The 114,483-nt window shown below is 59.7% G+C and carries 109 protein-coding genes, 3 tRNA genes and 1 pseudogene (2 of these 113 only partly in view); 79 read left to right on the forward strand and 34 right to left on the reverse strand.

Annotation, left to right across the window (positions count from 1 at the left end):
- Positions 1-187, reverse strand: partial view of a type II toxin-antitoxin system MqsA family antitoxin gene (locus V7Z56_RS05870; protein ID WP_334128436.1) — the start only. The gene continues 209 nt to the left of window position 1, outside the view; the window shows 187 of its 396 coding nt (coding positions 1-187); it begins with the start codon at positions 185-187; its stop codon lies off the left edge, out of view.
- A 230-nt stretch (positions 188-417) separates the two neighbouring features.
- On the opposite strand from V7Z56_RS05870, the gene V7Z56_RS05875 reads away from it, so the two are divergent.
- From V7Z56_RS05875 to bdcA, 3 genes are all read left to right on the forward strand, one after another.
- Entirely contained in the window at positions 418-1,029 is a 612-nt protein-coding gene (locus tag V7Z56_RS05875) for a TetR/AcrR family transcriptional regulator (protein ID WP_334128437.1), read from the forward strand.
- The gene (locus V7Z56_RS05880; RefSeq protein WP_334128438.1) at positions 1,026-1,424 is read left to right on the forward strand and encodes a RidA family protein; all 399 of its coding nucleotides are present in this window, start codon (positions 1,026-1,028) and stop codon (positions 1,422-1,424) included. Before V7Z56_RS05875 ends, V7Z56_RS05880 begins: the two co-directional genes overlap by 4 nt.
- Before the next feature lie 143 nt (positions 1,425-1,567).
- Positions 1,568-2,281 (forward strand): SDR family oxidoreductase, encoded by a 714-nt coding sequence (gene bdcA / locus V7Z56_RS05885; RefSeq protein ID WP_334128439.1) that lies wholly within the window; start codon positions 1,568-1,570, stop codon positions 2,279-2,281.
- A gap of 66 nt (positions 2,282-2,347) precedes the next feature.
- Here the strand turns inward: bdcA and V7Z56_RS05890 are convergent.
- Positions 2,348-2,422, reverse strand: a tRNA-Gly gene (locus V7Z56_RS05890).
- Between the two features lie 183 nt (positions 2,423-2,605).
- On the opposite strand from V7Z56_RS05890, the gene V7Z56_RS05895 reads away from it, so the two are divergent.
- From V7Z56_RS05895 to V7Z56_RS05915, 5 genes are all read left to right on the forward strand, one after another.
- Positions 2,606-3,097 carry a prolyl-tRNA synthetase associated domain-containing protein gene (locus V7Z56_RS05895; RefSeq protein ID WP_334128440.1) on the forward strand — a complete coding sequence of 164 codons (492 nt, stop codon included), beginning with the start codon at positions 2,606-2,608 and terminating at the stop codon, positions 3,095-3,097.
- A 136-nt stretch (positions 3,098-3,233) separates the two neighbouring features.
- Positions 3,234-4,139 (forward strand): thioredoxin, encoded by a 906-nt coding sequence (trxA, locus tag V7Z56_RS05900; RefSeq protein ID WP_334128441.1) that lies wholly within the window; start codon positions 3,234-3,236, stop codon positions 4,137-4,139.
- Positions 4,140-4,156: 17 nt separating this feature from the next.
- The gene (locus V7Z56_RS05905; protein ID WP_334128442.1) at positions 4,157-4,795 is read left to right on the forward strand and encodes an LON peptidase substrate-binding domain-containing protein; all 639 of its coding nucleotides are present in this window, start codon (positions 4,157-4,159) and stop codon (positions 4,793-4,795) included.
- 22 nt (positions 4,796-4,817) lie between these two features.
- The gene (locus V7Z56_RS05910; protein WP_334128443.1) at positions 4,818-5,021 is read left to right on the forward strand and encodes a Trm112 family protein; all 204 of its coding nucleotides are present in this window, start codon (positions 4,818-4,820) and stop codon (positions 5,019-5,021) included.
- Entirely contained in the window at positions 5,018-5,401 is a 384-nt protein-coding gene (locus tag V7Z56_RS05915; protein WP_334128444.1) for a DUF971 domain-containing protein, read from the forward strand. The genes V7Z56_RS05910 and V7Z56_RS05915 overlap by 4 nt, the downstream gene beginning before the upstream one ends.
- Positions 5,402-5,417: 16 nt before the next feature.
- Here V7Z56_RS05915 and V7Z56_RS05920 read toward each other — a convergent pair whose 3' ends face one another.
- Positions 5,418-6,635 (reverse strand): UbiH/UbiF/VisC/COQ6 family ubiquinone biosynthesis hydroxylase, encoded by a 1,218-nt coding sequence (locus V7Z56_RS05920; protein ID WP_334128445.1) that lies wholly within the window; start codon positions 6,633-6,635, stop codon positions 5,418-5,420.
- Positions 6,636-6,705: 70 nt separating this feature from the next.
- Here V7Z56_RS05920 and V7Z56_RS05925 point away from each other — a divergent pair, with 70 nt between their 5' ends.
- From V7Z56_RS05925 to V7Z56_RS05970, 10 genes are all read left to right on the forward strand, one after another.
- Positions 6,706-8,073, forward strand: a complete 1,368-nt coding sequence (locus V7Z56_RS05925) for an amidase (RefSeq protein ID WP_334128446.1) — start codon at positions 6,706-6,708, stop codon at positions 8,071-8,073.
- 200 nt (positions 8,074-8,273) lie between these two features.
- Complete coding sequence (locus V7Z56_RS05930) at positions 8,274-8,546, forward strand: hypothetical protein (RefSeq protein ID WP_334128447.1); 273 nt, start codon at positions 8,274-8,276, stop codon at positions 8,544-8,546.
- 10 nt (positions 8,547-8,556) lie between these two features.
- Positions 8,557-9,864, forward strand: coding sequence for a hypothetical protein (locus V7Z56_RS05935; protein ID WP_334128448.1), 1,308 nt, complete (start codon positions 8,557-8,559; stop codon positions 9,862-9,864).
- A 186-nt stretch (positions 9,865-10,050) separates the two neighbouring features.
- A complete protein-coding gene (locus V7Z56_RS05940) occupies positions 10,051-11,244 on the forward strand; it encodes an aminotransferase class I/II-fold pyridoxal phosphate-dependent enzyme (protein ID WP_334128449.1) in 1,194 nt (397 codons plus the stop codon).
- A 9-nt stretch (positions 11,245-11,253) separates the two neighbouring features.
- Complete coding sequence (locus tag V7Z56_RS05945) at positions 11,254-13,629, forward strand: DNA translocase FtsK (RefSeq protein WP_334128450.1); 2,376 nt, start codon at positions 11,254-11,256, stop codon at positions 13,627-13,629.
- A gap of 85 nt (positions 13,630-13,714) precedes the next feature.
- Entirely contained in the window at positions 13,715-14,323 is a 609-nt protein-coding gene (locus V7Z56_RS05950; protein WP_334128451.1) for a LolA family protein, read from the forward strand.
- Between the two features lie 63 nt (positions 14,324-14,386).
- Complete coding sequence (locus tag V7Z56_RS05955; RefSeq protein ID WP_334128452.1) at positions 14,387-14,980, forward strand: hypothetical protein; 594 nt, start codon at positions 14,387-14,389, stop codon at positions 14,978-14,980.
- A 21-nt stretch (positions 14,981-15,001) separates the two neighbouring features.
- The gene (locus tag V7Z56_RS05960) at positions 15,002-15,823 is read left to right on the forward strand and encodes a phytanoyl-CoA dioxygenase family protein (RefSeq protein WP_334128453.1); all 822 of its coding nucleotides are present in this window, start codon (positions 15,002-15,004) and stop codon (positions 15,821-15,823) included.
- Positions 15,824-15,917: 94 nt separating this feature from the next.
- Positions 15,918-16,721 (forward strand): exodeoxyribonuclease III, encoded by an 804-nt coding sequence (gene xth, locus V7Z56_RS05965; protein WP_334128454.1) that lies wholly within the window; start codon positions 15,918-15,920, stop codon positions 16,719-16,721.
- Positions 16,722-16,793: 72 nt separating this feature from the next.
- Positions 16,794-17,591 carry an SDR family NAD(P)-dependent oxidoreductase gene (locus V7Z56_RS05970; protein ID WP_334128455.1) on the forward strand — a complete coding sequence of 266 codons (798 nt, stop codon included), beginning with the start codon at positions 16,794-16,796 and terminating at the stop codon, positions 17,589-17,591.
- Positions 17,592-17,593: 2 nt separating this feature from the next.
- Here the strand turns inward: V7Z56_RS05970 and V7Z56_RS05975 are convergent, their stop codons facing one another.
- The 7 genes from V7Z56_RS05975 to V7Z56_RS06005 all read right to left on the reverse strand — a co-directional run bounded on the left by V7Z56_RS05975 (position 17,594) and on the right by V7Z56_RS06005 (position 27,705).
- Entirely contained in the window at positions 17,594-18,082 is a 489-nt protein-coding gene (locus V7Z56_RS05975) for a class I SAM-dependent methyltransferase (RefSeq protein WP_334128456.1), read from the reverse strand.
- On the reverse strand, positions 18,069-19,238 hold the full coding sequence (gene queG, locus V7Z56_RS05980; protein WP_334128457.1) for a tRNA epoxyqueuosine(34) reductase QueG: 1,170 nt from the start codon (positions 19,236-19,238) through the stop codon (positions 18,069-18,071). Before queG ends, V7Z56_RS05975 begins: the two co-directional genes overlap by 14 nt.
- Entirely contained in the window at positions 19,219-19,887 is a 669-nt protein-coding gene (gene fzlA / locus V7Z56_RS05985) for an FtsZ-binding protein FzlA (RefSeq protein WP_334128458.1), read from the reverse strand. Before fzlA ends, queG begins: the two co-directional genes overlap by 20 nt.
- 75 nt (positions 19,888-19,962) lie before the next feature.
- Complete coding sequence (locus V7Z56_RS05990) at positions 19,963-20,232, reverse strand: hypothetical protein (RefSeq protein WP_334128459.1); 270 nt, start codon at positions 20,230-20,232, stop codon at positions 19,963-19,965.
- A 198-nt stretch (positions 20,233-20,430) separates the two neighbouring features.
- Positions 20,431-24,993 (reverse strand): glutamate synthase large subunit, encoded by a 4,563-nt coding sequence (gene gltB / locus V7Z56_RS05995; protein WP_334128460.1) that lies wholly within the window; start codon positions 24,991-24,993, stop codon positions 20,431-20,433.
- A gap of 16 nt (positions 24,994-25,009) precedes the next feature.
- On the reverse strand, positions 25,010-26,452 hold the full coding sequence (locus V7Z56_RS06000; RefSeq protein ID WP_334128461.1) for an NAD(P)-dependent oxidoreductase: 1,443 nt from the start codon (positions 26,450-26,452) through the stop codon (positions 25,010-25,012).
- 302 nt (positions 26,453-26,754) lie between these two features.
- Positions 26,755-27,705 carry a complex I NDUFA9 subunit family protein gene (locus V7Z56_RS06005; RefSeq protein ID WP_334128462.1) on the reverse strand — a complete coding sequence of 317 codons (951 nt, stop codon included), beginning with the start codon at positions 27,703-27,705 and terminating at the stop codon, positions 26,755-26,757.
- 210 nt (positions 27,706-27,915) lie between these two features.
- Between V7Z56_RS06005 and V7Z56_RS06010 the strand changes: the two genes are divergently transcribed.
- The 9 genes from V7Z56_RS06010 to ptsN all read left to right on the forward strand — a co-directional run bounded on the left by V7Z56_RS06010 (position 27,916) and on the right by ptsN (position 34,701).
- Positions 27,916-28,002: transfer RNA gene (locus tag V7Z56_RS06010), tRNA-Leu, on the forward strand.
- Between the two features lie 67 nt (positions 28,003-28,069).
- Positions 28,070-28,684 carry a ribonuclease D gene (locus tag V7Z56_RS06015; protein WP_334128463.1) on the forward strand — a complete coding sequence of 205 codons (615 nt, stop codon included), beginning with the start codon at positions 28,070-28,072 and terminating at the stop codon, positions 28,682-28,684.
- A 127-nt stretch (positions 28,685-28,811) separates the two neighbouring features.
- The gene (locus V7Z56_RS06020; protein WP_334128464.1) at positions 28,812-29,813 is read left to right on the forward strand and encodes a KpsF/GutQ family sugar-phosphate isomerase; all 1,002 of its coding nucleotides are present in this window, start codon (positions 28,812-28,814) and stop codon (positions 29,811-29,813) included.
- A gap of 3 nt (positions 29,814-29,816) precedes the next feature.
- Positions 29,817-30,491 carry an LPS export ABC transporter periplasmic protein LptC gene (lptC, locus tag V7Z56_RS06025; protein ID WP_334128465.1) on the forward strand — a complete coding sequence of 225 codons (675 nt, stop codon included), beginning with the start codon at positions 29,817-29,819 and terminating at the stop codon, positions 30,489-30,491.
- Between the two features lie 21 nt (positions 30,492-30,512).
- A complete protein-coding gene (gene lptA, locus V7Z56_RS06030) occupies positions 30,513-31,067 on the forward strand; it encodes a lipopolysaccharide transport periplasmic protein LptA (RefSeq protein ID WP_334128466.1) in 555 nt (184 codons plus the stop codon).
- Between the two features lie 14 nt (positions 31,068-31,081).
- On the forward strand, positions 31,082-31,855 hold the full coding sequence (gene lptB / locus V7Z56_RS06035) for an LPS export ABC transporter ATP-binding protein (RefSeq protein ID WP_334128467.1): 774 nt from the start codon (positions 31,082-31,084) through the stop codon (positions 31,853-31,855).
- 30 nt (positions 31,856-31,885) lie between these two features.
- The gene (gene rpoN, locus V7Z56_RS06040) at positions 31,886-33,436 is read left to right on the forward strand and encodes an RNA polymerase factor sigma-54 (RefSeq protein ID WP_334128468.1); all 1,551 of its coding nucleotides are present in this window, start codon (positions 31,886-31,888) and stop codon (positions 33,434-33,436) included.
- 152 nt (positions 33,437-33,588) lie between these two features.
- Positions 33,589-34,194: a ribosome hibernation-promoting factor, HPF/YfiA family gene (hpf, locus tag V7Z56_RS06045; protein WP_334128469.1), complete on the forward strand. Its 606-nt coding sequence runs from the start codon at positions 33,589-33,591 to the stop codon at positions 34,192-34,194.
- 42 nt (positions 34,195-34,236) lie between these two features.
- A complete protein-coding gene (gene ptsN, locus V7Z56_RS06050; RefSeq protein ID WP_334128470.1) occupies positions 34,237-34,701 on the forward strand; it encodes a PTS IIA-like nitrogen regulatory protein PtsN in 465 nt (154 codons plus the stop codon).
- Between the two features lie 26 nt (positions 34,702-34,727).
- On the opposite strand, the gene V7Z56_RS06055 is transcribed toward ptsN, so the two are convergent.
- Both V7Z56_RS06055 and V7Z56_RS06060 read right to left on the reverse strand, forming a co-directional pair.
- Positions 34,728-34,946: a hypothetical protein gene (locus tag V7Z56_RS06055; protein ID WP_334128471.1), complete on the reverse strand. Its 219-nt coding sequence runs from the start codon at positions 34,944-34,946 to the stop codon at positions 34,728-34,730.
- 31 nt (positions 34,947-34,977) lie between these two features.
- Positions 34,978-35,436: an Hsp20 family protein gene (locus V7Z56_RS06060; RefSeq protein WP_334128472.1), complete on the reverse strand. Its 459-nt coding sequence runs from the start codon at positions 35,434-35,436 to the stop codon at positions 34,978-34,980.
- Between the two features lie 182 nt (positions 35,437-35,618).
- On the opposite strand from V7Z56_RS06060, the gene V7Z56_RS06065 reads away from it, so the two are divergent.
- On the forward strand, positions 35,619-37,130 hold the full coding sequence (locus V7Z56_RS06065; RefSeq protein WP_334128473.1) for a 3-hydroxyacyl-CoA dehydrogenase: 1,512 nt from the start codon (positions 35,619-35,621) through the stop codon (positions 37,128-37,130).
- A 30-nt stretch (positions 37,131-37,160) separates the two neighbouring features.
- Here the strand turns inward: V7Z56_RS06065 and V7Z56_RS06070 are convergent, their stop codons facing one another.
- Together V7Z56_RS06070 and V7Z56_RS06075 are read right to left on the reverse strand one after the other, a co-directional pair.
- On the reverse strand, positions 37,161-37,424 hold the full coding sequence (locus V7Z56_RS06070; RefSeq protein WP_334128474.1) for a hypothetical protein: 264 nt from the start codon (positions 37,422-37,424) through the stop codon (positions 37,161-37,163).
- Between the two features lie 217 nt (positions 37,425-37,641).
- The gene (locus V7Z56_RS06075; RefSeq protein ID WP_334128475.1) at positions 37,642-38,409 is read right to left on the reverse strand and encodes a hypothetical protein; all 768 of its coding nucleotides are present in this window, start codon (positions 38,407-38,409) and stop codon (positions 37,642-37,644) included.
- Positions 38,410-38,652: 243 nt separating this feature from the next.
- Here V7Z56_RS06075 and V7Z56_RS06080 point away from each other — a divergent pair, with 243 nt between their 5' ends.
- Positions 38,653-39,555 (forward strand): ABC transporter ATP-binding protein, encoded by a 903-nt coding sequence (locus V7Z56_RS06080; protein WP_334128476.1) that lies wholly within the window; start codon positions 38,653-38,655, stop codon positions 39,553-39,555.
- 4 nt (positions 39,556-39,559) lie between these two features.
- Positions 39,560-40,336, forward strand: coding sequence for an ABC transporter permease (locus tag V7Z56_RS06085; protein ID WP_334128477.1), 777 nt, complete (start codon positions 39,560-39,562; stop codon positions 40,334-40,336).
- A 21-nt stretch (positions 40,337-40,357) separates the two neighbouring features.
- Here V7Z56_RS06085 and V7Z56_RS06090 read toward each other — a convergent pair whose 3' ends face one another.
- Positions 40,358-42,625, reverse strand: a complete 2,268-nt coding sequence (locus V7Z56_RS06090; protein ID WP_334128478.1) for an NADP-dependent malic enzyme — start codon at positions 42,623-42,625, stop codon at positions 40,358-40,360.
- Positions 42,626-42,779: 154 nt separating this feature from the next.
- On the opposite strand from V7Z56_RS06090, the gene mutS reads away from it, so the two are divergent.
- The 10 genes from mutS (at position 42,780) to V7Z56_RS06140 (ending at position 56,683) form a co-directional block, all read left to right on the forward strand.
- A complete protein-coding gene (gene mutS, locus V7Z56_RS06095; protein WP_334128479.1) occupies positions 42,780-45,407 on the forward strand; it encodes a DNA mismatch repair protein MutS in 2,628 nt (875 codons plus the stop codon).
- Positions 45,408-45,486: 79 nt separating this feature from the next.
- Positions 45,487-46,257 carry an SDR family NAD(P)-dependent oxidoreductase gene (locus V7Z56_RS06100; protein WP_334128480.1) on the forward strand — a complete coding sequence of 257 codons (771 nt, stop codon included), beginning with the start codon at positions 45,487-45,489 and terminating at the stop codon, positions 46,255-46,257.
- A gap of 240 nt (positions 46,258-46,497) precedes the next feature.
- Positions 46,498-49,290, forward strand: a complete 2,793-nt coding sequence (locus V7Z56_RS06105; protein WP_334128481.1) for a [protein-PII] uridylyltransferase — start codon at positions 46,498-46,500, stop codon at positions 49,288-49,290.
- Between the two features lie 37 nt (positions 49,291-49,327).
- A complete protein-coding gene (gene murJ / locus V7Z56_RS06110) occupies positions 49,328-50,884 on the forward strand; it encodes a murein biosynthesis integral membrane protein MurJ (RefSeq protein WP_334128482.1) in 1,557 nt (518 codons plus the stop codon).
- Positions 50,885-51,017: 133 nt separating this feature from the next.
- Complete coding sequence (trpS, locus tag V7Z56_RS06115) at positions 51,018-52,016, forward strand: tryptophan--tRNA ligase (protein WP_334128483.1); 999 nt, start codon at positions 51,018-51,020, stop codon at positions 52,014-52,016.
- Positions 52,017-52,103: 87 nt separating this feature from the next.
- Positions 52,104-53,093, forward strand: coding sequence for a DUF2333 family protein (locus tag V7Z56_RS06120; protein WP_334128484.1), 990 nt, complete (start codon positions 52,104-52,106; stop codon positions 53,091-53,093).
- Positions 53,094-53,145: 52 nt separating this feature from the next.
- On the forward strand, positions 53,146-53,631 hold the full coding sequence (locus V7Z56_RS06125; protein ID WP_334128485.1) for a universal stress protein: 486 nt from the start codon (positions 53,146-53,148) through the stop codon (positions 53,629-53,631).
- Between the two features lie 175 nt (positions 53,632-53,806).
- Positions 53,807-54,724 carry a glucosaminidase domain-containing protein gene (locus V7Z56_RS06130; protein WP_334128486.1) on the forward strand — a complete coding sequence of 306 codons (918 nt, stop codon included), beginning with the start codon at positions 53,807-53,809 and terminating at the stop codon, positions 54,722-54,724.
- A 119-nt stretch (positions 54,725-54,843) separates the two neighbouring features.
- Positions 54,844-55,611: a glucose 1-dehydrogenase gene (locus V7Z56_RS06135; RefSeq protein WP_334128487.1), complete on the forward strand. Its 768-nt coding sequence runs from the start codon at positions 54,844-54,846 to the stop codon at positions 55,609-55,611.
- A 25-nt stretch (positions 55,612-55,636) separates the two neighbouring features.
- Positions 55,637-56,683, forward strand: a complete 1,047-nt coding sequence (locus V7Z56_RS06140) for a malate/lactate/ureidoglycolate dehydrogenase (RefSeq protein WP_334128488.1) — start codon at positions 55,637-55,639, stop codon at positions 56,681-56,683.
- A gap of 58 nt (positions 56,684-56,741) precedes the next feature.
- Here the strand turns inward: V7Z56_RS06140 and V7Z56_RS06145 are convergent, their stop codons facing one another.
- The 3 genes from V7Z56_RS06145 to ddpX are packed head-to-tail and all read right to left on the reverse strand — an operon-like array spanning position 56,742 to position 59,171.
- Entirely contained in the window at positions 56,742-57,512 is a 771-nt protein-coding gene (locus V7Z56_RS06145) for an HpcH/HpaI aldolase family protein (RefSeq protein ID WP_334128489.1), read from the reverse strand.
- Positions 57,513-57,548: 36 nt separating this feature from the next.
- Positions 57,549-58,589, reverse strand: a complete 1,041-nt coding sequence (locus tag V7Z56_RS06150) for a polysaccharide deacetylase family protein (protein WP_334128490.1) — start codon at positions 58,587-58,589, stop codon at positions 57,549-57,551.
- 18 nt (positions 58,590-58,607) lie between these two features.
- Positions 58,608-59,171 (reverse strand): D-alanyl-D-alanine dipeptidase, encoded by a 564-nt coding sequence (ddpX, locus tag V7Z56_RS06155; RefSeq protein ID WP_443023763.1) that lies wholly within the window; start codon positions 59,169-59,171, stop codon positions 58,608-58,610.
- Between the two features lie 106 nt (positions 59,172-59,277).
- Here ddpX and tsaB point away from each other — a divergent pair, with 106 nt between their 5' ends.
- From tsaB to V7Z56_RS06285, 26 genes are all read left to right on the forward strand, one after another.
- On the forward strand, positions 59,278-59,991 hold the full coding sequence (tsaB, locus tag V7Z56_RS06160; RefSeq protein ID WP_334128492.1) for a tRNA (adenosine(37)-N6)-threonylcarbamoyltransferase complex dimerization subunit type 1 TsaB: 714 nt from the start codon (positions 59,278-59,280) through the stop codon (positions 59,989-59,991).
- A 1-nt stretch (position 59,992) separates the two neighbouring features.
- A complete protein-coding gene (gene rimI, locus V7Z56_RS06165; RefSeq protein ID WP_334128493.1) occupies positions 59,993-60,454 on the forward strand; it encodes a ribosomal protein S18-alanine N-acetyltransferase in 462 nt (153 codons plus the stop codon).
- 142 nt (positions 60,455-60,596) lie between these two features.
- A complete protein-coding gene (locus tag V7Z56_RS06170; protein ID WP_334128494.1) occupies positions 60,597-61,013 on the forward strand; it encodes a MucR family transcriptional regulator in 417 nt (138 codons plus the stop codon).
- A 92-nt stretch (positions 61,014-61,105) separates the two neighbouring features.
- Positions 61,106-61,597 (forward strand): Fur family transcriptional regulator, encoded by a 492-nt coding sequence (locus tag V7Z56_RS06175; protein WP_334128495.1) that lies wholly within the window; start codon positions 61,106-61,108, stop codon positions 61,595-61,597.
- A gap of 21 nt (positions 61,598-61,618) precedes the next feature.
- Complete coding sequence (locus V7Z56_RS06180) at positions 61,619-62,425, forward strand: lysophospholipid acyltransferase family protein (RefSeq protein ID WP_334128496.1); 807 nt, start codon at positions 61,619-61,621, stop codon at positions 62,423-62,425.
- 127 nt (positions 62,426-62,552) lie between these two features.
- Complete coding sequence (miaB, locus tag V7Z56_RS06185; RefSeq protein WP_334128497.1) at positions 62,553-63,914, forward strand: tRNA (N6-isopentenyl adenosine(37)-C2)-methylthiotransferase MiaB; 1,362 nt, start codon at positions 62,553-62,555, stop codon at positions 63,912-63,914.
- Positions 63,915-63,922: 8 nt separating this feature from the next.
- The gene (locus tag V7Z56_RS06190) at positions 63,923-64,963 is read left to right on the forward strand and encodes a PhoH family protein (RefSeq protein WP_334128498.1); all 1,041 of its coding nucleotides are present in this window, start codon (positions 63,923-63,925) and stop codon (positions 64,961-64,963) included.
- 7 nt (positions 64,964-64,970) lie between these two features.
- Positions 64,971-65,549, forward strand: coding sequence for an rRNA maturation RNase YbeY (gene ybeY / locus V7Z56_RS06195; RefSeq protein ID WP_334128499.1), 579 nt, complete (start codon positions 64,971-64,973; stop codon positions 65,547-65,549).
- An 83-nt stretch (positions 65,550-65,632) separates the two neighbouring features.
- Entirely contained in the window at positions 65,633-66,466 is an 834-nt protein-coding gene (locus V7Z56_RS06200; RefSeq protein WP_334128500.1) for a hemolysin family protein, read from the forward strand.
- Positions 66,463-68,040, forward strand: coding sequence for an apolipoprotein N-acyltransferase (lnt, locus tag V7Z56_RS06205; RefSeq protein WP_334128501.1), 1,578 nt, complete (start codon positions 66,463-66,465; stop codon positions 68,038-68,040). Before V7Z56_RS06200 ends, lnt begins: the two co-directional genes overlap by 4 nt.
- Positions 68,041-68,156: 116 nt before the next feature.
- Complete coding sequence (locus V7Z56_RS06210; RefSeq protein ID WP_334128502.1) at positions 68,157-68,582, forward strand: helix-turn-helix domain-containing protein; 426 nt, start codon at positions 68,157-68,159, stop codon at positions 68,580-68,582.
- 141 nt (positions 68,583-68,723) lie between these two features.
- Entirely contained in the window at positions 68,724-69,893 is a 1,170-nt protein-coding gene (gene metK, locus V7Z56_RS06215) for a methionine adenosyltransferase (RefSeq protein ID WP_334128503.1), read from the forward strand.
- A gap of 6 nt (positions 69,894-69,899) precedes the next feature.
- Positions 69,900-70,601: a tRNA (guanine(46)-N(7))-methyltransferase TrmB gene (gene trmB, locus V7Z56_RS06220; RefSeq protein WP_334128504.1), complete on the forward strand. Its 702-nt coding sequence runs from the start codon at positions 69,900-69,902 to the stop codon at positions 70,599-70,601.
- A 134-nt stretch (positions 70,602-70,735) separates the two neighbouring features.
- Entirely contained in the window at positions 70,736-71,239 is a 504-nt protein-coding gene (gene rimP / locus V7Z56_RS06225; RefSeq protein ID WP_334128505.1) for a ribosome maturation factor RimP, read from the forward strand.
- A 37-nt stretch (positions 71,240-71,276) separates the two neighbouring features.
- Positions 71,277-72,842 (forward strand): transcription termination factor NusA, encoded by a 1,566-nt coding sequence (gene nusA / locus V7Z56_RS06230; RefSeq protein ID WP_443023753.1) that lies wholly within the window; start codon positions 71,277-71,279, stop codon positions 72,840-72,842.
- Positions 72,817-73,458 (forward strand): RNA-binding protein, encoded by a 642-nt coding sequence (locus tag V7Z56_RS06235; protein WP_334128507.1) that lies wholly within the window; start codon positions 72,817-72,819, stop codon positions 73,456-73,458. The genes nusA and V7Z56_RS06235 overlap by 26 nt, the downstream gene beginning before the upstream one ends.
- A 2-nt stretch (positions 73,459-73,460) precedes the next feature.
- The gene (gene infB, locus V7Z56_RS06240; RefSeq protein WP_334128508.1) at positions 73,461-76,142 is read left to right on the forward strand and encodes a translation initiation factor IF-2; all 2,682 of its coding nucleotides are present in this window, start codon (positions 73,461-73,463) and stop codon (positions 76,140-76,142) included.
- Positions 76,143-76,189: 47 nt separating this feature from the next.
- Positions 76,190-76,579, forward strand: coding sequence for a 30S ribosome-binding factor RbfA (gene rbfA, locus V7Z56_RS06245; protein ID WP_334128509.1), 390 nt, complete (start codon positions 76,190-76,192; stop codon positions 76,577-76,579).
- A gap of 6 nt (positions 76,580-76,585) precedes the next feature.
- Entirely contained in the window at positions 76,586-77,482 is an 897-nt protein-coding gene (gene truB / locus V7Z56_RS06250; RefSeq protein WP_334128510.1) for a tRNA pseudouridine(55) synthase TruB, read from the forward strand.
- 15 nt (positions 77,483-77,497) lie between these two features.
- Positions 77,498-77,767 carry a 30S ribosomal protein S15 gene (rpsO, locus tag V7Z56_RS06255; RefSeq protein ID WP_334128511.1) on the forward strand — a complete coding sequence of 90 codons (270 nt, stop codon included), beginning with the start codon at positions 77,498-77,500 and terminating at the stop codon, positions 77,765-77,767.
- 210 nt (positions 77,768-77,977) lie between these two features.
- Positions 77,978-80,080, forward strand: a complete 2,103-nt coding sequence (pnp, locus tag V7Z56_RS06260; RefSeq protein WP_334128512.1) for a polyribonucleotide nucleotidyltransferase — start codon at positions 77,978-77,980, stop codon at positions 80,078-80,080.
- Positions 80,081-80,252: 172 nt separating this feature from the next.
- The gene (locus V7Z56_RS06265; RefSeq protein ID WP_334128513.1) at positions 80,253-81,626 is read left to right on the forward strand and encodes an NAD(P)H-dependent flavin oxidoreductase; all 1,374 of its coding nucleotides are present in this window, start codon (positions 80,253-80,255) and stop codon (positions 81,624-81,626) included.
- Between the two features lie 111 nt (positions 81,627-81,737).
- On the forward strand, positions 81,738-82,157 hold the full coding sequence (irrA, locus tag V7Z56_RS06270) for an iron response transcriptional regulator IrrA (protein ID WP_334128514.1): 420 nt from the start codon (positions 81,738-81,740) through the stop codon (positions 82,155-82,157).
- 141 nt (positions 82,158-82,298) lie between these two features.
- Positions 82,299-82,718: a rubrerythrin family protein gene (locus V7Z56_RS06275; protein ID WP_334128515.1), complete on the forward strand. Its 420-nt coding sequence runs from the start codon at positions 82,299-82,301 to the stop codon at positions 82,716-82,718.
- Between the two features lie 86 nt (positions 82,719-82,804).
- Positions 82,805-84,142, forward strand: a complete 1,338-nt coding sequence (locus V7Z56_RS06280; protein WP_334128516.1) for a heterodisulfide reductase-related iron-sulfur binding cluster — start codon at positions 82,805-82,807, stop codon at positions 84,140-84,142.
- A gap of 12 nt (positions 84,143-84,154) precedes the next feature.
- Positions 84,155-84,760, forward strand: a complete 606-nt coding sequence (locus tag V7Z56_RS06285; RefSeq protein ID WP_334128517.1) for a DUF3501 family protein — start codon at positions 84,155-84,157, stop codon at positions 84,758-84,760.
- Positions 84,761-84,762: 2 nt separating this feature from the next.
- Here V7Z56_RS06285 and V7Z56_RS06290 read toward each other — a convergent pair whose 3' ends face one another.
- Complete coding sequence (locus V7Z56_RS06290) at positions 84,763-85,260, reverse strand: SH3 domain-containing protein (RefSeq protein WP_334128518.1); 498 nt, start codon at positions 85,258-85,260, stop codon at positions 84,763-84,765.
- 178 nt (positions 85,261-85,438) lie between these two features.
- Here V7Z56_RS06290 and V7Z56_RS06295 point away from each other — a divergent pair, with 178 nt between their 5' ends.
- Positions 85,439-86,425 carry a 2-hydroxyacid dehydrogenase gene (locus V7Z56_RS06295; RefSeq protein WP_334128519.1) on the forward strand — a complete coding sequence of 329 codons (987 nt, stop codon included), beginning with the start codon at positions 85,439-85,441 and terminating at the stop codon, positions 86,423-86,425.
- Between the two features lie 64 nt (positions 86,426-86,489).
- Positions 86,490-87,122: a trimeric intracellular cation channel family protein gene (locus V7Z56_RS06300; protein WP_334128520.1), complete on the forward strand. Its 633-nt coding sequence runs from the start codon at positions 86,490-86,492 to the stop codon at positions 87,120-87,122.
- A gap of 58 nt (positions 87,123-87,180) precedes the next feature.
- Here V7Z56_RS06300 and V7Z56_RS06305 read toward each other — a convergent pair whose 3' ends face one another.
- The 3 genes from V7Z56_RS06305 to V7Z56_RS06315 form a co-directional block, all read right to left on the reverse strand.
- The gene (locus V7Z56_RS06305) at positions 87,181-87,783 is read right to left on the reverse strand and encodes a VPLPA-CTERM sorting domain-containing protein (RefSeq protein WP_334128521.1); all 603 of its coding nucleotides are present in this window, start codon (positions 87,781-87,783) and stop codon (positions 87,181-87,183) included.
- 382 nt (positions 87,784-88,165) lie between these two features.
- The gene (polA, locus tag V7Z56_RS06310) at positions 88,166-91,033 is read right to left on the reverse strand and encodes a DNA polymerase I (protein WP_334128522.1); all 2,868 of its coding nucleotides are present in this window, start codon (positions 91,031-91,033) and stop codon (positions 88,166-88,168) included.
- Positions 91,034-91,056: 23 nt separating this feature from the next.
- Positions 91,057-91,236 carry a zinc-finger domain-containing protein gene (locus V7Z56_RS06315; RefSeq protein ID WP_334128523.1) on the reverse strand — a complete coding sequence of 60 codons (180 nt, stop codon included), beginning with the start codon at positions 91,234-91,236 and terminating at the stop codon, positions 91,057-91,059.
- Between the two features lie 361 nt (positions 91,237-91,597).
- Between V7Z56_RS06315 and V7Z56_RS06320 the strand changes: the two genes are divergently transcribed.
- The 6 genes and pseudogenes from V7Z56_RS06320 to dps all read left to right on the forward strand — a co-directional run.
- Positions 91,598-92,548, forward strand: a complete 951-nt coding sequence (locus V7Z56_RS06320) for an ABC transporter ATP-binding protein (RefSeq protein WP_334128524.1) — start codon at positions 91,598-91,600, stop codon at positions 92,546-92,548.
- Between the two features lie 79 nt (positions 92,549-92,627).
- The gene (locus tag V7Z56_RS06325) at positions 92,628-93,815 is read left to right on the forward strand and encodes a metal-dependent hydrolase family protein (protein WP_334128525.1); all 1,188 of its coding nucleotides are present in this window, start codon (positions 92,628-92,630) and stop codon (positions 93,813-93,815) included.
- A gap of 103 nt (positions 93,816-93,918) precedes the next feature.
- Positions 93,919-94,110: a hypothetical protein gene (locus V7Z56_RS06330; protein WP_334128526.1), complete on the forward strand. Its 192-nt coding sequence runs from the start codon at positions 93,919-93,921 to the stop codon at positions 94,108-94,110.
- Positions 94,111-94,190: 80 nt separating this feature from the next.
- A tRNA-Arg gene (locus V7Z56_RS06335) sits at positions 94,191-94,267 on the forward strand.
- Between the two features lie 386 nt (positions 94,268-94,653).
- A complete protein-coding gene (locus V7Z56_RS06340; RefSeq protein WP_334128527.1) occupies positions 94,654-95,073 on the forward strand; it encodes a DUF6632 domain-containing protein in 420 nt (139 codons plus the stop codon).
- A 256-nt stretch (positions 95,074-95,329) separates the two neighbouring features.
- Positions 95,330-95,815, forward strand: a pseudogene (gene dps / locus V7Z56_RS06345) (DNA starvation/stationary phase protection protein Dps); the annotation flags it as partial.
- Positions 95,816-95,874: 59 nt separating this feature from the next.
- On the opposite strand, the gene V7Z56_RS06350 reads toward dps, so the two are convergent.
- From V7Z56_RS06350 to V7Z56_RS06380, 7 genes are all read right to left on the reverse strand, one after another.
- Positions 95,875-96,309 carry a DUF1810 domain-containing protein gene (locus V7Z56_RS06350; protein ID WP_334128528.1) on the reverse strand — a complete coding sequence of 145 codons (435 nt, stop codon included), beginning with the start codon at positions 96,307-96,309 and terminating at the stop codon, positions 95,875-95,877.
- Positions 96,310-96,420: 111 nt separating this feature from the next.
- On the reverse strand, positions 96,421-97,524 hold the full coding sequence (locus V7Z56_RS06355) for an NAD-dependent epimerase/dehydratase family protein (protein WP_334128529.1): 1,104 nt from the start codon (positions 97,522-97,524) through the stop codon (positions 96,421-96,423).
- Between the two features lie 57 nt (positions 97,525-97,581).
- The gene (locus tag V7Z56_RS06360; RefSeq protein ID WP_334128530.1) at positions 97,582-98,331 is read right to left on the reverse strand and encodes an enoyl-CoA hydratase/isomerase family protein; all 750 of its coding nucleotides are present in this window, start codon (positions 98,329-98,331) and stop codon (positions 97,582-97,584) included.
- 61 nt (positions 98,332-98,392) lie between these two features.
- On the reverse strand, positions 98,393-100,036 hold the full coding sequence (locus V7Z56_RS06365) for an ATP-dependent acyl-CoA ligase (protein WP_334128531.1): 1,644 nt from the start codon (positions 100,034-100,036) through the stop codon (positions 98,393-98,395).
- A gap of 28 nt (positions 100,037-100,064) precedes the next feature.
- Complete coding sequence (locus V7Z56_RS06370; RefSeq protein WP_334128532.1) at positions 100,065-101,711, reverse strand: AMP-binding protein; 1,647 nt, start codon at positions 101,709-101,711, stop codon at positions 100,065-100,067.
- Entirely contained in the window at positions 101,708-102,133 is a 426-nt protein-coding gene (locus V7Z56_RS06375) for a Zn-ribbon domain-containing OB-fold protein (RefSeq protein WP_334128533.1), read from the reverse strand. Before V7Z56_RS06375 ends, V7Z56_RS06370 begins: the two co-directional genes overlap by 4 nt.
- Positions 102,133-103,302, reverse strand: coding sequence for a thiolase C-terminal domain-containing protein (locus V7Z56_RS06380; RefSeq protein ID WP_334128534.1), 1,170 nt, complete (start codon positions 103,300-103,302; stop codon positions 102,133-102,135). Before V7Z56_RS06380 ends, V7Z56_RS06375 begins: the two co-directional genes overlap by 1 nt.
- A gap of 385 nt (positions 103,303-103,687) precedes the next feature.
- Between V7Z56_RS06380 and V7Z56_RS06385 the strand changes: the two genes are divergently transcribed.
- Complete coding sequence (locus V7Z56_RS06385) at positions 103,688-104,494, forward strand: IclR family transcriptional regulator domain-containing protein (RefSeq protein WP_334128535.1); 807 nt, start codon at positions 103,688-103,690, stop codon at positions 104,492-104,494.
- 15 nt (positions 104,495-104,509) lie between these two features.
- On the opposite strand, the gene V7Z56_RS06390 is transcribed toward V7Z56_RS06385, so the two are convergent.
- The 4 genes from V7Z56_RS06390 to dctP all read right to left on the reverse strand — a co-directional run bounded on the left by V7Z56_RS06390 (position 104,510) and on the right by dctP (position 107,952).
- Positions 104,510-104,929, reverse strand: a complete 420-nt coding sequence (locus V7Z56_RS06390) for a Zn-ribbon domain-containing OB-fold protein (RefSeq protein ID WP_334128536.1) — start codon at positions 104,927-104,929, stop codon at positions 104,510-104,512.
- Between the two features lie 18 nt (positions 104,930-104,947).
- Entirely contained in the window at positions 104,948-106,258 is a 1,311-nt protein-coding gene (locus V7Z56_RS06395; protein WP_334128537.1) for a TRAP transporter large permease, read from the reverse strand.
- Positions 106,259-106,780: a TRAP transporter small permease gene (locus V7Z56_RS06400; protein WP_334128538.1), complete on the reverse strand. Its 522-nt coding sequence runs from the start codon at positions 106,778-106,780 to the stop codon at positions 106,259-106,261.
- Positions 106,781-106,854: 74 nt separating this feature from the next.
- Positions 106,855-107,952, reverse strand: a complete 1,098-nt coding sequence (dctP, locus tag V7Z56_RS06405) for a TRAP transporter substrate-binding protein DctP (RefSeq protein WP_334128539.1) — start codon at positions 107,950-107,952, stop codon at positions 106,855-106,857.
- 206 nt (positions 107,953-108,158) lie between these two features.
- On the opposite strand from dctP, the gene V7Z56_RS06410 reads away from it, so the two are divergent.
- The 3 genes from V7Z56_RS06410 (at position 108,159) to purU (ending at position 112,251) form a co-directional block, all read left to right on the forward strand.
- Positions 108,159-109,337, forward strand: coding sequence for a thiolase C-terminal domain-containing protein (locus tag V7Z56_RS06410; RefSeq protein ID WP_334128540.1), 1,179 nt, complete (start codon positions 108,159-108,161; stop codon positions 109,335-109,337).
- Between the two features lie 38 nt (positions 109,338-109,375).
- Positions 109,376-111,103, forward strand: a complete 1,728-nt coding sequence (locus V7Z56_RS06415) for an N-acyl-D-amino-acid deacylase family protein (RefSeq protein WP_334128541.1) — start codon at positions 109,376-109,378, stop codon at positions 111,101-111,103.
- 263 nt (positions 111,104-111,366) lie between these two features.
- Complete coding sequence (gene purU, locus V7Z56_RS06420) at positions 111,367-112,251, forward strand: formyltetrahydrofolate deformylase (RefSeq protein ID WP_334128542.1); 885 nt, start codon at positions 111,367-111,369, stop codon at positions 112,249-112,251.
- Between the two features lie 57 nt (positions 112,252-112,308).
- Here purU and V7Z56_RS06425 read toward each other — a convergent pair whose 3' ends face one another.
- Positions 112,309-113,214 carry a LysR family transcriptional regulator gene (locus V7Z56_RS06425; RefSeq protein WP_334128543.1) on the reverse strand — a complete coding sequence of 302 codons (906 nt, stop codon included), beginning with the start codon at positions 113,212-113,214 and terminating at the stop codon, positions 112,309-112,311.
- A gap of 125 nt (positions 113,215-113,339) precedes the next feature.
- Between V7Z56_RS06425 and V7Z56_RS06430 the strand changes: the two genes are divergently transcribed.
- Positions 113,340-114,483, forward strand: partial view of an ABC transporter substrate-binding protein gene (locus tag V7Z56_RS06430; RefSeq protein WP_334128544.1) — the 5' portion only. The gene runs 464 nt beyond the window's last position; only the first 1,144 of its 1,608 coding nucleotides appear in the window; the start codon lies at positions 113,340-113,342; the stop codon falls past the right edge of the window.

The raw sequence follows: 114,483 nt of genomic DNA on the forward strand, positions 1-114,483 counted from the left end.
CCGCCTTCAGTTCCGCCTTGACGCGTTCCACCTCTTCCCAGGCGCTCTCTTCAACCATCCCCTCGCCGCAATCGGCGTTGGTGCAATATAATCCGGGGAGATCGACGTAACTTTGTAAATGTTTATAATCAATTGCATAAGTGCGGATTTGACGTTCGACGTCTCCGCCGCATAATGGACAGGCCATACTCTTCCTCAACCAGAAAAATTAACGATTATTAATGACGCGGGTTGGTATCAACAGACTATGGCACCATTATGGCGTCGAAATGTTAATTTTCCCTATCGCCCACAGGCGCCCCGACGACTGGCCTACCGCCCGGCGCAGCCTAAGCCGCCGGATTTAATCGACGCCTTGCATCTATATGTAATATACGCTACATAAATAGAACGAGCAAAATCAATAGAGGCAAGGCCATGGATCAACCCGCAATCCCGCGGCCCCGCGGCAGGCCGCGCCGCTTTAATCCCGAGGCGGCGGTCGCGACCGCGCAGCGGCTCTTTCATGCGCGCGGTTATGACGCTGTGAGCGTCGCCGACATTACCGCCGCGCTTGGCATCAATCCGCCGAGCTTTTACGCGGCATTCGGAAGCAAGGCCGGCCTCTACAAGCAGGTGCTTGAACGCTACGCACATACCGGCGTGGTTCCATTCCGCGAATTGCTGCGCAGCGACCGCCCGGTCGCCGACGCGCTCGCAGAGCTGCTTGAACAGGCGGCCCGCCTTTATGCCGCCGACCCGGAGACGACCGGCTGCCTCGTCCTTGAAGGAACGCGGTGTATCGATGCGGAGGCCCGCGAAGCCGCGCGAAACTTTCACCTTGCGAAAGAAGAAGCACTTCGCGGCTTTATCGCGGCGCGGCACCCGGAAGCGGCGGGCCGGCTCACATCCTTCGTCAGCACAACGATGGCCGGTCTCTCCGCCATGGCGCGGAACGGCTATGGGCTCGAGCGCCTTCTCGCCTCTGCCGAGGTTGCGAGCTGCGCAATCAGAGAAGTCCTTTCCACCAGCGAGGAGCACCCCTCATGATGCAAAAAGAAGCAATCTTCCCGAGCGGGCGGCACGCCCTTTATGAAAAGCATCGATATTCGGCGGCGCTACGTTCGGGCGACCTTCTGTTCGTCTCCGGCCAGGTCGGGAGCCGGAACGATGGAAGTCCCGAGCCGGACCTCACCCGCCAGATCAGCCTCGCCTTCGAAAATCTGAAAGCCGTGCTGGCGGCCGCCGGCTGCACCTTCGATGACATCATCGATCTCACCACCTTCCACACCGATCCCGAGACACAGATCGGCGCGGTTATGGACGTGAAGAATGACATCTTCAAGGCCGCCCCCTATCCCAACTGGACTGCCGTCGGGGTTAACTGGCTCGCGGGGTTCGATTTCGAGATCAAGGTGATTGCACGCATCCCCGCTTCCCAATGAGGAGCCCCCGTTCTGATCCCCCGAATGATACCGCCGTCACACAAAAGACTATTATTGTATTGGTAACTACATAATGCATTGACCAGAAGACCTCCAGCCATATTAATGTAGCGCTCGCTATATAAATATGATTGGAGAATCTCATGACCAGCTTTCAAGGAAAATCGGCACTCGTCCTCGGCGGCAGCCGCGGGATCGGGGCGGCAATCGTCCGGCGGCTTGCCGCCGATGGTGCAGAGGTGACCTTCACCTATTTCGGCGCGCGGCAGGCGGCGGAGCAACTCGCAAATGAGACCGGCAGCACGGCCGTGCTCACCGACAGCGCCGATCGCGATGCGGTCATTCGGCGGGTGCGCGAGAGCGGCCCGCTCGACGTGCTCATCGTGAATGCCGGAGTCGCCGTTTTCGGCAATGCGCTTGACCTCGATCCCGACGCGATCGACGAGATGCTGAAGATCAATGTGCATGCCCCCTATCACGCCGCGGTCGAAGCTGCGCGCCTGATGCCGGAAGGCGGACGGATTATCGTCATTGGCTCGGTCAACGGCGACCGCGTGCCGTTCGCCGGCATTGCCGCCTACGCGCTCAGCAAGTCGGCACTACAGGGAATGGCCCGCGGCCTCGCCCGCGATTTAGGGCCGCGCGGGATCACGGTCAACGTCGTTCAGCCGGGCCCCATCGACACTGACGCCAATCCCGCCGACGGGCCAATCCGCGACCTGCTGCACAGCTTCATGGCCATCAAGCGCCATGGCCGGGCCGAAGAGGTCGCTGGGATGGTCGCCTGGCTCGCGGGACCGGAAACGGATTTCGTGACTGGCGCAATGCACACGATCGATGGCGCCTTCGGCGCGTGAGGAGGGGAAATCGGGGACACTCCCAGCGCTTAGAAAATTGATTTTATGTATGAAATTTTTGAAATATGGAGCGGGCGATGAGATTCGAACTCACGACCCTAACCTTGGCAAGGTTATGCTCTACCCCTGAGCTACGCCCGCTCGAGCGGCAACATCGGTTGCGAGGCGGGATAATACGTAAATACCCTTCGATTGCAAGCGCGATTTTCGAAATTTTCCGCTTTTGGCATTTCTTTATTTTAACCCGGGCCGAGAGCGGCTACTTTCCTCGCAGTAGGAAAGCAAAGGGAGAAGAGAAAATTGCCTGCAACACCTGAAGATTTGTTGGCGAGACTGGATGAACTCGGAATCAGTCATGAAACCCATCATCACGTCGCGGTTTTCACCGTCGAGGAAGCGCAGGAGCATACCGGCCATCTGCCGGGCGGGCATTGCAAGAATCTGTTCCTGAAGGACAAAAGCGGTGACCTCTACCTGGTCGTCTGCCTGCAGGAAACTGCCGTTGATCTGAAAGCCTTTCGCCCGCTGGTCGGGGCAAAGAACCTGAGCTTTGGCAAGCCGGACCTGCTTTATGAGACGCTCGGCGTCGAACCGGGCTCGGTTACGCCATTTGCGCTGATCAACGACAGGGAGCGGGTCGTTGAGGTCATTCTCGAGAAACGGATGATGGATCATGAGTATCTCAACTATCATCCGCTTATCAACACCATGACCACGCGCATCACCCCGGCCGGCCTTCAGACCTTCATCGACGCCTGCGGCCACCGGACGCGGGTCCTTGAACTGCCGGAGAGACAGATTGCCGACGCGTCTTGATTGTTAGTGCAACCGGCCTACATCATCGAGAGGACCACTTAACAAAAGTGCCGGATGGTGTTATCCCATGGAGAACGCATCGGCTAGTCCGCAAATGCACTCCTTCTGAAAATAAACGGATTTGGTAACAGCACTGATGGAAACCCTGATTAACAAGAGCGCCGAGGCGGGCGATGATCTGATTCTGGACGGCTCGACGCAGACCTTCATGGAAGATGTCGTGGAGGAGAGCAAGCAGCGGCTTGTTCTTGTCGACCTCTGGGCGCCGTGGTGCGGTCCCTGCCGCCAGCTCGGCCCGATTATTGAAAAAGTGGTCAAGGACGCAAAAGGGGCTGTCCGCCTCGTCAAGGTTGATATCGATCAGCATCCCCAGATCGCGCAGAGTTTGCAGGTGCAGTCTATTCCTGCGGTCTTCGCCTTCAAGGACGGCCGTCCTGTCGATGGCTTCATGGGCGCGCTGCCGGAAAGCAAGGTGAAGGAATTCGTCGAGCACCACGCAGGCCCGATCGGCCCCTCCCCCATCGAGCAGGCCTACGAAGCTGGAACCAGTGCGCTTGAGGCCGGCGAAACCGACGTTGCGCTGACAGCCTTTGCTAAAATCCTTGAAGCGGACCCCGAGCATGTCGGCGCCAAGGCGCAGCTTGCCAAAGTTTATGTCAAGCTTGGCGAGATCGACGCCGCGAAAAGTCTGATCGACACGATCGACGAAAGCAAGAAATCAGCGCCCGAAGTCAGTGCCGCGATGGCGGCCATCTCGATTGCCGAGAATGCAGTGAACGCCGGCGAGCTCGAGCCGCTGCGCCAGAAGGTCGAGGCGCAGCCGGATGATCTTGAGGCGCGCCTTCAATATGGTCGCGCCCTCGTCGGTGGCGGCAACTATGAGGCGGGCGGCGAAGAATTTCTCGAGATCATCCGCCGCGACCGCGAGTGGAACGAAGCCGCCGGCCGGCAGGAGCTGCTCAAGCTGCTCGACCTTCTTGGCGCCACCAACCCATTGACAAAGAGCCTGCGACGCCGGCTCTCATCTCTGCTCTTCTCATGACTGACACGGGCGCGACTATGGGACTTGACGAATTCCCACCGGTACTGCCGATTTTCCCGCTGTCCGGCGCGCTCCTTCTCAGCAACGCTCATCTGCCGCTCAATATTTTCGAGCCCCGCTATCTCGCCATGGTGCAGGACGCCATGGCGACCAATCGCCTGATCGGCATGGTGCAGCCGCGCGATCCGAACTCGCGGCTGATGACGCCCGAGATCTTCCATATCGGCTGCGCCGGCAAGATTTGCGAATATGGCGCACTGCCGAACGGCATGCTGCGCATCACCTTGGAAGGGCTCTGCCGTTTCGAGGTGATTGAGGAACTAGACGTCACGACGCCCTATCGCCAGATCAAGGCGGCATACGGGAAGTTCCGCCATGACCTTGAACCTTTGCGGCGCAACAGCGTTGACCGTCAGGCGCTGCATGAGACGCTTCGGCATTTCCTTGAATTCGAGGACGGCGGCGACGACTGGCAGACCCTCGACAATCTCGAAGATGACAGCCTGATCAACTCGCTTGCCATGATCTGCCCGTTCTCGCCCGTGGAAAAGCAGGCGCTTCTGGAGGCTGAAGACGTCTGCAGCCGGGCAGAACTTCTGATCAGCCTGCTGCAAATGATGATCCAGCAGGTGGAAACGCACCGTACCTTGCAATAATCCCTGCGTGAAAGAGCCTTTGATGACCGACAACAAGACACTCGCTGTTGATCCGAAACTTCTTGAGATCCTTGTCTGCCCGCTGACCAAGGGGCCGCTTATTTTTGATCGTGAGAAGAGCGAACTCGTCAGCAAGTCGGCGGGGATCGCCTATCCGATCCGCAACGGCATTCCGATCATGCTGGTCGAAGAGGCGCGCGAACTGGATATCGCGGAAGGGGCATGACGGGCGAGATTTACGATCAGGCGGGTCGGCCCAAAGTCACCGAGGTGCGCCTGAAAAGCCAGGAAAAAATTCTCTCCATCGCCTTCGCGGACGGCCAGACTTTTCAGTTTCCGGCGGAATTCCTGCGCGTTGAAAGCCCCTCCGCCGAAGTGCAGGGCCATGGTGCAAGCCAGAAGCAGATCGTTGCGGGGCGCCGCCATGTCGGCATCATGGGGCTGGAGCCGGTCGGGAACTACGCCATCCGGATAAAATTCGACGATCTGCACGACACAGGGCTGTTCTCGTGGAGTTATCTTTATGAACTCGGCCTGAAGCAGGAGACGCTCTGGGCGACCTATCTCGACAATCTCGCGAAGGCGGGCCTCAGCCGCGACCCGTAAGGCAGCGAAGGCGGCGCTATAAAGTCTCCCCGCGAAGAAGCCGCGGCAGCTCCCCGACCGTGCCGCGGGCATGTTCCATGAAAAATCCTTTGAGGCGCGGCATGCGGTTCACGGCGGCAAGTCCGAGCCGGCGCGCCGCGCGAACCGGTGCAAGCTGATTGACGAACAGCCGGTTCAGCCCGTCGGTAATCGCAAGGAGGGTAATGCTGTCGAACCGGCGCCAGCGCTGATAGTCCTCCAGCACCATCGCCCCGCCAATGTCCTGACCGAGCCGCGCGGCATTAATGACAACCTCGGCAAGGGCCGCGACATCGCGAAGGCCGAGGTTCAGCCCCTGCCCCGCAATCGGATGCATGCCATGCGCCGCATCCCCGATCAGGGCGAGCCGCTCCGCGACGTAGCTTTCCGACTGATGCAGGGAAAGCGGATAGCTCCAGCGTGGACCGACGACTTTGAGCGCGCCGAGATAGTCGCCGAAGCGCTTGCTCATCTCGCGCTGAAACGCCGCATCGGAAAGCCCCATGATGATCTTTGCCCGATCGGTTTGTTCCGTCCAGACGAGGGAGGAACGATTTCCCGTCATCGGCAGAATGGCGAAGGGACCGGGGCGCAGGAATCTCTCCTGCGCGACGCCGTAATGCGGGATTTCATGGGCGACCGTGCAGACGATCCCCGTTTGATCATAGGACCAGCCGACCGTTTTGATGCCAGCGGCGCGCCGCACCGGCGAGCCGCGCCCATCGGCCGCGACGAGCAGCCGCGCCTGAATGGTTTCACCGCTCGCGAGCGTTGCGGTAACGCCCGAGGCGTCCCGCGAGATCGCGCGATAGCTCGCAGGCGCCATGATCGAGAGCGTCGGCACTTCACCTGCACGCCGGTAAAGCGCCTCGCGCATATGCCGGTTCTCAACGATATCGCCAAAGGGTTCATCGCCGAGCTGGCGGTGATCGTAATGGAGGAAGAGTTTTGACGGGCCATCGGTGATGCGGATATCCAGCATCGGCTGGTTTTCCCGCACATATTGCCAGATACCCAAGGCAATAAGCAGGTTGCGCGACGCATGGGCAATCGCCGAGACGCGCCCGTCAAACGTCGCGTCAAGGAGATCCGCCGGCTTTTCCCGCTCAAGCACCACGACGCGGAGGCCCGCCGAGGCCGCGGCAATGGCGAATGGCAGACCGTTCAGCCCGCCGCCAATCACGAGTATATCTGTTTTGATCGTCTGTTCCGTCATAAATCCGCCGCCCGATGATTAGTTTGTCGGCCGTCTTGCCACGACATGGATATAGTCCTAAGCTTCGCGCATGGCAAAACCCTGGCACGACATGACGGCCCTCGAACTTGGGCATCTTATAGAGAAAGGATCGATTGATCCAATTGATCTTGCGCAATATTTTCTCGGGCGGATCAAAACGGCGGACCCGCAGTCGAAAATATATGTCCGCCTGACGGAAGAGCGGGCGCTCGGTGAAGCAAGGGCTGCGGCACGTCGCGCAAAACAGGGCGTCAGGCTGAGCCCGCTCGATGGCGTGCCGATTTCCTGGAAGGATCTGTTCGATACCGCCGGGGTCGCGACGGAAGCCGGCACGAAGCTGCTGGAGGGACGCACCCCTGAGACCGATGCGGCCTGTCTCGCGCGGGCGACGCGCGCCGGCCTTGTCTGCCTTGGCAAGACCAGCATGCCGGATGTCGCCTTTTCCGGGCTTGGCATCAATCCCTGGACCGGCATCACGCCTAATCCCTATGACACGGAAACGGAGCGGGTCGCGGGCGGCTCCTCAACCGGCGCGGCGCTCTCGGTGGCAGAGGGGCTTGCCCCCGCCGCTATCGGATCGGATACCGCAGGCTCGGTGCGCATTCCGTCCGCCTGGTGCAATCTCACGGGGTTCAAGCCGACATTTGGGCGCATTTCACTGCAAGGCGCCGTGCCGCTTTCCTACACGCAGGACAGTGTCGGCCCGCTTACGCGCGATGTCGCCGATGCAGCTATCCTTTACAGCATTCTCTCCGGTACGCCTGCTGTTGACCTCAAAGGCGTATCGCTGAAGGGGGTGCGTATTTTACGCGCGACCAGCCAGTTCGACGAGGTAAGCGATCCCGCGATTACCGCGCAAATTCGCAAGGGGCTTGCCCTGCTTAAAGCCGCCGGTGCGGAGGTCATCGACGGCCCTGCTCCTGCGCTCGATGAAATGGCGGCGCTTTCCGCAAAGTTCGGCACGCCCGCCTCTATCGAAGCCTGTATGATGTATCGTGACCTGATCCGGGAAAAGCCGGGCGATATGTACGGCCCCATCGCCGAGCGCATTCTCGCTGCCGAGAAATTTTCCGGAACCGATATCGCCGCACTCTACCGCGGTATGGAAAAACTCACGCGCGCGTATCTCGAACAAACCGCCGGCTTCGACCTTGTCGCCGGCCCGACAGAGCCGCAGCATCCCCCCGCCATCGCGCCGCTCCTCAACGATCCCGCCCATATCGGCCGCACGATGGTAATGCCCATTCTGCTGACGCGCTTCGCCAATTTGCTGCGCCTTTGCGCAATCAGCCTTCCTTGCGGCAGGGATCAGGGGCTGCCCGTTGGCCTTATGCTGATGGCGCCAGCCCATTCGGAAGGCAAACTCCTCCGTCTCGCCGCCGCTGCCGAGCAGGCGCTCGCGCCGTTAAATGTCTAATAATTATGCAAAGTCTCGGACTTGATTAAAATTTAGGCAGATTGCCGCGACTTATCGCTCCCCTCGTTCGCCTGCAAATTTTCAACATTCTGATTCTAAAAGGGAATTCATTTCCGCCCTAATTTGGCACGGGTCTTGAAAAACAAGGCCTGAAGCCGGGCATATCGCCCCGGCCAGTAAGAGCCAAAGAGGGAAGCATCATGAAGCTGGTTATGGCTGCCAAAAAGTCTTGCAGACCGGACGCCGGGCGCGACGCCTGGACGCCTTCCGGTCCGGGCGGGCTCGCGGCATTTGAAGGTACGGGCACGCGTCATTGGAAAGGCCATACGGAGACCCACCGCAGCGCGGACCACGCCTTTACCTTTTCCTCCGAGTTTAAAACCGAAATTTTTGTTCCAGACATGCAAATAAAGGCCCGTATCCGTGCGGCCGAAATAAACGCAGATGCGCTCCAGGAGAATATTGATGCGTAGATCAACATTAATGAAAACAGCCGCAACAACCGCCGCCGCCTTTGCCCTGATCGGCGCCGCGCCGGCCGCAGCGGAGGTCGACGTCGAGACGGCCTATATCCTCAACACCTTCTCGTTCCTGATCAATGGCGCACTCGTCATGTGGATGGCAGCAGGGTTCGCGATGCTGGAAAGCGGCCTCGTCCGCTCCAAGAACACGGCGACGATCTGCCTCAAGAACATCGCCCTCTACTCTGTCGCCGGCCTGACCTTCTACGTCATCGGCTACAATCTGATGTATATGGATGTGAGCGGCTATATCGGCACCTTCAGCCCGTTCTGGGGACCTGATGACAGCGAAGCGCTCGCTGGCACCTTTACGGCCGATGGCTATTCCTCCTCGTCCGACTGGTTCTTCCAGATGGTATTCGTCGGCACGGCGGCATCCATCGTTTCAGGAACGCTCGCCGAGCGGACGAAGCTTTGGGGGTTCCTTGCCTTCGTGGTTCTGCTTACGGTTATTATCTATCCGATCCAGGGTTCCTGGACGTGGGGCGGCGGCTGGCTGTCGGAGCTCGGCTTTTCCGATTATGCCGGCTCGACCATCGTGCACTCCGTTGGCGGCTGGGCGGCTCTGACCGGCGCAATCATTGTCGGCGCGCGCAAGGGGAAATATGGTGCGGACGGCCGGATCAACCCGATCCCGGGCGCAAATCTGCCGCTCGCAACGCTTGGCACCTTCGTTCTCTGGCTCGGCTGGTTCGGTTTCAACGGGGGCTCCGTGCTCGCGCTTGGGAGTGCCGCCGCTGTTATTGAAATGGCCAATGTGTTCGCGAACACCAACATGGCCGCCGCGGGCGGTGTCGTTGCCGCAATGATCGTGACGCAGCTTCTCTATAAGAAGGTTGACCTCACCCTTGCCCTCAACGGCGCCATCGGCGGCCTCGTCTCCATCACGGCGGAGCCGGCTGATCCCACCATCGGCATGGCAATCCTGATCGGCGCCGTCGGCGGTGTGATCATCGTGCTCGCCGTCCCGCTGCTCGACAAGCTGAAGATCGACGACGTTGTTGGCGCCATTCCGGCTCACCTTTTCTGCGGTATCTGGGGGACGATCGCGGTCACCTTCTCGGATGCGGACGCAACCCTCTACGCGCAGCTCGTTGGTATCGTGAGCGTCGGGGCGTTCGTCATCGTCGTCAGCTCGGCCTGCTGGCTCCTGCTCAAATATACAATCGGGATCCGCGCGCATGAAGAGGACGAACTTCTCGGCCTCGACAAGGCGGAACTCGGGCTCGAAGCCTACCCCGAGTTCGGTCAGGGAACCCAGGCGCTCTGAGCGCGTCCCAATCAGACCTCGCGCCAGGCAACTTGCGCGGGGTCTCTCCACCAAGCCCGGATTTCTGACCTTCCAAGCGTCGAAATTCGGGCTTTTCATTGTCCCCCTCCCAAGCCGCTTGTGTCGCCCCCGCGATTCCCTTAAGTTTCGGGATCAAATAACCCCTCAGAGCGGTATTCAGGGTAAATGATCAATTCGGACCTCACATATTTGCGCGACTCGCCCTTCGGCGCGCTGCGCACTCTGCTCGACCCGCTCGCGCCGGCGCCGGGGCTCACACCGGCGCTGCTGACCATCGGCGAGCCGCAGCATACGCCGCCGCAGCTTATGATCGATGCGTTGCGGGCAAATGAGCATCTATACGGCAAATATCCGCCGATCGACGGCACGCCCGAGCTTCGCCGCGCCATCACGGGCTGGCTTGCGCGGCGCTTTGCGCTGCCGGAAACGATGCTGGATGCGGACCGCAATATCGCCCCGGTGAACGGCACGAAGGAAGCGCTCTATATGATCGCCTCCATTATCACCGACCGCGCGCCAAGCGGATCGCCAAAGCCCGCAATTCTGATGCCGACGCCCTACTACCACGTCTATCACGCCGCGGCGATCATGGCCGGCGCCGAACCCGTTTTCCTTCCCGCAGGACGCGAGAGCAATTTCTTTCCCGATCTGGAAGCGCTGGATCCCGCGCTGCTGGACCGCACCGCTGCCTTTTATTTGTGCACCCCGTCAAACCCGCAAGGGACGGTCGCCGGCGCGGCGTATCTTGGAAAAGCCCTCGATCTTGCCAGGAAGCACGGCTTTTATCTGATCGTCGATGAGTGCTATTCGGAAATCTATGACGCGACGCCGCCCGTCGGCATCCTCGAAATCTGCCGCGACAGGGGCGGCGCGCTTGATCATGTGATCGCCTTCCACTCGCTCTCAAAGCGATCGAGCGCGGCGGGGCTGCGCTCGGGCTTTTGCGTCGGGGAAGCCTCCCTCATCAAGACGTTTTTGCATCTTCGCAGCTTTTCGGGCGCAACGTCCCCGCTTCCGGTCTGCGCCGCCGCCACCGCGCTCTGGAATGACGATGCGCACGTCGAGGAAAACCGTGCCCTTTACCGGCGGAAATTTGATATCGCGGAAGAAATTTTCGGATCGCGCTTCGGCTTTTACCGCCCTGAAGGCGGCTTCTTCCTCTGGCTCGATGTCGGCGACGGGGTGGAGGCGGCAAAACGTCTCTGGACGAAGGGCGCGGTGCGCGTGCTTCCCGGGCGGTATCTGAGCGTCGCCGGGCCGGACGGGATCAATCCGGGCGATCCCTATATCCGCGTCGCGCTGGTCGCACCGCCCGACGAGAGCAAAGAGGCTTTAACTAGACTGGCCAATAGCCTATAGAATATCCGTATGATGTTAAAATCTAAAAGCTCGAAATCAGTTTCCATATTACCCAGCGGTAGCGTTGATTTTCTACAAAGACGGGCGGTTGAGCTCGGCGGATTTGCCCTGCTGGTCCTCGCCCTTATCTGCACCCTCGCGCTGATCACCTATTCATCGGCCGATCCCAATTTCAATCACGCGACCTCGAACCCGCCGAGCAATCTGCTCGGCAGCGGCGGGGCGCATCTCGCCGACCTGTTGCTGCAAACGCTCGGGCTTGGGTCAATCGCACTCATTCTCGGCCTGCTTGCCTGGTCGTGGCGCGTGATGTCGCATCGCGGCCTGCGCTGGGGATGGATGCATCTCGCCGCCCTTCCCTTCGGCGTTTCCCTAACGTCCGCGACGCTCGCCGCCCTTCCCGTTGCCGCGGGCTGGCCGCTCAATTCCGGTTATGGCGGAATAGTCGGAGAGGTGATTTTCAACACCCTCACCCTTATGGGGTTGAAGGTGGGCGTTCATATCCATCCGGCCATACTGGGGCCGCTTCTGCTGCTCTTCACGCTGGTCGTGCTGCTCTTTTCCTTTGGCGTCTCCTTCCGGGAATGGCGCGCTGTCGGCCGGGCGATCGGCGCTGTATTCCGGACAATCGTGACGACGCCGGCGATGGTCCGGAAATTCAGCTTCCGGTCCGTCCTTGCCGATGACGACACGGCGGAGCCGGCCGTGCAGGAGGCTGCGCCGCGCAAGAAGCGGTCACTTCTCAAGAAAGAAAAGCCGCAGCCGCCTGTCCGCAAGGCGGCCGAGCCGCAGATCGAGCCGCGCAAGGCGACGGCCGCCGTCGGCAAGCGCGTGGATGCCGAGCGCCAGCCCGTGCTTGATCTTGGACCTGCCGGTGAATATCAGCTTCCGCCGCTCGATCTTCTCGCTCTCCCCGATGCCAAGCTGGTCTCAAAGCCGGTCAGCGAGGAAGCTCTCTCCAAGAACGCGCGGCTGCTGGAATCCGTGCTTGATGATTACGGCATCAAGGGCGAAATCAGCCGTGTCCGTCCGGGTCCGGTCGTGACGCTCTATGAACTGGAACCCGCGCCGGGCCTGAAAAGCTCCCGCGTCATCGGCCTTGCCGACGACATTGCCCGCTCGATGAGCGCGATCTCGACCCGTATCGCCGTTATACCGGGGCGCAATGCCATCGGGATCGAGCTTCCGAACCAGCGGCGCGAGACCGTTTATTTGCGCGAACTGCTCTCGGCGGCCGCCTATGAGAGCACCAATTCGAAACTCACGCTCGCGCTCGGCAAGGATATCGGCGGTGATCTCGTCGTTGCCGATCTCGCCCGCATGCCGCATCTTCTGATTGCGGGGACGACCGGCTCGGGTAAGTCGGTCGCCGTCAATACGATGATCCTGTCGCTGCTCTACCGCCTCTCGCCGGAGGAGTGCCGTTTCATCATGATCGATCCGAAGATGCTGGAGCTTTCCGTCTATGACGGCATTCCGCATCTGCTGGCGCCAGTCGTCACCGAGCCCGGCAAGGCCGTTGTGGCGCTGAAATGGGCGGTCAAGGAAATGGAAAGCCGCTACAGCAAGATGGCCGAGCTTGGCGTTCGCAACATCGACGGCTACAACCAGCGCATCCGCGAGGCGCAGAAGAAGGGCGAGGTACTGAAACGCACCGTGCAGACCGGCTTTGATTCCGCAACCGGCGAGCCCGTCTTTGAAGAGCGCGCACTCGATACCGATCCGCTGCCGATGATCGTGATTATTGTCGATGAGATGGCCGATCTCATGATGGTCGCGGGCAAGGATATCGAGGTCGCGATCCAGCGTCTCGCGCAGATGGCCCGCGCCGCCGGGCTGCATGTCATCATGGCAACGCAGCGCCCGTCCGTCGACGTCATCACAGGCACGATCAAGGCGAACTTCCCGACCCGCATCAGCTTCCAGGTGACTTCAAAAATCGACAGCCGCACCGTCCTTGGCGAGCAGGGCGCGGAGCAGCTTCTCGGGCAGGGCGACATGCTCTACATGCCGGGCGCGGGGCGCGTGCAGCGCGTGCATGGCCCGTTCGTCTCGGACGAGGAGGTCGAACAGGTTGTCAGCTTCCTGAAATCGCAGGGCGAGCCGGACTATAAGCAGGAAGTCACCGAGGAGGATCAGGGCGATTTCGACGGCATGATGGGCGATGGCGGCGGGTCGGGCGATGAGCTTTACGACCGCGCCGTTGAACTGGTGTGCCGGGAGAGAAAGGCCTCCACCAGCTTCGTCCAGCGGCATCTGCAGATCGGCTATAACCGCGCCGCACGGATCATCGACCAGATGGAGAAGGAGGGTGTCATCAGCGCCGCCAACCATGTCGGGAAACGCGAAGTGCTGGCGCGCGATATCGACAGCCGCGAATATTGACCCCCGTTAAAGACTGGCAATTTCCGGCGGCCTTTCCCATATCAGGGGAAATGGACATTTAACCAAAGCAAGAGACATGCGTTCTATGCCAAAACCGCTCTATTTCCTGTTCGCGCTCGTGATGATGGCGATCAGCGCAGCCCCGTCCCATGCGGCGCTTACCGAGGCCGACAAGGCGCAAATCGCGCGGGTGGAGGCGTATCTTGACACCCTCAAGACCTTCAAGGCGGATTTCCTTCAGATCGATTCTGCGGGCGGTATTGCGCAAGGTGATGTCTACATGCGCAAACCCGGCCGCATGCGCTTCGAATATAAGCCGCCCGCCCAGATACTCGTGGTGGCGGACGGGCTCTGGCTGGTCTTTCACGACAAGGAGCTGAAAGAGACAACCCGCCTGCCGCTAATGGCAACGCCGGTCAGCATTCTGCTGAAGGAAAATGTCTCCCTCAGCGGCGACGTCACCGTGACGGATGTGCAGCATGCAGGGGAAACGCTGCGGCTCACCATCATCGATACCGACAATCGCGATGAAGGCAGCATCACGCTCATCTTCACGGACAAGCCGTTCGAACTTCGTCAGTGGCTCGTCACCGATGCGCAAGGTCAGGTCACCAGCGTCAGCCTCGGCAAGATCGAGAAGAACATCAAGCTGAAGGCCGAACTCTTCACCTTTTTCGACAGCGACTATGAATAGACATGAAGTGATCATCCGATCCATGTTAAACCGTCGATGATGATCAGGGGGCAGTGAACGACCATGGATTTCGAGACCGATGAGGACGAGGATTTTCCGGATATCGAGGACTATCCCACATTACGATCGGTTATCCGCTTCAACAAACTGATCCCGAGCGTCGCCTGGTTCGCCGCGGCGGGAGAGCCGCTCGGCCGCTCCGCGCTGCAGACGGCGCGTGAGTATATGAACAATCTCGGCTTTCCGGACGCATTTGTGGCGGAAGTTGAAAGCTGGGAGGATGCCGCCTATGCCGCCGGCAATCCCGAGTTCAACAGCGACTGGTGGGAGGCGGAGGAGCAGCTTCGCATGACGCTGACCGACGCCGCGCTCGAACTGATGAGCGAGGAGGACCTCTCGCTCGCCCTCACCCATGTCTCCGCGACGGCCTCCAAGGTCATCACGCGCGCCATCGACGGCCTCGCCGAGGAGGCAGAGCTCGAGGATGACGAACTTATCCGCGCCGTCATCGGCTCGGCGGTGCAGGCCTGCCATCAGGCCGCGCTTGTCCTTGCCGCCGGCGAAGAGGCGGATCATCCTTTCGCGCTCAAATACCGTCTGTTTGAACAGGGCCACTGGCCGATTGCCATCACCGGCAGCAGTTTTCACATCCTATAGGATCCACATGGGACAGCGTCCATGACCGCGACATACAGCGCTCCCGCCCGCTCATACGGCGTTCTGCAACAGGATCAGTCCAGCTCCCCGCACGAGGACATTGCCGAACAGATTCGCCGTCTCGGCTACGCCATTCTCGATTCCGGCTTCTCTGATGCGGAACTCGCCGTGATATCCGGGGATTTCAACCGGATGCGGGACAGCTACATCCGCAAATGGGGCGAGGAGAATTTACGCGGCGCCAATGAACTGCACACGATACGGGCGGCGGTCACGCATGGCGGTCCGTCGTTTCTGCGGCTGATCATGAATCCGGAACTGCATGCCGTTATCCGCCTTCTGATCCCCGGAAAATATTTCCTCAACCAGCAGAACGGCATCATAAATCCGCCGGGACAGACCTACAGCCAGGCGATCTGGCATCGGGACCTGCCCTATCAGCATTTCACGACCAGTACGCCGCTCGCAGTCAACGCGCTGTTCTGCGTCGATGACTTCACAGCCGAAAATGGCTCAACCTTCGTGCTGCCGGCGTCGCATAAAAGCGCCGCCTTCCCGTCCGAGACCTATATCCGCAAGCACGCCCTGCAAGTGGAAGCGAAGGCGGGGCAATATATCCTGCTCGATTGCATGACCTTCCACGGCGGCGGCTTCAACCGCACCCAAAAAGAGCGCCGCGCCGTCAATCATGTGTTCAATATTCCCTATTTCAAGCAGCAGATCGCGCTGCCGGCGAACATGAGCGCCGACGGGCTGAGCGACGCGGAAAAGGAAATGCTCGGCTTTACGTTTCAGGAACCCGCCTCGCTTGACGCCTATCTCGCATCGCGGATCGGGAAATAACGCACCGCCGCCCTATTGGGCTTTATCCCGCCGATGTTCAGATGCTAGAAGAAGGTAAACCCTTCAACCCGCCAGTGAACAGGGGATAATTTACGTGAGACTAGCCACCTGGAACATCAACTCCGTCCGCGCGCGCCTCGCTCATGTCGAGCAGTTCGTCGCGGAACACCAGCCCGATATCCTCTGTCTGCAGGAGACCAAGGTCTCGGACAATGACTTTCCGTTGAAAACCTTCACGAAACTCGGCTTTGAGCATTATCTGATCGCCGGGCAGAAGAGCTATAACGGCGTCGCCATCTTCTCCCGCGTGCCGATCACCCCGGCGGAGACCCGCATCTGGTGCGGGCGCGATGACAAGCGGCACCTCGCCGCGACGCTGGAGAACGGGATCGAGCTGCATAACTTCTATGTTCCGGCCGGCGGCGATATTCCCGATATCACCCTCAATGACAAATTCGCCCACAAGCTCACCTTCATGACGGAGATGAGCGACTGGTTCGCCGCGCGGCGCGCCGATGACAAACGCATGATCCTCGTCGGCGATCTGAATGTCGCGCCGCTTGAGAGCGATGTGTGGAACCACAAGCAGCTTCTGAATGTGGTGAGCCATACCCCCATCGAAGTGGAGCATATGGCGCGGATGTTTCAATCCCATGACTGGGTCGATGCGATGCGCCATTTCACGCCGGAGCCCGAGCCGCTCTATTCCTGGTGGAGCTACCGGGCGCGGGACTGGCGCGCCTCCAACCGGGGGCGGCGGCTCGATCATGTCTGGGTGACCCCGCCGCTGAAGCCGCACCTCAAGGCGATGCAGGTCGCCATGGCCGCACGCGACTGGGAGAAGCCCTCCGATCACGCGCCGGTTATTGTTGATTTCGATTTCACCGCGCAGGGCTGATCGCTCTTAAGGCTTGCCCCCTGCCCGCGCATGCGGCAGAGTTTCTCTCAACCAAAAACGAGGGAGAAAATCATGGCAAAAGCAGGGGATGGGCAGGGACGGCTCGGCGGGAAAGTGGCGCTGGTGACCGGCGCCGCGTCGGGGATCGGGCGGGCGACGGCCCTCCGCTTTGCGGAGGAAGGCGCCAAAGTCGCGCTTGCCGATATTGACGCCGAAAAGGGGCGCGCGCTCGCCGCAGAAATGACCGCGGGCGGCCATGACGTTCTTTATCAGGAGCTCGACGTCGTGAGCGAGGACGCGTGGGCGCAAGTCGTCGGAACGGTCGTCGATCGCTTTGGAAAGCTCGACATCCTTGTCAACTCCGCCGGGATCGGCCGCGCCAAGGGGCTGCTCGATATGCCCTATGACTTCTGGCAGCAGACGATGCGGATCAATCTGGATGGCACTTTTCTTGGCACCAGGGCCGCCGTGGCGCGCATGAAGGAGAGCGGCGGCGGATCCATCATCAACATGTCGTCGGTGCTTGGCTTCAGCGGGCTCACGAACCTCACCGCCTATTGCGCGAGCAAGGGGGGCGTCCGGCTCTTCACCAAAGCCGCCGCCATTGAATGCGCGGAGAAGGGCTATAATGTCCGCGTCAATTCGGTGCATCCCGGCTATATCGAAACGCCGATGGTGATGCGCCGTTTCGACAAGATCGCCGTTGGTGAACGCGAGGCGGAAGAGACGCGGCTGAAGCAAACGCTGCCCATCGGGCGGCTCGGTCAGGCGAGGGAAATTGCCGATATGATCCTCTATCTCGCGTCAGATGAAGCGGCGTTTGTTACCGGCGCGGAGTTCGTGATCGACGGCGGATATCTCGCCCGCTGATATTATACCTGACGGTAGAGATAGTAGCGGCCTTCCGCGACGCCGCCCGGCAGCGGCCAGGGCTGCCAGTCGTTGACCTCAAAAGGCTGGTCGCTGACGATCACGGCGCCCGACGCAAGCAGCGACGGCAGGCTCTCACCAAGCCGCCGCGCCAGCAGAACGCTTGCCTCCTTGTCGCCCGAGCCGATATCGCAATGGGCGAGAATGGCCTTCGCCTTCATCTTTGAGCGCGCCGCCGGCACGGTTTCGAGGAAATCACCGACGATCATATGCTCCGCATCCGGGATGCAATCGGGATGCGCTTTCACATGGCGATCGAAAACGTAAATATCGCGGTCCTGCATCAGCTCGCGCAAGTGATCATAGGTGCGGCCATTGCCAAGCCCGAGTTCGATGACGCTGCCGGGCGCGCTGCCGACGATGGCTGCGGCATAATTGAGACAGTCGCGCTGCGCACTCATGCGCCGGATAAAGCTGTCAAGCCTGCTCATGTCCACCCCCACTACAACTCTGGTCCCATTCTTCGCGGACGTCGCGATCTCGCTCCCCGTCCAGCAGCTTACCACGGAATTGTTGATAAAGAGAAGCGTCGACGATTCGCCCCAGCGCCCAGACGGCGGCGACGCGGACAATTGGCGAGGTGTCTTCAAGCAGCGGCGCGACGCATGAAAGGTAGTCGGGCCGGCCGCTGTTGCCAATGGCGATAAGGACATTGCGCAGAAATCTGTTACGCCCGAGCCGCTTCACGGGGGAGCGCGAGAACAGCTCGCGAAAGGACGGATCATCGAGCCCGGCGAGTGCCCTAAGCTCCGGCGCGCGGAGTTCGGGGCGGGGCGCGAGGCTGATTTCCGACGCCTTCTTCGCATATTTGTTCCACGGGCAGACGGCGAGGCAGTCATCGCAGCCATAGATCCGGTTGCCGATCAGCGGCCGCATCTCACGCGGGATATGCGCGCGCGTCTCGATTGTCAGGTAGGAGATGCAGCGGCGTGCATCGAGCTGATAGGGCGCAGGAAACGCCGCTGTCGGGCAAATGTCGAGACAGGCGGAGCAGCTCCCGCAGCCGCCATACCCCGGCGCGTCGGGCGGGAGCTCATGGGTCGTGTAGATGCTGCCAAGGAAGAGCCAGGAGCCGAACTCGCGGCTGACGAGATTGGTATGCTTGCCCTGCCAGCCAAGCCCGGCGGCGGCGGCGAGCGGCTTCTCCATCACCGGCGCGGTGTCGACAAAAACCTTCACATCGCCGCCATAGTCACGAACGATGCGCCGGGCCATGCTTTTCAGCTTCTTCTTCATCACATCGTGATAGTCGCGCCCTTGCGCATAGACAGAGATGACGCCGCGATCGTCCGCCGTTGAATGCGCCGCCGGGTTCTCCTCCGGGCCGTAGTTGAGGCCGAGCACGATGACGGACCGCGCCTCCGGCCAGAGCGCCTGCGGATGACGCCGCCAGTGCGCCTTTTCGACGATCCAGTCCATATCCCCGTGGCGGCCTGCGGCAATGAACTCATCGAGCCGGCGACCCGGGAGCTCGCCAAAATCGGCGGAGGCAAAGCCGACGGTATCAAACCCTTCCTCCGCCGCGATCCTTCGGAGTTCATCCCGGTCCGGCGCGCTATTGGCGCCTTCAGAAGTCGAGGTCGGCATAATGAGGCGGCGCCGGCATACCCGGCAGATTGTCCGCCAGAATGGGACGGAAGCTCGGCCGGGATTTGGCGCGGGCGTACCAGATTTTCGCGGTCGGATGCTGCTCCCACGGGACATCGCCAAGATAGTCGACGCTGGAGAGCTGGGCCGCCGCCGCAATGTCGGCAAGGGTGAAATCATTGCCCGCAAGCCACGAGCGGCGCTCCACCAGATAGGTGATATATTCGAGATGATAATGAATGTTGTGATGGCCCGCGCGGATCGCTGCCGTGTTCGGCGTGCCGCTCCGGGTCAGCCGCTTCATGATCTTCTCTTCGACCAGGTTTTCCGTCACCTCGACATAGAATTTGCGGTCGAACCAGCCGATCAGCCGACGCGTCTCAGCCCGCTCCACCGCGTCCTTGGGGAGCAGCGGCTCGTCCGGATATATCTCTTCCAGATATTCGCAGATCGCCTGTCCGTCTGCGAGAACGACATCATTCTCATCGATCAGGACAGGCACCTCGCCGGCCGGGTTGCGGGCGAGAAATGCCTCTCTTCGCTCCCACGGTTTTTCGATTCTAAGGTCGAATTTAAGCCCTTTCTCCGCCATCGCGAGCCGAACTTTGCGGCAGGCCGGAGAAATCCAGAAATGATAAAGTGTTCGCATGGCGCAAGATTACCCCATGCGGCCGGAATGGAGAATAGGGTGTTTGAAGGATTTTGATAAATTCTCTTAAAATGCCTAGTTAATCGGGCTGATCATGAGAGTCTCGCTTTGCTTCAAGAGCCGCGCGCACTCGCGCCGCACCCGCTCGAACATCTCGGCAACACGGATCTTTCCCTCTCCGTCAAGGCGCGCCACCTGACTTTGCGCGACCTCCGGCGCCGCCTCGCCGTAAATCAGGATGTAGCGGCGCGCGGCCCATTTCACATCGTCCGGGTTGATGATCGGATCAGGGAAGGAAGAAGAATGCCCGGGCAGCGGGGCGGCAAAATTTGTCGATTGTGTCATGTCTGCGTCTCCTGATGACGTCGGCTTTTGCTATTGGAGAAGCAAAAGCCGTACCAACCGAAGCGAAGGCGCAGCGCAAGTATTCGGCGCGCTTTCCCTGCCGTGAAGACGGAGCGCGCGCGCAAATGCGGAAATTTCTGCCGATATCAAAAAAACGCCGGGGAATTTCTTCCCCGGCGCCTTGCGTCAGACGTGCTCTCAAGCCGTTTGCTGTACCGGTGCATCGGAGAGCGGCTCGGCCAGCTTGTTGATCATTTCCTTCGGGCAGATCTGGTAGAAATGCTCTCGCTCCCAGCTCCAGTTGGCGAGCAGAGACTCGGCGAAGGGCGACTGCGTATAGTCGGCATGATCCATGATCATCTTTTTCAGAACCTCCTCCCAGTGGCGGGAGGCGAGCCGCTGATAGATCACGGTGTCGCTGTTGATCTGGAGCGGCAGGGAATTGTCGACGTCATAAACGAACGCCATGCCCCCCGTCATGCCGGCGGCGAAGTTATCCCCCACCGGTCCCAGAATAGCAACCGTACCGCCTGTCATATATTCGCAGCCATTGGTGCCGCAGCCCTCAACGACCGAGATCGCGCCGGAGTTGCGGACGGCGAAACGCTCGCCCGCCTGGCCCGCTGCAAACAGATAGCCCGACGTTGCACCGTAAAGAACGGTATTGCCGATAATGGCGTTCTCGTTCCATTTCAGCGGGCTCGAGGTCAGCGGCCGAACGACGATGGTGCCGCCGGAAAGCCCCTTGCCGCAATAGTCATTGGCATCGCCAAGGACTTCGAGCTTCAGCCCCTGCACGGCAAAGGCGCCGAGCGACTGACCGGCCGAGCCGCGGAGGCGTACGGTAATATGACCAGGCTCCAGCCCCTTCATCCCGAAGGTGCGGACGATCTGCGACGACAGCTTGGTGCCGATTGCCCGATGCGTATTGCGGATGGTGTAGGCGAGTTGCTTCTTTTCCCCGCCTTTGGTGAAGACGCTCGCCGCATCCTTGATCATCTGCGCATCCAGCGTCTCGGGCACCGGGATCGGCCCCTCATTGACGCAGTGGCGCGGGTTGCCGCCGGCATCGGCTTCGGCGAGCAGCGGGTTGAGATCGAGGTCATCGAGATGCGACGAGCCGCGGCTGACCTGCGTCAGCAGGCTGCTGTGGCCGATGATCTCCTGCAGCGAGCGGTAGCCAAGCTGCGCCAGGATTTCGCGCACCTCTTCGGCAAGGAAGCTGAAGAGATTGACGAGCTTGTCGGCATTCCCCTCATATTTCTTGCGCAGCTCCTCATCCTGCGTGCAGATGCCAACCGGGCAGGTGTTGGAATGACACTGCCGGACGAGAATGCAGCCAAGTGCCACCAGCGCGCCGGTGCCAAGACCATATTCCTCACCGCCCATCATCGCGCTGATGACGATATCGCGCCCCGTCTTCATGCCGCCGTCAACGCGCAACAGGACGTTGTGGCGAAGCTTGTTGAGGGTGAGCACCTGGTTGACTTCCGGCAGGCCCATTTCCCACGGTACGCCGGCATATTTGATCGAGGACTGCGGGCTGGCGCCAGTGCCGCCCGAGTTGCCGGAGATCATGATGACGTCGGCCTTGGCTTTTGCAACGCCGGCCGCGACCGTGCCGATGCCAACTTCGGCCACCAGCTTCACGCAGACGCGCGCATCGGGATTAATCTGCTTCAGATCATAAATGAGCTGCGCCAGGTCCTCGATCGAGTAGATGTCATGGTGCGGCGGCGGCGAGATCAGCGTCACGCCGGGCGTCGAGTTGCGGAGTTTCGCAATCATCTCCGAGACCTTGAAGCCGGGCAGCTGTCCGCCTTCGCCGGGCTTCGCCCCTTGTGCGATCTTGATTTCAATCTCTTCGCAGTTGTTGAGATATTCCGCCGTTACGCCGAAGCGGCCCGAGGCAATCTGCTTGATCGCCGAGTTGGCGTTATCGCCATTGGCGCGCGGTTTGAAGCGCGCGACATCCTCACCGCCTTCGCCGCTGTCGGACTTGCCGCCGATCCGGTTCATGGCGATGGCGAGGGTCTCATGCGCCTCCGGGCTCAGCGCGCCGAGGCTCATCGCGCCGGTGACAAAACGCTTGCGGATTTCCGTGATGCTCTCGACCTCGTCAATCGAGATGGGCTGGCGCGGCGATTTGAAATCGAGCAGGTCGCGCAGATTGATCGGCGGCAGGTTGCGCAGCCCCTCACTATATTTCTTGTAGAGCGAATAGCTGTCCTTCTCGACCGCCGTCTGCAGGATATGAATAAGCTCGCCGTCGAAAGAATGCACTTCGCCCGAGGCGCGGTAGCGATAAATACCGCCAACCGGCAGGCTGATCACATCGCTGCGGAACGCCTTTTCATGCTGCTCCAGCATCTTGTGCTGGATACCGGGGAGGCCGATCCCGGAAATGCGCGAGGGCATACCCGGGAAGAGCTCCGCGACCAGCGCGCGCGACAGTCCGACCGCTTCGAAGTTGTAGCCGCCGCGATAGGAACTCAGCACCGAGATGCCCATCTTGGACATGATCTTGAGCAGCCCCTGATTGATCGCTTCCTTGGCCCGCGCGAGGCAGGTCGGGATATCGAGACCCGGGAACAGGCCGCGTTCATGGCGGTCGATAATCGTTTCCTGCAGGAGATACGCGTTGACCGTCGTCGCCCCAACGCCGATCAGCACCGCGAAATACTGCACATCGAGACATTCGGCCGAGCGCACGTTGATCGAGGTAAAGGTTCGAAGTCCTTCCTTCACCAGATGCGTATGCACCCCGCCCGCCGCCAGAATTGACGGGATCGGCACCCGGTCCGGTCCGACATTGAGGTCGCTGAGGATCAGATGCGCGCAGCCACCGCGCACGGCATTCTCGGCTTCCTTGCGAATATGACGGAGCGCGTTCGAGAGCGCTTCCGGGCCGCCTGCGGCATCGAAAGTGCAGTCGATCTCCTGCGCCGCGTCGCCCATATAGGCCTGCATGGCTTCAAATTCGCCGTTTGTCAGCACGGGCGATTCGAGGGCGAGAATCTCCGCCTGGCTCTTGTCCTCATCAAGGATGTTGTTGAGGTTGCCGAGGCGGGTTTTCAGCGTCATGACGCCGCGCTCGCGCAGGCTGTCGATCGGCGGGTTCGTCACCTGGCTGAAGCGCTGGCGGAAATAATGATGCAGGCCGCGATACTGCCTGGAGAGAACCGCAAGCGGCGTGTCATCGCCCATCGAGCCGACGGCTTCCTTGCCGCTCTCGGCCATCGGCTGAACGATCAGTTCAAGATCCTCGAGCGACCAGCCTTCGGTGAGCTGACGACGGCGCAGTTCCTGACGGTCGAACCGCCGCGTCTCGGGCGCACCGGCAATCTTGCTGCCAAGATCGACGGTGTTCTCGATCCACTTGTCGAACGGCTGCGAACTCGCCAGCTTGTCTTTCAGATCGCGATCGAAATAGAAACGGCCTTTTTCCAGATCGACGCCGATCATCTGGCCCGGGCCGACGCGGCCCTTGCGCGTGATGCGCATCTCATCGACCGGCACCATGCCGGTCTCGGAGCCGACGATCAGCATATTATCCTGCGTCAGCGTATAGCGGAGCGGGCGCAGACCGTTGCGGTCCATGCCGGCGATCACCCAGCGCCCGTCGGTCGCGCAGATGGCGGCGGGGCCGTCCCACGGCTCCATCACCGAGTTGCAGTAGGCGTAAAGCGCCTTGTGCTTGGCGGGCATGCTCTCCTTGTTGCCCCAGCTTTCCGGGATCAGCAGCGTTTTCGCCATCGGCGCGCTGCGGCCGGCGCGCACCAGCACTTCGAACACCGCATCGAGCGCGGCGCTGTCCGAGCCGCCGGCCTGAATGATCGGCTTCACGTCGTTGGAGCGGTCGCCGAAAGTCTCCGAAACCATCCGGATCTCATGGCTCTTCATCCAGTTGATGTTGCCGCGGATGGTGTTGATCTCGCCGTTATGGGCGAGCATGCGGAACGGCTGCGCGAGGTTCCAGGTCGGGAAGGTGTTGGTCGAGTAGCGCTGGTGATAGATCGCGAAACTCGAGACGAATCGCTCATCCAGAAGGTCGGGATAAAAACTCGAAAGCTGCTCGGCGAGGAACATGCCCTTGTAGATGATCGAGCGGCAGGACAGCGTGCAGATGTAAAAGCCGCTTATATGCGCGGCGAGCACGCTCTTCTCGATGCGCCGGCGGATGATATAGAGATCGCGCTCGAACTCGTCATCATCGACGCCGCGGGTATTGGCGATCATGATCTGCTCGATTTCGGGGCGGGTCGCGTTGGCCTTCTCGCCGATAATCGTCGCATCGACCGGCACCTGCCGCCAGCCATAGATATAATAGCCGAAGGCAAGAATTTCGCTCTCGACGATGGTGCGGCAGGTTTCCTGCGCCTCGAAATTGGTCTTCGGCAGAAACACCATACCAACGGCAAGGCGGCCATCGATCGGGTTGTGGCCGGTGCGCATGATATGTTCTTTGAAGAAATTCTGCGGGATTTGAACATGAATGCCGCAGCCGTCGCCGGTTTTGCCGTCCGCATCCACCGCGCCGCGGTGCCACACCGCTTTCAGCGCATCGATACCTGCAACAACGACCGCGCGCGAGGGTTTGCCATCGATCGCCGCCACCAGCCCGACGCCGCAGTTATCCTTTTCCTCGGCCGGGTCATACATCCCGTTCATCGCGAGATGCGCCGCATTCTCCGTCCAGGATTTGACAAAAGCCTCCCCGTGCGAGAGGTCGGTTGACTGTGTCTCAATCTTCTTCGTCATATCGTCACCCCTTTTGTCAGGACGCCAGTACCTGTTGTTCAACCGCCGCCTTGCTTGCCAGATACTGATGGATGGAAGCTGCAGCATCGCGACCGTCGCGAATGGCCCAGACGACGAGAGAGGCGCCGCGGACAATATCACCGATGGCGAACACTCCTTCGAGATTGGTCATCGCCGTCTCGAAATCAACTGAAATGGTGCCCCAGCGGGTCACCTCGAGGGCGGGCTCATCGAACAGCGTCGGAATATCCTCCGCATCGAAGCCAAGCGCCTTGATCACGAGATCACACGGAATGTCGCGGTCCGACCCCTCGATCTCCACCGGCACCTGGCGGCCGGTCGAATCGGGAATGCCAAGATGCATATCAATGGTGCGCACGCCCGCAACGACGCCATCGCCGAGGAAGGCCTTGGGCGCCGAGAGCCAGACGAACTCGACCCCTTCCTCCTCCGCATTCACCACTTCGCGAAGCGATCCGGGCATGTTCTTGCGATCGCGCCGGTAAAGGCATTTGACCGATTTCGCGCCCTGCCGCACGGCGGTGCGCACGCAGTCCATCGCCGTGTCGCCGCCGCCGATGACGACGACATTCTTGCCCGCCGCGTTCAGCGTGCCGTCCTCGAACGCCGGCACGTTGTCGCCAAGCCCCTTGCGGTTGGAGGCAGTCAGATATTCAAGCGCCGGGACAATGCCGCCAAGGCCGCTTCCGGGCACCGTGATATCGCGCGACTTGTAGACGCCCGTTGCGATGACGATCGCGTCATGGCGCGCGCGGAGCTCGGCAAGCGTTGCATCGCGTCCGACTTCAAAATTCAGGTGAAAGGTAACGCCGCTGTCGGTCAGCAGGCGCGCGCGCCGTTCAACGACTTCCTTCTCAAGCTTGAACCCGGGAATGCCATAGATCATCAGCCCGCCGGCGCGGTCATAGCGGTCATAGACATGCACCTGATAGCCGCTCTTGCGGAGCTGATCGGCGGCGGCGAGGCCGCCCGGGCCCGCGCCGATGATGCCGACGGACTGCGCCCGCTCAACCGGCGGGACGGTCGGCTTGACCCAGCCATTTTCCCAGGCGGTGTCGGTGATGTATTTCTCAACGGCGCCGATGGTGACGGAGCTGAAGCCCTTCTCGATCACGCAGGAGCCTTCGCAGAGCCGGTCCTGCGGGCAGATGCGGCCGCAGATTTCGGGGAAATTATTGGTCGCCTGGCTGACCTCATAGGCTTCTTCAAGCCGGCCGGCCGCCGTCATCATCAGCCAGTCAGGAATGTTGTTGTGAACCGGGCAGTGGATCTGGCAGAAAGGAATGCCGCATTGCGAGCAGCGGCTGGCCTGCGCCTTCGCCCGCTCGCTATCGAATTCGTCGTATATTTCGTTAAAATCCTGACGCCGTTTTTCCGCCGTCCGCTTGTTCGGCATTTTTTTTTCGAGCGATACGAATTTCAGCATTTTTTCCGTCATCAGGCATCCCGTTCCGAATACGCAGCGGCGCATTCCACATGAATCATGTACGTCAGGCGAATTGGTCAATCTGTCAGATGTTCATCCTCCCCCTCTTCTTGCCGGATGTGGCGCAGGCGAAGAGGCATTCAGAATCTTCCTAAAGATTGACTCCTGAATAACGTAATTTTTTTGCGATGCCTAGAAAAAAATGAAATATAGGTCAATTAAGTTGACTTATATTCTCATCGAAGCGCTCAAATAACACAGGTCGATATCGTTTTCCTTACAACAATCCGAAAAATAGGTCCGATTTGGACCTATTAAGGATGAGCCACCTGCACGCCGCCGCCGCGCTGGAAGCGCCGCAGATAATCCGGCACGATCGCATCGATGGAGGACGCGTGAATCCCGAGGTCCGCAAGCCCCGGCAAATCGCCGCTCGCCACATTGTCATGCTTCAGAAGCGTCACCTGGTCGGGCGTGAGCGGCGGGCGGCCGGGCACGAAGGACATCAGCGCCGCAAATGCGCTCATCAACCCGTAAGGGACCGGCAGAAGCAGCGTTCTGCGCCGCGTGAACTCCAGCACCTTCTCCATCAGCTCCTTGAAGCTTAAGACGTCGGGACCGGCAAGCTCATAGGTTTTGCCCTGCGCCTCGGGGGTTTCGATAATCCGGACAATCGCATCCGAGACATCCTCTACCCAGACGGGCTGCATCCTCGACTTGCCGCCGCCCGCCAGCGGAAAGACCGGCGCGAGCGCAAAGATGCCGGCGAAACGGTTGAAGAACTGATCGTCATTGCCGAACACCACCGCCGGGCGGATGATCGACGCCCCCGGGAATTCGTAAGTGACGCGCTCCTCGCCTGCCGCCTTGCTGCGCGCATAGGCCGCGGCGTGATCCGGTGCGACGCCAAGCGCCGACATATGAACAAGCTGCTTCACGCCGGCCTTGCGGGCGGCTGCGGCGATGCGCGCCGCCGCCTCGACATGCACCGCTTCGAATGTCTGCGCGCCTTTCTCGAAGAGGATGCCGACAAGGTTGATCACGATATCGGCGCCCGCAACGGCGCGCTCCACCGATTCCTGGTTGCGGATATTGGTCTGGAAGCCGACGATCTGGCCGACATTCCCCTGCGTCATCAGCGGCAGGGCGCTTTCCGTGTCGCGAACGGCGATGCGGATCTGGTATCCCCGCGCCCCAAGCCTCTCAACCAGATGCCGGCCGATAAAGCCCGAGCCTCCGAAAATGGTAATCAATTGACCCGACATTCTTCTTTTCCTCTCATCAGCGGCAGCGATAAAGACAATGCCTTATTGTACCGACATTGTCCTGATATTGTCCTGATCTTATCCTGATATTGTCACTATCTAGCCGCTTAAAAGAGCAGCGCCAAGAGCTATCGGCAAAATTCTTTCAAACTTTCGACGAAGTTAGTTGACATCCGCCCGTCCGCTTTATATCAGAGGCAACGACGAGTTGCCCAGGTGGCGGAATTGGTAGACGCGCTAGCTTCAGGTGCTAGTTTCCGTACGGAAGTGGAAGTTCGAGTCTTCTCCTGGGCACCATCTTCAGCATATGTTTACGGTTATGCTCCTATCCTTCAGACTGCGCTAGCCGTACCGGAGGATCATAATGACGATTTATACGCATCTGGGCGACCTGCCCGATGACGTTGACCTCGGACCCGAGATTGCTATCGACAGCGAAACGATGGGTCTTATCCCCCACCGCGACCGGCTTTGCCTGATCCAGCTGTCCTCCGGAAATGGCGATGCGCATCTCGTGAAATTCGACGGCAAAAGCTATAATGCGCCGAATCTCTGCCGCCAGCTCGCCGATCCGGACCGTCTCAAAATATTCCATTTCGGCCGCTTTGATATCGCGGTGATCGAGCATTATCTGGGTGTCACCTGCGCGCCCGTTTACTGCACCAAGATCGCCTCCCGGCTCGTCCGCACCTTCACCGACCGCCACAGCCTCAAATATCTCTGCCAGGAGCTTCTCGGCGTCGATATCTCCAAGCAGCAGCAGTCATCGGACTGGGGCGCCGCGGAACTCACGGACGCGCAGAAGGAATATGCCGCCTCCGACGTGCTCTATCTGCACCGGCTCAAGGCGAAGCTCGATGCGATGCTGGCGCGCGAGGGACGGACTGATCTTGCGCGTCGCTGTTTCGACTTCCTGCCGACCCGCGCCCGCCTCGACCTCGACGGCTGGCCGGAGATTGATATATTCTCGCACAGCTAGGCCGCCCGCGGCGCTATTGGCCTTGTGAACGGTTGGCGGTTTTCTTATATAGTTATAAGATTTCAGCGATAAGATGTCGTCCTGGCGGAACATGCGTCAGGTCTGCACGCAGACGACGGATCAGTTAATGACAATTTCAAAGGAAGCGGCAACGCAAGGGCTTGACGACGACCCTGACCTCGCAGTTGCCCGGAAGGTTCTGAAAACGGAGGCGGCGGCGCTTCTGACCCTCCGCGACGACCTTGATGAGGAATTTGTCAAAGCGCTGGATTTCATTTTTCAGGCCAAAGGGCGCGTGATCGTCAGCGGCATGGGAAAGAGCGGCCATATCGGCAACAAGATCGCGGCGACCCTTGCCTCTACCGGCACGCCCGCGCAGTTCGTCCATCCCGCCGAGGCAAGCCACGGCGATCTCGGCATGATCACGCGAAACGATGTCGTCCTCTGCCTCTCCAATTCGGGAGAGACGAAGGAGCTCAGCGATATCATTGCCTATACCCGCCGCTTCAAGATCCCGCTGATTGCGCTCGTCGGCAAGGCGGACAGCACGCTCGGACGGCGCGCCGATGCGCTGCTTCTGCTGCCCGATGCGCCGGAGGCCTGCCCGATGGGGCTGGCCCCCACCACCTCGACAACCGCGAGCCTCGCGCTTGGCGATGCCCTCGCCGTCGCCCTCCTCTCGCGCCGCGGCTTCAGCGCGGAGCAGTTTCGTGTCTTTCATCCCGGCGGAAAACTCGGCTCGGCGCTGATCAAGGTTGTGGATCTGATGCATACGGGCGATGCCATGCCGCTGGTTGGCGATACGACGCCGATGAGCGATGCGCTTATTGAGATGTCGAGCAAGAGTTTCGGCTGCGTCGGCATTCTCGACAGCGACAGTCATCTCGTCGGGATCATCACCGACGGCGACCTGCGCCGCCATATGGGCCGCGATCTCCTTGAGAAAAGCGTGAGCGAGGTGATGACACGCAACCCGCAGACCATCCGCCCGGACGCGCTCGCGGGGGAGGCCCTCGCGCAGATGAATTCCACGGGATTTAACGGCATAACCTGCCTCTTTGTTGTCGAGAACGGCACGGCAATCGGCATCATCAGCGTTCACGACTGCCTGCGAAGCGGGGTGATATAGCGCATGAAATCCGCCGACCTACAGCATGCGGACGACGCCTCGCGCGAGGGGCGGTCGGGCGCGCGCAAGTTTTTCGACGCGGCAGGTCAGGCGGAAAAGAAGTTCAACGCGCGCTACAGCCACTTCGTTTCGGTCATCAAATTTATCCTGCTTGGCCTTGCGATCCTGCTGATCGGCCTTGCCTTCATCCTGCCCAATCTCGACCAGCCCGAAGGCTTCACGCTCGACTATGCCGATGTGACGATCTCCGATGACGGGCTGACGATGAAAAACCCGCATTATGTGGCAAGCGATATCAACGAGCAGCAGTATGTCGTGACCGCCGATACCGCAACGCAGAAATCGGCGACCGGATCGCTCGTCATGCTGAAGAATATCCAGGCCGATATCACCCTGCCGAGCGGCGACTGGATATCCGTCACCGCACCGGAAGGCGAGCTTGACACCGAGACGGGGATTCTCGATCTCTTCGGTGACATCCATATCTATAGTGACAGCGGCAACCAGCTTGCCGCCAACACGGCGAGGGTGGATCTCAAAAAACAGACGGTTGTGAGCCAGAACCCGCTGCAGGGTCACGGGCCGCTTGGCGCCATCGAGGCGGATCGTCTTGCGGCGGATCAGATTAGCGGTAACATACGCTTTGACGGCAATGTCAAGGTCACCATCAATCCCTGAACGGCTCTACGGAAGGCCCGAATGAAGAAGCTGACTATTGGACTGACATCATTGCTTGGCGCGCTTGCGCTGTCGATTTCGCTCGGCATTGGCGGCGCAACGGCGCAATCGGCGATCGGCGGCGCCGGTGACAGCAGCCAGCCGATTGAAATCACGGCCGATTCCCTTGAAGTGCAGCAGGCCAAGCAGCTCGCCATATTCGAGGGCAATGTGCAGGTCGTCCAGGGCGAGATCCGGATGCGCGCCGCGCGGCTGGTGGTGCATTATTCGGAGCGGGAAGCGAACAAGCAGGGCGATGCGCCGAACATCCGCCAGATCGATGCAAATGGCGACGTCTTTTTCTCCAACCCGCGCGAGACCGCGCAGGGTGATGCGGGCGTTTACGATGTCGTAAATAAACAAATTGATTTACAGGGAAATGTGGTATTAACCCAAGGCAAGAACGTGTTGCGCGGCGACACCCTCACCCTCGATCTGGTCACCGGCCAGAGCCGGGTTGAAGGCGGCGCGAGCACGAGTGGCAACCAGGGCCGTGTGAAGGGGATTTTTGTTCCTGACGACAAAGCCGGCGAGTAGAGTATGAGACACGGATGACGACAGGACCCCAGATCCCCGAAAACCGCCCTCGGCTGGTCGCCGAGAATACGGGTCTGCGGGCGAAGAATATCGGCAAGGCCTTCAAGAAACGTCCTATTCTGCGCGGTGTCGACATTACGGTGAACCGGGGGGAGGCTGTCGGCCTACTCGGCCCCAACGGCGCCGGCAAGACCACCTGCTTTTATATCATCTCCGGCCTGCTGCGCGCCGATTACGGCAGTATCTATCTCGACGGGCGCGACGTCACGGACCTGCCGATGTACCGCCGGGCGCGGCTCGGCATTGGCTATCTGCCGCAGGAGGCCTCGATCTTCCGCGGCATGACCGTCGAGCAGAATATCCGCGCCGTGCTGGAACTGATCGAACCCGACCGGGAGCAACTTGAGGCGATGCTCGAAGGATTGCTGGCGGAATTTTCGATTTCGCATCTGCGGCGGACACCGGCGATTGCGCTTTCGGGCGGCGAACGGCGACGGGTCGAAATTGCCCGGGCGCTCGCCGGCAAGCCTAACTATATCATGCTTGACGAGCCGCTCGCCGGCATCGATCCGATAGCCGTCGGCGATATCCGCGACCTCGTCTCGCACCTCAAGGATCGCGGCATCGGCGTGCTGATTACCGAGCACAACGTCCGCGAAACGCTTGATATTATTGACCGTGCATACATTCTTAACGAAGGCCGTGTCATAAAGGAAGGCAACCCGTCGGAGATCGTATCCGATGAAGGAGTGAGACGCGTTTATTTGGGGGATCGCTTCAATCTTTAGCAATCAAAGATTGACGGGATCAGGAGTAAGATGGCTCTAGCGCCCAGACTTGACCTAAGACAAAGTCAGCAGCTTGTCATGACGCCACAGCTGCAGCAGGCGATCAAGCTGTTGCAGCTTTCAAATCTGGACCTTGCGGCATATGTGGAACAGGAGCTTGAGAAGAACCCGCTTCTCGAGCGCACGGATGCGACGGCGGGCGATGACGACTATCTCTCCTATGATGAGGGAACAGATGTCGCCATCGATGCCGACGGCCCGGCCCTTGAAGAATGGCATGTCTCCGAGGATGTGCCGCTTTCGCTTGCGGAAAATGCCGCCATCGATACCGACACCGAATTTGACAATATCTACACCAACGACACGGCAACTGACGCGCCGGAGAGCGCCTTTGATGCCGACGGCGCCACTACCGGTTTTCTTGCGGCGAACAGCGGCAGCGCGTCCTTTTCCGGCACCGATATCAGCCTTGAGAATACGCTCAGCTCCGATGTCTCCCTGCAGGATCATATCGCCGCGCAGGTAAATCTTCTCCCCCTCTCCGCGGCGGACAAGATCATCGCGGCCTTCCTTACCGACATGCTGAGCGAAACCGGCTACCTCACCGGAGATATCGGCGAGATTGCCGAAAGCCTCGGCTGCCCGCCGGGCCGCGTCGAGGAGGTTCTCTCGCAGCTTCGCGGCCTTGACCCGACCGGGGTCTTCGCCCGCGATCTCGCCGATTGTCTCGCCCTGCAACTGCAGGAGAAGAACCGCTATGATCCGGCGATGGCGGCGCTTCTGGATAATCTTGAAATGCTGGCGGCCGGCAATCTCCGCGGGCTGCTGGAGGTCTGCGGCGTCGATCAGGAGGATCTTGCCGAGATGATCGCGGAGCTTCGGGCTCTCGATCCCAAACCCGGCCTTAAATATGGCGGCGAAGTCGCCCAGACCGTGGTGCCCGATGTCTTCGTCCGCCGCCGTCCCGATGGCGGCTGGCATGTCGAGCTCAACAGCGAAACCCTGCCAAAAGTCCTCGTCAACAATCGCTATTATTCCGTCATAGCCAAAAAATCGAAAAACCGCGAGGAGAAGGAATTCCTCTCCGAATGCCTGAATTCAGCCAACTGGCTGGTGAAATCGCTTGATCAGAGGGCGCAGACGATTCTCAAGGTCGCTACCGCACTGGTGGAAGAGCAGGAGATGTTCTTCACGCAAGGGATCGAGTTTCTCCGCCCGCTCAACCTCAAAACCATCGCCGAAACGATTTCCATGCATGAAAGCACCGTGAGTCGGGTGACGTCGAACAAATATCTCGCCTCTTCGCGCGGGGTGTTCGAACTCAAATATTTCTTCACCTCGGCAATCGGATCAACCTCCGGCGGCGACTTTCACTCGGCCGCCGCGGTACGCCACAAGCTGAAACAACTCATTGATGATGAGGATCCGAACCGGATTCTGTCCGATGACAAAATTGTCGAATTGATGAAACTTCAGGGGATAGATATTGCGCGCCGTACGGTTGCGAAGTATCGTGATGCTATGAATATTCCGTCTTCCGTGGAACGCCGGAGACTGAAAAAGCAGCTAATCGCTTCCTAAAAGAAGGATGCAGAGGATGCAATCTCGACGACAACTCCCCATATCATTTCACGTGTGTTGACATTGCAATATACTAAAACTATGGTCCCGCCCTCATAATGGCGACAACAGCCTGACCGGCGGATTTGGTCTCACTTCAGGAATGGATCTTTATGATGCATGTGATTGTTAAAGGTAAGCAGATTGATGTCGGCGATGCCCTACGAGAGCATATTGAAACGAACCTGGAGAACGGTGTCGCAAAATACTTCGACAACGCGATTGACGCGCAGGTTACGATAAGCCGCAAAAACCACAACTTCCACACTGAATGCAACGTCCATATCGGTTCCGGCATCGACGTCGCGGCGTCGGGCACCCATGCGGATGCCTATGCCAGCTTTGATGCCGCGCTGGAGCGCATCGAGAAACAGCTTCGTCGTTACAAGCGACGCCTCAAGAGCCACCACGGCAAGGAGCGCTATCAGGCGAAAATGGCCTTCGCCGCCCAGAATTACGTTCTTGCGCCCGAACCCGACGAGGAGCGGCCCGAAGTTGACGGGCAGGACGACTGGCAGCCCATGATTATTGCTGAAAGCAGCGCCGATATTCCGGATTGCTCGGTCGGCGAGGCGGTCATGCGGATGGATCTTGCCAATCTTCCGGCAATGATGTTCCAGAACTCCAAGACGAAGGAACTGAACGTCGTGTACCGGCGCGCGGACGGAAATATCGGCTGGATAGATCCGCGAATCGAAAAATCCGGCGAAACCGCCTGATCCGCGCCGTGCCCTCACAACGACCGACTGGTTCAAGTACCCATGGAAATTAGCGACCTTGTTCAGCCGCACACGGTGTTTGCGGATGTGAAAGCCACCAGCAAGAAGCAGGCACTTCAGGAACTGGCGCGGCGGGCGGCAAATATCACCGGCTGCGCGGAACGCGATATCCTCGATGTCCTGATCGAGCGGGAGCGCCTTGGCACCACCGGGATCGGCAAGGGGATCGCCATCCCGCATGGCAAGCTGCCGGGCATCGACCGGGTGTATGGGATTTTCGCCAAGCTGAGCGCCGGCGTCGACTATGACGCGATGGACAATATGCCGGTCGACCTTCTGTTCCTTCTGCTGGCGCCCGAATCCGCAGGCGCCGATCACCTGAAGGCGCTCGCCCGGGTCTCCCGTACGCTGCGCGACAAGGAAAGATGCGAGAAGCTCAGGGGCACCCACGATGCGGATGCTCTTTACGCCATCCTCACCGAGGAAACGGCGAAGCCGGAAGTTTGAGCCTCAGGCTCCGCTATTCCCCCGCTTTAATTGACGAGAAACGCTTCGAAATCGTTCTGGCGCGCAACGACCAGCGCGGCCGCAGCCGTTTTCTCCTCGCCGAGACGCTGGCCGTTGGCCGCGAATATGCGATAGATAACGGTGCCGTTCTCCGTAACCGGACGAACGTAAGCCATGTCCATCGACCCCAGCATACCGAAGGCCGCAGGACTTAAGTGACGAAGTGTGGCTTCCTGGTAGAGCATATCAAACTCCTTTACGCGCCCCAAAACGGGGTTAATCAGTAAATTCCGACGGGCTGACCGTCTTCATTTCTTTTTTCGAATTTTTGCGAGTGATCTTGATCTGGCGGCTTTCGGCTTTTGGCGTCGGCAGTTTCATATCGATATGAAGCAGGCCATTCTCCATTTCCGCGCTCGCAACCTCCAACCCTTCGGCAAGAACAAATTTACGCTGGAACTGGCGCGCCGCAATGCCGCGGTGCAGAAATACGCGCTCTGACTCGTCCCTCTGCTTACCATGGATGATCAGCTGGCTATGTTCCAGAGTTATTTGCAGGTCATCCTCGGTGAAACCGGCAACCGCGAGCGTGATGCGTAGGCGATCCTCGCCGATCTGCTCGATATTATAGGGAGGATACCCATCGCCGGAGGATTTCGACAATTGATCGAGCATCTGCTCGAAACGGTCAAAACCCAGCATCAGCGGGTGACTGAACGACAGGGGACGCGGCATCTGTTCCTCCTCTAATGAGCGAGATATCTGCACCCTTTCCGGCTGCAGCAGCAATAGCCCTAACGGCACTATTTTCCCGATATGTAAGGATTATGCTGCACAGCATCAAGGCAGGGTTTTACAATTTTAATACGCGGGGTATAACTCCCGCACGATTTGACAAGAAACAGGAACACAAGCACATGACCATCGACCCGCAGAAGCAGGACTTGAAGATTGGCGTCGTCGGCGCCGGAGCCATGGGGCGGGGGATCGCCCAGGTCTCCGCAACGGGCGGCATGCCTGTCTATATCTACGACGCGGCGGATGGCGCCGCCGCGGCAGCGCGGGATTTCATCGTCTCGATGATCGAGCGATCCGTCGAAAAGGGCCGGATGGACGCAGCCGAAGGCGCGGAGGCCGCCGCGCGAATCAATGTTGCGGAAAATATGGTGGGCCTTGCCGATTGCGATGTGGTTGTCGAAGCCATCGTCGAGAATCTCGAGATCAAGCAGAAGGTTTTCCGCCAGCTTGAGGAAATCGTTCGCCGTGACGCGATTATCGCCTCCAACACGTCGAGCATCCGCATCTCGTCCATCGCGTCCGCCTGCACGCACCGTGACCGCATCGCGGGGCTGCATTTCTTCAATCCCGTGCCGCTCATGAAGCTGGTCGAGGTCATCAACGGCACCGATACCAGCGATGAGGTGACGCTGGCGCTCGAAGTCGTCGGCAAGCGGATGGGACGCGTTCCTGTCGTCGTCAAGGACGCGCCGGGCTTCCTCGTCAATCTCGGCGGGCGTTCCTATACGACGGAAGCGCTGCGGATCGTCTCGGAAGGCGTCGCGACGCCGTTTCAGGTCGATGCCATCATGCGCGAGGCCTGCGGCTTCCGGATGGGCCCGTTTGAGCTGATGGATCTCACCGGCATCGACGTCAACTTTCCGGTCAGCCAGATCATTTACAATGGCTATTTCCAGGACAAGCGCCTCTCCACCTACCCGCTGCATGAAAGCATGATGGAAGCGGGCCGTTTCGGGCGCAAGAGCAAAGCCGGCTTCTATGACTATGCCGACGACGGAACCATCATCCGTCCGGATATCGAGGAGAAAATCACGGCGGCGCCGACACGCCGCGTGCTTCTTGCCGAGCCGTCAAGCGCGCTTGAAACCATTCTGCGCGACATCGGCGTCACGATCCTCTCCGAGGATGACGGCACCGCGCCCATTCTCGCCGATCCGGTCGGCGAGGATTGCACCGCGGTTGCGGTGCGCCTCGGTCTCGATCCGAAACGGCTGGTTGCCATTGACACGCTGACGGGCATCTTCGTGCGCGCGACCGTCATGGCGGCCCCCGGCGCGGATGAAGAGGTCGTCCAGTCGGTGATGGCGATGCTGAAATCCGTCTCGGGCAGCGTCACGCGGATCAAGGACAATCCCGGCTTCGTCGCCCCGCGCATCCGTGCAATGATCGCCAACCTCGGTTGCGAAATGGCGCAGATCGGCGTCGCGACGCCTGAGGATATCGACAAGGGAATGAAGCTCGGCCTCAACTATCCGCTGGGCTCGGTTGAACTTGCCGAGCATCTCGGGACGCGCAACTGCCTGAAGATACTGGAAACCATCCAGCAGATCACCGGGGAAGAGCGCTATCGTCCGAGCCAGTGGCTGCGCCGCCGTGCGCTTCTCGATCTGCCGATCCACACGCCGGACTGACGGCCCCCGCCAACCGATGCGCCCGTCGCGTTACTGGACGGGCGTATCGCTTTTCTTCTGCTTGGCCATCTGGGCCATTTCTTCCAGCGCTCCGGCCGCATTGCCGCCGAGGCTCGTCTCCACCGCCTGCATCATCGTCGCGATTGTGGCGGCTGTAAAATGCTCCCGCTCAAGACCCGCCGCGAGGCAGTCCTGCAGCGCCTTGTCGAGGTGACCGGTAATAATTTCCGCCGCCTTATCCAGCTTTTTTCGGGTGTCGCTGTCGGGCAATGAGGGTGAGAATTCGTCAGACACGTCGCATTCCATCAATTGGCTGTTAAAGATGATCTGAGACATAAAGTCTGAATGCTGTTTGCGCAAACTTATTTCGGGGGCAGAGCGCACGACTGCAGCCGTCTTTGCCCGAGAACGCAGCCACACGCCGGCCTCAGTTGCGGAGGCCAGCGGGACGGCGTTTCTGTCTAACGGGTGCGATCTCCGCCCGGGGCGTCCGAAATCGCGCAACAATCAATCAGAGTTTCGGCTTCACGACGGTCGATTCGCGCTTCTTCGTCGCGTCCACCTCCAGATTATTGACCCACTCATTCAGTTCATCATATTTCTCGATCAGCAGTTTGGCGCTCACCATGCTGACATCGAAGCCGAGGGTCGGCGTCGTTTTCTCGAGACTGTCGACGGAGCCCGTTGTTGCAAGACCGTATCTCATCGTGTCACGACAAACGGAAAAATCTGTGATCGTGTGGACAGCCCTCTCCATCAGCGGCGCAGAAGTTTCCGACAATCCGCCGAGGTCGAAGCAGGTCCGTGAGCCGGTATCGCCATGCCACTCAAGAAAATGCGCATTTCTTTGATTGAACGGACCATATTTCTCGACCAGCAATGCGGCGAAATCCTTGATGCTCGGCGGATTCAGATCGCCCGACCGGACGCGCGAGAGAGCGGTCACCACCTCGCTCCCGGCCTTGCCCGAGAACTCGATGATAATTGTCTCGTTCCCCGGAGTCGGGCCCGATGGCCGGATATGTCTGACCGCCATCCGGCCAAGAACGTCGTCGGTATTATACGTGGTTGTCCCGTCGCTATAGCTGTAGGTGTAATAATACTCCTGAACGTCGAATTCTGGATTGTGCTCGGTCAGGGCTTGTTTTGTCTCGTCGGGCGTCATCCCGAGCTTTATGCCGATCACATCAAAGCTGTGGATATCGGCAGCGGCGGCCGTGTTGACGGAAGTTGCGGCGAAGAGCCCGAGAATGAGAGAGATGGAGAAGATAAACCGCACGTGTTGCCCCCTGCAAAGTTGTGTTAGTGCTTCGAAAAATAGTATTTCACGGCAATTTCACGTCAACTTGATAATGTATTGTCACATATTTTTGACGACGGAGTAATTCCGCCCCGCACGGTATCGCGTGAGGTCTGTCACATTTTTACGTGGCAAAGGGTTGCGAAATTGCGCCTATCCTCATAGGCTCGCCAGCCTGCTTTTCGCGAAGGCATTCCTCTTTTCCGGTTCGGGTTTAGTTTTATGAACAGCACCGCCGTTATCGCCGCCTGCAATCTCGTCAAACGCTACGGCCCGCTGGAGGTTGTCCGGGGGATCGACTTCACCGTGCCGAAGGGGCAGTGCTTCGGCCTGCTCGGCCCGAACGGCGCGGGAAAATCGACGACCATGCGGATGATCATGGGGCTTGCCGAAATCACCGCGGGTGAGCTTACCGTTTTCGGTGTCTCTGCGTCAGAGATGACGCGGGAGGTGAAGGCGAAAATCGGTCTCGTCCCCCAGGACAGCAATCTCGACCCCGATATCACCGTCCTTGAGAATCTTGAGGCCTTCGGCCGCTATTTCGCCCTGCCCGCCGCCGTCGTCGCCGAGAGAGCCGAACGGCTCCTCGAGTTTATGCAGCTTGGCGAAAAGCGCCGCGCACCGGTCAATGCGCTCTCGGGCGGGATGAAGCGGCGGCTGACGATCGCCCGGGCGCTGATCGGCGATCCAGAGCTTGTCATTCTTGATGAGCCGACAACCGGGCTCGATCCGCAGGCGCGCGTCCTGATCTGGAAACAGCTTGGCGAACTTAAAAAGCAAGGGCGGACGCTGCTGCTCACCACCCATTACATGGATGAGGCGCAGCGGCTTTGCGATCAGATCGTCATCATCGACAACGGCACGGTCCTTGATCGGGGCACGCCCGAGGAGCTGATCGCGCGGCATGTGAGGGGCTTCGTGTTCGAGGTGCAGAAACCGGCGCTTGCAACCTCCGCAACGGCCCGCTGGGATCAGGAGGACATCGGCGATTCGGTCCTTTATTTTGTCGATGAGACGGCGGAATTTATCGCCGACCTCCCGCCCGATGCCGTCTATCTGCACCGGCCGGCCAATCTTGAGGATGTGTTCCTGCGCCTGACCGGGCGCAAGCTGAGAGAGAACTGACGCGATGAGAATGCCGGAATTTGTCTATGTCCGGGCGGTGTGCGACCGCCAGTACCGCGTTTTCAGGAAGCTGATCGGCTCCTCGCTCGTCTCCAACGTCGCGAACCCGATCCTCTTCCTGTTCGCCTTCGGCTTCGGCATGGGCGCCTTTATCGACACGATGTCGGGGATGAGCTACCTCACCTTCGTGGTCGCCGGCATGATCGGCTATTCGGCGGCCTTCACGGCGAGTTTCGAGACCTCCATCGGCGCCTTTACGCGCTATTTCCTGCAGAAGAACTGGGACGCCATCCTCTCGACACCCGTTACGCTGACGGAACTGCTGCTCGGCGAAGTGCTGTGGGCCTCGATCAAATCCCTGTTTGCGGCCGTCTGCGTCCTTATCGTCGGGTGGATCTGGGGCGGCGTTCCGAACGGGTTTCTGCCGCTTCTGAGCCTGCCGATTGTCTTTATTGGCGCGATCTGCTTTGCCTCTGCCGGCCTTGTCGCGACCGCCTACGCCAAGGGGTACGAGTTCTTCGCCTACTTCTTCACATTCTGGGTGACGCCGATGTTCGTCTTTTGCGGCGTGTTCTTCGAGATCACGCGCTTTCCGGAGTTTATCCAGTATGTCGCCTGGGCCTTTCCGATGACGCATCTGATCGCCGCGATCCGGCCGCTCACGGCCGGGATCGATATCGACGCAGGCGCCATCCTGCTGCATACGGGATATGTCGTCCTGTTCAGCGCTGCGGCGTTCTGGCTCGCCCACCGCAGGCTGCGACAGCGGCTTTACGACTAAGGGCTCTTTAAGGCCGGTCGTTTACTGACCGGCCTCATGCGCGGCAAGCGCCGCCATATTGACGAGATCCGAAACGGTCGCGCCGATCGGGACGATCTGCACCGGCTTTGTGAGCCCGACGAGGAGCGGTCCGATGACCTTGCTTTCGCCAAGGACCGGCATCAGCTTGGAGGCGATGTTCGCCGAATGCAGGCCCGGCATCACCAGAACATTCGCCGCGCCCGAAAGCCGGCAGAAGGGATAGAAGGTCTTCATCAGTTCCGGATTGAGCGCCACATCGGCGGAAATATCCCCTTCATACTCGAAATCGAGCTCTTCCGCGTCCATCAGGGCAACCGCCTCGCGCACGCTGTCGGCGGTATAATGCTTCGGATTTCCGAAATTGGAGTATGACAGAAGCGCAACGCGCGGCTCATGCCCGAGACGCCGTGCAACGCCCGCCGCCTGCTTGGCGATCTGCACAAGCTCCTGCGGGGTCGGCAGTGTGGTCACGGTGGTGTCCGCCATGAAAACAGTGCGATCGCGCCCGACAATAACCGAGACGCCGATAACCAGCGCGCCAGGCTTCGGATCGATCACCTTCTTCACTTCCTTGAACGCGATATTGAAGCGGCGGGTGATCCCCGTCACCAGCGCATCCGCATCGCCGAGTGCAACCATGCAGGCGGCGAAGGTGTTGCGGTCCTGGTTGACGAGCCGTGCGCAGTCGCGCAGCAGATACCCCTCACGCTGCAGCCGCTGATAGAGAAATTCGTAATATTTCTCACGGTCGTCCATCTCGCGGGCGTTGTAGATTTCAATGCCCTCCAGACCGTCGACGCCAATCTCCGCCATGGTCTTGCGTACTTCGAGCTCGCGCCCGATGAGGACGGGAATGCCGTAGCCCGCCTTGTGGAACTCGATTGCGGCACGGATGACCTTTTCCTCTTCCCCTTCGGCAAAGACGACGCGGCGCGGCGAGGTGCGGGCTTCATCGAGAATGAGCTGCAGGGAGCCGGCGGTCGGATCGAGACGGGCGCGCAGCTCGTTCCGGTACGCCTGTTCATCGACGATCGGCCGGCGCGCAACGCCCGAATCCATAGCCGCCCTTGCAACTGCTGTCGGCACGTGGCTGATCAGGCGCGGATCGAAGGGAACGGGGATGATATAATCGGGACCGTAAATGGGGCGGTTGCCCTTATAGGCCGCCGCGACCTCATCGGGCACATCCTCGCGCGCGAGCTCGGCGAGGGCTTCGGCCGCCGCGATCTTCATTTCCTCGTTAATCGTCGTCGCCCGCACATCGAGTGCGCCGCGGAAGATATAGGGAAAGCCGAGAACATTATTGACCTGGTTCGGATAGTCCGAGCGGCCGGTCGCGACAATGGCATCGCCGCGCACCTCGGCGATCTCTTCGGGCGTGATTTCCGGGTCGGGGTTGGCCATGGCGAAAATAATCGGCTTGTCGGCCATTGAGCGCACCATCTCCGGCGTCACCGCGCCTTTTGCCGAGAGACCGAGGAAAATATCGGCCCCCACCATCGCCTCTTCCAGCGTGCGCTTGTCCGTATCAACCGCATGCGCCGATTTCCACTGGTTCATCCCGTCTTCGCGGCCTTGGTAGATCACGCCCTTGGTATCGCAAAGAATGGCATTGTTATGCGGCAGGCCCATCGCTTTCACGAGCTCGAGGCAGGCGATCGCCGCGGCGCCCGCGCCGTTCACGACGACTTTACAGTCGGCAAGCTGGCGGCCCGTCAGATCGAGCGCATTGATGATCCCGGCAGCGCAGATGATAGCCGTGCCATGCTGGTCATCATGAAATACGGGAATGTCCATCTCCTCGCGCAGGCGCTGCTCGATGATGAAGCATTCCGGCGCCTTGAAATCCTCGAGGTTGATGCCGCCGAAACCGGGGCCGAGGAGACGGATGCAGTTGACGATCTCATCGACATCCTCGCTGTCGACTTCAAGGTCAATACAGTCGATATCGGCGAACCGCTTGAAAAGAACCGCTTTTCCTTCCATAACCGGGATCGAGGCGAGCGCCCCGAGGTTGCCAAGCCCGAGGACCGCCGTTCCGTTCGAGATCACCGCGACGCGATTTCCCTTGGCGGTATAGTCATAAACGCTGTCGGGATCGGCAGCGATGGCGAGGCACGGTCCGGCGACGCCGGGGGAGTAGGCGAGCGACAGATCCTGCTGCGTGGCGACGGCCTTGGTGGCGACAACTTCCAGCTTCCCCGGCTTGCCTGTTGCGTGATATCGCAGCGCTTCTTCATACTGGCTTAAATCCGGCTTGTCACTCATCGACCCGTGTCCTCATAATTCTCTTGATATTCAGATTCAAAGTTTAATTTCTAGATGTATATTAAGCGGTTGGCAAAATAGCCGTCTGTGGTAGTTTTCTCCCATGCCTACCCTACAGAAAACCAACTCGCAACCGAATAAATCAGCGACCCCGATGATGGCGCAATATCTTGCCATCAAGGCCGCGCATCCGGATAGTCTGTTATTCTACAGAATGGGGGATTTTTACGAACTTTTTTTTGACGATGCGGTGTCTGCTGCGGCGGCGCTCGATATTGCGCTGACCAAACGCGGCAAGCATGGCGGCGAAGATATCCCGATGTGCGGCGTGCCGGTGCATGCCGCCGACAGCTATTTGCAGAAGCTGATCCGCAAGGGGTTTCGCGTCGCCGTGGCGGAGCAGACGGAAAGCCCGGCAGAGGCGAAGAAGCGCGGCTACAAATCTGTTGTCGCGCGCGATGTGATCCGGCTGGTCACGCCCGGTACAATTACCGAGGACAGCCTCCTTGATACGCGGAGCCACAACTTCCTGCTCGCCCTCGCCCGCGCCGGGAAAGACTACGCCATGGCGTGGCTCGATATATCGACCGGAGAGTTTTTCGCCGGCGCAACCCGGATTGAAGATTTCTCCGCCCAGATTGCCCGCCTGCATCCCGGTGAAATTCTCGTCTCCGATCGCTGGCTGGAGGAGGAGACATTTCGAGACCTCTTCGATGAATGCGGCAAAAGCCTGACGCCGCTCCCCTCCGTTCGCTTTGACAGCCAGAATGGCGAGAAGCGCCTGAAAGCGCTCTTTGACGTCGCGGCGCTCGATGCGTTCGGCGCCTTCACTCGGGCGGAGTTTGCAGCGGCCGGCGCCCTCGTCGATTATGTGGAACTGACGCAAAAGGGAAAATTCCCGCTCATCAAGCCGCCCGTGCAGGTCGCCACGTCCGAGGTCATGTCAATCGATGCGGCGACGCGGCGCAATCTCGAACTCACCCGGACCATGAACGGCGAGCGCAGCGGCAGCCTTCTCGCCACCATCGACCGGACGGTGACGGGCGGCGGCGGGCGGCGTCTCGCGGCGGATATGGCGAGCCCGCTCACCTCGGCGGTGCTTATCAATCACCGCCTCGACATGGTCAGCTACTTCACGGACGATCCGGCAAAAAGAGAGCGGCTTCGCGAGATCCTGCGGCGCTGCCCCGATATGGAGCGCGCGCTCTCCCGTCTCACCCTCGGGCGCGGCGGCCCGCGCGACCTTGCCGTCATCCGTGACGGGCTTGGTGAGACTGCGAACATTCGCGCGGCCATCGCGAGCGGCGATCTTGGCGCCCTGCCGCTCGGGCTTCGCGAGGCGAGCGAGCAGCTCGGCTTTCACGCGGAGCTAGTCGATCACTTGCAGGCGGCATTGCTGCCAGACGTGCCGCTGCTCGCGCGCGACGGCGGATTTATTGCCAAAGGCTACCGGCCTGAACTCGATGAACTTCGCGTCCTCCGCGATGAAAGCCGGCGCCATATTGCCAATCTGCAGGCGGCCTATGTCAAAGAGGTTGACGTTCCCTCGCTTAAAATCCGGCACAACAACGTGCTCGGCTATTTCATCGAGATCACGCCGCGTTTCGTGGACCGGATGACGGACAGGTTCATTCATCGCCAGACAATGGCGAACGCCGTTCGATATTCGACCGTTGAGCTTGGCGAGCTTGAAGACAAGATCTCGCGCGCCGCAGACCGGGCGCTCGCGCTCGAGCTTGCGCTTTTTGACGAGCTGGTGGCCAAAGTGAGCGATGCGGGCCCGGCAATTCTCGCGGCCGCCGAGGCCATCGCCCGTATCGATGTCGCCGCGAGCCACGCGGAACTTGCGGTCGAACAGGCCTACACGCGCCCAATAATCGATGACAGCCTCAGCTTCGAGATCACCGGCGGCAGGCATCCGGTGGTTGAGGCCGCCTTGAAAGCGAACGCCGAGGCGGATTTCGTCGCCAACGACTGCTGCCTGAATGAGGAACAGCGCCTCTGGCTGCTGACCGGGCCCAATATGGCCGGTAAAAGCACCTTTTTGCGCCAGAATGCGCTGATCGCCATTCTTGCGCAGATGGGCGCCTTCGTTCCGGCCACGCGTGCGCATATCGGGATTATCGATCGGCTGTTCAGCCGGGTCGGCGCCGCCGATGATCTGGCCCGCGGACGCTCGACTTTCATGGTCGAGATGGTGGAAACCTCCGCCATTCTCAATCAGGCGGGCGAGCGTTCGCTGGTCATTCTTGACGAGATCGGTCGCGGCACGGCGACGTTCGACGGGCTTTCGATCGCCTGGGCGACGGTGGAGAGCCTGCATGAGATCAACCGCTGCCGCTCGCTCTTTGCGACCCATTACCATGAGCTCACGGTTCTTGCCGCGCGGCTTCCGGCACTTCGCAACCACAGCATGCGGGTGCGCGAATGGAAGGGAGAGGTGATTTTCCTCCATGAAGTCGCGGAGGGATCGGCGGATCGCTCCTACGGGATCCAGGTCGCAAAGCTCGCGGGATTGCCGCAGGCCGTTATCCGCCGCGCAGAAGATGTCCTGAAGGGTCTTGAAGAGAAGGATCAGGGTTCCGCCGCGACGCGCCTTGCCGACGACCTGCCGCTTTTCTCCGCGCTCGTCAATGAGCCGGCGAAACCGGGCGCGGGCGCTGCTCCCTCGGCGGTTGAAACGCGGCTTCAGGGGATAAATGTCGACGATCTTTCCCCGCGCGAGGCGCTTGGCCTGCTTTACGAACTGAAAGAACTCGCGGAGGCGGCAAAATCTTCTTGATGACAAGCTTCTTTCAGGCGGGTAGCCTCTAGTCCGCTAGAACAACCCCCAATAAATAATAACACGTACGGAGAAGAATATGTTCGACTTGACCGGCAAAAATGTCGTCATTACGGGATCCAGCAAGGGAATTGGAAAAGCGATTGCGCATCGTATGGCAGAAGCGGGAGCGCAGGTGACCATTTCCAGCCGCAAGGAAGATCTCTGCCAGCAGGTGGCGACCGAAATCAACGAAAGCCTGCCCGCCGGCTCCGCCGGCAAGGCATTTTCCATCCCGGTCAATATCAACTCGAAAGAGTCGCTGCAAAATCTCGTGGATGAAGCCCACAAGCAGCTTGGCGAGATCCACGTGCTTGTCTGCAATGCCGCGCTCAACCCGTTTTTCGGCTCGTCCATGGATATTCCCGACGATGCGTTCGACAAGATCATGGCCGCCAACATCAAGTCCAACCACTGGCTCTGCAACATGGTGCTGCCCGAGATGAAGGCGCGCAAAGACGGCGCGATCATCATCATCTCCTCGATCGGCGGCGTGCGTGGCAACCCGGTTCTCGGCGCCTACAGCATTTCGAAGGCGGCGGATATGCAGCTTGTCCGCAATCTCGCGGTTGAGCATGGGACGGACAACATCCGCGTCAATGCCATTGCGCCCGGTCTTATCCAGACGAATTTCGCCCGTGCACTCTGGGAAAATCCGGAGATTCTTGAGCGCGCGACCTCCCGCGCACCGCTGAAGCGCATCGGTCAGCCTGACGAGATCGCAGGCGCGGCGATTATGATGGCCTCGAAAGCCGGAACCTTCCTCACCGGGCAGACCCTGATCATTGATGGCGGGCAGACAATCGCCTGATTTACCCCGGCATCCTCTCCGGCCAGCTGTCATTGCCGCCCGTAACTCCTATATGGGATACGGGAGGCCGGGATTGCCCGGCGCCCTCCGGTGCATAAGTTGCCGCATCGGGGGCGCCGCGCCCTTATCTCGCCTGGCGCAAGATATTTCGGGTGTTCGCGGCCATTCTTTGGTAAATAACTGTCAACGGAGTTTATTGAGCCGTTCGCCGCACCCCGGCAGCGGTCAGCTGGATGCCAAATGGAAAAAATTCCGAATCGCAAGGAAATAATCGACCGCCGGGCGTTGGTTCAGGCGATTGGCGAGATCGCGCAAAAGCACGCCGCCGACAGTCTGGAATTTCGCCGCGATCTGCTTGCGCTCCTGAAAAAGACGCTTGATAACGGCAACGCGACGGTAGAAGCGCGCTTCATGCAATCGAACAAGGGCCGGGCGATGATGTACGCCCAGTGCTTTCTGGTCGATCAGCTGATCCGCACGATTTTCGACGTCGCGACGCAGTATATTTACCGCCTCAGCAACCCGACGACCGAGGAAAAGCTCTCACTCGTCGCCGTCGGCGGCTACGGGCGCGGCGAACTTGCGCCCTATTCGGATGTCGATCTTCTCTTCCTCTATCCCTACAAGCGGACCCCGTGGAGCGAGCAGGTCATCGAATATGTGCTCTACATGCTCTGGGACCTCGGCCTCAAGGTCGGGCATTCCAGCCGCAACGTGGATGAATGTATCCGCCTCGCGAAGAAGGACACGACCATTCAGACCGCCCTCCTCGAAGCGCGCTACATCTGGGGCGATCAGGAGATGTTCCGCGAGATGTACCGCCGATATATGAAAGAGGTGGTGGCGGGCCACAGCCGGGAGTTCATCGAGGCCAAGCTGCAGGAGCGTAAAGAGCGGCACGAGCGCTTCGGCAATTCGCGCTATCTTGTCGAGCCCAATATCAAGGAAGGCAAGGGCGGCCTTCGCGACCTGCAGACGCTGTTCTGGATTGCCAAATTCGTGCATGGCACGACCGATATTCCGAAAATGGTCGATCTCGGCGTCTTTACGGAACGCGAGCGGCGCAAGCTGACGAAGGCATCCAATTTCCTTCGCTCCGTGCGCTGTCACCTCCACTACCTGACGCGCCGGCCGGAAGAGCGCATCACGTTCGACGTCCAGAGCGAACTCGCGAGGCGGCTGCAGTATCGGGACCACGCCGGCACCCGCGGCGTCGAACGCTTCATGAAGCATTACTACCTTGTCGCCAAGGATATCGGCGATCTGACGCGCATATTCTGCGCCAAGCTGGAGGCGGAGCAGCAGAAGAAAAGCCGTCTCGCCATTCCGCGGCTCGGCCTCACCAAGCGGAAGCTGAAAGGCTACATCGTCGAGGGCGGCCGGATCAATGTCGCCGATGATGATGATTTCAAGAAAGAACCCATCAAAATGCTGGAGCTCTTTCATCTGGCACAGGAGCGGGAGCTCGACGTTCATCCGAACGCGCTGCGGCTGATCCGGCAGGACCTGCGGCTGATTAATCGCAGCGTCCGCAACGATCCGGAAGCCAACCGGCTGTTTCTTGAGATGATGACCAGCCGAAAGGATCCCGAGACAACGCTGCGGCGGCTCAACGAAGCCGGCGTGTTCGGCAAGTTCATACCCGATTTCGGCCGCGTCGTCGCCCAGATGCAGCATGATATGTATCATGTTTATACCGTCGATGAGCACACCATCCGCGCCATCGGCATCGTCTCGCAGATCGAACAGGGCAAACTTCAGAACGATCATCCGCTCTCCCACAAGATCATGATGAAGAACAGCTCGCGCGTTGTTCTCTACTGCGCGGTGCTGATCCATGACATCGCCAAGGGCCGCGGCGGCGACCATTCCATCCTCGGCGCCGAGGTGGCGGAGAAGCTGTGTCCCCGGCTCGGCCTCTCGCCGTCGGAAACGGAAACGGTGGCGTGGCTTGTCCGCCACCATCTGACGCTCAGCAGCTTCGCCTTCAAGCGCGATATCTCCGATCCGAAGACGGTCGAGGATTTCGTCAATATCATCCAGAGTCCCGAACGGCTCCGCCTGCTGCTTGTCCTCACCGTTGCCGACATTCGCGCCGTCGGACCCAACGTGTGGAACGGCTGGAAAGGCCAGCTGCTGCGCGAACTTTATTACGCGAGCGAAAATGCCCTGACCGGCGGCCATCTCTCCGAGGGGCGGGCCGAGCGCGCGAAACATTATCAGGAAGACCTCCGCGGCCGTCTTCCGCACTGGCCCGACGCGGATATCGACGCTCATATTGACCGCTTTTACGAATCCTACTGGATTGCGACAAACAGTGATGATCGCGTCCGCCACGCCGAGCTGATGAAGCAGGCCGACAAGGAGGGAACGCTTTTCACTATCGCGGCGAAAAGCGATCCTTTCCAGTCCGTCACCGAAGTGATTGTCTACACGGCCGATCATCCGGGCCTTTTCTCCCGCATCGCCGGCGCGATGTCGGTCAGCGGCGCGAATATCGTCGATGCGAAGATCCACACCACGACGGACGGAATGGCGCTTGACACCTTCTTTATCCAGGACAGTGAAGGTCTGGTCTATGACCAGGGCCGGCGGATGGAGAAGCTGCGCCAGACCATCGAGGACACGCTGAAAGGCATCCGCAAGCCGCATCTTGAACTGCTTGACCGGATGGAGACGAGCCTGCCGCGGCGAACGGAAGTCTTCAAGGTGCAGCCGGCCGTTATTCTGGACAACAAGGCTTCGAACACCCACACGGTGATCGAAGTGCGCGGCCGTGACCGGCCGGGCCTCCTGGCCAACCTGACGCGCACCTTGTTCAACCTGTCGCTTTCCATCTCGTCGGCGCATATCGCGACCTATGGCGAGCGGGCCGTCGACGTTTTCTATGTCAAGGACAGCTTCGGCCTTAAAATCACCAACAAGGTGAAACTCGCAAATATCGAGAAGAAGCTTCTGGCCGCGCTGTCCGACGAGCCGGAAACGCAGAAGAAAGCGGTGGCGGCGAAGAAGGTCGCCCCGGTCGGAAGCTGATGGCGGGGCAGGCCCGCGGTTCTGATATGGGTACAAGATGAGTTTGCTTAAATCTGTCGCCACCGTTGGCGGCTATACCATGATCAGCCGCGTGCTCGGGTTTCTGCGCGACATTCTGATGGCCGCCATTCTCGGCGCGGGGCCCGTCGCGGATGCGTTTTTCGTCGCCTTTCGCATTCCCAACATGTTTCGCCGGCTGGTTGCCGAAGGCGCATTTTCCGCCGCCTTTATTCCGCTTTTTGCCCGCAAGCTCGAGCAGGAGGGAAAAGAGCCCGCGCTTGAATTCGCGAGCCACGCGCTCGCCATTCTCATCGGCTTCCTGCTGATCTTCTCAAGCCTTTTCATGATTTTCATGCCCTTCATGATGCAGTTTCTGGCCCCCGGCTTCGAGATGGAGGGGCTTCGCTTCGAGCTTGCCGTCGACTATACCCGCATCACCTTCCCCTATCTGCTGGCAATGGCGATCGTTGCGCTGCTCGGCGGCGTACTCAATGCTTTCTATAAATTTGCCGCGATGGCTGCGGCGCCGATCCTGCTTAATATCATTCTGATCGCCTTTCTGCTGCTCGGCATCGGCAGAACAGACAGCGATGTCGGCATGCTGCTGTCAATCGGAGTTGCGCTTGCGGGCCTTGCGCAGGTTGTGTTCCTCATCATCGCCTGCTGGCGGGCGGAGGCGCGCGTGCCGCTTCGCAGGCCGCGCTTCAATGCCGATATCCGCCGGCTGTTCCGGCTGATGCTGCCCGGCATCCTCGGCGCCGGGGTGATGCAGATTAACATCCTCGTCGGTACGATCATCGCCTCCTATCTTGCGGCCGGGGCGATTTCCTACCTCTATTATGCCGACCGGGTCTATCAGCTCCCGCTTGGCGTTATCGGGATTGCGGTTGGCACCGCGCTGTTGCCAATGCTGTCGCGTCAGCTTCGCAGCGGCGAAGAGACCACCGCGCTCCACAGCATGAACCGGGCGATCGAGCTTTCGATGCTGCTGACGCTGCCGGCAACCGCCGCCCTCGTCGTCATCCCGGAAGAGATTATCGCTGCCCTCTTCCGCCATGGGGAATTTACCGCCGCGGCGAGCGAAGCGACGGCGATGGCGCTCCTTGCCTTTGCGAGCGGTCTTCCCGCCTATGTTCTGGTGAAAATCCTCGCACCCGGCTTTTTCGCCCGCGAAGATACGACAAGCCCCGTGGTCGTCGGTGTGCTCGCGATGCTTCTCAACGTCGGCCTCAGCCTTCTCTTCATCCAGTCGCTCGCCCATGTCGGGATTGCGCTCGCAACCTCGCTTTCCTCCTGGTTCAATGTCATCGCGCTCTTCTTCCTGTTGCGACGGCGCGGCCATTACCGGGCCGACGCGCGCCTGCTGCGGCGGCTCGCCGGCATTGTCCTCGCCTCGCTCCTCATGGCGGGCGGCCTTGCCCTTGCGCGCTACTATCTCGGCCCCCTCCTTGCCGATGATCTCGGCGCGCGGATTGTCCTGCTCGCCCTGCTCGTCGCGGGTGGAATGGCGCTTTACGCCGCCGCCATCCTTCTCTTTGGCGGCGCCCGCCCGCAGGAGGTGAAAAACATGCTGAAACGGCGCGCCTCGGCGTAAATCTGTTGACGCCCTGCCACCCGCCTGCAATAAGGCCGTGATAACCCCCGGGTTCTGCCCGATTCCTGCCCCGACGGCCTGATTGCAGGCTGTCCGATGGGGCGCGTGTCCAAAGCGTGAGGAACAACTCATAATGTCTCGTATTTTTTCCGGCGTTCAGCCGAGCGGCAACCTGCATCTTGGCAACTATCTCGGTGCGATCCGCAACTTCGTCCGATTGCAACAGGATTATGAGTGCATCTATTGCGCCGTCGATATGCACGCGATCACGGTCTGGCAGAATCCGGACGAGCTGCGCAAAAACACCCGCGAAGTCGCCGCCGCCTATATCGCGGCCGGGGTCGATCCGGAAAAGTCGATCATTTTCGCCCAGAGCAGTGTTCCCGCCCATGCGGAGCTTGCCTGGATCTTCAATTGCGTCGCCCGCCTCGGCTGGCTCAACCGCATGACCCAGTTCAAGGAAAAAGCCGGCAAGAACCGTGAGAACGCCTCCGTCGGCCTTTACGCCTATCCGAACCTGATGGCGGCCGATATCCTCGTCTATCGCGCGACCCACGTCCCGGTCGGCGAAGATCAGAAGCAGCATCTTGAACTTGCCCGCGATATCGCCCAGAAGTTCAATAATGATTATCACACCGAGACCTTCCCGCTGCCGGAGCCGCTGATTTTCGGCGCGGCAACCCGTGTCATGTCGCTGCGCGATGGCTCCAAGAAGATGTCAAAGTCCGATCCCAGCGATTACTCGCGCATCACCTTCATGGATGACCGGGACAGCATCGCGCTGAAGCTGCGCAAGGCGCGCACCGATCCCGAGCCGCTTCCCGACAATGAGAAAGAGCTGGAGGGGCGCCCCGAGGCGGCCAACCTCGTCGGCATCTATGCGGCGCTTGCCGATCGCACCCGCCAGCAGGTTCTTGAGGAATTCGCCGGTGCGCCCTTCTCCAGCTTCAAACCGGCCCTGACCGATCTCGCAGTTGAGAAGTTCGGCCCGATCGGCGAGGAGATGAAGCGTCTTGCCGCGAACCCCGATCATGTGGACGCGATCCTGAAAAAAGGCGCCGAGAGAGCCGCTGCGATCGCAAACCCGATCATTCGTGAAGTGAAGGATGTCGTCGGATTCCTGCAGCCGTAACCGCGGGGCCGCTTGTAAGTCCAAGCAGGCGACATACATTTCACTTCACAGCGTGACACGATCATTACCTCGCAACGGGGCGGCAAAATGAGTGAAATTGGCAACAACAGCACGGAACCAAAGCGAATTGGCCGCGGCGCTGAGGCGCTCAAGGCGGGCGCAAGACGGAGCTGGAAACCGATCCTGCTGATCCTTATCCTCATTCTGCTGCTGTATTACCCGATCGGCATGCTGATTGCCCATAAAGTGGACGATGACACGGAATTCGTCCCGACCGGCACCAACGCGGTCGCCGGCGGCAGCCATGCCGTCAACATGATGGCGGGGCTGATCGACCGGGAAATCAACGTCAACGGCTGGACGGCAAATGATCCGTTTTTTATGCCCTCCTCGGCTCTCGACAACATGCCGAACTATCAGCAGGGCATCATTTCCGCCCTCGCCCGTTTCAGCTTCGAGCTGACCGATCAGATCGGCCGGACGCGCGGCTCCAGCCAGACCGACCCGGACCTTCAGGAGGCGGCCGGACTGCTCCAGTATTCCGGCACGAAATGGGCATGGGATCCGACCGTTTCCCTGATGCCGACAGCTTCCTCGGAAGAGCAGTATCAGAAGGCGCGCGGCTCGCTGATCAACTACAACAAGCGGCTCGCGAGCGGAAATGCCGTCTTCGAACGGCGCGCCGACAACCTGCTTGCGACGCTTGACCGGATTTCTCTCGACATCGGGTCCTCGACCGCAACCATCGACCGGCATATTCAGGAGCATTCCGGCGAGGTCATCGACTTTCAGGCCGACGATATTTTTTACGGCGTGAAAGGGCAGGCGTATGGCTACTACATGCTGCTGAAAGCGCTGTCGCAGGATTATGAAAGCCTGATCCGGGAGCGGAATCTCACCAATGCATGGAACCAGATGCTCGGTAGCCTGAAGGCCGTCGTTGACCTTGACCCCATGGTTGTCGCGAACGGCGCGCCCGGCTCCCAACTCCTGCCTAACCATCTGGCGGCGCAGGGATTCTACGTCCTTCGGGCGCGTACACAGCTTCAGGAAATCAGCAACATTCTCTTGAAATAGCCGCGCGGATAGTGGCAGGATAAATTCCATCTGACAAATTGACGGAGCCTTTATGCCGGAAAAAGCCCCGACTGGTGTGCGCAACAAGTTTCTTGTCGTCGTCGATGAGACGCCGGAATGCAAGTCCGCGATCCGGTTTGCAAGCCGCCGCGCCTGGCACGTCGGCGGCGGGGTGATCCTGCTTTATGTCATCGAGCCACCGGAATTCCAGCACTGGATGGGGGTGGAGCAGGCAATGCGCGATGAGGCCCGCGAGGCGGCCGAGGAAATTCTTCAGGCGCTGGCCGAGGAAATCCAGCGCGAGACAACGATTGTCCCGGAATTTGTGATCCGGGAAGGCTCGACGAAGGAACAGGTGCTCGCGCTGATCGAGGAGGATACCGACATTCGCGTTCTTGTTCTGGCCGCCTCCCCCGATTCCGGCGGCCCCGGCCCGCTGATTAAAAGCCTCGTTTTCGAAATGTCCGGCACCTTCGCAATCCCCATCACCGTCGTGCCCGGCAATCTCACCGCCCGCCAGCTCGACGCCGTTACCTGAGCATTTCAGCCCATGCGCGTCAGCGAGACCAGTTCCCCGATGCTTGACTTCGCCCTTAATCATTCTCATATAGCCATCGCTCACGGCGGCGGTTGCCATATGGGATACAAGGGATGCAAAGCTGATGGCCGGCGGAACGGATGATCCGCGCGCAAGGCCATATCCGGTAAGTAATATGCAGTTTCTCAAATCCGGCTTCAGATCAGGTAAGCTCGCGACCTGCGCGGGGCTTCTGCTGATTGTCTTTTACATCATACCCGAATTTTTCGGCGGCGTGCGCGATGTGCCGATTTCGTCCCCTTTAAGCGACGGCGCGCAGCTTGGCGAGACGGTGGATCTGGCGAGCCTCGATGAGGTGTTCGCCGCCCTCGACTACCACCTGGATGATGTTCGCAATGGCCAGCCGGTCCCGCGCCTTTACGTCGATCAGGTTCCCGTCGATATCGACAGCGTCCCCGATGTCGACAAACGAAAAGATACCTTCATCAAGCTCGTGCTGCCGTTGATCCTGAGCGTCAATGAGCGAATCGCGGCGCAGCGCGAAAGGCTGACAGCGCTTCTCGACGCCAAGGTCACGGGCCGGACGCTGGCTGCCGCCGATCGGCACTGGCTCGATAACCTGGCCGCGCGCTACCGCACGGATCCCGACGATCCCTTTGCGCTGCTGGACAGGGTTGATGCCGTTCCGGTCTCGCTTGCGCTTGCGCAGGCGATCGAGGAATCGGGCTGGGGCGCTTCCCGTTTCGCCCGCGAAGGCAATGCCCTCTTCGGACAGCGCATCTGGACCGGGGAACAGGGGCTGGCGCCGGAGAAACGGGCAGAGGATGCCACCTACATGGTAAGGCGCTTTGATAGCATTGCCGATTCGATTTCCGCCTATATTCACAACCTTAACACCCATCCCGCCTATGAGGAATTCCGCCGCGCACGCGCCGAATTGCAGGATCATTCGGCGAGCGGGCCGGACAGTCTCGGGCTTGTCGCCACGCTCCGGGGGTATTCGGAAAAAGGGATGGAATATGTGAACAACCTGCGCCTGCTCATCAGCAGCAACCGATTGCAGGACTTTGAAGCGGCGGAACTTGCGCGCTGACGGGGCGGGACGGCCAACTCGCCCTGCATCCCCCGCATTGAGCGATATAATCCCCTCGCAAAATCGTCCCTGATGTGAAACTATCGCATCGAACCTGACGGACTCTATGGGGAGGGGAGATGGACCGGCTGAAGAATAAAACCGCCATCATTACAGGCGCCGCCGCCGGGATCGGACTTGCGACGACGCGACGTTTCATTGACGAAGGCGCTTTCGTCATCATGACGGACATCAATCGGGATGCAGGCACCGCGGCCTCCGCAGAGTTTGGCGACCGGGCCACATTTCTCCCCCATGACGTCGCGCGTGAAGACGACTGGGAGAAGGTGATGGCGGCGGCGCAGGAGAGAGGCGGGCCGGATATCCTCGTAAATAATGCGGGCATCCTCTCCCTCGGCGATCGCCAGACGATTGAGGATACCGATCTTGAACACTGGCGCGCGATCCAGCGTGTGAATGTCGAGGGTGTCTTTCTCGGTTGCAAGGCGGCCATCAGGGCGATGAAAAGCCGGAGCGGCGCGATCGTCAATGTGTCCTCCATCGCCGCTCTTATCGCAACGCCGTCGCTTGCGGCATACGGCGCATCGAAGGCCGCCGTGCGCCAGCTCACCCAGACGGTCGCGCTCCATGCCGCGCAGAAACGCTACAACATCCGCTGCAACTCCGTACATCCCGATCCGGTTCGCACCGATATGGGCGATGCATTAATGGGCATGTATGGCGGCGATGTCGCAAAAGGCTGGGACAACATCGGCGGCCTTGTCCCCGTGAACAAGCCGAGCGAGCCACTCGATATCGCCAACGCCATTCTGTTTCTCGCATCAGACGAAGCACGCCATGTTACCGGCGCGCAACTCGTGATCGACGGCGGAACAACGGCCATCTAGAAAGCAGAACGACAAGGAAAATAAAATGCGCGTCAATCACAACGACCTTCGCAATTTCGTCGCCGCGATTTTCAAGTCCGCCGGCAGCAGCGCGGACGAAGCCGCCATCGTCGCCAATCATCTCGTGCTCGCCAACTTGTCAGGTCACGACAGCCACGGCGTCGGCATGGTGCCGCGCTATGTCGAGAATATCCGCAATGGTTATCTGCGTCTCAACGAGCATGTGGAGCTTGTGAAGCGCGACGGCTCGATTCTCGTCTTCGATGGCCACGCCGGCTTCGGGCAGGTCGTCGCCCGCGAAGCGACCGAGCAAACGATTGCCGCCGCAAAGCAGAGCGGCCTCGCCCTTTCGGCGCTCCGCAACGCCCACCATATCGGCCGCGTTGGCAGCTACGGGGAGCAATGCGCGGATGCTGGATTGGTCTCCATTCACTTTGTCAATGTCGTCGGGCATCACGGGATCGTCGCGCCGCATCGGGGGGCCGATGCGCGCTATGGGACCAACCCGATCTGCATCACCCTCCCCGACACTCGAGACGAGCCGCGCATCGTGCTTGATTTCGCTACCAGCAAGGTTGCGCTCGGCAAGGTGCGTGTCGCCCACAACAGCGGCAAGCGGCTTGACGAGGGATTGCTGATCGACCGCGAGGGCAACGCGAGCGTCGATCCCTCCGTCATGTTCGAGGGGGAAGAGACAGGCGCGCTGCTGCCGATGGCGGATCACAAGGGCTATGGCCTTGCGCTGATGTGTGAGCTGCTGACGGGCGCGATCGGCGGCGGCGGGACTATTCAGCCGGCCAATATCCGCGACACCCGCATTATCAACAATATGCTTTCTATCGTCATTGATCCCGCCCGGCTCACCGACACCGACTATATCGCCAGCGAGATGAAGGCGATGTGCGATTATGTCCGCGCCTCGCCGCCCCGCAAAGGCTTTGGCAACGTCCTCGTCCCCGGCGATCCGGAACGTGCGGCGCGGCGGGAGCGCGAGGCGAACGGCATCGAGATCGACGCGGAAAGCTGGCGGCAGATTGTTGCCGCCGGTCAGCACTTCGATATCGCGCCGTAGTCACCCGCCTGGCGCCAGACGGCGACCGTGTTATATATAACACTAGTACGCTGAATATTTACTTTTTCACGGCGGAAAGGAGATTTCGCGCGCCGGAGAGCACGAGATCCGTATCGCTCGCACAGAGCAGGAAGTCGTAGCCTTCCGCAAACAGATCATTGGTCTGCTCCGCGCCCTTCGAAATACAGCCGAGATAGGCGGGGCTTGCCTTGATCCGATCACGCGCCTCGGTCAGCAGCGCCTTCACCTCCGGATCATTGAACTGGCCGAGCTTCCTGATGCTGCCCGAGAGGTCATTGGGCCCGATAAAGAGCATGTCGATTCCATCAACGGCGGCGATGCTTTCGATATTCTCCACGCCTTCCTTCGTCTCGATCTGGCAGATGATCATCAGATCATCGACGAGATTTTCAAGATAAGCGCGGGCAAAGCGGCCGTAGGTGCCGCCGCGGGCCGCCCCAATGCCGGCGCTCCGGATCCCGTGCGGCGGATAGCGACAGGCGGCGACGACCGCCCTTGCCTCCTCCGCCGTGCTGACGGACGGCACCATGATGCCGTCCATACCGGTATCCAGCGCGCGCTTGATCAGCACCGTGTCATTCCACGGCACGCGCATCAGAACGGGCGCATCGCCGACGCACCGCACGGCGCGATACTGGTGGATCGCCATCTCCAGGCTGCCCGATCCGTGCTCGTGATCGATCATCACGGCATCGAACCCCGCGGCGCCGATAATTTCGGCCATATCCGGCGAGTTGGAGAAAAGCCAGCAGGCCGTCGTCTTTTCGCCGGCCCTCAGCTTCTCTTTCAGTTTTCGCGCAAAACTCATTAACTCTCTCCCTTATTATTTTTTTAAAATGGCCCGTCAGTTGGGAATATAGAACAGCGATCCGAACCAGCGCCAGCGCCGTTCCGGGCCAAGCAGCGTACAGTTGATCCGCCCGCGCCCGGATTTGAATGCCGTCGACAGCCGGATCTCGATGCGCGAATTACCAATGATCTCGATGGGGACCGCGCCACCTGTCTGACTGGACGAGAAGCAGGACAGGCCGGAGAGGTTTCCGTAATCCTCGGTGAGCGTGAAACCAAACGGCGGCGGATTGCGCTTCAGAACGTTATCGGACGGCGTCACATCCGTCACCCGAAGCGGCAGGGCGTTGGCGGCAAGCCGGAAGCGGCCGATCCCGCCGTAATTTTCGCTCATCGCAAAGCGGGGCAGTTCCAGCCTGTCATGCCCCGAATAGGCGACGCCGGATTGCTGGCCGAATGCGGCCTTGAATCCGAGCCTGCGGATAACCGACTTCACCTCGCTGCCATATTCACCGTAGGGATAAGCGAAAATCGCCGGGACGAACCCGAGTTCCTCCTGGTAGCGTTCGTTGGCGAGCTTGATATCGGCTTCGATCTCTGCCGCGCTGAGGGCCGGCAAATGCGCATGCGAATAGGTGTGATGGCCGAAATGCACGCCGCCATCGCGAAGTTCGCGAAGCTGATCCCACGTCATCATGCCGGGATACTGTTTGTCGACCCCTTCGACGGCGACAAAGACGGTGAACGGCAGATTGGCCTCCCGCAGCATCGGCCAGGCGACATCATAGACCGAACGATAGGCATCATCCATGGTGAGCGCCACCGTGCGATCGGGCAACGGCTGCCCGCTTTCCAGCCGGTCGACAATCTCGTTGAGCGGCAGAACGGTATAGGGACCGCTTTTTAACTCCTCGATATGCTCACGGAACTGATCGATCCTGATATTGGTGGCGGCATACTTGTCCTCGCCGAAGCGGTGATACATGATCACGCTGGCCCAGTCGGCGGCCATCGCCCTGTCCGCGCCATGCAGCATCGCAAGACAGAGAGATATCGCGCCACAAGCCGCCATAACCCCTTTTCTTATATGTTTCATTGGTTCATCAGCCTGTTGTTACGCGTCGCTCGTCCCCATCATCCGGCTCCCCGCCGCCTTGTCGGAAAGCGTAGGGTATCGACGAGGTTTAAACAATTGGTAATGCCACCATTCATTTCTGTAAAAATCCCAGTCCGCCGCCGTCATCAGGCCGAGCAGGATGGCGCGGTTGCGCTGCGCGTCAGCGGAAATATCGAGCGCGCCGTGGAAGGACGCCGTCGTCATGGCATCGAACCCGGTTCCCATATCGAGCTCTGCGCCGCTGCCGTCGATCAGCGTGAGGTCGATGGCCGCGCCGCGTGAATGGGGTGAGCCGTTCGCGGGGTGCGAGAGGAAATCCGCATTTGGCGTATGATCCCAGAGCGCCTGCACCGCTTCGGTCGGGCGGAAGGCGTCGAAGATCTTGAAGCGAAGGCCGATGGCCGCGGCGAGATCAATGGCGCGGCGGAGCTTCTCCGCCGCTTCCAGATTGAGATAGCAGGCGGCCCGGCGATAAATGGGCGCGCCGGTAAAATTATTTGCGCCGGCGTAGCGGATATCCAGCTCCACATCGAACCGATCAGGGGTGATTTCCGTTAACATCTCATTCAGGGGCATCTTGAACCTGCTGACTTGAAATCAGGCGGCAGAGAGCGTAACACTCTTTGCCATCAAGAACCTACATGGCCCCAATAGCGAAGGCAACAGAATGAAGATACTGGCGTTTGACACAGCCATGAACGCCTGTTCCGTCGCGCTCCTCGATGGGGCGGATGTGTGTGCGCATATTCATGAGAAACGACGCCGCGGTCACGCGGAAGCGCTGTTGCCGATGATCGAATCAGTGCTGCGGGACAGCGGTTTCAGCTACGACATGCTCGATATGATTGCCGTTTCGGTCGGGCCCGGGACCTTCACCGGGCTCCGGATCGGCCTTGCCGCCGCGCGGGGTATGGCGCTTGCGGCCGGGAAGCCGCTTCTAGGCATCACGTCGCTGGAGGCGCTTGCCGCATCGGTGCCGGTTGAACTCGCCGCGGGGCGTCCTGTCGCCGTTGCGTCCGATGCCCGCCGGGGCGAGATTTATCTACAGATTTTTGATCGGCTTGACGGCGCGCCGATGATCGCGCCCCGGACAGAAGCCATGGCGATACGGCCGGAAGAGGCGTTATCCCGTCTCGGCGAGCGGCCTGCCGTTATCATCGGCTCGGGCGCGCCGCTCCTTGCCGAACTCGCGGAGTTTGACGGCGATCTCTGGCACATTCCCGATCTCGACCCCGATCCGGACGCGCTCCACCTCGCCCGCCTTGCCGCGGCGCGCGGTCTCCCTGCCCCTGATGCCCCGCCTCCTGCGCCCGTCTATCTCCGCGCCCCGGACGCCAAGCTTCCGGGCGGCGTCGATTACCTGCCTGCAAATGACGGCTGAAATGGAGAAGGCCGCGCTCTCCTCGACCTTCTTCACGGATGCGTCGGTCTCGTCTCTCGCGGCGACGCTGCATGCCGAATGCTTCACCCCGTCCTGGGATGAGGACGCCTTCCGCTCCGCCCTCGCGATCCCCGGCACGGTCCTGCAAATCCTCGCCTGCGATGAGACCCCCGTCGCCTTCGCGCTATATCGGCGGATGTTTGAAGAAGCGGAGATCCTCACCCTCGGCACCCGGCCCGCCTTTCGCGGCCGGCGCCTTGCCGCCACGCTCCTGCGAGAAGGCCAGACTTACCTCGCCGCGCTGCAGGTGGAACGGCTTTTTCTTGAGGTCGGCGCCCAAAATACACCCGCCAGACGGCTATATTCATCAATGGGATTTAAAGAAATAGGCCGACGGGCAGGTTACTACTTGCACGGCGACCGCTCTGAAGATGCCATTATCATGCTAAAGAATTTGCATTAACCCCTAAAATGGGAAATAAACGTTAATAGGTATCAGTATGTCTGTTCAATAAATTTTTCTTTATTTGATTTTATATTCGATTCTGAAATATATATTGTTTATACACTGCAGGGCATTTTTAGTTTTTGGAGGTACGATTACAATGTCTGAGAAAATAGAAAAGCTGGAACTTCTCGCCCTGACTACGGATATTGTAACTTCCCACTTATCGCGCAACCCGGTAAGTGCCAGCGAAATTTCAACGCTTATCAACGACGTATTCAACACGCTGTCGAACGTGGGCGAAACCACGGAAGAGGACAACAAACCGGAGCCGGTTGTGTCCATTCGAAAATCCGTTCACCCGGACTATATTATCTGTCTGGAGGATGGGAAAAAGCTGAAGATGCTGAAGCGGCATCTGAAGACAGCGTATAATATGACACCGGAAGAATACAGAGAACGCTGGGGTCTGCCGGCGGATTATCCGATGGTGGCGCCGAACTACGCGGAGCAGCGGCGCAACCTGGCCAAGAAAATCGGCCTCGGCACCCGTCGAAAGAAAGCTGCGGGCAAGTAGTCTCTACTTTCGCTGGCTGTATAGTATAATTCGTATAAACTTGGCCCCGCCGAAAAGATTTTCGACGGGACGTTGGTTATCGGAGGATTTACATGACGACAACTCGCCTGGAACAGCTTTGCATCGAGAAGGGCTTGCGGATGACCGAGCAGCGCCGCGTTATTGCGCGCGTTCTGTCGGAATCGCAGGATCACCCGGATGTGGAACTTGTCTACAAACGGGCAGCGGAGTTGGATGACACGATCAGCATCTCGACGGTTTACCGCACCGTCCGCATGCTGGAAGAAAACGGTATTCTCGAGCGCCACGATTTTGGCGACGGCCGCGCCCGCTACGAGGAAGTATCGGATGAGCATCACGATCATCTGATCAATATTCAGACCGGGCAGGTGATCGAGTTCACCAGCGATCAGATCGAGGAATTGCAGCACAAGATCGCCGAGGAACTCGGCTTCGAACTGATTGATCATCGTCTTGAGCTTTATGGCAAGCCGCTCCCCAATTCGCGCATCAAAGAGGTGTCGCCGGAGGAGTCGGTTGTAAATATGCGCCAGTCCGCATTTTATACCCGTAAACTCGACTGACGGTTCGATACGCCCCGGCCTATGGACAGGATAAAGGCAGTTTTCACCATTCTGGCGGTGCTCGTCTGGACCGGAATTATGGTGACTGCCCAGGCCATTGTCCTGCTCCTTTTCAGGAAGCATCGCTACCTGATCCCCCGGATCTTCCACAAAGGCCTCTGCCGCCTGCTGAAGGTGAAGGTGGTAACCAGTGGCGTGATCGAGCGATCGCGCCCGACGCTTTTCGTGGTCAATCACATATCATGGCTCGATATTCCCGTTGTCGGCAGCGCGCTTCAGGGCAGTTTCGTCGCCAAACGGGAGGTTGCGAAGTACCCGCTCGTCGGGCCCGTCTCGAAACTGCAGCAGACGATTTTCATCGAACGCACCCGTCCCGCCGTCCGCAGCCATAAGGGCGAGATGCAGGAGCGCCTCAAGAGGGGAGAAAATCTCTTTCTCTTTCCCGAAGGCACTTCCTCCAACGGCATCATTATCCAGGATTTCAAAAGCGCCTATTTCGGCCTTGCCGAGCGGCGCATCAACGGCACTTCATTGACGGTACAGCCGGTTACCCTCGCCTACAGCCGGATGAACGACATTGCGATGACCCGCGGCACCATGGGGATCGTCGCCTGGGTCGGCGATGAGGCGCTGCCCCGCCACGTCTGGGCATTTCTCAAGCGCGGCAGGATTACCGCGGAACTGCGCTTTCACCCACCCGTCACAATCGATTCTTACGATTCTCGAAAAGCCATGGCGAGCGATTGCCAGATGATCATCGCCCGCAGCCTCAGCCGCGCTCTAACGGGCCGCGAGGAACCGGAAACACCGGAATTTCCCCACCGTTGACAGTTTTTTCCGGCAAAGCACATCGCCCGCTTCTCTATTTATCATATAATTGCTAGTTTATTCGTGATAAGGAACGGCCGTGATACGGAAATTCGAGGCCGTGATCCAACGAGGTTGGCAAGGAAACGTGAGCAAAAAACTCTATATTTCAACATATGGCTGCCAGATGAATGTCTATGATTCGGCGCGCATGGCAGACCTGATGGCCCCCTTGGGATATTCCCTGACAACTGAGCCGACTGAAGCGGACATGGCAATCCTGAACACCTGCCATATTCGCGAAAAGGCCTCGGAAAAGACCTTTTCCGAGCTCGGGCGGCTGCGCAACATGCGCGCCGCGAAAGAGGCGCGGAACGAAGGCGGCATGATCATCGCCGTCGCCGGCTGCGTCGCGCAGGCCGAGGGCGAGGAGATTATGAAGCGCGCGCCCTACGTCGACATGGTGTTCGGGCCGCAGTCCTATCATCACCTGCCGCAGATGGTGGCCGAGGCGACGCGCGGCGTCGGCCATATCCTGGAGACGGATTTTCCGCTCGAGCCGAAATTCGATTTCCTGCCGGAAGAGGCGATCGACACCAATCTTTCCGCCTTTCTCACTGTGCAGGAAGGCTGCGACAAATTCTGTGCCTTCTGCGTCGTGCCCTACACCCGCGGCGCCGAATTTTCGCGTCCCGCCGCTGCGATCATCGCCGAGGCGAAACGCATGATTGCCGCCGGAACGCGGGAGATCACCCTGCTCGGCCAGAATGTGAATGCCTATCACGGCGAGGGGACGGACGGAAAGCCGGTCAGCCTTGCAACGCTGATCCAGATGCTCGCCGAGATAGACGGGCTGGAGCGGCTTCGCTACACCACATCCCATCCGCTCGAGATGACCGAGGATCTCTGCCGCGCGCATCGCGACGTCGAGATCCTGATGCCCTATCTGCATCTTCCCATTCAGGCCGGCTCGGACCGCATCCTTGCCGCCATGAACCGCCGCCATACGGCGGATGAGTACCGCCGCATCATCGACCGGCTGCGGCATTATCGCCCCGACCTCGCGCTTTCGGGCGACTTCATCGTCGGCTTCCCGGGCGAAAGCGATCAGGATTTCGAAGACACGCTGCAGCTTGTCCGCGATGTCGGCTATGCGCAGGCTTACAGCTTCAAATACAGCCCGCGCCCCGGCACGCCGGCCGCCGCGCTTGGCGAGCAGATGATCGAGGAGGCCGTCAAATCCGAGCGGCTGGCCCGGCTTCAGGCGCTTCTCAATGAGCAGCAGATCACCTACAATCGCTCCTTCGTCGGCAAGGAAGTTGATGTCCTGCTCGAGCGGGAAGGTAAGCGGGAGGGTCAGCTTATCGGCCGCAGCCCCTATATGCAGTCGGTTTTCGTTCCTGCCCCGACGCAGCGGATCGGCCGCATTGCAACCGTCATCGTCAGGGAAGGAAACGCAAATTCCCTGCGCGGCGAACTGAAACCCGGTAGCGTTGCGGACGCAGCATAGGACGAGACGTGGCAAAATCCCCATCGCGCAGCAAAGCTACCGACCCCCGTTCCGATCAGAATAACGCGATCATCCTCGAATTTGATGACAATCATCTGCTCGCCCAGCTCGTCGGCGAGCACGACCGCTATCTTGCCCGCATCGAGCAGGGCCTTGACGTCTCCGTCACTTCGCGTGGCAACAAGATGGCGATCTCCGGCAGCAAGGACGCCCAGCAGAGCGCAAAGTCGGCGCTTCTCGATCTCTACGCGAGGCTTGAAAAAGGCCTCGACGTGACGGAAGGGGAAGTCGACGGCGCGATCCGCATGGCCGCGAGTGCGCCCGCCGAGGACGGCAGCCGCGGCTCTGTCTCCGGCAATGCCGATATGATTGTAACGAAGCGGCGGCGTATTACGCCCCGCTCCACTAATCAGGCGCTTTATGTCCAGTCGCTGCGCAAGCATGAGCTGGTGTTCGGCCTCGGCCCCGCCGGCACCGGCAAGACCTATCTTGCCGTCGCCAATGCCGTCGCGCTGCTGATCGAGAACAAGGTCGACCGCCTTATCCTCGCCCGCCCCGCGGTCGAGGCAGGGGAGAAGCTGGGCTTCCTGCCGGGCGACATGCGCGAAAAGATCGACCCTTACCTGCGCCCGCTTTACGATGCGCTCTACGACATGCTGCCCGCCGAGGAGGTGGTGAAGCGCCTTGAGAATGGCGAGATCGAGGTGGCGGCGCTCGCCTTTATGCGCGGCCGCACGCTCTCAAACGCCGCCATCATCCTCGATGAGGCGCAGAACACGACACCGGTGCAGATGAAGATGCTGCTGACCCGCATGGGCGAGAATTCCCGTATGGCGGTGACCGGCGATCTCAGCCAGATCGACCTGCCGCTCGGCATGCGCTCGGGCCTGCATGAGGCCGTTGATATCCTGAAAGGCGTCAAAGGCATCGACTTCATTCACTTCGGTGAAGCGGATGTTGTGCGTCACCCGCTGGTGACCCGTATCGTCAAAGCGTATGGGGATCATGATCGGGAAAAGCAGCTCACGCTGAAATCACGGAAATCCTGAACCGCTCATGACTTCTCTCCCCTTCTCTCTTGATCTGGCGATCAGTGTTGAAGATCCGGCGTGGCTCGATATTCACCCCGATCTCGACGTCCGGGCGGAAAAAATCGCCTGCCTGGCGCTTGATGCCGTTACCCGAGAGTTTTCGCTCAAAGCTGCGCGCGGCGAAGAATTGCCAGCGGTCGAGATCAGTCTGCTGTTCACAAATGATACCGCCATCCGCGAGCTGAACCGCGACTACCGGGGCAAAGACGCGCCGACCAACGTCCTCTCCTTTCCGGGAAATCCGCTGGAAATTGAAGAGCTTGAGCAAGCGATCCAGACCGGCGAGCCGCTGCTTCTTGGCGATATCGTGATGGCGCGGGAGACGCTCCTGCGGGAGGCCGAGGCGCAGGGAAAACCGGTTGCCGATCACGTTGCGCATCTGCTTGTTCACGGCGTTTTACATCTTGCCGGGTTTGATCATTTGAACGAAAATGAGGCGGCAGAGATGGAAAATCTTGAAATCGAGATACTGCGGCACCTACATATTGCCAATCCGTATGAAACAGACGAGCAGCCATCACAGGAGACTCCCGACAAAAAATGACCGATAACGTGTCGAGTACGAGCCTGTCCGACTCATCGGACGGTCCGACAGCGCAGAAACAATCAAACACTGTACTGCATACGTTGAAACGTCTCCTTGGGATTGGGCAGCAAACAGAGAGCAGCGTTCGCGCCACACTGGAACAGCTGATCGAAGCGCATGAGGATCCCGAACAGTCCATCAATCCTTCCGAAAAGGTAATGCTGACCAATATACTGAGTTTCAGCGAACTCAGTATCAGCGACGTGATGGTGCCGCGCGCCGATATCGAAGCGATTGACGCCAGCCTGTCGCTCGAACAGGTGGTGGAGCGCTTCAAGGAAACCAACCACTCCCGGATGCCGGTCTATGAGGAGACGCTCGACAACGTCACCGGCATGTTTCACATCAAGGACCTGATCAACTTCTGGGGCGAGAAAAAGCCCGGCCGCTGGGGTGCCTTCTGCCGCGAGATCCTGTTTGTGCCGCCGTCCATGTCGGTGCCGGACCTGCTTCTCAAAATGCGCGCAACGCACATCCATATGGCCGCCGTCGTCGATGAGTATGGCGGCATTGACGGGCTGGTGACCATTGAGGATTTGGTCGAGGAAATCGTTGGCGATATCGAAGACGAGCATGACGAACAGGAAGGCCCGCTGATCATCGTCGCGCCGAACGGGACGATCGATGCGGATGCCCGCGCCTCCATCGACGAGCTTGAGGCGCTTCTCGAGATGGACCTGCTGCCCGAAGATGAGGATGAGGATGTCGACACCGTGGGCGGGCTGGTCTTCCAACTCGCCGGCCAGATCCCGACACGCGGAGAAGTCATCACCCATCCCGACGGACTTGATTTCGAAATCCTCGATGCGGACCTACGAAAGGTCAAGCGGGTGCGCATCCATCGCCGGCCTGTCGAGGCAGACGAGACGGTATGATCGCCCTCAACCGCTGGATTTCAGGACTTTCCCCGTTCAGAAAATATCTCCTCGCCTTTCTTCTCGGCGCTCTGGTTGCGGCGGCGCTGCCGCCGGTCAGCCTGGTTTTCCTGCTGCCCGTCAGCTTCACCGGGCTGGTCTGGATCCTCAGCTCCGCAGCGACGAAAAAACAGGCATTTTTCACCGGCTGGTCATTCGCCTGGGGGCAGTTTATCGCCGGCCTCTACTGGATCGGCGTTGCCTTTACAATTGATGCCGAGACCCACGCGCTGCTGATGCCGCTGCCGGTTCTGGTGCTGCCGGCCTTTCTGGCAATTCTATCCGGCCTCGCGACGCTCGCAACGCATCTGACCCGCGCGCGCGGGCTCGCCCGTATCCTGCTCTTTACCGGCTTCTGGGTTGCATTCGAATATGTGCGGGGCGTCATCTTCACGGGATTCCCTTGGAATCTCGTCGGCTATAGCTGGAGCGTGGTTGATCCTGTCCTGCAAGCGACCGCCTTCATCGGCATCTACGGGCTCACCCTCCTCACTGTTTTCCTCGCGAGCCTCCCGGCGCTCTTTGGCGAGGCGGAGACGCCGCGCAAAGTGGCAATATCCTCGACCGGCCTTGTCGCCGCCCTCTTTATCGCGCTTGCCGGCGCAGGATATCTCCGTATCCCTGCCGCGCCGGTGAGCAGCTTCGACAACACCAACCTTCGCATCGTCCAACCCAATATCCAGCAGAGCATGAAATGGAAGCGGGAACTGCTGCTCGAACATCTGCAGAAAATTGTCTCGCTCAGCCTGATCGAGGAAGGGGAGAAGCCGCGCTTTCATATCTGGCCCGAAACGGCGGTTCCCTATTACCTGACGACGGCGAAGCAGCTGCAAAAAGAACTCGCCCAGATGATTGCGCCGGGCGGCGCCATCTTCACCGGCGCGCCGCGGCGTGATCCGGTTACCAGAACATATTGGAACAGCCTGAATGTTCTCGGTGCAAACGGTGAAATCCTCGATATCTATGACAAGCAGCATCTCGTCCCTTACGGCGAATACATGCCGCTTCGCCCGCTGATGGAAGCGGTCGGCCTGACGGGGATCATTCCGGCGCTCGATCAGATGTCGGATTTTGCAACGCCCGACAAATCGGCGCGCAAAGTGATTTCCATTCCCGGCATGCCGCCGGCCCGCGCGCTCATCTGCTATGAGATCATCTTTCCGTGGGAAATCGCGCCGGATGCGCCGTTCTCCTGGATCCTCAACATCACTAATGATGGCTGGTTCGGGAATACATCGGGCCCCTATCAGCATTTCGCCATCACCCGCACCCGCGCGATCGAACAGGGCGTCCCCGTCATCCGCGCCGCCAATACGGGAATTTCGGCGATCATCGACCCCTATGGCCGGGTTGAGGAACAACTTGCGCTCAACAAAACGGGCGTCATTGACGGCAGCCTGCCGATGCCGATCGCCGGGCGAACCCTTTACGCGCGGAGCGGCGAAATCATTCCGCTTTCGATGACAGGGCTGTTCCTGCTGGCCGGCTTTGTTTTCGCCGGGCGGCGCGCGAAAAACATCGCCGCGTCATCTTGACTATGGCATGCTTTTACACATACTTGGTTCTAAATTTTCTAGACTATTCTCTTGAATGGCGTAAGTAGCGTCCGGGTCCTGCAGTTCCACAAACAGTCTTGATGAGAGGAATTCAGATGGCAAATCATCCCGTGGACGTACATGTCGGGAGCCGGCTTCGGATGCGTCGGACGCTGCTCGGTCTCAGTCAGCAGAAGCTGGGAGAGAAACTCAATCTTACGTTTCAGCAAATCCAGAAATATGAGCGCGGCGCCAACCGCATCGGCGCGAGCCGGCTGTTTGAGCTCAGCCGGATCCTCGACGTCAAACCCGCCTATTTTTTCGAGGAAATGCCCGAGAGTGGGGCGGCGGCCGGCGCCGGACTGGCAGAGCCCGCAGAGGATTTCAAGCATGATTTTCTCGGCAAGCGCGAAACGCTTGAGCTGGTACGCGCCTATTACAAGATTGACAATCTGGAAGTCCGCAAACGGGTATTTGACGTGATCAAGGCGCTCGCGACGGACGATGATGACCCTGACGCCACGGGATCGCGATCGGACTGATCGCCCATGCCGTTTATTCCCGGATTCGCTTGACCCTTCGGAGGTTTTTGCTAGAGTGCGGCAGGCTTATCGTGCCCGTCTGGCGCCTTCTTGATTGAACTTTGCCCAACGGTGCCGACAACAGACAAAGGGGATGTCCGCGTGCCAGCTAAAAATTTTCTTTTTACCAGTGAATCAGTTTCTGAAGGACACCCGGACAAGGTTTGCGACCGGATTTCTGACAGCATTGTCGATCTGTATTTGTCGCAGGATCCATTTGCGCGCGTCGCCTGCGAAACGCTGACGACGACCAACCGTATCGTCCTTGCGGGCGAGGTGCGCGGACCCGAGAGCATCACCAAAGCCCTGATCGAGGAGACCGCGCGCGCAGCCGTCAAGGACATCGGCTATGAGCAGGACGGCTTCCACTGGAAGAACGCCGCGGTCGATATCTATCTGCACGCCCAGTCCGCCGACATCGCCCAGGGTGTTGATGCCTCGGGCAACAAGGATGAAGGCGCCGGCGATCAGGGGATCATGTTCGGCTATGCGGTCAATGAGACCGACGTGCTGATGCCCGCGCCGATCTACTATTCCCACAACATCCTGAAGGCGCTTGCGGACGCGCGTCACAGCGGCCGCGAAAAGGGCCTCGGCCCCGATTCCAAGAGCCAGGTGACGCTCGCCTATGAAAACGGCAAGCCGGTGCGCGCGACCTCTATCGTCGTCTCCACCCAGCACACCCCCGATCTCACAACCCGCGACGTGCGGGAGATTGTCCGCAAATATGTTGTAGATACCCTGCCCGAGGGCTGGATGTGCCCGGAGGATGAATTCTATGTCAATCCGACGGGCAACTTCGTGATTGGCGGACCCGACGGCGATGCCGGCCTGACGGGCCGCAAGATCATCGTCGACACCTATGGCGGCGCAGCCCCGCATGGCGGCGGCGCTTTCTCGGGCAAGGATCCGACGAAGGTTGACCGCTCGGCCGCCTATGCGTCGCGCTATCTCGCCAAGAACGTCGTCGCGGCAGGTCTCGCAGACCGCTGCTGCATCCAGCTTTCCTACGCCATTGGCGTCTCCAAGCCGCTATCGCTCTATGTCGATCTTTATGGCACCGGCAGGGTCGAAGAAGACAAGCTCGCCCGCGTTCTCATGGAGGTCATGGATCTCAGCCCGCGCGGCATCCGCGAGCATCTGCAGCTCAACCGGCCGATCTATGCCCGCACCGCCGCGTACGGTCATTTCGGGCGGACACCGGATGCGGACGGCGGCTTTTCGTGGGAGAAAACCGACCTCGTCGACAGTCTGAAATCCGCCTTTTCCTGATCAGATATGGTTGACGAACAGGCGAAGGGCCGGCGCATCCTTTACGGGCGGCGCCGGGGAAAGCCGCTTCGCAAAGGCCAGCAGGCGCTGATCGACACCGAGCTTCCGCGCCTGCAGATCCCGGCCGGGGATGACACGATCGATCTTCCCGCCCTGTTTACAGGCAATATCCGTGACTGTTGGCTGGAGATCGGCTTTGGCGGCGGCGAGCATCTTGCCTGGCAGGCGAGCAATAACCCGGATATCGGCTTCATCGGTTGCGAGCCCTTTATCAATGGCGTCGCGACATTGCTTGGCAAACTGGCAAAGACGGACGCGCGCAACGTGCGCATTTATACCGATGCGGCGGAAAAGCTGATCGCCCGCCTGCAGGATCACTCCATCGGGCGCGCGTTCATCATGTTCCCTGATCCGTGGCCGAAAAGCAGTCATAACAAGCGGCGATTCGTGCGCGAGGAAAATATTGCGGTCCTCGCGCGGGTGCTGGCGCCCGGCGCCGAGCTTCGCATCGCCACTGATCATACGGATTACGGCGCGTGGATTCTCTGGCACATGCTGCGATCGGATGATTTTATCTGGCGGGCGGACGGCCCCGATGACTGGCGGACACGAAGCGCCGACTGGCCGCCGACACGCTATGAAATGAAAGCGACCTCCAAGGGACTGCGGCCCGTCTACTATCGCTTCGTGCGAAAAAATCGCGCATAGGCCCGGTTTATTTCAAGAAAAAGCTTGGAATTCCCGCTATCTCGTTTATTATAAGCAGAGTTAAATACTGTTCGCTCACCATCTGGATGGGCTTTGGAACGGTGGGTCTCTGACCCGCTGTTTTTTTATGGTTATTGCAGACGAGAAATACACTGAACACGGTCGATAAAATTGCGCAGTTGATCACGCCGTCCCTGACTGATCTGGGCTATGAACTGGTGCGCGTCCGGCTGACGGGCGGCGACAAGAAAGTGCTGCAGATCATGGCGGAGAAGGCCGACGGCACAATGACAATCGAGGATTGCGCCGAGGTTAGTGAAGTCGTCTCCGCGCTTCTTGATGTTGAAGATCCGATCAGCGGTGCTTTTGACCTTGAAGTATCCTCCCCGGGGATCGACCGTCCGCTGACGCGCGAGAAAGATTTCGAACGCTGGGCGGGATTTGAAGCGAAGGTGGAACTCGACGCGGCGGTCGACGGTCAGCGCCGCTATCGCGGCGTGTTGGGTGGCATCCGGGATGGCCTTATCCTGCTGCGAACAGACGACGGCCACGATAAGGAACTGCCGTTCTCCGACGTGAGGACGGCAAAATTGATTTTGACGGACGAACTGATTGCCGCGAGCATGCGCCGCGCCTGATGTTCTAAAGAGCTTAATGTAAGACAGGTATTTGGTCATGGAAAACGCAGCTAGCTTGAACCGACTGGAATTACTGCAGGTCGCCGATGCAGTCGCGCGCGAAAAGGTTATCGATCGCGACATCGTGCTTGCCGCAATGGAAGAAGCGATCCAGAAGGCCGCGCGGGCCAAATACGGCCACGAGAATGACATCCGCGCCAATATTGATCGCGGCACCGGCGAAATTCGCCTCGCCCGCATTCGCGAGGTGGTCGAAGAGGTGGAAAACGAGAGCACGCAGATCTCGCTCGAGCATGCGAAACGGGAAAAGCCCGACGCCGCGCTCGGAGATTTTCTGGTCGATCCGCTGCCGCCCATCGATTTCGGCCGCATCGCCGCCCAGACCGCCAAGCAGGTCATCGTCCAGAAAGTGCGCGAAGCGGAGCGCGAGCGCCAGTATCAGGAATATAAGGATCGCGTCGGCGAGATCGTCAACGGGATCGTCAAGCGGGTCGAATATGGCAATGTCACCGTCGATCTCGGCAAGGCCGACGCCGTAGTGCGCCGCGACGAGATGCTGCCGCGCGAGACGTTCCGCCAGGGTGACCGCATCCGCGCCTATATCTATGACGTCCGCCAGGAGCCGCGCGGCCCGCAGATCTTTCTGTCACGCAGCCATCCGCAGTTTATGGCGAAGCTGTTCAGCCAGGAAGTACCGGAGATTTACGACGGCATCATCGAAGTGAAGGCCGTCGCCCGCGATCCGGGCAGCCGCGCCAAGATCGCCGTTGTCTCGCATGATTCGAGCATCGACCCTGTCGGCGCCTGTGTCGGCATGCGCGGATCGCGCGTGCAGGCCGTGGTCAACGAGCTGCAGGGCGAAAAGATCGACATCATCCAGTGGTCCCCCGATCAGGCGAGCTTTATCGTCAACGCGCTGGCGCCGGCCGAGGTAGCCAAGGTCGTGCTCGATGAGGACGCCAACCGCATCGAAGTCGTCGTCCCCGATGATCAGCTCTCGCTCGCCATCGGCCGCCGCGGCCAGAATGTACGCCTCGCCTCGCAGCTGTCCGGCTGGGATATCGACATCCTGACGGAAGAGGAAGAGAGCAACCGGCGCCAGGCGGAGTTCTCGGTCCGCACGCAAAGTTTCATGAACGCCCTTGACGTTGACGAGACGATTGCCCAGCTATTGGCTTCGGAGGGCTTCACGTCAGTTGAAGACATTCTTTACGTCGATCCGTCGGAAATTTCCGATATCGAAGGGTTCGACGATGAAATCGCCACAGAACTGATCCGCCGCGCGCAGGAGCATGTCGACCAGACCAATTCCGAGCTTGAAATGAAGCGGCAGGAAATGGGCGTCAATGACGACATTGTGAACCTGCAGATGCTGACCCCGGCCATGATCGTGGCGCTCGGCGAAGCTGGCGTCAAAGAGCTTGACGATCTTGCGGATCTTTCGGCCGATGAGCTGATCAACAGCGAGGACGGGATTCTGAGGGAATTTGGCCTGACGGCGGACGAAGCAAACCAGGTCATCATGGCCGCGCGCGCACACTGGTTCGACGATGCGGAGCCGGGCGTGGACGGGGAACATGACGAAGGAAATCCGACGGTCTGATCCGCGGGACGGAGATGGAGACTTGAGTGATCCGCAGCGGCGGTGTATAGCCACTGGACAGATACGGGATAAGGATTCGCTTCTTCGGTTTGCTGTCTCGCCCGACGGACTGCTCGTTTTCGATATTGACAGGAAGCTGCCGGGACGGGGCATCTGGATTACGCCGGATGCGAAGGCGGTGGAGCTGGCGGTAAAGAAGCGCCTGTTCGCACGGTCCGCGAAGCAGGCGGTGACGGTGCCGGAGGATCTGGTCGGGTTGATTGACCGCGCCCTGTCGCGGCAGTGTCTTGCGCTTCTCGGTCTCGCCCGCAAGGGCGGGATGGTGACGACGGGCTTTGCCAAGGTTGAAAAGGCATTGCAATCGGGCAAGGCGGCGCTGCTGGTGGAGGCGGTGGACGGGTCTGAGGACGGACGGCGGAAGCTTCTGCGGATTGCCGGTTCGCTGCCGCGGATTGACCAGTTCACCATTGCCGAGCTGAGTCAGGCGCTGGGCCGGGAGAATGTTGTTCACGCCTGCCTTGCAAAAGGCGCGATGGCAACCAGAATTATGACTGCGGCTTCCCGATTGGCACAGTTCAGGGGTCGCATGGAAACGAATACCGAAGTGCCGGAGTAAAAATGACTGAGACAAATGACAAGGATGGGCGTAAGTCGCTTAGCCTGAACAAACCGTTAGAAGCGAAGAAGACCGCTGGCGGCAACAGTCAGGTCCGTCAGAATTTTACCCATGGTCGTACCAAGACCGTGCAGGTCGAGGTGCGCAAAAAGCGCAGCACGCTCGCGCTTGGCGGACAGAAGCCGGCAGCAGCCGCGCCGGCGGCGCCGGGCGCAAACACGCTCAAAGCCCCCCAGCCCAAGCAACGCCCCGCAGAGAAACGCCCTGCGGAAGCCCAGCGGGATTCGGCTGATTTCCTGACCACGGACGAAAAAGCGGCGCGGGCCGCAGCGCTCGCCGAAGCGCGCGAGCGCGCCATTCGCGAAGAAATGGAGCGCAAGGCGCGCGAACAGGCCAAAGCGAAGGAAGAGCAGCAGGTCAAGCGCGAAGCACCGGCAACGAGTGATACCGACGCGGCGACAGAGTCTGCCGAGCCGGCCGCGGAAGCTCCGGAACAGCCGAAGCGCCGCTCGCCCGAAGAGCGCCGCCGCGCCGAGGAAGAGGAAGCCCGGCGCCTTCGCGAAGAAGCGGAAGCTGCAAAGGTAGCGCAGGTTGCCGTTCACCGCGAGCGGGTCAAAACCACCGAACGCGAGGAAGAACTGCGGCGGGAAGCGAAAACAACCGCCACGCGTCACTTCCCCGGGTTCAGCGATGACGACGCTGCGGCGTCGGGCGCCGCGGCGCTCGCCCGCAAGGGCGGAAAGCATATGCGCGGCGTCGAGGAGCGCCATTCTCCCGCGCGCAAACCGAACGAGCAGCGCCGCCGCTCCGGCCGCCTGACGATCGGCGAAGCGCTTGATGATCGCGGTCCGAAGCAGCGCTCTCTCGCCTCGATCCGGCGGGCGCGCAAGAAGCAGCAGCAAATCAGCGAAGCACCGCCGAAGATTTTCCGCGAAGTCACTATCCCCGAGGTCATCTCCGTGCAGGAGCTCGCGAACCGGATGTCGGAACGCGCGGTAGACGTTATAAAGGTCCTGATGAAACTCGGTATTATGGCGACGGCGAACCAGACCATCGATGCGGATACCGCAGAACTTGTGGTCGACGAACTCGGCCATAAAGCGCGCCGCGTCGCCGCGTCGGACGTGGAAATCGGCCTCGGCGGCGAAGATGATGATGCGCCGGAAGATTTGAAGCCGCGCGCCCCTGTCGTCGCGGTGATGGGGCATGTCGACCATGGCAAGACCTCGCTTCTGGATGCGCTTCGCAAATCCGATGTTGCGGCAGGCGAAGCCGGCGGCATTACCCAGCACATCGGCGCCTATCAGGTAAAGCTGGCAAGCGGCGAGGTCATCACCTTCCTCGATACGCCGGGCCATGAAGCCTTTACCGCCATGCGGATGCGCGGCGCACAGGTCACCGATATCGTTATCCTCGTGGTCGCCGCCGATGACAGCGTGATGCCGCAGACGATTGAAGCGATCAAGCATGCCAAGGCGGCAGGTGTTCCCATCATCGTCGCCATCAACAAATGCGACAAGCCGACGGCGAACCCGCAGAAGGTGCGTCAGGAGCTGCTGCAGCACGAGATCTTCGTTGAGGAAATGGGCGGCGACGTGCTGGACGTTGAAGTGTCGGCCAAGACCGGCGCGGGCCTCGACAAACTGCAGGAAGCGATCCTGCTGCAGGCTGAGGTTCTGGAACTTCGCGCCAACCCCGACCGCTCGGCGCAAGGTACGGTTATCGAAGCGAAGCTCGAAACCGGACGCGGCATGGTCGGGACGGTGCTGGTCAGCCGCGGCACGCTGCGGATCGGCGATTTCTTCGTCATGGGGCCGGCAATGGGCAAGGTCCGCGCCCTGCTCGATTATCGCGGCCAGAATGTCACGGAAGCGGGCCCGGCGGTCCCTGTCGAAGTACTCGGTATTCAGGGTACACCCTCGGCAGGCGATGATTTCGTCGTCACCGAATCCGAGAATCAGGCGAGAGAGATTGCCACCTACCGTCAGCGGCTCGACAAGGACAAGCGGGTCACGGCATCCGCGCGCGGCACCATCGAACAGATGTTCAGCGCGATCAAGGACGGCACCGTGGATGAGTTGCCGGTCGTCATCAAGGCGGACGTTCAGGGCTCTGCGGAGGCCATCTCCGACGCGCTCGAGAATCTCGGCACCGACGAGGTTGCGGTCAAGGTCCTCTATTCGGGCGTTGGCGGGATTACCGAATCGGATATTTCGCTTGCCGCCGCATCGCGCGCAATAGTGATCGCGTTCAATACCCGCGCCAACAAGCAGGCGCGTGATGAGGCAGCCCTTCAGGGCGTCGATATCCAGTATTACTCGGTGATCTATAACGTCATCGATGACATGCGGGCGATGCTTTCGGGCATGCTGGCGCCGACGCTCCGCGAGAACTTTCTCGGCTATGCGGAAATTCGCGAAGTCTTCAATATCACGAAGGTCGGCAAGATTGCCGGCTGTCTGGTCACCGAAGGCAACGTCAAGCGCGGCGCGAAGGTACGTCTGCTGCGCGATAACGTCGTCATTCACGAAGGCACGCTCTCGACCCTTAAACGCTTCAAGGATGAGGTGAGAGAGGTTCGCGCCGGTATGGAATGCGGTATGGCGTTCGAAAATTACCACGACATCCAGGTCGGGGATTTCATCGAATGCTTCGAGGTCGAGGAAGTGGCGCGCGAGCTTTAAGCGCCCCGCTTTCCGTCTCGTCACCCTCAATCGCGGGAGAATGCCTCATGGCACAAGCGAAACGCGGCTCTAAACCCGCCAGCAAGCGGCAGTTGCGCGTTGGCGAGGAATTGCGCCATATCCTGGCCGAGATCTTGACGCGCGGCATTTTGCATGATCCGACCGTTGCCGGCGCCTCGATCACGATTTCCGAGGTCAAGGTAAGCCCGGATATGCGGAGCGCCACCGTCTATGTCACCACCCTTGGCGGCGTCAACGAAGCGCCGGTCATCGCCGGCCTGAACCGGGCGAGCGGTGTCATTCAGGCGGAGCTCGGACGTGAGCTCACCATGAAATTCACGCCGCGTCTCGCCTTCCGCCGCGACGAGTCCTTCGACTATGGCATGCATATCGACTCGCTGATCCGCAAGACCCGCGGAACGGACGGCGAGATTTAGCAGCGTATGGCAAGAAAGCGGCGCGGAACCCCGATTCACGGCTGGCTGAATATTGACAAGGCTGCCGGAGTGACCTCCGCCCATGTCGTTGCGCGCGTCAAGCGCATCACCAACGCGGAAAAGGTTGGGCATGCCGGAACGCTGGATCCGTTTGCAACGGGCGTTCTTCCCATCGCACTTGGCGAGGCAACGAAAACCGTCGGCTACATCGTCGATGACATGAAGGAATATCGCTTTACCGTCCGCTGGGGCGAGGCCCGCAATACGGACGATATCGAAGGCGAGATCGAAGCCACCTCCGATCACCGTCCGTCGCGCGAGGACATCCTTGCCGCGCTTCATCACTTCACCGGGACGATCCGCCAGCGTCCGCCCGCCTATAGCGCCATCCTGATCAGGGGCGAGCGCGCCTACAAGCTCGCCCGCGAGGGAATAGATGTCACAATGCCCGAGCGCGACGTCCATATCGCGGCGTTACAGCTTGTCGGGATACCGGACAGGGATCACGCCATCTTTGATGTCACTTGCGGAAAAGGCACCTATATTCGCGCCCTCGGCCGGGACCTCGCGCTCCGGCTCGGGACTGTTGCACATTTGTCAGCATTGCGGCGTCTCCGCGTCGGACCTTTTTGCGCCAATGACGCGATTTCGCTGGATAAGTTGGCAAAGCTGTGGCAGTGTCCCGCAGAATTTCAGGATCTGCTTCCCTTAACGACCGCGCTGGACGACATCCCGGCCCTGGCCGTGACGGAACCGCAGGCAGTACGCCTTCGGCACGGTAACGACGTGGCGATCCCGGATCAGGCAGACGGCATCGTCTGCGTCATGGATGGAAATACACCCCTCGGTCTTGCAAAAATGGAAGCCGGGAGGTTGTATCCCGTCCGCATTTTTAATATTTAACTCAGGAGAGACCCGATGTCGATTACTGCAGAGCGTAAAGCAGAATTGATCAAGGAATATGCCACCAAGGAAGGGGACACCGGCTCCCCGGAAGTACAGATTGCGATCCTGACCGAACGGATCAACAATCTGACCGGACATTTCAAGGACCACAAGGGGGATGTGCATTCGCGTCGCGGGCTGTTGAAAATGGTCAGCCGCCGTCGTCGCCTTCTTGACTACCTTCGGAAGGTTGAAGAATCACGTTACCAGGACACGATCAAACGCCTTGGCATTCGTAAGTAATTCAGTATGCGCAGGCCCGTCTTCCGGGCCGCGAGATCAGCAAACGCCGGTGGCTGCCTTGGCTCTGCCAATGCACATCGGCGTTTGTCGCATTTGGGAAGCATTCTTTCCAGACGCGTATCAGAGATAGAGAAGAAGAAAAAGGCCGGAACATAGGGTTCCGGATTTGCAGAGCGGCATGGGGCCGTTTCTGCGTTGGAAGGAAAGAAAATGTTTGAAATACATCGCAAAGAAGTGATGTGGGGCGGCCGGCCTCTCGTTATGGAAACCGGCAAGGTTGCCCGCCAGGCGGACGGCGCCATCATGATCAGCTATGGCGGGACCCAGGTTCTGTGCACGGTTGTCGCAGCAAAGACAGTTAAGCCGGGAGTGGATTTTTTCCCGCTGACCGTCAACTATCAGGAGAAGGCATTTGCCGCCGGCAAGATCCCGGGCGGCTTTTTCAAGCGCGAAGGACGCCCGAGCGAGAAAGAAACGCTCACCTCGCGCCTCATCGACCGGCCGCTGCGCCCATCTTTCGTCAGCGGCTTCAAGAACGAAACGCAGGTTGTCTGCACGGTTCTTGCCCATGATCTGGAAAATGACCCGGACATCGTCGCACTGATCGGCGCCTCTGCCGCGCTCACCATCTCCGGCATTCCGTTCCTCGGCCCGGTCGGGGCAGCCCGCGTTGGTTATGTCAACGGCGAATATGTGCTGAACCCGGTTGCCGCCCAGATGGACGACACTCGTCTTGATCTGGTGATCGCCGGGACTGCGGACGCGGTTCTTATGATCGAATCCGAAGCGCATGAGCTGAGCGAGGAAGAGATGCTCGGCGCCGTCATGTTCGGCCACCGCGAGATGAAGCCCGTCATCGATGCCATCATCGACCTTGCCGAAGCCTGCGCGAAAGAGCCGTGGGACTTCCAGCCTGAAGAGGTTGACGCCGCGCTTGATGCAAAGGTGAAAGAGGCCGCAGAGGCCGCACTTACCGAGGCCTACAAGGAAGCAGGCAAGCAGAGCCGGGTTGAAAAGGTTGCGGCCGCCAAGGACGCTGTCATTTCCGGGCTCGAGGATGAGCAGAAGGAAGTCGCCGGCGATCTTCTCAAGAAAATCGAAAAGAAAATCGTTCGCGGCAATATCATTGCCACCGGCCAGCGGATCGACGGGCGCGACACCAAGACAGTTCGCCCGATCCTCGCTGAAATCGGCGTGCTGCCGCGCAGCCATGGCTCCGCCCTCTTCACCCGCGGCGAGACGCAGGCGCTGGTCGTTGCCACCCTCGGCACCGGTCAGGATGAGCAGATCGTCGATGCGCTGGAAGGCGAATATCGCGAAAACTTCATGCTGCATTACAACTTCCCGCCCTATTCGGTCGGCGAGGTCGGCCGCATCGGCTTCACGGGCCGGCGCGAGGTCGGGCATGGCAAGCTGGCATGGCGGGCCATTCATCCGCTGCTGCCGGGCAAGGATGCTTTCCCCTACACCATCCGCGTCGTCTCCGAAGTGACGGAATCGAACGGCTCCTCTTCCATGGCCACCGTTTGCGGCACATCGCTTGCGTTGATGGATGCGGGCGTTCCGCTCACCCGTCCGGTTGCCGGTATCGCCATGGGCCTGATCCTTGAGGAAGATGGCAAGTTTGCCGTTCTCTCCGACATTCTTGGCGACGAGGATCATCTCGGCGACATGGATTTCAAGGTTGCCGGCACGAGCGAGGGGATCACATCCCTGCAGATGGACATCAAGATCTCCGGCATTACCGAGGAAATCATGCGGATCGCGCTTGCCCAGGCAGGCGAAGGCCGGATGCATATCCTGCGTGAAATGAGCAAGGCCATCGACAGCGCGCGCGACGGCGTGCGCGAGGGTGCGCCGCGGATCACGCAAATGACAGTTCAAAAAGACAAGATCCGTGATATCATTGGTACCGGCGGCAAGATTATTCGCGAAATCTGCGAAGTCACCGGCGCCAAGATCGACATCGAAGATGACGGTACGGTGAAGGTCGCGGCCACAACGGCCGAGAGCGCGGACGCCGCCATTAAATGGATCAAGTCGATCGTTGATGACCCGGAAGTCGGCGAGACCTACAGCGGCAAGGTTGTCAAGGTTGTTGACTTCGGCGCCTTCGTCAATTTCTTCGGAAATCGGGATGGCCTTGTCCATATTTCGGAGCTCGCTCCGCAGCGCGTCGGCAAGGTTACCGACGTCGTCAAAGAGGGCGACGAGGTCCGCGTCAAGGTCCTGGAGATCGACGGTCGGGGCAAGGTTCGCCTGTCCATCAAGGCCGTTTCGGCAGACGCGGAGCAGGCAGCAGCGCACGACTAGTCGCAAGCTTCCGAACGCGGAGATTCCGGAGGGTGGAGACGGATTTGAAAGTCCGGCCACCCTCGTTTTTTATATGCTCTTGATGCTTGGGTCAGCATGCTCTAAGTGTTAGGTTAACGGGGATGTGTATAACCATGGGAACGTATTCGTGAAGTCGTTGAATTCGATACTTATGTCCGGTAAGGAGGTCCTGCCCGTCATCGAGGGCGGCAAGGGGATCGCCGTGTCTTCGGGGCAGAGCTCCGGGGCCTGGGCAGCGGCAGGCGGTATTGCGACTTTCTCCGGTGTTAATGCCGACAGCTTTGATGAAGACGGCAACATCATCCCGCAGATCTACCACGGCCGGACCCGGCGCGACCGCCATGAGGAGCTGGTCGCCTACGGCATCCGCGGCGGCATTGCGCAGGCGCAGATCGCCCATGAAGTCGCCAAGGGCGAAGGCCGGATCCATATGAACGTGCTGTGGGAAATGGGCGGTGCGGAACGTATCCTGCACGGTGTCCTTGAAGGGACAAAGGGCCTGATCCACGGTATCACCTGCGGCGCCGGCATGCCCTATCGGGTGGCGCAGATCGCCTCTGACTACAAGGTTCACTACTACCCGATCATTTCCTCGGCGCGCGCCTTCCGTGCACTCTGGAAACGGGCCTACCATAAATTCTCCGACTGGCTCGGCGGGGTTGTCTATGAAGACCCGTGGCTTGCCGGCGGCCATAACGGCCTCAGCAACAGCGAGGACCCGATGCGGCCGGAGGATCCCTATCCGCGGGTCGTCGATCTGCGCAAGCTGATGAACGAGATCGGCCTCAACAATGTGCCGATTATCATGGCCGGAGGAGTCTGGCATATCGATGAGTGGGAGCATTGGCTCGACAATCCCGAAATCGGCCCGATCGCTTTCCAGTTTGGCACAAGGCCGCTCCTGACCAAGGAAAGTCCGATTTCGGACGCATGGAAGGAAAAGCTCCGCACGCTCAAAAAAGGCGATGTCTTCCTCAACAAATTCAGCCCGACCGGCTTCTGGTCGTCTGCCGTGCGCAATGACTTCATTCGCGAGTTGCAGGGCCGCTCGAACCGCCAGGTCGCCTATTCCAATGAGCCTGTCGGCGCCCATGATACCGCCTTCGGTGTCGGCGCGCGCAAACGCGAGGTTTATCTTACCGCCGAGGATAAGGCGCGGGCCGAAGGCTGGGTCGCGGAAGGCTATACCGAGACGATGAAAACACCGGATTCGACGCTGATCTTCGTCACTCCCGAAAAGATGGCCGAGATCCGCAAAGACCAGATCGACTGTATGGGCTGCCTCTCGCAATGCTCCTTCTCGAACTGGTCCGAAAATGAGAAAGGCAACACCGGCCGCAAGGCGGATCCGCGCAGCTTCTGCATCCAGAAAACGCTGCAGGACGTCATCCATACGGAACATGTCGAGAATAATCTCATGTTTGCGGGCCACGGCGCATACCGGTTTGCGACCGACCCGTTCTACGCGAATGGCTTTATTCCGACCGTCAAGCAGCTTGTAGAGCGCATTATGACCGGAAAATAGCCAAAAATTCACACTCAATCGTAAGTGCGGATTTGAATTATTAAAAAATGTTCTATATATTTCCGGAGAACCCCCTCGCCGGGAGGGGGCGAACGATAGAGTGTGTGCATTATGCCGTCAGAAATCGCCGATCTGGAAATGAAGCTCAGGGACGCACAGCTGCGCCCGACGAAGCAGCGTCTCGCCCTCGCCGAGTTGCTGTATGCGCGGGGCAACCGTCACATCACGGCGGAGCGTCTGCACAGCGAAGCCATGGAAGCAGGCGTCGCCATTTCCCTCGCCACCATCTACAACAATCTGCACCAGTTCACGTCAGCCGGGCTGCTGCGTGAAGTCGTGGTGGATTCCAGCCGCTCCTATTTCGATACCAACGTTGATCCGCATCACCATTTCTTCCACGAAGAAACCGGTCAGCTTGAAGATATCGAGCGGAGCAACCTCACCATTGCAAACATTCCTGCCCTGCCTGAGGGAACGGAAATCAGCAGTGTTGATGTGATCGTCCGGGTGAGCTCCGTCCGCCGTCGCTGAAGTCAATTCCGGTTCATGGAATTTTTTGATTTAGAATAATTCCAATCTATTGACAGCCCATTTCCCGCTTCGTATAGTTGCTGCGTAAACCTGCTCGTGCTTGAGCAGTCCCTTATTTTACGCCCTATACAGGAGGACTTCATGTCTCTAGCGGGAAGCAAAACAGAACAGAATCTGAAAGAAGCATTTTCCGGTGAATCCCAGGCAAACCGCCGTTATCTCTATTTCGCGCAGAAAGCCGACGTCGAAGGCTACAACGATGTCGCCGCCGTTTTCCGCTCGACTGCTGAAGGCGAAACCGGCCATGCGCACGGTCATCTGGAGTATCTCGAAGCCGTAGGCGATCCGGCGACGGGTCTTCCGATCGGCGGCACCGCTGACAACCTCAAAGCGGCAATCGCCGGTGAAACCCACGAGTATACGGATATGTATCCGGGCATGGCGAAAACCGCACGCGAGGAAGGCCATGACGAGATCGCCGACTGGTTTGAAACGCTGGCGAAGGCTGAAAAGAGCCATGCCGGCCGCTTCCAGAAGGCCCTCGACAGCCTCAACGACTGATCGGATTTGACGTAACGCTTTCGGGGTAGCGGATCAGCGATTTCGCTGCCCCTTTTTTACGGATCATTTATATTCAGGGGAATATTATGCGTGAAGGCAGCCTGGATGCGCCAACCCGGCACATTATCGACTGGAATAATCCTGATTTCTACGACGAGCAGAAACTGGACGACGAGTTGCGCCGTGTGTTCGACATCTGCCACGGCTGTCGCCGCTGCTTCAATCTGTGCGATTCTTTCCCTAGGCTGTTTGACCTGATCGACGCCTCCGAAACCGAAGAGCTGGATTCGGTTGCCTCTGAAGATTTCAAGCCTGTCGTTGATGCCTGCACGCTCTGCGACATGTGTTTCCTGACCAAGTGCCCCTATGTGCCGCCGCATGAGTTCAATCTCGATTTTCCGCATCTGATGCTGCGCTACCGCGCTGTCGAGAAGCGGAACGGTAAAACCAAATTCGTGAGTGGCGAGCTCGCCAAGACGGATCGCAACGGCAAGCTCGCAGCGCCCGTCGCCGGCCTCGCCAACTGGGCGACCGATCGCTCGAACAGCTTTACCCGCGGCATCATGCAGAGCACGCTCGGGATCGATAAGAACGCGGCGCTCCCGAAATACCAGTCAAAGACGCTGGTCAAGCGAGCGAAGGAAAATCCGCTCGAGATCAATGTCGATGCGCCGGCCTATGGCCGCAAGGCGGTGATCTATGCGACCTGCTTTGGCAACTACAACAACCCAGCAACCGGCGAAGCGACGCGCAAGGTGCTGGCCAAGAACGGCATCGAGACGGAAGTCGTCTATCCCGGCTGCTGCGGCATGCCCCAGATGGAGCAGGGCGACCTTGCCGCGGTTGCGGAAAACGCCAAGAAGGTCTCGGCCGAGCTTGGAAAGTGGATCGACAAGGGATATGACGTGATCGCCCTCGTCTCGTCCTGCGCGTTGATGCTGAAATTCGAATGGCCCCTCATCGTTCCGGGGAACGAGGATGTCGAGAAGCTTTCGAAATCGACCTTCGATGTCGCCGAATATGTGATGGAGTTCGCCAAGAAGGAAGGTATGGCCGACGGCATGCAGCCGATCGGCGAGGATGTGGCGATGCATCTGGCCTGCCACGCCCGGGCCCAGAACATGGGTGCAAAAGGCGCCGAGATCCTGCGCCTGATACCCGAGACCAAAGTCACCGTCGTGGAGCGCTGCTCTGGTCACGGCGGCTCGTGGGGCGTGATGAAAGACAATTTTGAAACCGCCCTTAAAGTCGGCAAGCCGGCGGCGCGGGCGGTGCTGAAAGCCAACGCGAAATATATCGCGTCCGAGTGTCCGCTTGCCGCCGAGCACCTGTTGCAGGGCTCCGAAAACCTTGATGCGGAGGCCACTGCGAAGAAAGAGGCCCTGCATCCCATTGAACTGCTGGCCAAAGCCTACGGCCTTTGAAAGGAAACTGTCATGTCCGCAAGCACAAAACGCGTTATCACGCCGGAGGATATTCTTCCGGTTGAAGAGTACATGAAGATCCGCCGCGATCATAAGCAGAAGCTGATTCCGATCAAGAAGAACCGGCGGGTCGAAATCGGCCCCTACGCCACCTTCTATTTTGAGAATTACGACACCATGTGGTCGCAGATCCAGGAGATGCTCTATATCGAGCGGGGCGGCGATGAGCAGCTTCGCGACGAGCTCGACGCCTACAATCCGCTGATCCCGAACGGCTCAGAGCTGGTCGCCACCTTCATGATCGAAATCGACGATCCGGTGCGCCGCGACTTCACGCTCCGCCAACTCGGTCATATCGAGAAAACCATCTATCTCTCGGTCGGCGGTGAAAAGATCTACGCGGTGCCGGAGGATGATGTGGACCGGACCACGGAAGACGGGAAAACCTCGTCGATCCATTTTCTGCATTTTCCGCTGAACCCGGGGCAGATCTCGGCATTCCGCGATCCGGCGACGGATGTCCTGCTCGGCGTTGAGCATGAGAAATATCCGCATATTGCGATCGTCAAAGGGGATGTGCGCAAGGCGCTCGCGGAAGATTTCAGCGCCGTCAACTGACGTCAGCGGATCTTTTCATTCTCATAGACGCCGTAGAAGTGGCTGGCGAGAAGCCAGCCCTTCAGGCCGGCGATCTCGATCTCGCACCAGCGGCCGTTACACTCCTCAAGCTTGCCAAGAACGCCGGGCTCCGCGAGCAGGACGACTGGGCTCGTCTCATCGGGGTCTTCATGAACGGGACGCACCTCCCCGGTGATGACTAGCGTTCGCCGCCCGCTGAGTAAATTACGGTGCACCCAGCCGGTGTCGCCGTCGATGTCGCGGATCTGCAACCACAGCTCATATTCCTCGATCACCTCGACAGGCCAGCCGCGCCGCAAATAGACCCACTGGATGGGATAGCGCGTACCCGGTCCGGTCCGCACATTCACCTCGTTTGAGGAAAGCGACACAAATCGCGGCAGCGGCAGTCCGGTTACGGGCCCGGTCCGGTTGGCCATCGACGGCGGCGGCAACAGGGTCATGCATACAAGGAACAAGACAATAATACTGCGTTTCACCCGGCCAATTCCCTCACTTGAAAACAGTCTGCTTTTTGTTATGCCGTGCGGGTCGCCCCCGGGTCAAGTGCTGACGGGCCGCGCATTAATCCAAAGGTCGCAATTGTAACCGTCCCCGCTATCTGCTAGATAAAGCCTAATGATCTTGCTGTAAAACCAGGAACAAGAGAGTCATCAGATGCCGCAGAAAAAACCCGTTGTCGTTGTCACGAGAAGGCTTCCCGATGTTATCGAAACCCGGATGATGGAGCTGTTCGATACGCGTCTCAACCATGACGACACACCGATGACTCAGGCCCAGCTGATCGAAGCCGTGAAAACGGCCGATGTTCTGGTCCCGACGGTGACGGACAAGATCGATCTCGGCGTTCTCAGCCAGGCCAACCCCAATCTCAAGCTGATCGCGAGCTTCGGCACGGGCGTCGATCATATCGATCTTGCAACGGCGCGCCAGCGCGGCATCACGGTAACCAACACGCCGGGCGTCCTCACCGAAGATACCGCCGATATGACAATGGCCCTCATCATGGCGGTGCCGCGCCGCCTCACGGAAGGCGAGCGGCTGATGCGCTCGGGCAAATGGACGGGCTGGTCGCCGACCAGCATGCTCGGCAACCGCATCTGGGGCAAGCGGCTCGGCATCATCGGCATGGGCCGCATCGGCCAGGCGGTCGCCCGCCGCGCCCGCGCCTTCGGCATCTCGATCCACTATCACAATCGCAACCGGCTGCCCGACTATATCGAGCATGAGCTGGAGGCAACCTATTGGGAGAGTCTCGACCAGATGCTGGCGCGGATGGACATCGTCTCCATCAACTGCCCGCATACACCGGCCACATTCCATCTGCTGAACGCCCGCCGCCTCGCGCTGCTGCAGAAGACCTGCTACATCGTCAACACCTCGCGCGGCGAGGTCATCGACGAGAACGCGCTGACGCGGCTGCTGCGGAACGGCAAGATCGCAGGTGCAGGGCTTGACGTGTTCGAGCATGAACCCGCCGTCAACCCGCGCCTGATGGAGCTCGATAACGTTATCCTGCTGCCGCATATGGGATCCGCCACCATCGAGGGACGTATCGATATGGGAGAGAAGGTGCTGATCAATATCAAGACCTTCATCGACGGCCATACGCCGCCCGATCGCGTCATCCAGGCGATGCTGTAACGCGGGATTCCTTGCGCTTTTCCCTAAACTGACGGATCATCCCCCTGACAACAGGGGGGCCAATATGTTTACGGATTATGTCATCTTCCTCGATCTGATCGGCGTTGCCGTCTTTGCGGCGACCGGCGGTCTTGTCGCGAGCCGCCGGGAAATGGATATCATCGGCTTTGGCATGATGGCGACCTTTACCGGCATCGGCGGCGGGACGCTCCGCGATGTCGTGCTCGATCGCCCGGTCTTCTGGGTCTCGGACGCGCGCTATCTCATCGTCTGCCTTGGCATTGCGCTGTTCTTTTACTTTTTCGCCTGCCGCGTCCAGCGCCGCTACGCGCTGCTGCTCTGGGCGGATGCACTGGGTCTCGCCGCCTTCGCGGTGATGGGAACGGATATTGCCCGCGGCACCGGTGCGGGCCCACTCGTCGCCATCGTGCTCGGCCTGATGACGGCGACCTTCGGCGGCCTTGCGCGCGATCTCGTCGCCGGGGAAACGCCCCTGCTGCTGAAGCAGGAAGTCTATGCGACAGCGGCGCTGTTGAGCGCAGCGGTCTATATCCTCGCGCTCGATGTCGCCGCCCTCTCCCGCCCCATTGCAGTCTCGGTTGCCATCCTTGCCGGCTTCGCCCTTCGCGCCGGGGCTATTCGCTTTGGCTGGTCCCTGCCCCGCTATCGGCCGCGGCCGGGTCGTCTTTATAAATGAAAAAGAAACGGCGGCTGAAAAGCCGCCGTTTTTTAGGAGTTGCGTGTCAGACCCGAGGTCAGGCGACGGCCTTGCGCCGCTTGCGCCAGCCAAGGAAGCCAAGAACCGCCAGGCCTGCGCCGTAAAGCGGCAGAGCGGCTGGAAGCGGCACGGCGGAAACCGTCATGTTGGCATATTCAAACGCGTTGGTTCCGGAGGTAAAGCGGATTTCATCGAAAAGACCCGAGGACATGACAGAAGCGACGATGAAGCCGATCCCCTTGCTGACGCTGTCGAGCTGCGCATCGTCCCCGTAAAGGGCGTCTACCCAGTTGCCCTGATAATAGAACTCAAGGCCGTTATATTCATCAACGGACCCCCAGATGAAATCAACCGAGGTGTAGGTCTGGTCGAAAACATAAGAGGCGTAGCTGTCTTCCTGAACGGCGGTATAGGTTCCGATCCCGTCGAGAGCCGTCCCCGGCCACGGCGAGCGATACTCGTCAACCGCGGAGCCGGTCTGGTTTTCAAGGACGGAGCCGATCTTCGTTGTCGCCGCGATCACGCCGCGATCTTCGGTCGGGGTATCTGTCGTCCAGGTGATTGTCGCTGCGCTGGCCGGAAGGGCGAACGCCAGTCCGAGACTGGCAACAGCGATAAAGGTCTTAAAGAGTCTGATCATAAAATGCACTCCTGTTACTGACTTCTGCATCGCCCGGAGGCCAACGCCTGATAATTTCTGGTCGCCTGACGGCAAAAAAGCATCTGTATTTTATTAACTTCCCCGCCACACTTCAAATAATGCGGGAAGGAAACATTCGACTAATGTCATAGAAGTGACAATTTGCTGCCCGATTGTCAACACAATTTACGGGGCATTTACATAAAACTTTAGCTATTTTTTAAAGATTCAGGGAAGCTGTGGAGATTTCGAGGGCGCAGATTTGCGGGCGCATCCTGTTGAAATGGTTAATTTTTCCCATGTTATGGTTAATTCTGGCAGTGATTCGCTCGATCAGGCAGTGCCCTGCGGCGCGCCGGGTGTCCTGATCGGCAGGATGCCATCAGTGGGCCTCGTTCCAGTTGTCGCCAACGCCCGCTTCAACGGTCAGCGGCACGGAAAGCGAGAGCCTTGGCAGGGCTGCTTTCTCCATCACGGCACGCACTGCGCGCGCGGTTTGCTCAACCTCCGTTTCCGGCGCCTCGAAGATCAGTTCGTCATGCACCTGCAGGAGCATCCGCGCGTCTAACCCGGCATCCGCCAACACGCCCGGAATGCGGATCATTGCCCGCTTGATGATATCGGCGGCCGAGCCCTGAATGGGCGCGTTGATGGCGGCCCGCTCGGAGAAGCTGCGGCGCGCGCCGTTCTTGTCGTTGATGCCGGGCAGATGCACCCGCCGCCCGAACAGCGTCTCGACATAGCCATGCTCGTGACAGAATTTCTTGGTCCGCTCCATATAATCGCGGATGCCGGGATACTGCACGAAGTAGCGGTCGATATAGTCCTGCGCCTCGGTCCGCGAAATGCCGAGCTGGCGGGCAAGGCCGAAGGCGCTGATGCCGTAGATGATACCGAAATTGATGGCCTTCGCACGCCGGCGCATCATCGGGTCCATCCCCTCGATCGGAATGCCGAACACCTGCGAGGCGGTTTTCGCGTGAATATCAAGCCCCTCGGCGAAGGCCTCCTTCAGCGAAGCGATATCGGCGATATGGGCGAGGATGCGCAGCTCGATCTGCGAATAGTCGGCGCTGATCAGCTTGTGGCCAGGCTCGGCGATGAAGGCTTCGCGGAGCTTGCGCCCCTCCTCCGTGCGAATGGGGATGTTCTGCACATTCGGCTCGGTTGAGGCAAGGCGCCCGGTCGAGGCGGCGGCAAGCGAGAAGGAGGTGTGAATGCGCCCCGTCTCGGGGTTGATCTGGCTTTGCAGCGCGTCCGTATAGGTGCTTTTCAGCTTGGCAAGCTGGCGCCAGTCGAGAATTCTCTCGGCCAGCTCCACCCCGTCCGCGGCCAGCCCCTCCAGCACGCCGACATCGGTGGTATAGGCGCCGGTCTTGCCCTTCTTGCCGCCCGGCAGCTTCATCTTGTCGAACAGGATCTCGCCAAGCTGCTTGGGCGATCCGACATTGAACTCCTCGCCGGCGAGCGCGTGAATTTCCTTGACCAGTGCCTCCATTCGAAGCCCGAAATCGAGCGACAACGCGCTGAGCAGTTTCGCATCCACCTTGATCCCGGCGCGCTCCATATCGGCAATCACCGGGATGAGCGGCCGCTCGATGGTCTCATAGAGCGTGACAGCTTTTTTGGCGACAAGCTGGCGTTTCAGGATCTGGTGAAGTCGGAGCGTGATATCGGCGTCCTCGGCGGCATAATGCGTCGCTTTATCGATTGGAACCTCATCGAAGGTCACTTGCGCCTTGCCGGTGCCGGCAACCTCCTTGAAGGGCACCGGCGTGATGCCGAGGTGAAGCACCGAAAGCTCGTCCATGCCATGCCCGTTTAGCCCCGCCGCCTGGCAGTAGGAGAGCTGCATCGTGTCATCGACGGGCCCCAGATTGATGCCTTCCTTGCCGAGGATAAGCTGGTCATATTTGATATTCTGCCCGATCTTGAGAACGCCGGGATCCTCAAGCAGCGGCTTCAGCGCCGCAATCACTGCGGCTTTGGGAAGCTGCGGCAGGGATGCGTCGGCGGACTGGGGATCATTTGCGCCGTCGAAATCAAACCCGCCTTGCGCTTTCGCGCTCACATGACCGACGGGGATATAGCAGGCGTTGCCGGGATAAATGGCGAGCGAGATCCCGACAAGCGAGGCCTGCATGGCGTTGAGGCTGGTCGTTTCGGTATCAATCGCCACATGGCCGACGCGTTCAGCCTCCGCGATCCAGGCGTTGAGGGCATCGAGATCGAAAATGGTTGAGTAATTGACTGACGTGACTTCCGGGACCGAGGCCGCCTCCGCCGTCTCGTCGAGTGCTGCCACGTCAGCGCGAAACCCGCCGCCGTAAAACTCCATCACGCGGCCGGTCAGCTGCTTGAACTCGTTCTCCTGAAGGAAAGCCATCAAATCCGCCGCATCCGGCATGCGCACATTCAGATCGAGAATGTCGATGTCGAGCTCGATATCATCTTTCAGCGTGACGAGCTGGCGGCTGATAAGGGCCTTGTCGGCATGTTCGAGCAGCTTCTCGCGCCGCCCTTTCTGCGGGATCTCCGCCGCCCGGGCGAGCAGGGTGTCGAGATCACCATATTCATTGATAAGCTGCGCGGCGGTCTTGATGCCAATGCCTGGAACGCCCGGCACATTGTCGATGCTGTCGCCGGCGAGCGCCTGCACATCGATGACCTTTTCGGGCGGCACGCCGAATTTCTCAATCACTTCCGCTTCGCCGATCATCTGGTTGCGCATCGGATCGAGCATCATCACATCGCCGCCGACGAGCTGCATCAGATCCTTGTCGGAGGAGACGATCACGCACTCCATCCCTCGGGCGCGGGCCTGCGCGGCGTAGGTCGCGATGATATCGTCGGCTTCATAACCGTTCTTCTCAATTGCCGGGATATTGAAGGCGCGGGTTGCCTCGCGGACCAGCGGAAACTGCGGCACGAGGTCTTCCGGCGGCGCCTGCCGGTTGATCTTGTAGTCGGGATAGATGTCGGAGCGGAACGTCTTGCGGCTGGTATCGAAAATGACGGCAAGGTGGCTGACGCGCCCGTCATGATGCGTATCCTGGATCAGCTTGAACAGCATGTTCGAGAAGCCGAGAACCGCGCCGGTCGGCGTTCCATCCGAGCGGGAGATCGGACGCCCCCCGCGAATCATCGCAAAATAGGCGCGGAAGATATATCCCGATCCGTCGACGAGGTAGATTCTGTGTTTCTGGTTCGGATCGCCCGTGACATCCGGTTCGATCATACCGTCCTGCATAATTTTTCTTCCGTCCGGCCCACTCAATGGCCGTCAGTCTCTTTTGCGCCGGGCTTCAGGACATAAAATCGGCTGCAGTAGGGGCATTCGATCTGACCCTTGTCCCCCATATTGAGATAGACACGCGGATGACCGAGCGGACCCTTGCCGCCGTCACAGGCAACTTTCACGCTGCCGACTTCAATTGTCTCAAACGCTTGCATAAAGTCGTTTCTCTCCTTGGATGGCCGTCCGGCATTGCCTCAAGCGAGCCCCTCATGGGCCCCCGGCAACGCATGGATGATATCCATTGCGGCCCGAGACGCAACCGATTAATGGCTTTTCGGGCAGTGAAAATGCGGCCCCTTGCGCTTGCCAAGCGCTAGCGCCATGTCTATATGATCAGAGACTTAAATCCGGTACCCCGCCCGATGACGCCGGCGAATTCCCGCTCAGGCTTTTCAAGGACCGCCGCCAAAAGTCGCATCCGGAAAGCGCGATGCGATTTGCCCATCGTCGGACGCCGCGCGGCCGGAGGCAGCCGTCAAGGTCGGCCTGTCGTTAATAGATGATCGAGTAGCAGCCATGAGTGATCCCATTACTGATTTTCCCGCCCTGCAGGTGCGCAACCTGACCAAGGTCTATCGCGGCCGCGGCGGGGCGCCTGACAAAACGGCGCTGAAAGGCATCAACCTTGAAGTGAAGCAGGGCTCGTTCTTCGGCCTTCTCGGGCCGAACGGGGCTGGCAAATCGACACTTATCAACATCATCGCCGGCCTTGTCAACAAGACGAGCGGCGAGGTCGCCGTGTGCGGCTATGATCTCGAGCGGGATATGCGTCACGCCCGTTCATCGGTCGGCGTCGTGCCACAGGAACTCAACCTCGATGCCTTCTTCACCCCGCGCGAGGTGATGGAGTTTCAGGCGGGGCTTTACGGCGTTCCGCGCTCAAAGCGGCGGACCGATGAAATTCTCAAAGCCATGGGTCTCAGCGACAAGGCGGACGGCTACGCCCGGACGCTTTCGGGCGGCATGCGGCGGCGGCTTCTGGTCGCCAAAGCCATGGTCCATAACCCGAGCGTCCTGATCCTCGACGAGCCAACGGCAGGCGTCGATATCGAGCTTCGCCAGCAGCTCTGGTCCTATGTCCGCAAGCTCAATGAGAACGGCACCACCATCATTCTCACCACGCACTATCTCGAAGAGGCGGAAGAGCTTTGCGATACCATCGCCATCATCAATCACGGCGAAGTGGTCGCGTGTGAAGCGACGGAGAAGCTGCTCGGCCGGCTCGATATGAAGAATGTGAGCCTGCAGCTCGCGAGCGATATCGATGCGGTGCCCGCGCATCTGACACGCTTCAACACCACACTCTCGCACGGCCGCCAGCTCGACATTTCCTATCGGCCGAGCGAGACGGCCATGGCGGAGATCCTCAAGGCGGCGGCCGATGACGGGCTCGATATCGTCGATCTCACCACGCAGGAGCCCGACCTTGAAGATGCCTTCCTGCAAATGACCGCAAGGCGAGAATAAATTCTCGATCTGCACCCTGAATTGCGGTATCGTTCTCCTAATGGTTTGAAACCAAACAATAACAGGGAGGACAAGCGGGATGACAACTCTTTACAGCGGCGGTCATGTCTTTGATGGCGTGAGCGCGCTTCTTGAAAACCACGCCGTTCTGGTCGAGGGCGACAGTATCGTCGATGTCGCGCCGGCCGAAAAATATGCCGGCTATCAGGGCGATCGCGTCGATACCAGCGGCGGCACCGTCATGCCCGGCATGGCCGACTGTCACGTCCATCTCGTCTATAAGGGCGAGGCCGATCCGCGCGGCAGCATCGAAAACGTCAATCCCGGCGAAATTGTCCTCCGCGTTCTGGAGAATGCGCAGATTTCGCTCAAAGCCGGCATCACAGCGGTGCGCGACTGCGGCGGGCGGGACTATCTCGAATTTCCGGTTCGCGATGCCTGCAACCGCGGACGCTTTCTTGGGCCCAACATCATGGCGTCCGGCAAGATGATCTGCATGACCGGCGGGCATGGCAACAGGAACGGGCGCGTCGCCGATGGCTGCGATGAGGTGGTAAAGGCGGTGCGCGAGCAGATCCACGCGGGCAGCGATCTCATCAAGATCATGGCGACCGGCGGCGTCATGACGCCCGGCGTCAACCCGGAGGATGCGCATTATTCCGCCGATGAGATGCGTGTTGGCGTTGCCGAGGCGCGCCGCTTTCACAAGACATCGGCGAGCCATGCGCAGGGAGCGGAGGGCATCATGAACGCCGTCCTCGCCGGAATCACCTCGATCGAGCACGGCATTTTCATGGATCAGGAATGCCTCGATGCCATGCTGGAGCGCGGCACCTACCTTGTCCCGACCCTTTCGGCCGTGCAGAACATCATCAACAACGCCGATCGCGGTATTGCCGACTATGTCGTCGACAAGGCCCACCGCGTGTTCGAGCGGCATAAGGAAAGCTTTACCATGTTCTATCGCGCCGGCGGACGTATCGCTATGGGCACCGACGCCGGCACGCCCTTCAACCTGCATGGCGAGAATGCGATGGAGCTTGCCTATATGGTAGAATGCGGCATGACGGCGCTGGACGCGCTTGCAAGCGCCACGTCGGTCGCGCACAGCCTGATGCAACTGACCGACCGCGGCCGGATCGATACCGGCTTCAAGGCCGATATGATCATCGTGAACGGCAACCCTGCCGCCGACATCATGATGGCCGCGAAGGGCGAAAACCACCGCATGGTCATCAAAAACGGCCGCCGGGTCGATCTCCCTTGAGGCGAAGGCGGAGCGCACGATGGAAATGTGATTGGTAATCGGCGGGAAAATCCTTACCTTATATATATGGATGTTTCGATATTCCTGAGAAAGGAGGATTTTCATGTCCTTACGATCTGATTTCGCCCGTTTCCAAAAACAGAATCTGCGCCGCCGCCATCGCATCGCGGGGGAGATGAACCTTCGCAAAGGCGCCGCCGCGTCGCACGATGATGATCTGGCGCTGAGCGTCATGAACAATCGCGCCCGCGCCATCCAGCGCGAAAAGATCGATCGCCTCCGCCGCCATCGCTAAACGGCGGCGGATTTCACCGGTAGCACTCTAAATTTATTGCAACGCTCCAGCGCATGAGCTATAGCAGAGACCTCTTCTTGGCACCCGTAGCTCAGCTGGATAGAGCGCTGCCCTCCGAAGGCAGAGGTCACACGTTCGAATCGTGTCGGGTGCGCCAGTTTTTTCTGCGGATTATTGTGACTTTCGGAATTTCGCTTGCCGTCAAATGAGGGATCGAGCGATCTACCACTTCTTTATATGCCTTAACTTACTCGCTTCCGCTTCTTCTTGAAATTTTTACGCGTCGCAACGCTAATATCGGCGACGGCCTTTTATATTCGGATTGCCTAATTAAAAGAAATATGCCATCTTGCCAAAATACAGCCACATGACGAATTCACTCTAAATCATTGTCTTTGAATTATGCAAATGCTCCCATATGGGGTAGAGGGAATTCAAAACGGAAAAGCCCGTCTGTATAACTTTGGCGCAATAGAACCTGTATTCCAATAACCTCTTCAGCGCGCGCGGTAATCGGTCTTAAACCTTGCAACGGAGGACACGATGATGGCTCACGATAATCGACTTCTCTCCGCCGCCCTCATCGTGTTCGGGGTTACTTTCTGCCTGATCTATCCGCTCGCATTGCTTTGGCCGTCCGGGTGGGCGTGGCACGCAGGTTCGCCAGCCTCCAGCGACTATTTTATGATGATCGTCGGCGTATATGCGACCCTCGGTATATTCCTGATCCGCGCTGCAATGAGCCCTTCTGATCATCGGTCTCTCATCTGGTTCACGGTCTGGTCGAGTGTCGTCCATGCCGTTGTGATGGCAGTGCAGTCGCTGAGTAACGATATGCACCTCGGGCATCTTGCTGGTGACGTTCCGGCGCTGCTGCTCGTTGCGATTGTGCTTGCCTTCCTGATGAAACGTTCGGACCACAATCGCGGGAAAGGGGTATCAGGCCGAGCAGAGACCGCCTGACAAGCTTCCAGCATCAGCGGCGTGGCCGTGGCGAAATTCTTCAAATTTATTGCGACAACAAGCGCTGATTGAGACTGACGGCAGACCCGACCCGTCGAAACGTACCGCCATCACGCACATCCAGAAGATGATCGCTGCCGAACTATAAATGGGAGGCTTCTGCGCGCACCCGCCCCCGCCAATTCCGCGGGTGGACCCGGGCGGGGGAGCATGGTAGAAATAAAGCCAATCCTTATTTCGAGCCAATGCGGAGACTGCCATGTACAAGACGAAAATCGATATGCCCGACAATACCCGCAAAGCTGCCGTCAATCTGCTGCAGGCGCGGCTCGCGGATGCGGTTGATCTCGCGACGCAGATGAAGCAGGCGCACTGGAACGTCAAGGGGCCGAGCTTCATCGCCCTGCACGAGCTGTTCGATCAGATCCACGGCGAGGTCGCCGGCTATGTCGATTTGCTGGCGGAGCGGATCACGACGCTCGGCGGTACGGCGGAGGGAACGGCGCGTGTGGCGGCCGAGCGCTCGACGCTTGGCGAATATCCGCTCGATATCGCTGATGGCACGGCCCATGTGGATGCGGTCTCTACCGTGCTCGCGGCGTTCGGCAAGGAGATCCGCGCGGCGATTGACGCGAGCGATGACATGGGAGACCAGGGCACGGCCGATCTCTTCACCGAAATCTCCCGCGGCATCGACAAGAGCCTCTGGTTCGTCGAGGCGCACGCCCAGACGAAGAAATAATCGCCAAAATTCTGTTTGCAGCCGGCCGGCGCGCGGACGCGCCGGCGCTGTGGGTCCACCTATGAACGCTTGAGAAGCTCGAGCGTCTTCGGGTCGGCTGCGCCTTCGTAAAATCGGTCGAGCGCGGAGCGGAACAGCGCGATGTCCGCCGCATCGGTGGCGACGCTCAGAAACAGCGTTACCGAGGAGCGGAATTTGAGATCATCGGGCGAGCCCAGAATATCGAGGGCGCTGAGATCCTCATGGCGCATCATCAGCCGGACAGCATGGCGGAGCCGCTCGCCGAGGATCGGATGCGCCAGATAGCGCGCGGCCTCAGCCGCATCCATAATCGCATAGCGCTGCGCCATCGCGGAGGTCCCGAGCCCGGCCAGCTGCGGGAAAACAAACCACATCCAGTGTGATATCTTGAAACCATCGGCAAGTTCCGCCTCGACCTCGTCGAGGACGCCGTTTTGCGCCGTAACAAAGCGCTGAAATTCATCTTCGCTCATGGCTCGACCCCACTCTCTTCCCCTTTCCTCCCGTTGCCCCTCCCATAGCATAAGGAGGGCGCCTTCGGAAAGAGGCCGGCGGGCGGCTGAGTGGCAGCGCGCCTTCGCCCGTCAACGGCCGCGATGATCGCGCTCTTCACCCATTTTTTTCGGATGGGCATAGCCGTGCACATATTCCGGTTCCTTGTGATCGAGCCGCTTCATCTTTTCAAGCGCCTCATCATGAAGCGCGATCAGCGCATCTTCGATGGCATATTGCGCCCGCACCTCCGCCGCGACGCTCTCAGCCGGCGGATTGCTCTTGTACCACTCGACCGTCCGGCGCAAGCCTTCCAGCGGATCAACGATATCGCGATAGCCGAGATCATGCTGTAACGGGAAGGTATCGAACATCCGGTGATAATCCTCGTCATTAAAGACCTGGAGGATACGGGCGTGGGAGGCGACGGCATCCGGCACGGAGACAACCTCCATCCTTTCCCCCACCGCATCAAACAGCACCTCGCCGATCTGCGCGAGCGTGAACTGGCGCTGATCGGCGCAGTTATAAAACTTGCCGGCGGACGCATCGGGCTTGTCGACGCCGAGCAGGACCGCATGCGCCATATTCTCCGCATATCCGTGGCTGATGATCGTGAGGCCACCGTCCGGCATGGCGACGCGAGTGCGCCTGTCAAGGGCGCGCTGGAGATACCACCAGAAGCGGATCGGCATCACCTGCCCTTCCCCGTAGATCAGCGGATAGCGGAAATGGCTGACATTGCAATCCTTGCCATGATGCGACATGACATGCCGCTCGGCTTCGAGCATCTTGTAGCCGAAGGGATGATCCTCTGGCGAACGCAGCAGCGGCGTTGTCTCGCTGAGCGGGATGGCGGCGCCTGTCGGGAAAACGGATCTCGGGTCGGCAAAGCCCCGGAAAATGGCCATGCCGCCGATGGTGATCAGGCGATCGGTGAGCGGCGCAACGACGTCGGCGACGATCCTTATCCGTCCATAGGCACCGATAACGACGTCAAACTTCCGGCCCTTCAGCGACGCCTCGAGCGGTTCGCGGAAATGCGGATCCGATTTGATCCGCTCCACCTCCGCCGGGATATGACTGTCGTCGCGCCCGCCGCGGTTCAGCATGGCGACGTCATAGCCGCGATCCAGAAGTCCTTTTACGAGAAATCGGCCGGTCGGTCCCGTTCCTCCGATCAACAAGGCTTTCATCTGTCGTCCTTTCAAAAATGCATTTCGAACAGATTGAATGGCATCACTTCTGCCGGACTAATTCTTACCGAGGAAACGACGGGTCGAGGCTCTGAAATCATCGCTTGCAAGGGCTGTCATCTGGAGCGCCCGCATCTCGTCATTCTCGTCGGCCAGTTGCAGAGCGTAGGCAATCGACTTCTTGACCGCCGCGTAGGCATTGTTGCTTTGCGCCATGATCTCCGCCGCGAATGCCGCAAGTACTTCCTCGAACGCGTCATCGGCGATCAGCTCATCGACCAAGCCGGCCTTCAAGGCCTCGGCGGCGGAGAGATCCCGGCCGCGCAGCAGAAGCGCGCGCGTCATTGGTAGCCCAACGAGCGCGATCAGCTCTCCCGTCGCAAGCGCCGGATAGGGCAAGCCGCGCTTTATTGCCGTTACCTTGAAATGGGAGGATTTCGTGCAAAGGCGAAAATCGCACGCTGCGGCGATCACGACACCGGCCCCGACGCAGTGGCCGGAGATGGCGGCGATCGTCGGGACGGGAAGGCCGCGCAAAAGAGCGGAGACCTCACGAAGGCCGACGGCGGCATCCTCCGCCTTCGCGGCATTTCTCTGCAACTCTTCATATTCGCTGATATCACCGCCCGAGCAAAAGGCGCGCCCGCCGGCGCCCCGCAATATGACGAGACGGATATCATCCCGGCTTTCGGCTAACCGCAATGCCGCGGCAAGATCGCCCCACATGGCCCGGCTGATCGCATTGTGCTTTTCCGGCTGATTGATGACAATCAGCATGCAGCCGTTCTCAATATGCGTCTCGATCATGACAGTCTCTTCAGGCATAGGAGGGACGGCGGACAGCATTTTTCGCACCCGCCATCGCAGCTCAGTTGGTGTGGCGATTGACGATAATACCGGACGCCTCGCGATCCCAGATTTCATGCAGCCGCTCCTGCGCACTCTGCTTGAGTTTGTATTTCTCAACCTTCTCCGTCATGGTGCGCGGCAGGTTTGGGACAAACTCCACATAGCGCGGCACCATGAAATAGGCCATATTGTCAGCGCAGTGGCGGATCAGCTCCTCAAACGTCAGGCTATGGCCCTTCTTGCACTCGACGCTGACCATTACCTCATCCTCGCTCATCTCCGACTGCACGGCATAGGCCGCCACATCCTCGACCGCCGGATGATGGAGGATAATCTGCTCCACCTCGTAAGACGAGATATTCTCGCCGCGGCGGCGGATCGCGTCCTTTTTGCGGTCAACGAAATAGAGGAAGCCGTTTTCATCCAGATAGCCCCGGTCGCCGGTATGGAACCAGAGATTGCGGCGCGATTCGATGGTCGCTTCGGGCTTCTTATAGTAGCCGAGCGCCGTCGTCCACGGCTCGTCGCAGCGGACGCAGATTTCGCCGGGAACCCCCGGTGGCATCGGATAGTCATCATCATCGAGAATAGCGACCGTCATGCTGTGGCGAAGCTGCCCCGCCGATTTCCATTTCGACGGCGGATGCTCGGGGCTGAGGAAGGTGACCCCGCCGAAATCGGTCAGTGCATAGACGGACGTGATCTTGAGATCATAGCGTTTTTCAAACTCGCGCGCGAAATCCGGCACGGGCACCATCATGCAGAGGCGCGCCTTGTTGTCCCTATCCAGCGGGCTTTCGGGCTGCGCCCAGAGGATGTTCGCCATGGCGCCGAGAAGATTGAACTGCGTCACGCCGTATTCTCTGACCTCCTCCCAGAACTTGCTCGCCGAAAAGCGCGGCGAGACGACCAGCGTCGCGTCGGCAAAGAGTGCCGGCAGCGCGCAGGTATTCAGCGCGTTGCCATGAAAGAGCGGCAGGCAGGTATAGAGTACGTCATCGGGCGTATAGCCGAAATATTCCGCATGGCTGATCGATCCCGAGACCATCATGTCATGCGGCTCCATATTGCCCTTGGAGGGGCCTGTCGTTCCTGACGTGTAAAGCAGGAAAGCGAGATCGGAGTTTTGGACGATATCGTTCGGCAGATCATCCGCAGGGGCCGAGAGCAGGGCCTCATACTCTTCTATCTCCAGGCGGAGTCCCTTGCGCACCTCCGCGCTCACCGGACGGCCGTCATCGACAATAACCATCCGTTTGATGTCGGGGCACTGGTCCTGAACAGTCAGAAAGCGCTCCACCAGGCCGCTGTCGGAGATGAGGAAGGTGGAATCCGACTGCGTCAGGTAATAGGTGTAAAGCTCGCCCTTGGCGGCGGTATTGACCGGCACGCAAACCCCGCCAATTTTCGCCACGGCGAAATAGAGAAACAGAAGCTCCGGCTTGTTATCCATCATAAAGGCGACATGCTGCCCCTTCTCGATGCCGCTTGCCTGCAGCGAGCGGGCGAGACGGTTGCTGATTTCATGCATGTCCCGGTAGGAATACTGCCGGTCGAGAAATTTCAGAAAAATCTTGTCGCCATTCAGCTCCGCCTTGAGACGCAGCATCCCGCCAAGAGTGCGATGTTCCCTGGCAATATTGATTTCCCGTAATTTTCTCATGCTTCCCCGCTCCTTCCCTGATTGTGGGTTAGTTGGTGTGACGGTTGACGACGATCCCGGCCGCCTCGCGGTCCCAGATCTCATTGAGCCGCGCCTGCGCGCTTTCCTTCAGCTTGTATTTCTCGACCTTTTCCGTCATCGTCCGCGGCAGCTCAGGCAGGATTTCGACATATCGCGGCACCATGAAATAGGCCATGTTCTTGGCGCAGTAGCGGATCAGATCCGCGGGATCCAGCGTCGCCCCGTGTTTCAGCGTCACGCTCACCATCACCTCATCCTCGCTCATCTCGGAGCGGACGGCGTAGGCCGCGGCGTCTTCCACCGCCGCGTGCCCGAGGACGATCTGCTCCACCTCGTAGGAGGAGATATTCTCGCCCCGCCGCCGGATCGCGTCCTTTTTGCGATCGACGAAATAAAGATATCCGTCTTCATCGAGATAGCCGCGATCGCCGGTGTGGAACCACTGGTTGCGGTTCGCCTCGACTGTCGCCTCCGGCATCTTGTAATAGCCAAGCGAGGTGATCCAGGGGACGTCGCAGCGGGCGCAGATTTCACCGGGCACGCCGGGCGGCAAAGGGTTATCCTCATCATCGCGGATCGAGATGGTCATGCCCGTCGCCGGAAGACCGGCCGATTTCCATTTTGCGGGCGGATGCGCGGGGCTTAGAAAGGTGATGAACCCATAGTCCGACAGCGCATACACCGACGTAACCTTGACGCCGTAGCGTTTTTCGAACTCGCGCGCGAAATCCGGCACCGGCACCATCATGCAGAGCCGCACCTTGTTATCCTTATCGCGCGGGCTTTCCGGCTGCGCCCAGAGGAAATTCACCATCGCGCCGAGCAGGCTGAAGGCGGTAACGCCATTCTCGCGGATCTCGTCCCAGAAGCGGCTCGCCGAAAAACGCGGCGAGAGCACGAAGGTCGCGTCCGCAAGAAACGCCGGGATCGCCGAGGTATTGAGCGCATTGCCATGAAAGAGCGGCAGGCAGGTGTAGAGCACATCATCGGGCTGGTAGCCAAAAATCTCCACATGGTCGATCGCGCCGCCGATCAGCCGCCCGTGCGGCACCATATTGCCCTTTGAGGGACCGGTCGTGCCGGAGGTGTACATCATGATGGCAAAATCGCTGATGCGGGCGAGATCATCCGGCAGATCGTCCGCCGGCGCATCGAGCAGCGCCTGATAGTCATAAACTTCAGCCCGTAAATCCTTGCCGATGGAGAGATCGACCGCGCCGCCCGCTTCATTAAGAAGAATGACCTTGGTGATATTCGGGCATTGTTCTTCAATCGCCTGATAACGCTCGATCAGCCCGGCGTCCAATATCAGGACAACGGAGTCCGACTGGTTCAGATAATAGGCGAAAAGATCGCCCTTCGCCGCGCTGTTCACAGGAATGCTGACGGCGCCCATCTTGCCAATGGCGAAATAGAGCAGCAGCTGCTCCGGCTTGTTGTCCATCATAAAGGCGACATGCTGCCCGGCTTCGACCCCGAGCTGCTGCAAGCCGCGGGCGAGCCGGTTAGTGATCTCGTGAAATGCCCGATAGGATATTTCCCGCTTGCCAAAGCGGAGGTAAATCTTGTCGCCGTTCTTCTCCGCCTTGTGGCGCGCAATGCTGCCAAGCGTACGGGCGGTCGCGGGAACGTCGAGAACTCTCTGTCGTATCATGGGGTTACTGTCTTTCCAAGGAACAGGGGGAGCGGAGTGCCGTCGCTGCACTCCTGCCATGTGAGGCGGAGCGGCATGCCGATGCGCAGCTCCTCCGGCGCAAGGTCGATAACATTGCTGATCAGCCGGACATTGAGGCTCGGGAAGGCGACGATGGCGATATTGTAGGGAACGAAAGGTCTCAGCTCTTCGCTCACCGCGTTATGCACGACGGTGTAGCTGAACAGCTCCGCCTCATCGGGCGCCGGCACCCAGACGCACTCGGGCGACAGGCAGAAGCGGCAGTAGGGCGCCGGATGATGCCGGCAACGGCCGCAATTCGCGCATTGCTGGAAGCGCAGCTCGCGCTTTTTGCACCACTCCCAGAAGGGCACGGCCTCAAGCGGCGGATTGGGCGGCGGCGTTGGCAGATATCGTGTCATCACTCCCTCCCGATGATGGCGGCCGATGCCGTGTTGGCGAGCAGGCAGAGCGTTGCATTCTCCACCTGCGAGGTGGAAGTGCCGCGCAGCTGCCGCACGCCTTCCACCGCGAGGTTGAGGCCGTGGATATAGGCTTCCGACAGATGCCCACCGGAAGTGTTGATCGGCAGCTTGCCACCTTTCCAGCGGATATTGCCCTCGGCGACGAAATCGCCCGCCTCGCCGCGCCCGCAGAAGCCGTAGGCCTCCAGATTCATCAGCACGAAATAGGAAAAATGGTCATAGATCTGCGCCGTGTCGATATCGTCCGGCGTGATCCCGGCCTTGGCATACAGCCGCGTCGAGAGCGTCCGCCCGCCGCCCGCGCGGTAATCCTCCTCGGGCATGTTGTGCGAACCAAGCCCGCCCGAACCCCAGCCGGGCTCCGAGCCCTGCCCTGCGGCAAGGATGCGGATGATCGGGCCGTCGAGATCCCGCGCCCGCTCCCGCGTCGTGACAATGAGCGCGCAGGCGCCGTCATTCTCCTGGCAGCAGTCATAGAGGCGGAACGGATCGGCGACCATGCGCGAGGAAAGATAGGTTTCAAGGTCGAGCGGCCGGTCCCTGAACACGGCGCGGGGATTGCGCGAGGCGTTGTCGCGGGCAACGAGCGCCACTTCCGCCACCTGCTCCTCGCGGATGCCGTAGTCCTGCTTGTAGCGCTGGGCAAGCGGCGCCAGCATGAAGGGCGGTGCGAACATCCCGAAAGGATCAAGAAAGCCCGGGCTGTGTGGCACCGCATAGCCCTGCCCGAAGCGTTTGCGCTGCCCCTGGCAGAGCGAGCGGAAAACCGCGACATAATTCGCCGCGCCGGATTCCACCGCCGCCGCAGCCTCGGCGATAGAGGCGTAGCAGCCGCCGCCCCCGCCGCCCCATACCATCGTCGCGGAGCGCAAATGCGGCAGGCCAAGCGCCTCCTGGATCAGCCACGGCACGCTTTCGTCATTGGCGTAAGAGGCAAGGCCGTCGATATCATCCGGCGTGATGCCGGCGTCCCGGGCCGCGTTCAGGATCGCTTCGCAGGCAAGCGCAAGCTCGCTGCGATCCTGAATGCCGCCGCGGCGCGTATAATCCGTCTCCCCGATGCCGACGATACATGCCTGGGACCTGGCGTCTGATGAAACACCCACTCTTCCCCATCCTTCGGCGCGGTCGGGCAAAAATCCCCCCGCACTCTTTTTGGTTGTCATTTCTTATCCGTCGGATCATTTCATAAGCCATAATTTATGTCAATATATGAAAAATATATTCATACAATGAACATTTCATGGTAATTTGCTTAAATCCTCTTTTTGTGGAAATTTATGGTGCAATGCGATATGAGAGATGAGTTTTCAAGGGAATAGGCCCGACATCGGTCCCTCTTCGGGGGAGCGGCGCGGATATATTGCCCGGTATCCGTGTCCAGATGTCGGACACAAGCGTCCATTCGGGCGCGCGTAGTAAATTGGGTATGCCATCTGTTGTCTGCGGGCCGACCCCCCGTCAACAACACTACCTTGGGATGGAGACATTATGGCCTCGTTTGAACCGGTAACTGCCGTCATCAGAGCGTTGACCGTGCTCAGGATCGTGAATGATCTGGACTATGCGTCCATCAAACAGATCCACAAGCTCTCGAAGCTGCATCGCTCGACAGTGCTGCGCATGCTTGAGACACTGATGCACGAGGGCTATGTGACGCGCGATGAAGAAAGTGGCATGTACCGGCCGACCGGCAAGACGCTGCTGCTGAGCCGCGGCTTCGATGAAAAGCGGCAACTCTCGGAGCTTGCATCACCGACCATGCTGGGCCTTCGCGAACAGATCGGCTGGCCGTCAGACCTCGCTATTCTCGACGGCCATGAGATGATGATCGTCGAGACCAGCCGCGAATATAACATCATGGCGATCAATCACCGGGCCGGCGTGCGCGCACCGCTTCTGCTCACCTCGCTCGGCCGCGCCTATCTCGCTTTCTGCACGCCTGAAAAGCGGGAGAAGCTGCTCGCGGCGCTTGCCGCCTCGAACCGGTCGGTCAACGCGCTGGCGCGCAATGATCCCGCCGGGGTACGCCGGATGCTTGATGAAGTGCGCGAGAAGGGCTATGCCGTCCCGGATCCCGATTTCAACAGCTCCAACTCGTCGGGCGCCGGGCTGATCACCGGCTTCAGTGTTCCCGTATTCCGAAGCGGCGAAGTCTTTGCAAGCCTCAGCACCTCTTTCCTGATCAGCGCCATGCCGCTCGAGAACGGCGTGGAGGCGCTTTTGCCGGCGCTGCAGCAGACGGCGGAAACGCTCAGTGACCTGATCACCCGAAACTACGGCGGATCGCGGCCCTGAGCGAGGTTGCCGTCCCTATCCCTTTTTAAAGAGCGGAATGATCTGGCCGTTGCCCGACGTGCCCCAGAGGAGGCGCACCTTCATGCCGATCTCAAGTTCGCCCGGCTCCGCATCGACAATGTTCGTGATCAACCGCACCCCGCCGAGGCTCGGAAAGCTGACGACCGCGACGTTATAAGGCACGCGGGTCCGCACCGCCTCATGCGCGGGGTGATGGAGAAAGGTGAAGGTGAAGAGTTCCGCTTCATCCGGCGCTTCGACCCACTCGATCTTGTCGGATTGACATTGCGGGCAGAACGGGCCCGGCGGGTGGCGGAAGCTTTTACAGCTTCCGCAGCGCTGGAACGTTAGTTTCTTTTCCGAACAGTTGGCCCAATAGACGGCATCGTCGAATGAGGGATCGGGACCCGGAACAGCATCTGGCATATATTGCATTTTTATTTTCCTTATTTCTTAAGCAGCATAATCGACGAGGAACAGGGCGATTTGCGGAAATGCGATCAGCAACACGATGATCAGCAGTTCCATTAGGACGAACGGGATACATCCTTTAAAGACCTCTCCCAGCGGCGCTTCCGGCACACTTCCCTTGACAACAAAGACGTTGATCCCGACCGGCGGCGTTATACAGCCGAGTTCGACTGCCTTTACAATGATGATGCCGAACCAGATCGGATCGTAACCGAGCTGGAGGATGATCGGAAAGACGATCGGCATGGTGATCAGGATCATCGAGATCCCGTCAACCAGCGCTCCGAGGACGATGTAGATCAAAATGATAAGTGCAAAGACGACATAGACCGGAAGATCCATCCGCACGATTTGATCGGCGATCACGGTCGGCAGTTGTGACATGTTGAGGGCAAGACTGAACAATCCGGCGCCGATGATGAGCAGGAAGATGGCAGAAGTGGCGGTTCCCGTTTCCCAAAGACCGTTTTTGATATTCTGCCATGCGTTCTTGCGCGCCGCGACCATGATGAAGCTTAGAAACGCGCCGACGGCGGCGGCCTCCGTTGCGGTCGCGATGCCGAGATAGATCGAGCCCATCACCACCGCGAACAGCAGCATTACCTCCCAGGAGCGGCCGAGGGCGGCGAAGCGCTCCGTCCAGGGGGCCGCCTGCGCGCCCTGCTTGTCCATTCCGGCAAGCTCGGGCCTGATCTTCACGAGAAGATAAATGCCGATCATATAGATAAGGGCCGTCATGATACCGGGGACGATCGCGGCGATAAACAGCTTTACCAGCGACGCTTCGGTGATGAAGGAATAGATGACGAGAATGCCGCTTGGCGGGATGAGGACGCCAAGCGTGCCGCCCGCCGCAATCGTGCCGCCGGCAAGTGAATATTTGTACCCGCGGCGGATCATCTCGGGCAGGGCGACGCGCGCCATGGTGGAGGCCGTCGCGACACTCGAGCCACACACGGCAGAAAAGGCCGCACAGCCAAAGACGGTCGCCATGGCGAGACCGCCCGGCACATGGCCGAGCCAGCGCTGGCCCGCTTCGAACGCCCGTTGTGACAGGTTGGCGGAGAAGGCCATATAGCCCATAAAGAGGAAAAGCGGCAGCACGGTGAAAGAGAAATGCGCCGTAAAGGTATAGGGGAAATTGGCGATCAGATATTCTGCGGCCCCCCAGGGACGCATAGTGATGATGCCGACAAGCCCTGTCGCGGCAAGGGCGATCGCAATCGAGATTCCCGACAGCAGCAGGATCAGCATCATGCTGACCAGAAGGGTACCAATAAGGACGGGATCCATCTAGAAACTCGCTTTCTCTTCTTCCGCCTGCTGTTCGGGAATAAGACCGATGACGCGAAGAAGATCGAAGAAAAACTGCAAGGTCAGGCAGACAAGCCCGACGGCGAGGATGATGCGCGAAGGCCAGATCGGAAACGCAATCACGCCATAGCTCGATTCGTTGCTAAGCGTCATCGAATGCGCGATATCAATGGTGAGCCATGCCAGCAGCCCGCAAACCACCGTCGAGGCGACCGTCGAGATAAACCGCGCAACGCGAAGGCCCGCCGGCGGCAGGTGGGTCGTCAGCAGTTCGATGGAAAAATTATGATTTTTCTGCTGTGCTGCGGCCATACCGAGAAAAATAAGGCCGACCATGATCAGGACGGCCAGTTCGTTGCCGCCCGGGATCGGTTTGCTGAAAACGCTGCGCCCCACAACGTCGGCGACGATCAGCAGCATGGTGACGAGAGTGAGGAAGCCGCTTGCGATGCCAAGGCGTAGCAGGAAGCGTTCGATACCCTCCACGAGACGTGTAAACATGATGTGCCCCCTGTCAGATGCGGAAATGCGAAAGAGACGCAAGGTCTCTTTCGCCAGTTATGCAGTTTAGCTGATTAGGAGCCGCATGCTTCCTGGAAGATCTGCCAACCGTTCTGGTAGGTCGAGGTTGCTTCATGCTTGCGGATGAGGGACACGTAATCTTCCAGCACCTTGTTCGCGTCGACACCGGCAAGCTTCGAGGCCCATTCAACCCAGCGGTCCTTGATCTTGTCATAGGCAACGGCGCGGACTTTTTCGGCTTCAGCATCGTCAAAGAGATGGATCTGCACGCCGCCGTCTTTTTTGCTCATTTCACAAAGGCGAATGGCGTTTTCACGCACCTCATCCTGACGCAGCTTGTTGTAATGCGGGATCACATCCGCGGCGACGTCCATGATGATCTTCTGGTGCTCGGGGCTGAGCTTGTTCCAGCGATCGAGATTGATCGCGACGATGTTGGCCGCATAAACGCCCATCCGGCCACCGTCGGAGCCATATTTGGAGGCTTCGGCGAGACCGCCTTTGACGGACGAATCAAACGGGGAAGACGTCATGGCGTCAACCACGCCGCGGGACATGCCTTCCAGTGCTTCCGGATAGGGGACAGAAACCGGCGTTGCGCCAAGCGCCTGCACCGTATCGGCGATGGCGAGAACAGCGCGAATCTTCAGGCCGTTATAATCTTCCGCCTTGGTGATCGGCAGACGGGAGAAGATGGTGTTCACCGAATAGCCGCGGGCGAACAGGACCTTTGCATTCCGCCCCTCATATTCTTTCCTGAGGTTTTCGTTGGCATTGAAGAGTTCAGTGAATGCGCCGGTCACCGCGTCACTGTCGTTGGTGATGAACGGCAGCGTCACGTTGGAGAGCGGGTAGTCATTGCGGTTATAAGCGCTCGGCACGCCCGCGACGATGTCCGCAGCCCCACGCGAAAGACCCGGGAAGAGGTCCGAGGCGCTCAGCAGGCTGCCGCTGAAATAACGTTCAAAGACGATTTCGCCATTGCTGCGCTTCTCGACCTCGTCCATGAACCAGATATCGCCATGCGAGGTCGTGTAGATTTCCGAAATATAGGTCGCATAGACGAGTTTTTCTTTGACCTGGGCGGAGGCGGGAAGACCGGTCGCGATGACGCCGACCAGTCCCAAAGCGCCGAGGATTAGCTTCGACATTTTCATGTATGTTTCTCCCTAATTTTTTTATGGGCTGCCCTGATCGGCCACCGTATGTTTTTGCGAATGGCGAATTGGCCACCAAACATGTTGATTATTTCATATGATTGCGCGTATAGTCAACAGATGAAATAACTGTTCATTTAATGAACACTTTTAGAGAAGCTGACATATAGAAGTCAGTCGGACAGGCATGAGGAGGTTTTATGGTCAACAGCAATCAGCGCGCATGTATCGTCGGCATCGGGGAAACCGCCTACCGGCGTTGGGGCACGGTGACGGAGGAAAGCGAATTCAGCCTCGCCTGCAAGGCGATCATGGCGGCGGCGGCGGATGCCGGTCTGCCACTCAGCGAAATTGACGGCTTCGCCGCCCATTCGGACGATCGCAACGATCCGGCGCGCCTCGAAGTGACGCTCGGCATCAAGCAGCTGCGCCTCGCCTCGATGGTCTGGGGCGGCGGCGGCGGCGGCGCCTGCGCCTCGCTCTCCAACGCGGTGGCGGCGGTCGAGAACGGCTCGGCCAACTATGTCGTCGTGCTGCGCGCGCTCTGCCAGGGGCAGCAGTTCCGCTACGGCCAGTTCCATGAATGGAGCGCGCATCAGAAATTCTCCTCCCCTTACGGCCTTTTCTCCCCTCCGGGTCAGGCGGCCATGACCTTCCGCCGCTATATGCACCAGTATGGGCTGACGGAAGAACAGCTCGCGCGGGTCCCTCTCGCCTGTCGGGCCAATGCAAACCGCAACCCCAATGCGGTGATGCATGACCGGCCGCTTGATCTGGAGACTTATCTGAAGGGCCGCATGATCGCCGAGCCCTATCGCGTCTATGACTGCTGCCTCGAGACGGACGGCGCCTGCGCGCTTATCGTCACGACGCGCGAGCGCGCCCGCGATCTGAAGGGCAAGCCCGCGCACGTCCTCGCGGTCGGTCAGGGCGGCGACGGCCGCTGGGGCACCGGCAATTTCGGCAACTACAACATGCCCGAAGACATCTTCACCATGGGCCCGCAGCAGCGCCTCGCCAATGAACTGTTCGCCCGTGCGGGCGTGGAACGTGACGAGATCGACGTCGCGCAGTTCTACGATGCCTTCAGCGGCGCGGTCTTCACGGCGATCGAGGCCTTCGGCTTCTGCGGCCGGGGCGAGGCCGGGGCATTCGTCGAGGCGGGCCATATCGACTATCCGACCGGCAGCCTGCCCATCAACACCTCGGGTGGCCTCCTCTCGGAAGCCTATGTCCACGGCCTCAACCTGCTGATCGAAGGGGTCAAGCAGGTGCGCGGCACGTCCACATCGCAGGTAAAAAATGCCAAGGTCTGTCTGGTTACCGCGGCGCCGGTAACGCCTTCGAGCGCCACCATTCTCGGGGCCGAGCCGAACTAGAAAACATAAGCCGACAAGACGGCACGGGAGATCGTCAGATGCATTATGATATTCTCATCAGAAACGGAATGATCGCGGATGGTCGGGGCGGCGAGCCCTATGCCGCGGATATCGCCATTCTGGGCGGGAAGATTGCCGCCGTCGGCGCCCTTACCGGGACGGCGGCCGAGATCATCGATGCGGATGGCCGGCTGGTGACGCCGGGATTTGTCGATCTTCACACACATTATGATGCGCAGGCGACATGGGCGGAGCGGCTAACCCCCTCTTCCGCCCACGGCGTCACCACGGCGGTCATGGGCAACTGCGGCGTCGGATTCGCCCCCTGCCGGCCGGAAGATCACGACAGTCTCATCCGCCTTATGGAAGGGGTGGAAGATATTCCCGGCGTCGTGATGGCCGAGGGGATTCCGTGGAAGTGGGAGAGCTTTCCCGAGTTTCTCGATTTTCTCGGCGCCCGGCGCTATGACATGGATATCGGCGCCTACCTTCCCCATGCCCCGCTTCGCGTCTACACCATGGGCCGGCGCGGCATCGACCGCGAGCCTGCCAATGCCGATGATCTCGCCCGCATGTCGCAGGTGGTGGCCGAGGCGATGAAGGCCGGCGCGCTCGGCTTTTCCACCTCGCGCAGCCTCAATCATCGCTCCAGCGACCAGCATCTGATGCCGGGCATTTCCGCGTCCGAAAGCGAGTTGATGGCGATTGCGAGCAGCATCCGCACGTCAGCCAGGGGCCTGCTCCAGTTCATCACCGAATTTACCGAAGCCGAGACCGATTTCGGCATGCTGCGACGGATCAGCGAGAAATCCGGCGTCCCGATGACCTTCTCCCTGTCGCAGCGCTCGGCAACCCCGGATCTTTGGAAGACGCTTCTCGATTTGACCGCCGAGGCAAATGCGGACGGTGTGCAGATCATGCCGCAAGTTTATTGCCGTCCGATCGGGCTGCTGCTCGGACACAAGCTGCATTATCATTTCTTCTCCTTCTCGCCGAGCTATCTCGCCCTCAAGGATCTCTCGCCGGAGGTACGGCTTGAGAGGATGCGCGACCCCGAGCTGCGCCGCCGCATCATTGCGGAATTCCCGGCCGAGGCCCCCTATTCCGTTATCAACCGCTCCCTCATCGATCTCGCCAATATCTATCTGATGACGGAGAGTTTCGATTATTCGCCGAAACCCGAGGACAGCCTCAAAGCGATCGCCGCGGCGCGCGGCGTGCCGCTTGCCGAGCTTGCCTATGATCTCCTGATCGAGAAGGACGGCAGCAACGTTTTCTATGCCCCCGCGCTCAATTTCGCTGACAAGAATCTGAAGGCCGTCGAGGCGATGCTGAAGCATCCGAACACTCTCTTCGGGCTTGGCGATGGCGGCGCGCATGTCGGCATCATCTGCGATGCGAGCGGCCAGACCTTCATGCTGCAGCACTGGGCGGATGAGAAGACGAGCGGGCATATCCCGATCGGCCAGGTGGTCAAGAAGCTGACCCTCGACAATGCCCGGGCCGCGCATCTCTTCGATCGCGGCGTGATCGCGCCCGGCTACCGCGCCGATCTCAATGTCATCGACCTCGACCGGCTGAAGCTCCATCTCCCGGAAATGCACTATGACCTGCCGCTTGGCAGCGGCCGCCTCGTGCAGCGCGCGGATGGCTATGACGCGACGCTGGTTGCGGGCGAAATCACCTATCGAAACGGCGAGCCGACGGGGCGACTGCCGGGCCGGCTGATCCGCGGCGCGCAGGAGGCACCGCAGCTATCTGCCTAATATCGATAGCGCAGATCTCGATATATATAAGGTCCCCGGTACCGCACAACCACAAGCGCCGGCAGCGATTAGCGCGTGCGTTCGTTGATTGTTAATCACTTGCGGCTATAGAGAGAAAAATCGCTGCGGCTTGAACCTCTGCGCCGAATAAGGTAGGAGATCAGCATCGCGTATCCCCGCTTTTCAAGGGATCTCCGCTTTTCCACGTCATAACAAGACCGGATGCAGCATTTCAGAGAACCGGCCGAGGAAAATTAGTTGCCATGAAAACCTTTGCTTTCACTGTCAAATGTAAATCCATGCGCGGCGTTGTCGCAGCGATTTCCGGCTTTCTCGCCGATAACGGCTGCAATATCACCGACAGCGCGCAGTATGACGATCAGGAAACCGGGAATTTTTTTATGCGGACCAGTTTCCTGAGCGAAACGGGCAAGACGCTTGAAGAGTTGCGCGAGGGCTTTGCGCCGGTCGGACGGAAATTCGACATGGAATATGATTTTCACGACGAAGCGAAGAAAATGAAGGTCATCATCATGGTCTCGCGTTTCGGGCACTGCCTGAATGACCTGCTCTATCGCTGGCGGATCGGCGCAATGCCGATCGATATCGTCGCCGTGATCTCCAACCATCTTGACTATCAGAAGCTGGTCGTCAACCACGACATCCCTTTCCACCATATCCGGGTGACGAAAGACAACAAGGCCGAAGCCGAGGCCGCCCAGATGCAGATTGTCGAGGAGACGGGCGCCGAGCTGATCGTGCTCGCCCGCTATATGCAGATCCTGTCGGATGAGATGTGCCGCCGGATGGCCGGGCGGATCATCAACATCCATCATTCCTTCCTGCCGAGCTTCAAGGGCGCGAATCCCTACAAGCAGGCATTTGATCGCGGCGTCAAGCTGATCGGCGCCACGTCGCACTATGTCACCGCCAATCTCGACGAAGGGCCGATCATCGAGCAGGACATCATCCGCGTCAGCCACGCGCAAAGCCCCGCCGATTATGTCAGCCTCGGCCGCGATGTGGAAAGCCAGGTGCTCTCGCGCGCGCTGCATGCGCATATCCACCGCCGCGTCTTTATCAACGGCAACAAAACCGTCGTCTTCCCCGCCAGCCCCGGTAGCTACGCCTCGGAGCGGATGGGCTAAGCCCGTACACTTCCGCCGCCAGCTCTCCTGCCGCGATTCGAGGCGACCGCCTGCCTGTCAGTCGGGATAGACGCAAGCCTCAAGCGCCGCGGCGACCTGCACTGCGAAACGCGCGGACGCGACGGGAAGCGTGCGCCCGCGTTTCTGGCCGAGGATCAGGCTTCCGGGTTTCAGATCCTTGTCCGAGATTGCCCGATAAACCAGCTCATCGCCCGCATTGTCAGGAAGGCCGATCGGGATCTGGAAACCGATCACATTCTCATGCCGGACATAATGCCGGATAAGCTCAAAACTCTCCGTTTCGACCATCGGTGTCAGCTTGCGCAAATTGCGCCGCGCCGCGGTATCAAGGAGATGCCGCACCCCATACTCAACCGTCGGCACGATATGCGGCCAGTCAAGACAATCACGTAAACGGATTTCCTTTCTGCGGGCGAGCGGGTGCCCTGCCTGCATGATGGCGCAGACGGGCTGCGGGATGATCTGGAGTACTTCGAAATCCACGAGATAAAGCGGCTCGAACACAAGCGCGAGATCACTGGAATAGCTTGCCAGCTCCTGTTCCGTCTGGCTGCGGTCGCGGACATTGACGGCAAAGCTGACCCCCGGATGCTCGGCGCGATATTCGGCAATCTGCCGCGGCAGAAAATAGGGCAGCAGCGCCTGCGAACAGGCAATGGACACATGCCCGCGCCGCACGCCTGAAAGATCCGCCACCTGCCCCTGCACGCGCGAAAGGTCGGACTGCATGACCCGGTAATGATGCAGCAGCAACTCCCCCGCCGGGTTGAGCCGCACCCCGCCCGGAACGCGTTCGAAGATTTCCGCGCCGAAATCCTCCTCAAAACGGATGATCCGCCGGGTCAGCGCCGAGGCCGTGATGTTCATATCCTCCGCCGCGCGTCGCATCGAGCCCGCGCGCGCCACCGCTTCAATGAGCCGAAAAGTAAGCAAGTGTCTCATTCAGAACGATATTTCCTGACGTGGTGCATTTTACGAACCGGCTTGCTGAATTCTTAGCAATTTTATGTACCGTAAATCACCCTATTCTGGTCCGCAATGAATTTCACGTTGCGAAAGGGCTCAAGATGACAATAAACAGGCGTCAATTTCTCAAGGCCGGCACCGCCGTTATCAGCGCGGTTCCCTTTGCCCGGAACTTTGCAGCCGTCGCTGCACCATCGGACCAGATCGTCGTTGCGACCGGGCAGACCATCAACAGCCTCGATCTGCACCGGACCGGCACCAACCGGCCGAGTTACCAGATCGCCATCAATTGCTATGACCGGCTGGTGACGTTCGGAACCAAGACGCTGGAGAATGGGGATGTTTCCTTCGATTATTCGAAAATCGAGCCGGAGCTGGCCGAAAGCTGGTCCATCTCCGACGATGGCCTCAACATTACCTTCAAGCTCAAACCCAATGCGGTTTTCTGGGACGGGCGAAAAGTAACGGCGGCCGATGTCAAATGGTCGTTCGACCGGGCGGTAACCGTTGGCGGCTTCCCCACCACGCAGATGCGGGCCGGCGGTTTCAGCCGCCCCGATCAGTTCGAAGCGATCGATGCGGAAACTTTTCTGGTGCGGCTCGACAAACCGTCCAAACTCTCGCTGCCTGATCTCGCGGTCCCCGTTCCCTTTGTTATCAATTCCGAGGTCGCGAAGGCGCATGCAACCGCCGCTGATCCGTGGGCGATGGAATATCTGCACACGACGCCGGCAGGGTCGGGCGCTTATAAAGTGGCGCGCTGGGATGCCGGCCGGCAGGTGGTGTTCGAACGCTTCGATGGCTGGGTGGGCGGTCCCCTGCCCAAGGTCAGGCGGATCGTCCAGCGCGAAGTGCCGAGCCCGGCGACGCGCCGCGCGCTTATCGAACGGGGCGATGTGCCGATCTCCTTCGATATTCCCGATAAGGACGCCGCGGAACTCGCCAGCAAACTGACCGTTCATTCGACGCCGATCGCCAACACGATCCACGTCGTCGGGCTGAATTTCAATTTTGCGCCGTTTCAGGATGCCAATGTGCGCAAAGCCATTGCCTATGCGATTCCGTATGAAGAAATCTTCAAGACGGCCGCCTATGGCCGCGGGGCGCCGCTCTGGGGGGCAACCGGCCCTATTGAGGACACCGCCTGGCCCCGCAAGTCGCCCTATTTCACCGATCTCAGCAAAGCGAAAGAGCTGATGGCGGCATCGGGCTATGCGGACGGGTTCGAGGTGCCCCTCTCGATCA

The organism is Sneathiella sp. (assembly GCF_036844445.1).
GTDB lineage: Bacteria > Pseudomonadota > Alphaproteobacteria > Sneathiellales > Sneathiellaceae > Sneathiella.

Excerpts from the sequence above, each read along its gene's own strand:
- V7Z56_RS05875 (WP_334128437.1), top strand. The coding sequence starts at position 418 with ATGGATCAACCCGCAATCCCGCGGCCCCGCGGCAGGCCGCGCCGCTTT.
- V7Z56_RS05880 (WP_334128438.1), top strand. The coding sequence starts at position 1,026 with ATGATGCAAAAAGAAGCAATCTTCCCGAGCGGGCGGCACGCCCTTTAT.
- bdcA (WP_334128439.1), top strand. The coding sequence starts at position 1,568 with ATGACCAGCTTTCAAGGAAAATCGGCACTCGTCCTCGGCGGCAGCCGC.
- trxA (WP_334128441.1), top strand. The coding sequence starts at position 3,234 with ATGGAAACCCTGATTAACAAGAGCGCCGAGGCGGGCGATGATCTGATT.
- V7Z56_RS05905 (WP_334128442.1), top strand. The coding sequence starts at position 4,157 with ATGGGACTTGACGAATTCCCACCGGTACTGCCGATTTTCCCGCTGTCC.
- V7Z56_RS05910 (WP_334128443.1), top strand. The coding sequence starts at position 4,818 with ATGACCGACAACAAGACACTCGCTGTTGATCCGAAACTTCTTGAGATC.
- V7Z56_RS05915 (WP_334128444.1), top strand. The coding sequence starts at position 5,018 with ATGACGGGCGAGATTTACGATCAGGCGGGTCGGCCCAAAGTCACCGAG.
- V7Z56_RS05920 (WP_334128445.1), bottom strand. The coding sequence starts at position 6,635 with ATGACGGAACAGACGATCAAAACAGATATACTCGTGATTGGCGGCGGG.
- V7Z56_RS05925 (WP_334128446.1), top strand. The coding sequence starts at position 6,706 with ATGGCAAAACCCTGGCACGACATGACGGCCCTCGAACTTGGGCATCTT.
- V7Z56_RS05930 (WP_334128447.1), top strand. The coding sequence starts at position 8,274 with ATGAAGCTGGTTATGGCTGCCAAAAAGTCTTGCAGACCGGACGCCGGG.
- V7Z56_RS05935 (WP_334128448.1), top strand. The coding sequence starts at position 8,557 with ATGAAAACAGCCGCAACAACCGCCGCCGCCTTTGCCCTGATCGGCGCC.
- V7Z56_RS05940 (WP_334128449.1), top strand. The coding sequence starts at position 10,051 with ATGATCAATTCGGACCTCACATATTTGCGCGACTCGCCCTTCGGCGCG.
- V7Z56_RS05945 (WP_334128450.1), top strand. The coding sequence starts at position 11,254 with ATGATGTTAAAATCTAAAAGCTCGAAATCAGTTTCCATATTACCCAGC.
- V7Z56_RS05950 (WP_334128451.1), top strand. The coding sequence starts at position 13,715 with ATGCCAAAACCGCTCTATTTCCTGTTCGCGCTCGTGATGATGGCGATC.
- V7Z56_RS05955 (WP_334128452.1), top strand. The coding sequence starts at position 14,387 with ATGGATTTCGAGACCGATGAGGACGAGGATTTTCCGGATATCGAGGAC.
- V7Z56_RS05960 (WP_334128453.1), top strand. The coding sequence starts at position 15,002 with ATGACCGCGACATACAGCGCTCCCGCCCGCTCATACGGCGTTCTGCAA.
- V7Z56_RS05970 (WP_334128455.1), top strand. The coding sequence starts at position 16,794 with ATGGCAAAAGCAGGGGATGGGCAGGGACGGCTCGGCGGGAAAGTGGCG.
- V7Z56_RS05975 (WP_334128456.1), bottom strand. The coding sequence starts at position 18,082 with ATGAGCAGGCTTGACAGCTTTATCCGGCGCATGAGTGCGCAGCGCGAC.
- queG (WP_334128457.1), bottom strand. The coding sequence starts at position 19,238 with ATGCCGACCTCGACTTCTGAAGGCGCCAATAGCGCGCCGGACCGGGAT.
- fzlA (WP_334128458.1), bottom strand. The coding sequence starts at position 19,887 with ATGCGAACACTTTATCATTTCTGGATTTCTCCGGCCTGCCGCAAAGTT.
- V7Z56_RS05990 (WP_334128459.1), bottom strand. The coding sequence starts at position 20,232 with ATGACACAATCGACAAATTTTGCCGCCCCGCTGCCCGGGCATTCTTCT.
- gltB (WP_334128460.1), bottom strand. The coding sequence starts at position 24,993 with ATGACGAAGAAGATTGAGACACAGTCAACCGACCTCTCGCACGGGGAG.
- V7Z56_RS06000 (WP_334128461.1), bottom strand. The coding sequence starts at position 26,452 with ATGACGGAAAAAATGCTGAAATTCGTATCGCTCGAAAAAAAAATGCCG.
- V7Z56_RS06005 (WP_334128462.1), bottom strand. The coding sequence starts at position 27,705 with ATGTCGGGTCAATTGATTACCATTTTCGGAGGCTCGGGCTTTATCGGC.
- V7Z56_RS06015 (WP_334128463.1), top strand. The coding sequence starts at position 28,070 with ATGACGATTTATACGCATCTGGGCGACCTGCCCGATGACGTTGACCTC.
- V7Z56_RS06020 (WP_334128464.1), top strand. The coding sequence starts at position 28,812 with ATGACAATTTCAAAGGAAGCGGCAACGCAAGGGCTTGACGACGACCCT.
- lptC (WP_334128465.1), top strand. The coding sequence starts at position 29,817 with ATGAAATCCGCCGACCTACAGCATGCGGACGACGCCTCGCGCGAGGGG.
- lptA (WP_334128466.1), top strand. The coding sequence starts at position 30,513 with ATGAAGAAGCTGACTATTGGACTGACATCATTGCTTGGCGCGCTTGCG.
- lptB (WP_334128467.1), top strand. The coding sequence starts at position 31,082 with ATGACGACAGGACCCCAGATCCCCGAAAACCGCCCTCGGCTGGTCGCC.
- rpoN (WP_334128468.1), top strand. The coding sequence starts at position 31,886 with ATGGCTCTAGCGCCCAGACTTGACCTAAGACAAAGTCAGCAGCTTGTC.
- hpf (WP_334128469.1), top strand. The coding sequence starts at position 33,589 with ATGATGCATGTGATTGTTAAAGGTAAGCAGATTGATGTCGGCGATGCC.
- ptsN (WP_334128470.1), top strand. The coding sequence starts at position 34,237 with ATGGAAATTAGCGACCTTGTTCAGCCGCACACGGTGTTTGCGGATGTG.
- V7Z56_RS06055 (WP_334128471.1), bottom strand. The coding sequence starts at position 34,946 with ATGCTCTACCAGGAAGCCACACTTCGTCACTTAAGTCCTGCGGCCTTC.
- V7Z56_RS06060 (WP_334128472.1), bottom strand. The coding sequence starts at position 35,436 with ATGCCGCGTCCCCTGTCGTTCAGTCACCCGCTGATGCTGGGTTTTGAC.
- V7Z56_RS06065 (WP_334128473.1), top strand. The coding sequence starts at position 35,619 with ATGACCATCGACCCGCAGAAGCAGGACTTGAAGATTGGCGTCGTCGGC.
- V7Z56_RS06080 (WP_334128476.1), top strand. The coding sequence starts at position 38,653 with ATGAACAGCACCGCCGTTATCGCCGCCTGCAATCTCGTCAAACGCTAC.
- V7Z56_RS06085 (WP_334128477.1), top strand. The coding sequence starts at position 39,560 with ATGAGAATGCCGGAATTTGTCTATGTCCGGGCGGTGTGCGACCGCCAG.
- V7Z56_RS06090 (WP_334128478.1), bottom strand. The coding sequence starts at position 42,625 with ATGAGTGACAAGCCGGATTTAAGCCAGTATGAAGAAGCGCTGCGATAT.
- mutS (WP_334128479.1), top strand. The coding sequence starts at position 42,780 with ATGATGGCGCAATATCTTGCCATCAAGGCCGCGCATCCGGATAGTCTG.
- V7Z56_RS06100 (WP_334128480.1), top strand. The coding sequence starts at position 45,487 with ATGTTCGACTTGACCGGCAAAAATGTCGTCATTACGGGATCCAGCAAG.
- V7Z56_RS06105 (WP_334128481.1), top strand. The coding sequence starts at position 46,498 with ATGGAAAAAATTCCGAATCGCAAGGAAATAATCGACCGCCGGGCGTTG.
- murJ (WP_334128482.1), top strand. The coding sequence starts at position 49,328 with ATGAGTTTGCTTAAATCTGTCGCCACCGTTGGCGGCTATACCATGATC.
- trpS (WP_334128483.1), top strand. The coding sequence starts at position 51,018 with ATGTCTCGTATTTTTTCCGGCGTTCAGCCGAGCGGCAACCTGCATCTT.
- V7Z56_RS06120 (WP_334128484.1), top strand. The coding sequence starts at position 52,104 with ATGAGTGAAATTGGCAACAACAGCACGGAACCAAAGCGAATTGGCCGC.
- V7Z56_RS06125 (WP_334128485.1), top strand. The coding sequence starts at position 53,146 with ATGCCGGAAAAAGCCCCGACTGGTGTGCGCAACAAGTTTCTTGTCGTC.
- V7Z56_RS06130 (WP_334128486.1), top strand. The coding sequence starts at position 53,807 with ATGCAGTTTCTCAAATCCGGCTTCAGATCAGGTAAGCTCGCGACCTGC.
- V7Z56_RS06135 (WP_334128487.1), top strand. The coding sequence starts at position 54,844 with ATGGACCGGCTGAAGAATAAAACCGCCATCATTACAGGCGCCGCCGCC.
- V7Z56_RS06140 (WP_334128488.1), top strand. The coding sequence starts at position 55,637 with ATGCGCGTCAATCACAACGACCTTCGCAATTTCGTCGCCGCGATTTTC.
- V7Z56_RS06145 (WP_334128489.1), bottom strand. The coding sequence starts at position 57,512 with ATGAGTTTTGCGCGAAAACTGAAAGAGAAGCTGAGGGCCGGCGAAAAG.
- V7Z56_RS06150 (WP_334128490.1), bottom strand. The coding sequence starts at position 58,589 with ATGAAACATATAAGAAAAGGGGTTATGGCGGCTTGTGGCGCGATATCT.
- ddpX (WP_443023763.1), bottom strand. The coding sequence starts at position 59,171 with ATGTTAACGGAAATCACCCCTGATCGGTTCGATGTGGAGCTGGATATC.
- tsaB (WP_334128492.1), top strand. The coding sequence starts at position 59,278 with ATGAAGATACTGGCGTTTGACACAGCCATGAACGCCTGTTCCGTCGCG.
- rimI (WP_334128493.1), top strand. The coding sequence starts at position 59,993 with ATGGAGAAGGCCGCGCTCTCCTCGACCTTCTTCACGGATGCGTCGGTC.
- V7Z56_RS06170 (WP_334128494.1), top strand. The coding sequence starts at position 60,597 with ATGTCTGAGAAAATAGAAAAGCTGGAACTTCTCGCCCTGACTACGGAT.
- V7Z56_RS06175 (WP_334128495.1), top strand. The coding sequence starts at position 61,106 with ATGACGACAACTCGCCTGGAACAGCTTTGCATCGAGAAGGGCTTGCGG.
- V7Z56_RS06180 (WP_334128496.1), top strand. The coding sequence starts at position 61,619 with ATGGACAGGATAAAGGCAGTTTTCACCATTCTGGCGGTGCTCGTCTGG.
- ybeY (WP_334128499.1), top strand. The coding sequence starts at position 64,971 with ATGACTTCTCTCCCCTTCTCTCTTGATCTGGCGATCAGTGTTGAAGAT.
- lnt (WP_334128501.1), top strand. The coding sequence starts at position 66,463 with ATGATCGCCCTCAACCGCTGGATTTCAGGACTTTCCCCGTTCAGAAAA.
- V7Z56_RS06210 (WP_334128502.1), top strand. The coding sequence starts at position 68,157 with ATGGCAAATCATCCCGTGGACGTACATGTCGGGAGCCGGCTTCGGATG.
- trmB (WP_334128504.1), top strand. The coding sequence starts at position 69,900 with ATGGTTGACGAACAGGCGAAGGGCCGGCGCATCCTTTACGGGCGGCGC.
- nusA (WP_443023753.1), top strand. The coding sequence starts at position 71,277 with ATGGAAAACGCAGCTAGCTTGAACCGACTGGAATTACTGCAGGTCGCC.
- V7Z56_RS06235 (WP_334128507.1), top strand. The coding sequence starts at position 72,817 with ATGACGAAGGAAATCCGACGGTCTGATCCGCGGGACGGAGATGGAGAC.
- infB (WP_334128508.1), top strand. The coding sequence starts at position 73,461 with ATGACTGAGACAAATGACAAGGATGGGCGTAAGTCGCTTAGCCTGAAC.
- rbfA (WP_334128509.1), top strand. The coding sequence starts at position 76,190 with ATGGCACAAGCGAAACGCGGCTCTAAACCCGCCAGCAAGCGGCAGTTG.
- truB (WP_334128510.1), top strand. The coding sequence starts at position 76,586 with ATGGCAAGAAAGCGGCGCGGAACCCCGATTCACGGCTGGCTGAATATT.
- rpsO (WP_334128511.1), top strand. The coding sequence starts at position 77,498 with ATGTCGATTACTGCAGAGCGTAAAGCAGAATTGATCAAGGAATATGCC.
- pnp (WP_334128512.1), top strand. The coding sequence starts at position 77,978 with ATGTTTGAAATACATCGCAAAGAAGTGATGTGGGGCGGCCGGCCTCTC.
- V7Z56_RS06265 (WP_334128513.1), top strand. The coding sequence starts at position 80,253 with ATGTCCGGTAAGGAGGTCCTGCCCGTCATCGAGGGCGGCAAGGGGATC.
- irrA (WP_334128514.1), top strand. The coding sequence starts at position 81,738 with ATGCCGTCAGAAATCGCCGATCTGGAAATGAAGCTCAGGGACGCACAG.
- V7Z56_RS06275 (WP_334128515.1), top strand. The coding sequence starts at position 82,299 with ATGTCTCTAGCGGGAAGCAAAACAGAACAGAATCTGAAAGAAGCATTT.
- V7Z56_RS06280 (WP_334128516.1), top strand. The coding sequence starts at position 82,805 with ATGCGTGAAGGCAGCCTGGATGCGCCAACCCGGCACATTATCGACTGG.
- V7Z56_RS06285 (WP_334128517.1), top strand. The coding sequence starts at position 84,155 with ATGTCCGCAAGCACAAAACGCGTTATCACGCCGGAGGATATTCTTCCG.
- V7Z56_RS06295 (WP_334128519.1), top strand. The coding sequence starts at position 85,439 with ATGCCGCAGAAAAAACCCGTTGTCGTTGTCACGAGAAGGCTTCCCGAT.
- V7Z56_RS06300 (WP_334128520.1), top strand. The coding sequence starts at position 86,490 with ATGTTTACGGATTATGTCATCTTCCTCGATCTGATCGGCGTTGCCGTC.
- V7Z56_RS06305 (WP_334128521.1), bottom strand. The coding sequence starts at position 87,783 with ATGATCAGACTCTTTAAGACCTTTATCGCTGTTGCCAGTCTCGGACTG.
- polA (WP_334128522.1), bottom strand. The coding sequence starts at position 91,033 with ATGCAGGACGGTATGATCGAACCGGATGTCACGGGCGATCCGAACCAG.
- V7Z56_RS06315 (WP_334128523.1), bottom strand. The coding sequence starts at position 91,236 with ATGCAAGCGTTTGAGACAATTGAAGTCGGCAGCGTGAAAGTTGCCTGT.
- V7Z56_RS06320 (WP_334128524.1), top strand. The coding sequence starts at position 91,598 with ATGAGTGATCCCATTACTGATTTTCCCGCCCTGCAGGTGCGCAACCTG.
- V7Z56_RS06325 (WP_334128525.1), top strand. The coding sequence starts at position 92,628 with ATGACAACTCTTTACAGCGGCGGTCATGTCTTTGATGGCGTGAGCGCG.
- V7Z56_RS06330 (WP_334128526.1), top strand. The coding sequence starts at position 93,919 with ATGTCCTTACGATCTGATTTCGCCCGTTTCCAAAAACAGAATCTGCGC.
- V7Z56_RS06340 (WP_334128527.1), top strand. The coding sequence starts at position 94,654 with ATGATGGCTCACGATAATCGACTTCTCTCCGCCGCCCTCATCGTGTTC.
- V7Z56_RS06350 (WP_334128528.1), bottom strand. The coding sequence starts at position 96,309 with ATGAGCGAAGATGAATTTCAGCGCTTTGTTACGGCGCAAAACGGCGTC.
- V7Z56_RS06355 (WP_334128529.1), bottom strand. The coding sequence starts at position 97,524 with ATGAAAGCCTTGTTGATCGGAGGAACGGGACCGACCGGCCGATTTCTC.
- V7Z56_RS06360 (WP_334128530.1), bottom strand. The coding sequence starts at position 98,331 with ATGATCGAGACGCATATTGAGAACGGCTGCATGCTGATTGTCATCAAT.
- V7Z56_RS06365 (WP_334128531.1), bottom strand. The coding sequence starts at position 100,036 with ATGAGAAAATTACGGGAAATCAATATTGCCAGGGAACATCGCACTCTT.
- V7Z56_RS06370 (WP_334128532.1), bottom strand. The coding sequence starts at position 101,711 with ATGATACGACAGAGAGTTCTCGACGTTCCCGCGACCGCCCGTACGCTT.
- V7Z56_RS06375 (WP_334128533.1), bottom strand. The coding sequence starts at position 102,133 with ATGACACGATATCTGCCAACGCCGCCGCCCAATCCGCCGCTTGAGGCC.
- V7Z56_RS06385 (WP_334128535.1), top strand. The coding sequence starts at position 103,688 with ATGGCCTCGTTTGAACCGGTAACTGCCGTCATCAGAGCGTTGACCGTG.
- V7Z56_RS06390 (WP_334128536.1), bottom strand. The coding sequence starts at position 104,929 with ATGCAATATATGCCAGATGCTGTTCCGGGTCCCGATCCCTCATTCGAC.
- V7Z56_RS06395 (WP_334128537.1), bottom strand. The coding sequence starts at position 106,258 with ATGGATCCCGTCCTTATTGGTACCCTTCTGGTCAGCATGATGCTGATC.
- V7Z56_RS06400 (WP_334128538.1), bottom strand. The coding sequence starts at position 106,780 with ATGTTTACACGTCTCGTGGAGGGTATCGAACGCTTCCTGCTACGCCTT.
- dctP (WP_334128539.1), bottom strand. The coding sequence starts at position 107,952 with ATGTCGAAGCTAATCCTCGGCGCTTTGGGACTGGTCGGCGTCATCGCG.
- V7Z56_RS06410 (WP_334128540.1), top strand. The coding sequence starts at position 108,159 with ATGGTCAACAGCAATCAGCGCGCATGTATCGTCGGCATCGGGGAAACC.
- V7Z56_RS06415 (WP_334128541.1), top strand. The coding sequence starts at position 109,376 with ATGCATTATGATATTCTCATCAGAAACGGAATGATCGCGGATGGTCGG.
- purU (WP_334128542.1), top strand. The coding sequence starts at position 111,367 with ATGAAAACCTTTGCTTTCACTGTCAAATGTAAATCCATGCGCGGCGTT.
- V7Z56_RS06425 (WP_334128543.1), bottom strand. The coding sequence starts at position 113,214 with ATGAGACACTTGCTTACTTTTCGGCTCATTGAAGCGGTGGCGCGCGCG.